109 protein-coding genes, 3 pseudogenes and 1 riboswitch are annotated in these 111,235 nt (G+C 54.8%); of the genes and pseudogenes, 91 read left to right on the top strand and 21 right to left on the bottom strand.

Annotation, left to right across the window (positions count from 1 at the left end):
- From JMF85_RS18620 to glnA, 7 genes and pseudogenes are all read left to right on the top strand, one after another.
- Positions 1-182, top strand: a pseudogene (locus JMF85_RS18620) (twin-arginine translocase subunit TatC); the annotation flags it as partial.
- Positions 183-346: 164 nt separating this feature from the next.
- The gene (locus JMF85_RS18615; protein ID WP_141336259.1) at positions 347-1,042 is read left to right on the top strand and encodes an HAD family hydrolase; all 696 of its coding nucleotides are present in this window, start codon (positions 347-349) and stop codon (positions 1,040-1,042) included.
- A 71-nt stretch (positions 1,043-1,113) separates the two neighbouring features.
- A complete protein-coding gene (locus JMF85_RS18610; protein ID WP_201318710.1) occupies positions 1,114-2,109 on the top strand; it encodes an AAA family ATPase in 996 nt (331 codons plus the stop codon).
- Positions 2,106-3,440 carry a GTPase HflX gene (gene hflX / locus JMF85_RS18605; protein WP_141336260.1) on the top strand — a complete coding sequence of 445 codons (1,335 nt, stop codon included), beginning with the start codon at positions 2,106-2,108 and terminating at the stop codon, positions 3,438-3,440. Before JMF85_RS18610 ends, hflX begins: the two co-directional genes overlap by 4 nt.
- Complete coding sequence (locus tag JMF85_RS18600) at positions 3,433-4,680, top strand: methionine gamma-lyase family protein (protein WP_201318709.1); 1,248 nt, start codon at positions 3,433-3,435, stop codon at positions 4,678-4,680. The genes hflX and JMF85_RS18600 overlap by 8 nt, the downstream gene beginning before the upstream one ends.
- A gap of 97 nt (positions 4,681-4,777) precedes the next feature.
- Positions 4,778-5,191, top strand: coding sequence for a MerR family transcriptional regulator (locus tag JMF85_RS18595; RefSeq protein ID WP_127610178.1), 414 nt, complete (start codon positions 4,778-4,780; stop codon positions 5,189-5,191).
- A 98-nt stretch (positions 5,192-5,289) separates the two neighbouring features.
- Entirely contained in the window at positions 5,290-6,627 is a 1,338-nt protein-coding gene (glnA, locus tag JMF85_RS18590) for a type I glutamate--ammonia ligase (RefSeq protein WP_127610176.1), read from the top strand.
- Between the two features lie 159 nt (positions 6,628-6,786).
- Here glnA and lexA read toward each other — a convergent pair whose 3' ends face one another.
- Complete coding sequence (gene lexA, locus JMF85_RS18585) at positions 6,787-7,407, bottom strand: transcriptional repressor LexA (protein WP_127610174.1); 621 nt, start codon at positions 7,405-7,407, stop codon at positions 6,787-6,789.
- A gap of 146 nt (positions 7,408-7,553) precedes the next feature.
- Between lexA and JMF85_RS18580 the strand changes: the two genes are divergently transcribed.
- The 5 genes from JMF85_RS18580 to JMF85_RS18560 all read left to right on the top strand — a co-directional run bounded on the left by JMF85_RS18580 (position 7,554) and on the right by JMF85_RS18560 (position 10,711).
- A complete protein-coding gene (locus JMF85_RS18580; RefSeq protein ID WP_155613952.1) occupies positions 7,554-7,913 on the top strand; it encodes a LysM peptidoglycan-binding domain-containing protein in 360 nt (119 codons plus the stop codon).
- A gap of 168 nt (positions 7,914-8,081) precedes the next feature.
- Positions 8,082-8,276 (top strand): DUF896 domain-containing protein, encoded by a 195-nt coding sequence (locus tag JMF85_RS18575; protein ID WP_054797378.1) that lies wholly within the window; start codon positions 8,082-8,084, stop codon positions 8,274-8,276.
- Positions 8,277-8,291: 15 nt separating this feature from the next.
- Positions 8,292-9,281 carry an aldo/keto reductase gene (locus tag JMF85_RS18570; protein WP_141336263.1) on the top strand — a complete coding sequence of 330 codons (990 nt, stop codon included), beginning with the start codon at positions 8,292-8,294 and terminating at the stop codon, positions 9,279-9,281.
- 24 nt (positions 9,282-9,305) lie between these two features.
- Positions 9,306-9,815 (top strand): hypothetical protein, encoded by a 510-nt coding sequence (locus JMF85_RS18565; protein WP_127610170.1) that lies wholly within the window; start codon positions 9,306-9,308, stop codon positions 9,813-9,815.
- 95 nt (positions 9,816-9,910) lie between these two features.
- Positions 9,911-10,711, top strand: a complete 801-nt coding sequence (locus tag JMF85_RS18560; RefSeq protein WP_201318708.1) for an HAD family hydrolase — start codon at positions 9,911-9,913, stop codon at positions 10,709-10,711.
- A 152-nt stretch (positions 10,712-10,863) separates the two neighbouring features.
- Here the strand turns inward: JMF85_RS18560 and JMF85_RS18555 are convergent, their stop codons facing one another.
- Complete coding sequence (locus JMF85_RS18555) at positions 10,864-11,406, bottom strand: 1,2-dihydroxy-3-keto-5-methylthiopentene dioxygenase (RefSeq protein ID WP_127610169.1); 543 nt, start codon at positions 11,404-11,406, stop codon at positions 10,864-10,866.
- 285 nt (positions 11,407-11,691) lie between these two features.
- On the opposite strand from JMF85_RS18555, the gene metH reads away from it, so the two are divergent.
- A complete protein-coding gene (gene metH / locus JMF85_RS18550; RefSeq protein WP_201318707.1) occupies positions 11,692-15,126 on the top strand; it encodes a methionine synthase in 3,435 nt (1,144 codons plus the stop codon).
- 88 nt (positions 15,127-15,214) lie between these two features.
- Positions 15,215-16,156, top strand: coding sequence for a ribonuclease Z (gene rnz / locus JMF85_RS18545; protein WP_127610164.1), 942 nt, complete (start codon positions 15,215-15,217; stop codon positions 16,154-16,156).
- Between the two features lie 45 nt (positions 16,157-16,201).
- Here rnz and tlp read toward each other — a convergent pair whose 3' ends face one another.
- Positions 16,202-16,432, bottom strand: a complete 231-nt coding sequence (gene tlp / locus JMF85_RS18540; RefSeq protein WP_054797382.1) for a small acid-soluble spore protein Tlp — start codon at positions 16,430-16,432, stop codon at positions 16,202-16,204.
- A 128-nt stretch (positions 16,433-16,560) separates the two neighbouring features.
- Between tlp and JMF85_RS18535 the strand changes: the two genes are divergently transcribed.
- From JMF85_RS18535 to JMF85_RS18470, 14 genes are all read left to right on the top strand, one after another.
- Entirely contained in the window at positions 16,561-16,929 is a 369-nt protein-coding gene (locus tag JMF85_RS18535; protein ID WP_127610162.1) for a CidA/LrgA family protein, read from the top strand.
- A complete protein-coding gene (locus JMF85_RS18530) occupies positions 16,916-17,608 on the top strand; it encodes an LrgB family protein (protein ID WP_127610160.1) in 693 nt (230 codons plus the stop codon). The genes JMF85_RS18535 and JMF85_RS18530 overlap by 14 nt, the downstream gene beginning before the upstream one ends.
- Positions 17,609-17,764: 156 nt before the next feature.
- Entirely contained in the window at positions 17,765-18,535 is a 771-nt protein-coding gene (locus JMF85_RS18525; RefSeq protein ID WP_201318706.1) for a GNAT family N-acetyltransferase, read from the top strand.
- A gap of 30 nt (positions 18,536-18,565) precedes the next feature.
- A complete protein-coding gene (locus JMF85_RS18520) occupies positions 18,566-19,510 on the top strand; it encodes a lysophospholipid acyltransferase family protein (protein WP_236595913.1) in 945 nt (314 codons plus the stop codon).
- Between the two features lie 19 nt (positions 19,511-19,529).
- On the top strand, positions 19,530-20,492 hold the full coding sequence (locus tag JMF85_RS18515) for a metal-dependent hydrolase (protein WP_201318705.1): 963 nt from the start codon (positions 19,530-19,532) through the stop codon (positions 20,490-20,492).
- 129 nt (positions 20,493-20,621) lie between these two features.
- Positions 20,622-20,703: riboswitch (cyclic di-GMP riboswitch) on the top strand.
- Positions 20,704-20,782: 79 nt separating this feature from the next.
- The gene (locus JMF85_RS18510; RefSeq protein WP_236595912.1) at positions 20,783-22,453 is read left to right on the top strand and encodes a GspE/PulE family protein; all 1,671 of its coding nucleotides are present in this window, start codon (positions 20,783-20,785) and stop codon (positions 22,451-22,453) included.
- A 131-nt stretch (positions 22,454-22,584) separates the two neighbouring features.
- The gene (locus tag JMF85_RS18505; protein WP_201318704.1) at positions 22,585-23,628 is read left to right on the top strand and encodes a type IV pilus twitching motility protein PilT; all 1,044 of its coding nucleotides are present in this window, start codon (positions 22,585-22,587) and stop codon (positions 23,626-23,628) included.
- Between the two features lie 41 nt (positions 23,629-23,669).
- On the top strand, positions 23,670-24,887 hold the full coding sequence (locus JMF85_RS18500; protein ID WP_127609498.1) for a type II secretion system F family protein: 1,218 nt from the start codon (positions 23,670-23,672) through the stop codon (positions 24,885-24,887).
- Between the two features lie 59 nt (positions 24,888-24,946).
- Entirely contained in the window at positions 24,947-25,324 is a 378-nt protein-coding gene (locus JMF85_RS18495) for a competence type IV pilus major pilin ComGC (RefSeq protein ID WP_054797388.1), read from the top strand.
- 78 nt (positions 25,325-25,402) lie between these two features.
- Positions 25,403-26,230: a prepilin peptidase gene (locus tag JMF85_RS18490; protein WP_054797389.1), complete on the top strand. Its 828-nt coding sequence runs from the start codon at positions 25,403-25,405 to the stop codon at positions 26,228-26,230.
- A gap of 135 nt (positions 26,231-26,365) precedes the next feature.
- Positions 26,366-27,583 (top strand): type IV pilus biogenesis protein PilM, encoded by a 1,218-nt coding sequence (gene pilM / locus JMF85_RS18485; RefSeq protein WP_201318703.1) that lies wholly within the window; start codon positions 26,366-26,368, stop codon positions 27,581-27,583.
- Positions 27,580-28,593, top strand: coding sequence for a hypothetical protein (locus JMF85_RS18480; RefSeq protein ID WP_141336270.1), 1,014 nt, complete (start codon positions 27,580-27,582; stop codon positions 28,591-28,593). The genes pilM and JMF85_RS18480 overlap by 4 nt, the downstream gene beginning before the upstream one ends.
- Positions 28,594-28,604: 11 nt before the next feature.
- Entirely contained in the window at positions 28,605-29,438 is an 834-nt protein-coding gene (locus tag JMF85_RS18475; protein ID WP_155613956.1) for a hypothetical protein, read from the top strand.
- Between the two features lie 9 nt (positions 29,439-29,447).
- Entirely contained in the window at positions 29,448-30,077 is a 630-nt protein-coding gene (locus JMF85_RS18470; protein ID WP_054797395.1) for a stalk domain-containing protein, read from the top strand.
- A 32-nt stretch (positions 30,078-30,109) separates the two neighbouring features.
- Here the strand turns inward: JMF85_RS18470 and JMF85_RS18465 are convergent, their stop codons facing one another.
- Positions 30,110-30,643: a prepilin-type N-terminal cleavage/methylation domain-containing protein gene (locus JMF85_RS18465; RefSeq protein ID WP_155613957.1), complete on the bottom strand. Its 534-nt coding sequence runs from the start codon at positions 30,641-30,643 to the stop codon at positions 30,110-30,112.
- The gene (locus JMF85_RS18460; RefSeq protein ID WP_155613958.1) at positions 30,636-31,142 is read right to left on the bottom strand and encodes a type IV pilus modification PilV family protein; all 507 of its coding nucleotides are present in this window, start codon (positions 31,140-31,142) and stop codon (positions 30,636-30,638) included. Before JMF85_RS18460 ends, JMF85_RS18465 begins: the two co-directional genes overlap by 8 nt.
- A gap of 89 nt (positions 31,143-31,231) precedes the next feature.
- Between JMF85_RS18460 and JMF85_RS18455 the strand changes: the two genes are divergently transcribed.
- Together JMF85_RS18455 and JMF85_RS18450 are read left to right on the top strand one after the other, a co-directional pair.
- Positions 31,232-33,433, top strand: coding sequence for a hypothetical protein (locus tag JMF85_RS18455; protein WP_155613959.1), 2,202 nt, complete (start codon positions 31,232-31,234; stop codon positions 33,431-33,433).
- A 100-nt stretch (positions 33,434-33,533) separates the two neighbouring features.
- Entirely contained in the window at positions 33,534-33,740 is a 207-nt protein-coding gene (locus JMF85_RS18450) for a hypothetical protein (RefSeq protein ID WP_201318702.1), read from the top strand.
- Positions 33,741-33,842: 102 nt separating this feature from the next.
- Here JMF85_RS18450 and JMF85_RS18445 read toward each other — a convergent pair whose 3' ends face one another.
- Positions 33,843-34,709 (bottom strand): carotenoid biosynthesis protein, encoded by an 867-nt coding sequence (locus JMF85_RS18445; RefSeq protein WP_127609486.1) that lies wholly within the window; start codon positions 34,707-34,709, stop codon positions 33,843-33,845.
- A complete protein-coding gene (locus tag JMF85_RS28155) occupies positions 34,703-34,882 on the bottom strand; it encodes a hypothetical protein (RefSeq protein WP_127609484.1) in 180 nt (59 codons plus the stop codon). The genes JMF85_RS18445 and JMF85_RS28155 overlap by 7 nt, the downstream gene beginning before the upstream one ends.
- A 69-nt stretch (positions 34,883-34,951) precedes the next feature.
- On the opposite strand from JMF85_RS28155, the gene JMF85_RS28150 reads away from it, so the two are divergent.
- The 21 genes from JMF85_RS28150 to JMF85_RS18340 all read left to right on the top strand — a co-directional run bounded on the left by JMF85_RS28150 (position 34,952) and on the right by JMF85_RS18340 (position 55,716).
- Positions 34,952-35,119 carry a hypothetical protein gene (locus tag JMF85_RS28150; RefSeq protein ID WP_155613960.1) on the top strand — a complete coding sequence of 56 codons (168 nt, stop codon included), beginning with the start codon at positions 34,952-34,954 and terminating at the stop codon, positions 35,117-35,119.
- A gap of 79 nt (positions 35,120-35,198) precedes the next feature.
- Positions 35,199-37,484, top strand: a complete 2,286-nt coding sequence (locus tag JMF85_RS18435; RefSeq protein ID WP_201318701.1) for a DEAD/DEAH box helicase — start codon at positions 35,199-35,201, stop codon at positions 37,482-37,484.
- Positions 37,481-39,145 (top strand): ribonuclease H-like domain-containing protein, encoded by a 1,665-nt coding sequence (locus tag JMF85_RS18430; RefSeq protein ID WP_201318700.1) that lies wholly within the window; start codon positions 37,481-37,483, stop codon positions 39,143-39,145. Before JMF85_RS18435 ends, JMF85_RS18430 begins: the two co-directional genes overlap by 4 nt.
- Before the next feature lie 83 nt (positions 39,146-39,228).
- A complete protein-coding gene (locus tag JMF85_RS18425) occupies positions 39,229-40,038 on the top strand; it encodes an Fpg/Nei family DNA glycosylase (protein WP_201318699.1) in 810 nt (269 codons plus the stop codon).
- Between the two features lie 18 nt (positions 40,039-40,056).
- Positions 40,057-40,908 (top strand): deoxyribonuclease IV, encoded by an 852-nt coding sequence (locus tag JMF85_RS18420; RefSeq protein ID WP_054796425.1) that lies wholly within the window; start codon positions 40,057-40,059, stop codon positions 40,906-40,908.
- Positions 40,905-41,246 (top strand): cyclic-phosphate processing receiver domain-containing protein, encoded by a 342-nt coding sequence (locus JMF85_RS18415; protein WP_054796426.1) that lies wholly within the window; start codon positions 40,905-40,907, stop codon positions 41,244-41,246. The genes JMF85_RS18420 and JMF85_RS18415 overlap by 4 nt, the downstream gene beginning before the upstream one ends.
- Before the next feature lie 13 nt (positions 41,247-41,259).
- Positions 41,260-42,036, top strand: a complete 777-nt coding sequence (locus JMF85_RS18410) for an ABC transporter ATP-binding protein (protein ID WP_201318698.1) — start codon at positions 41,260-41,262, stop codon at positions 42,034-42,036.
- Complete coding sequence (locus JMF85_RS18405; RefSeq protein WP_201318713.1) at positions 42,033-43,070, top strand: SAM-dependent methyltransferase; 1,038 nt, start codon at positions 42,033-42,035, stop codon at positions 43,068-43,070. The genes JMF85_RS18410 and JMF85_RS18405 overlap by 4 nt, the downstream gene beginning before the upstream one ends.
- Before the next feature lie 15 nt (positions 43,071-43,085).
- Positions 43,086-43,709: a class I SAM-dependent methyltransferase gene (locus tag JMF85_RS18400; RefSeq protein ID WP_127609476.1), complete on the top strand. Its 624-nt coding sequence runs from the start codon at positions 43,086-43,088 to the stop codon at positions 43,707-43,709.
- A gap of 44 nt (positions 43,710-43,753) precedes the next feature.
- Complete coding sequence (locus JMF85_RS18395) at positions 43,754-44,224, top strand: DinB family protein (RefSeq protein ID WP_054796428.1); 471 nt, start codon at positions 43,754-43,756, stop codon at positions 44,222-44,224.
- A gap of 180 nt (positions 44,225-44,404) precedes the next feature.
- Positions 44,405-44,848 (top strand): hypothetical protein, encoded by a 444-nt coding sequence (locus JMF85_RS18390; RefSeq protein ID WP_201318697.1) that lies wholly within the window; start codon positions 44,405-44,407, stop codon positions 44,846-44,848.
- Positions 44,849-45,098: 250 nt separating this feature from the next.
- Entirely contained in the window at positions 45,099-46,211 is a 1,113-nt protein-coding gene (locus JMF85_RS18385) for a P-loop NTPase family protein (RefSeq protein ID WP_201318696.1), read from the top strand.
- A complete protein-coding gene (locus JMF85_RS18380) occupies positions 46,208-47,440 on the top strand; it encodes a TadA family conjugal transfer-associated ATPase (RefSeq protein ID WP_236595911.1) in 1,233 nt (410 codons plus the stop codon). Before JMF85_RS18385 ends, JMF85_RS18380 begins: the two co-directional genes overlap by 4 nt.
- Positions 47,441-47,464: 24 nt before the next feature.
- Complete coding sequence (locus JMF85_RS18375) at positions 47,465-48,292, top strand: type II secretion system F family protein (RefSeq protein WP_155613969.1); 828 nt, start codon at positions 47,465-47,467, stop codon at positions 48,290-48,292.
- Positions 48,293-48,299: 7 nt separating this feature from the next.
- On the top strand, positions 48,300-49,175 hold the full coding sequence (locus JMF85_RS18370; RefSeq protein WP_230875930.1) for a type II secretion system F family protein: 876 nt from the start codon (positions 48,300-48,302) through the stop codon (positions 49,173-49,175).
- A gap of 29 nt (positions 49,176-49,204) precedes the next feature.
- On the top strand, positions 49,205-49,438 hold the full coding sequence (locus JMF85_RS18365) for a Flp1 family type IVb pilin (RefSeq protein WP_054796431.1): 234 nt from the start codon (positions 49,205-49,207) through the stop codon (positions 49,436-49,438).
- A 6-nt stretch (positions 49,439-49,444) separates the two neighbouring features.
- Positions 49,445-50,479 (top strand): hypothetical protein, encoded by a 1,035-nt coding sequence (locus tag JMF85_RS18360; RefSeq protein WP_236595910.1) that lies wholly within the window; start codon positions 49,445-49,447, stop codon positions 50,477-50,479.
- Between the two features lie 23 nt (positions 50,480-50,502).
- Positions 50,503-52,791: a hypothetical protein gene (locus tag JMF85_RS18355; RefSeq protein ID WP_236595909.1), complete on the top strand. Its 2,289-nt coding sequence runs from the start codon at positions 50,503-50,505 to the stop codon at positions 52,789-52,791.
- 37 nt (positions 52,792-52,828) lie between these two features.
- The gene (locus JMF85_RS18350; protein WP_201318693.1) at positions 52,829-53,485 is read left to right on the top strand and encodes a TadE/TadG family type IV pilus assembly protein; all 657 of its coding nucleotides are present in this window, start codon (positions 52,829-52,831) and stop codon (positions 53,483-53,485) included.
- Positions 53,486-53,487: 2 nt separating this feature from the next.
- Positions 53,488-54,012 (top strand): A24 family peptidase, encoded by a 525-nt coding sequence (locus tag JMF85_RS18345; protein ID WP_236595908.1) that lies wholly within the window; start codon positions 53,488-53,490, stop codon positions 54,010-54,012.
- Positions 54,013-54,063: 51 nt separating this feature from the next.
- A complete protein-coding gene (locus JMF85_RS18340) occupies positions 54,064-55,716 on the top strand; it encodes a DUF6382 domain-containing protein (protein ID WP_397375995.1) in 1,653 nt (550 codons plus the stop codon).
- A 13-nt stretch (positions 55,717-55,729) separates the two neighbouring features.
- On the opposite strand, the gene JMF85_RS18335 is transcribed toward JMF85_RS18340, so the two are convergent.
- The gene (locus JMF85_RS18335; protein ID WP_141335831.1) at positions 55,730-56,119 is read right to left on the bottom strand and encodes a RidA family protein; all 390 of its coding nucleotides are present in this window, start codon (positions 56,117-56,119) and stop codon (positions 55,730-55,732) included.
- Between the two features lie 292 nt (positions 56,120-56,411).
- On the opposite strand from JMF85_RS18335, the gene JMF85_RS18330 reads away from it, so the two are divergent.
- Positions 56,412-57,296, top strand: coding sequence for a PP2C family protein-serine/threonine phosphatase (locus tag JMF85_RS18330; RefSeq protein WP_141335830.1), 885 nt, complete (start codon positions 56,412-56,414; stop codon positions 57,294-57,296).
- A gap of 160 nt (positions 57,297-57,456) precedes the next feature.
- On the top strand, positions 57,457-57,747 hold the full coding sequence (locus JMF85_RS18325; protein ID WP_054796439.1) for a Dabb family protein: 291 nt from the start codon (positions 57,457-57,459) through the stop codon (positions 57,745-57,747).
- An 8-nt stretch (positions 57,748-57,755) separates the two neighbouring features.
- Here the strand turns inward: JMF85_RS18325 and JMF85_RS18320 are convergent, their stop codons facing one another.
- Together JMF85_RS18320 and JMF85_RS18315 are read right to left on the bottom strand one after the other, a co-directional pair.
- Positions 57,756-58,187: a DUF2269 family protein gene (locus JMF85_RS18320; RefSeq protein ID WP_141335829.1), complete on the bottom strand. Its 432-nt coding sequence runs from the start codon at positions 58,185-58,187 to the stop codon at positions 57,756-57,758.
- Positions 58,188-58,331: 144 nt separating this feature from the next.
- Entirely contained in the window at positions 58,332-58,664 is a 333-nt protein-coding gene (locus tag JMF85_RS18315; protein ID WP_127605747.1) for an ASCH domain-containing protein, read from the bottom strand.
- A gap of 105 nt (positions 58,665-58,769) precedes the next feature.
- Here JMF85_RS18315 and JMF85_RS18310 point away from each other — a divergent pair, with 105 nt between their 5' ends.
- From JMF85_RS18310 to abc-f, 3 genes are all read left to right on the top strand, one after another.
- A complete protein-coding gene (locus JMF85_RS18310; RefSeq protein ID WP_397375997.1) occupies positions 58,770-59,816 on the top strand; it encodes a M42 family metallopeptidase in 1,047 nt (348 codons plus the stop codon).
- A gap of 45 nt (positions 59,817-59,861) precedes the next feature.
- Positions 59,862-61,805 carry an ABC-F family ATP-binding cassette domain-containing protein gene (locus JMF85_RS18305; protein ID WP_127605750.1) on the top strand — a complete coding sequence of 648 codons (1,944 nt, stop codon included), beginning with the start codon at positions 59,862-59,864 and terminating at the stop codon, positions 61,803-61,805.
- A 115-nt stretch (positions 61,806-61,920) separates the two neighbouring features.
- Complete coding sequence (gene abc-f / locus JMF85_RS18300) at positions 61,921-63,534, top strand: ribosomal protection-like ABC-F family protein (protein WP_054799417.1); 1,614 nt, start codon at positions 61,921-61,923, stop codon at positions 63,532-63,534.
- A gap of 107 nt (positions 63,535-63,641) precedes the next feature.
- Here the strand turns inward: abc-f and JMF85_RS18295 are convergent, their stop codons facing one another.
- Positions 63,642-63,830 (bottom strand): hypothetical protein, encoded by a 189-nt coding sequence (locus JMF85_RS18295; protein WP_054796473.1) that lies wholly within the window; start codon positions 63,828-63,830, stop codon positions 63,642-63,644.
- Positions 63,831-63,937: 107 nt separating this feature from the next.
- Between JMF85_RS18295 and JMF85_RS18290 the strand changes: the two genes are divergently transcribed.
- The 8 genes from JMF85_RS18290 (at position 63,938) to JMF85_RS18255 (ending at position 69,924) form a co-directional block, all read left to right on the top strand.
- Positions 63,938-64,276 carry a thioredoxin family protein gene (locus JMF85_RS18290; protein WP_201318690.1) on the top strand — a complete coding sequence of 113 codons (339 nt, stop codon included), beginning with the start codon at positions 63,938-63,940 and terminating at the stop codon, positions 64,274-64,276.
- Between the two features lie 45 nt (positions 64,277-64,321).
- The gene (kapB, locus tag JMF85_RS18285; protein WP_201318689.1) at positions 64,322-64,705 is read left to right on the top strand and encodes a kinase-associated lipoprotein KapB; all 384 of its coding nucleotides are present in this window, start codon (positions 64,322-64,324) and stop codon (positions 64,703-64,705) included.
- 19 nt (positions 64,706-64,724) lie between these two features.
- The gene (locus JMF85_RS18280) at positions 64,725-66,119 is read left to right on the top strand and encodes a sensor histidine kinase (protein WP_141335825.1); all 1,395 of its coding nucleotides are present in this window, start codon (positions 64,725-64,727) and stop codon (positions 66,117-66,119) included.
- Between the two features lie 6 nt (positions 66,120-66,125).
- Positions 66,126-66,785, top strand: coding sequence for a response regulator transcription factor (locus JMF85_RS18275; RefSeq protein ID WP_201318688.1), 660 nt, complete (start codon positions 66,126-66,128; stop codon positions 66,783-66,785).
- Between the two features lie 37 nt (positions 66,786-66,822).
- Positions 66,823-67,902, top strand: coding sequence for a Gfo/Idh/MocA family protein (locus JMF85_RS18270; protein ID WP_201318687.1), 1,080 nt, complete (start codon positions 66,823-66,825; stop codon positions 67,900-67,902).
- Between the two features lie 4 nt (positions 67,903-67,906).
- Positions 67,907-68,554 carry a trimeric intracellular cation channel family protein gene (locus JMF85_RS18265; protein WP_127605752.1) on the top strand — a complete coding sequence of 216 codons (648 nt, stop codon included), beginning with the start codon at positions 67,907-67,909 and terminating at the stop codon, positions 68,552-68,554.
- Between the two features lie 23 nt (positions 68,555-68,577).
- Positions 68,578-69,099, top strand: a complete 522-nt coding sequence (locus JMF85_RS18260; RefSeq protein WP_236595907.1) for a hypothetical protein — start codon at positions 68,578-68,580, stop codon at positions 69,097-69,099.
- An 84-nt stretch (positions 69,100-69,183) separates the two neighbouring features.
- Positions 69,184-69,924 carry a YhcN/YlaJ family sporulation lipoprotein gene (locus tag JMF85_RS18255; protein WP_201318686.1) on the top strand — a complete coding sequence of 247 codons (741 nt, stop codon included), beginning with the start codon at positions 69,184-69,186 and terminating at the stop codon, positions 69,922-69,924.
- 52 nt (positions 69,925-69,976) lie between these two features.
- Here the strand turns inward: JMF85_RS18255 and JMF85_RS18250 are convergent, their stop codons facing one another.
- Positions 69,977-70,687, bottom strand: a complete 711-nt coding sequence (locus tag JMF85_RS18250; RefSeq protein WP_201318685.1) for a response regulator transcription factor — start codon at positions 70,685-70,687, stop codon at positions 69,977-69,979.
- Positions 70,688-70,919: 232 nt separating this feature from the next.
- Here JMF85_RS18250 and JMF85_RS18245 point away from each other — a divergent pair, with 232 nt between their 5' ends.
- Both JMF85_RS18245 and JMF85_RS18240 read left to right on the top strand, forming a co-directional pair.
- A complete protein-coding gene (locus tag JMF85_RS18245; protein ID WP_054799415.1) occupies positions 70,920-71,123 on the top strand; it encodes an aspartyl-phosphate phosphatase Spo0E family protein in 204 nt (67 codons plus the stop codon).
- Positions 71,124-71,153: 30 nt separating this feature from the next.
- Positions 71,154-71,408 carry a hypothetical protein gene (locus JMF85_RS18240; RefSeq protein WP_236595906.1) on the top strand — a complete coding sequence of 85 codons (255 nt, stop codon included), beginning with the start codon at positions 71,154-71,156 and terminating at the stop codon, positions 71,406-71,408.
- Positions 71,409-71,443: 35 nt separating this feature from the next.
- Here JMF85_RS18240 and JMF85_RS18235 read toward each other — a convergent pair whose 3' ends face one another.
- On the bottom strand, positions 71,444-71,767 hold the full coding sequence (locus JMF85_RS18235; RefSeq protein ID WP_054796475.1) for a winged helix-turn-helix transcriptional regulator: 324 nt from the start codon (positions 71,765-71,767) through the stop codon (positions 71,444-71,446).
- 248 nt (positions 71,768-72,015) lie between these two features.
- On the opposite strand from JMF85_RS18235, the gene purT reads away from it, so the two are divergent.
- From purT to JMF85_RS18205, 6 genes are all read left to right on the top strand, one after another.
- Positions 72,016-73,197 carry a formate-dependent phosphoribosylglycinamide formyltransferase gene (gene purT / locus JMF85_RS18230; RefSeq protein WP_201318684.1) on the top strand — a complete coding sequence of 394 codons (1,182 nt, stop codon included), beginning with the start codon at positions 72,016-72,018 and terminating at the stop codon, positions 73,195-73,197.
- A gap of 97 nt (positions 73,198-73,294) precedes the next feature.
- Positions 73,295-74,083, top strand: coding sequence for a TIGR00266 family protein (locus JMF85_RS18225; protein ID WP_201318683.1), 789 nt, complete (start codon positions 73,295-73,297; stop codon positions 74,081-74,083).
- 64 nt (positions 74,084-74,147) lie between these two features.
- The gene (locus JMF85_RS18220; protein WP_127605758.1) at positions 74,148-74,420 is read left to right on the top strand and encodes a hypothetical protein; all 273 of its coding nucleotides are present in this window, start codon (positions 74,148-74,150) and stop codon (positions 74,418-74,420) included.
- Between the two features lie 166 nt (positions 74,421-74,586).
- Complete coding sequence (locus tag JMF85_RS18215) at positions 74,587-75,093, top strand: metallophosphoesterase family protein (RefSeq protein WP_127605760.1); 507 nt, start codon at positions 74,587-74,589, stop codon at positions 75,091-75,093.
- A 50-nt stretch (positions 75,094-75,143) separates the two neighbouring features.
- Positions 75,144-75,485 carry a bacillithiol system redox-active protein YtxJ gene (gene ytxJ, locus JMF85_RS18210; protein WP_127605762.1) on the top strand — a complete coding sequence of 114 codons (342 nt, stop codon included), beginning with the start codon at positions 75,144-75,146 and terminating at the stop codon, positions 75,483-75,485.
- Between the two features lie 34 nt (positions 75,486-75,519).
- Positions 75,520-76,332, top strand: a complete 813-nt coding sequence (locus JMF85_RS18205; protein WP_127605764.1) for an alpha/beta hydrolase — start codon at positions 75,520-75,522, stop codon at positions 76,330-76,332.
- An 80-nt stretch (positions 76,333-76,412) separates the two neighbouring features.
- On the opposite strand, the gene JMF85_RS18200 is transcribed toward JMF85_RS18205, so the two are convergent.
- Complete coding sequence (locus JMF85_RS18200) at positions 76,413-81,563, bottom strand: AAA family ATPase (RefSeq protein WP_236595905.1); 5,151 nt, start codon at positions 81,561-81,563, stop codon at positions 76,413-76,415.
- Between the two features lie 179 nt (positions 81,564-81,742).
- On the opposite strand from JMF85_RS18200, the gene JMF85_RS18195 reads away from it, so the two are divergent.
- A complete protein-coding gene (locus JMF85_RS18195) occupies positions 81,743-82,639 on the top strand; it encodes a TIGR01777 family oxidoreductase (RefSeq protein ID WP_127605768.1) in 897 nt (298 codons plus the stop codon).
- 13 nt (positions 82,640-82,652) lie between these two features.
- Positions 82,653-82,958: a hypothetical protein gene (locus tag JMF85_RS18190; protein WP_127605770.1), complete on the top strand. Its 306-nt coding sequence runs from the start codon at positions 82,653-82,655 to the stop codon at positions 82,956-82,958.
- A gap of 55 nt (positions 82,959-83,013) precedes the next feature.
- Here JMF85_RS18190 and JMF85_RS18185 read toward each other — a convergent pair whose 3' ends face one another.
- On the bottom strand, positions 83,014-85,167 hold the full coding sequence (locus tag JMF85_RS18185; RefSeq protein ID WP_127605772.1) for a DNA topoisomerase III: 2,154 nt from the start codon (positions 85,165-85,167) through the stop codon (positions 83,014-83,016).
- Positions 85,168-85,349: 182 nt separating this feature from the next.
- Between JMF85_RS18185 and JMF85_RS18180 the strand changes: the two genes are divergently transcribed.
- Positions 85,350-86,330, top strand: a complete 981-nt coding sequence (locus tag JMF85_RS18180; protein ID WP_127605774.1) for a helix-turn-helix transcriptional regulator — start codon at positions 85,350-85,352, stop codon at positions 86,328-86,330.
- Here the strand turns inward: JMF85_RS18180 and JMF85_RS18175 are convergent.
- Complete coding sequence (locus JMF85_RS18175; protein WP_127605776.1) at positions 86,327-86,806, bottom strand: GyrI-like domain-containing protein; 480 nt, start codon at positions 86,804-86,806, stop codon at positions 86,327-86,329. The two genes, JMF85_RS18180 and JMF85_RS18175, sit on opposite strands and share 4 nt — an antisense overlap.
- Positions 86,807-86,982: 176 nt before the next feature.
- Between JMF85_RS18175 and JMF85_RS18170 the strand changes: the two genes are divergently transcribed.
- From JMF85_RS18170 to JMF85_RS18145, 6 genes are all read left to right on the top strand, one after another.
- Entirely contained in the window at positions 86,983-87,669 is a 687-nt protein-coding gene (locus tag JMF85_RS18170; RefSeq protein ID WP_127605778.1) for a class I SAM-dependent methyltransferase, read from the top strand.
- Positions 87,659-88,522, top strand: coding sequence for a carbon-nitrogen hydrolase family protein (locus JMF85_RS18165; protein ID WP_127605780.1), 864 nt, complete (start codon positions 87,659-87,661; stop codon positions 88,520-88,522). Before JMF85_RS18170 ends, JMF85_RS18165 begins: the two co-directional genes overlap by 11 nt.
- A gap of 44 nt (positions 88,523-88,566) precedes the next feature.
- Positions 88,567-89,220 (top strand): GNAT family N-acetyltransferase, encoded by a 654-nt coding sequence (locus tag JMF85_RS18160; RefSeq protein WP_397375996.1) that lies wholly within the window; start codon positions 88,567-88,569, stop codon positions 89,218-89,220.
- 359 nt (positions 89,221-89,579) lie between these two features.
- Complete coding sequence (locus JMF85_RS18155; RefSeq protein WP_174817560.1) at positions 89,580-90,965, top strand: MFS transporter; 1,386 nt, start codon at positions 89,580-89,582, stop codon at positions 90,963-90,965.
- Positions 90,966-91,033: 68 nt separating this feature from the next.
- Positions 91,034-91,651: a superoxide dismutase family protein gene (locus JMF85_RS18150; protein ID WP_054796461.1), complete on the top strand. Its 618-nt coding sequence runs from the start codon at positions 91,034-91,036 to the stop codon at positions 91,649-91,651.
- A 188-nt stretch (positions 91,652-91,839) separates the two neighbouring features.
- Positions 91,840-92,937 carry a DUF3900 domain-containing protein gene (locus JMF85_RS18145; protein ID WP_201318681.1) on the top strand — a complete coding sequence of 366 codons (1,098 nt, stop codon included), beginning with the start codon at positions 91,840-91,842 and terminating at the stop codon, positions 92,935-92,937.
- Positions 92,938-92,983: 46 nt separating this feature from the next.
- Here JMF85_RS18145 and JMF85_RS18140 read toward each other — a convergent pair whose 3' ends face one another.
- Positions 92,984-94,717, bottom strand: a complete 1,734-nt coding sequence (locus JMF85_RS18140; RefSeq protein WP_127605786.1) for a vWA domain-containing protein — start codon at positions 94,715-94,717, stop codon at positions 92,984-92,986.
- 20 nt (positions 94,718-94,737) lie between these two features.
- Positions 94,738-96,039, bottom strand: a complete 1,302-nt coding sequence (locus JMF85_RS18135; protein ID WP_054796462.1) for an AAA family ATPase — start codon at positions 96,037-96,039, stop codon at positions 94,738-94,740.
- A gap of 312 nt (positions 96,040-96,351) precedes the next feature.
- Here JMF85_RS18135 and larE point away from each other — a divergent pair, with 312 nt between their 5' ends.
- The 8 genes and pseudogenes from larE to JMF85_RS18095 all read left to right on the top strand — a co-directional run bounded on the left by larE (position 96,352) and on the right by JMF85_RS18095 (position 105,689).
- Complete coding sequence (gene larE, locus JMF85_RS18130) at positions 96,352-97,230, top strand: ATP-dependent sacrificial sulfur transferase LarE (protein WP_230875935.1); 879 nt, start codon at positions 96,352-96,354, stop codon at positions 97,228-97,230.
- A gap of 14 nt (positions 97,231-97,244) precedes the next feature.
- Positions 97,245-98,246, top strand: coding sequence for a 2-hydroxyacid dehydrogenase (locus JMF85_RS18125; RefSeq protein ID WP_127605787.1), 1,002 nt, complete (start codon positions 97,245-97,247; stop codon positions 98,244-98,246).
- 196 nt (positions 98,247-98,442) lie between these two features.
- Positions 98,443-99,893 (top strand): annotated as a pseudogene (locus JMF85_RS18120) (PTS mannitol transporter subunit IIBC).
- Between the two features lie 73 nt (positions 99,894-99,966).
- On the top strand, positions 99,967-102,036 hold the full coding sequence (locus JMF85_RS18115; RefSeq protein ID WP_201318680.1) for a BglG family transcription antiterminator: 2,070 nt from the start codon (positions 99,967-99,969) through the stop codon (positions 102,034-102,036).
- A complete protein-coding gene (locus tag JMF85_RS18110; protein ID WP_127605793.1) occupies positions 102,033-102,470 on the top strand; it encodes a PTS mannitol transporter subunit IIA in 438 nt (145 codons plus the stop codon). Before JMF85_RS18115 ends, JMF85_RS18110 begins: the two co-directional genes overlap by 4 nt.
- Positions 102,467-103,624, top strand: a complete 1,158-nt coding sequence (locus tag JMF85_RS18105; protein ID WP_201318679.1) for a mannitol-1-phosphate 5-dehydrogenase — start codon at positions 102,467-102,469, stop codon at positions 103,622-103,624. The genes JMF85_RS18110 and JMF85_RS18105 overlap by 4 nt, the downstream gene beginning before the upstream one ends.
- A 33-nt stretch (positions 103,625-103,657) precedes the next feature.
- Complete coding sequence (gene ptsP / locus JMF85_RS18100) at positions 103,658-105,403, top strand: phosphoenolpyruvate--protein phosphotransferase (RefSeq protein ID WP_201318678.1); 1,746 nt, start codon at positions 103,658-103,660, stop codon at positions 105,401-105,403.
- Positions 105,404-105,428: 25 nt separating this feature from the next.
- Positions 105,429-105,689, top strand: coding sequence for an HPr family phosphocarrier protein (locus tag JMF85_RS18095; protein ID WP_127605799.1), 261 nt, complete (start codon positions 105,429-105,431; stop codon positions 105,687-105,689).
- Positions 105,690-105,733: 44 nt separating this feature from the next.
- Here the strand turns inward: JMF85_RS18095 and JMF85_RS18090 are convergent, their stop codons facing one another.
- Entirely contained in the window at positions 105,734-106,132 is a 399-nt protein-coding gene (locus tag JMF85_RS18090; protein ID WP_201318677.1) for a hypothetical protein, read from the bottom strand.
- Between the two features lie 237 nt (positions 106,133-106,369).
- Between JMF85_RS18090 and JMF85_RS18085 the strand changes: the two are divergent.
- Positions 106,370-106,872 (top strand): annotated as a pseudogene (locus JMF85_RS18085) (cation efflux transmembrane domain-containing protein).
- Positions 106,873-107,135: 263 nt separating this feature from the next.
- Here JMF85_RS18085 and JMF85_RS18080 read toward each other — a convergent pair.
- Both JMF85_RS18080 and JMF85_RS18075 read right to left on the bottom strand, forming a co-directional pair.
- Positions 107,136-109,277 (bottom strand): HelD family protein, encoded by a 2,142-nt coding sequence (locus tag JMF85_RS18080; RefSeq protein WP_201318676.1) that lies wholly within the window; start codon positions 109,275-109,277, stop codon positions 107,136-107,138.
- Between the two features lie 226 nt (positions 109,278-109,503).
- Positions 109,504-109,650 carry a DUF4023 domain-containing protein gene (locus JMF85_RS18075; RefSeq protein ID WP_127605805.1) on the bottom strand — a complete coding sequence of 49 codons (147 nt, stop codon included), beginning with the start codon at positions 109,648-109,650 and terminating at the stop codon, positions 109,504-109,506.
- A 137-nt stretch (positions 109,651-109,787) separates the two neighbouring features.
- Here JMF85_RS18075 and fumC point away from each other — a divergent pair, with 137 nt between their 5' ends.
- Complete coding sequence (gene fumC, locus JMF85_RS18070) at positions 109,788-111,176, top strand: class II fumarate hydratase (RefSeq protein ID WP_141335815.1); 1,389 nt, start codon at positions 109,788-109,790, stop codon at positions 111,174-111,176.
- The last annotated feature ends 59 nt before the right edge of the window (positions 111,177-111,235 follow it).

The following is a 111,235-nucleotide window of genomic DNA, read 5'->3' as shown; positions in this document are numbered from 1 at the left end:
TTGCCAAGGCGAGGAAAGTGGCTTATTTTACGCTTATCGTCATCTCGGTTATGATTACGCCTCCGGATTTTATTTCGGACATTTTGGTAACGGTTCCGCTGCTGATCTTATACGAATTCAGCATTACGCTTTCGAAATGGGTGTATAAGAAAAAATTATCGACAGCTGCAGTGGAAGCTTGAATCATAGCCGGCGGGTAAGCGGAATGAAGGAGGGGAGTCGCGGACAAGCGGCTCCTTTTTTGCGTCCTCCGGCACGGCGAGAATGGGTAGAAACGGAATGTTCACTAGGCAAAATACGCCAATCGTAGTACGATACATTACATAATGCGGGAGGAGGTGCGGTCATGATTCGGGCAGTCGTATTCGATTTTGACGGCTTGATCGTGGATACGGAAACGGCGGACTTTGAGTCGGTTCAAGCGATGTACCGCCATCACGGCGGCGAGCTGACCATCGACGTATGGGGGCACTGCATCGGTACGGGACCGGACGCCTTTAATCCTTATGACGACTTGGAGCGGCAGATCGGCCGGACGTATGATCGCGAGGCGGCCCGCGCGATGCGCAAGCAGGCCTATGACGCCAGGATGGCCGAAGCTGATGTGAGGCCCGGGGTGCGGTCTTATCTGAAGGAGGCGAGACGGCTGGGGTTGCGGATCGGTCTAGCCTCCAGTTCGACGCGGGAATGGGTGACGGGATATTTAAAGGCGTACGGTTTGCTGGATGACTTCGAATGCATCCGGACGCGCGACGACGTTACCCGGGTAAAACCCGACCCGGAGCTTTACTTGAAGGCGCTCGCGGCGCTTGGCGTACAGCCGCACGAGGCGGTGGCGTTCGAGGATTCCCCGAACGGCGCGCTGGCGGCTTATCGCGCGGGCATGCGATGCGTAGTTGTGCCGAACGCCGTAACGGGCTTGTTAACGTTCGGAACGCACGATTTTCGCTTGGCGTCCATGGAAGAGATCGGGCTTGCAGCGGTGATCAAGCGGCTGCAGCAGACCGACATTTTGAAAAATCGAGGAAGAGATATACAATAGACAAAGAAAACAGACACAATCCGCCCGACTCGCGCGTATACATTAACACCAAAGAAGAGGTGATGTTACGCATGAGCGGACGTGTACAGCCTTCGGATCAGATTCAGATCACGAAAAACGCCCGGCAAATCAACGTCGTCCTGCGCAGTCCGGAACCTGTCGCACATGCCCCCGCCGAATCGGAAGCTTTGTTTCACGGCAAGCCTCTATCCCAGCAAGGCCAGTTCGGGGAAATTATGAAAGAACTGGATCGTATGGTCGGTTTGGAGCATGTGAAGGAGCTCGTGTTCGAAATTTACGCGCTGCTGCGCATAGCCGGGATGCGGGCGGAAGTCGGCCTTATGGCGGGAACCCAGGTGTACCATATGATTTTCAAGGGGAACCCGGGAACGGGCAAAACGACGGTCGCCCGTATCGTGGCGAAGCTGTTCCAGACGATGGGCGTGCTGAACAAAGGCCATCTTATCGAGGTGGAGCGGGCCGATTTGGTCGGCGAATATATCGGGCATACCGCGCTGAAGACGCGGGAGCTTGTCAAGAAAGCGCTGGGCGGCATTCTGTTTATCGACGAAGCGTATAGTTTGGCGCGCGGCGGGGAAAAAGATTTCGGTAAAGAGGCCATCGATACGCTTGTAAAGGCGATGGAGGACCATAAGAACAATTTTATTTTGATTTTAGCCGGGTACTCCGAAGAGATGGAGCAGTTTCTGACGACGAATCCGGGGCTGCCTTCGCGGTTTCCGATTCAGCTCGATTTCCCCGATTACACGGTTGACGAGCTGATGCAGATCGCCGAATTGATCGTGAAGGAACGGGAGTATGCTTTAACCCAATCGACGGAGATGAAAATCCGGCAGCAAATCACGAACGAGAAAAATCAAATGGAGGTCGCCTTCAGCAATGCGCGGTTCGTGCGCAACTTGATCGAGAAAGCGATGCGCAATCACGCCGTCCGCCTGTTAAGCAGCCCGCATGTACATCCGACCAAACAGGAGTTGATGATCATTCGCCCGGAGGACGTCAAGCTGGAACGTAAATCCCCAAAGGAGACATATAAATTTATATGAAAAAAACGAGCCATGAAATTACGCCGGACCACCAAGAACGCGCCGTACTGGTGAGTCTGGTTACGCAGGAATTAAAGCGCGAGGAAACGTACGACCCCGACTATTCGCTGGCCGAGCTTATCCGGCTCGCCGAGACGGCCAATGTCGAAGTGCTCGGAACAATGACGCAGAATAAAGAATACGCCGATTCCAAGTGGTTCATAGGCAAAGGAAAAGCGCAAGAATTGAAAGAGCTGCTGGAGGAGAAAGACGCGAACACGGCCATCTTCGACCAGGAGCTGTCGGGCGCGCAGGTGCGCAATCTGGAGCAGTTTCTGGATGTGAAAATCATCGACCGGACCCAGCTGATTCTGGATATTTTCGCCGGCCGCGCCAAGACGCGCGAGGGGATCATCCAGGTCGAGCTGGCGCAGCTTAGCTATTTGCTGCCGCGGCTGTCCGGTCACGGGAAAAATTTATCCCGGCTCGGCGGCGGCATCGGGACCCGGGGACCCGGGGAGTCGAAGCTGGAGACGGACCGCCGTCATATCCGCGATCGGATCAGCGAGCTGAAGCGCCAGCTGCAGGAAGTGGTGAAGCACCGTACGCTTCACCGGGAGCGGCGTAAGAAGACCGGCGTCTTTCAAGTCGCTCTCGTCGGGTATACGAACGCCGGCAAGTCGACGCTGCTTCGCCAGCTGACGCAAGCCGACGTGTATGTCGAGAACCAGTTGTTTGCCACGCTCGATCCGACCTCGCGCTCGCTGAAGCTGCCGAGCGGATTGGAGATCGTCTTGACCGATACGGTCGGGTTCATTCAGAACTTGCCGCACGATTTGGTCGCGGCTTTCCGCGCGACGCTCGAGGAGGCCAACGAAGCGGATCTTATTCTGCACGTTGTGGACAGTTCCACCGAGATGATGACGATCCAGATGAAGGTCGTCGATGAGGTGCTCGAAGAGCTCGGCGCACACGGCAAGGATCGGATAACCGTGTTTAACAAAATCGATCTGTGCACGCCGGAGCAATTGGAGATGCTGATGACCGAAGGCGATTACTTGCGCATCTCGGCTTATCGCGAAGAAGATCTCGGGCGATTGATCGACGCGTTAGAGAAACATTTGATGGGCGACAGCCGGACGTACCGTATTCCTGCCGATAAGGGGGATGTCATTTCGCTTGTGTACCGCGTAGGCGAGGTGCTGGAGAATGAAGTGGACGGCAGCGACATGCTGTTCAAGGTACGGGTAAACAATAAAGAGTTCGATAAGATAGGATACATGCTGGCTGCATACGATTCGGCGCGTGCGCCGCAGGGAGAGAACAGAGGAGAGACGTCGGAACATGTTTAACGAGCAGGTGCTCGCCTTGATGGAGAAGGCGGAGAAGGTAGTCGGGGAACGAATGAATGAACTCGATCGGTTGATCGATCGCAATCAGTGGAAAGTCATACGTGCGTTTCAGAAGTTTAAAGTAAGCGATTATCATTTTGCCGGCTCGACCGGATATGGCTATAATGATCGCGGACGCGAAGTGCTCGATCTCGTGTATGCCGACGTGTTCGGCGCCGAGGCGGCGCTGGTGCGTCCGCATTTCGTGTCGGGCACGCATACGATCGGGACGGCGCTCTTCGGCGTCCTGCGGCCCGGCGACGAGCTGCTGTCGATTACAGGTCGTCCGTACGACACGCTGCACAAGGTGATAGGCAAACCGGGCGACGGACTCGGCTCGCTGCAAGACTGGGGCATCGGCTACGGCGAGGTGGAGCTGCTTGAAGACGGTTCGCCGAACTATGAAGAGATCGCCCGGCGCATCACTCCGCGAACGAGAGTGATCGGCATTCAACGGTCGCGCGGGTATTCATGGCGTGCCTCGTTCACCGTCGAGCAGATTGGCGAGATGGTTCGTTTCGTGAAAGAAATAAAGCCGGACGTTATCGTATTCGTGGACAACTGTTACGGCGAATTCACGGAGCTTAACGAACCAACCGAAGTCGGGGCCGACTTGATCGCCGGTTCGCTGATTAAGAACCCGGGCGGCGGATTGGCTCCTACAGGCGGCTATATCGCGGGCAAGCGCGAGTATGTTGAGCTGGCGTCCTACCGGTTGACCGCGCCGGGCATCGGCGGGGAGGTCGGCGCTATGCTCGGGACGACGCGGGCTTTGTTCCAAGGCTTGTATTTAGCGCCGCATACGGTTGGACAAGCTGTTAAAGGATCGGTGTTCGCGGCGGCACTGTTCGCCGAGCTGGGATTTACGACGCATCCGCGTTGGAACGATCCCCGCACCGATTTAATTCAGGCCATCCGGTTTACCGGGCCGGAGCATCTGATCGCCTTCGTTCAAGGCATTCAGCAGGCGGCGGCCGTAGATGCGCATGTCGTGCCGGAACCTTGGGATATGCCGGGTTACGAGCACCCGGTCATTATGGCGGCCGGAACCTTCATTCAGGGCGGCAGCCTGGAATTATCGGCCGACGCGCCGATTCGGGAGCCTTATATTGCCTACATGCAGGGAGGCTTGACGTATTCCCACTGTAAGCTCGGCGTTCTGACGGCCATCCAAAACATGATCGACCGCAAATTATTGTAATCATTACTTACATGTGGCATTAACCTGACATAACTTGACACGTTTCTAGAACATGGTTACAATAAAAGTAAGGTTTTATGTGTTAGGGGTGATAGTCATGAGTGATGATATCCGCCGTAATATGGCCCTTTTTCCGATCGGTATTGTTATGAAGCTGACGGATTTAACCGCCAGACAAATACGATACTACGAGCAGCATGAATTGATCATTCCAGCAAGAACCGGCGGCAACCAGCGTCTATACTCGTTCAACGATGTCGAGCGTCTTTTGGAGATCAAGGATTTGATCGAGAAGGGCGTTAACATCGCAGGAATTAAACAAGTGCTGCTGCCGGTCGACAAAGATTCGGAGGATGCAACCGTCTTGAACGAGCAATCCGAAGTGAAACGCCGGGAACTGACTGATTCCCAGCTGCACAAGATGCTGAAGCAGCAGCTGATAGGCGGAGGCAAGCGACCGAATCATGTATCGTTGATTCAAGGCGAACTGTCTCGTTTTTTCAGAAAATAGGGTTTGGCCGAGGAGCGACCGCCGCTCTGTTCACCTGAGGCGGGGCGAGCGGTACCCCCTCGTTATTACGTACCGATTTTTAAGGAGGAGATTTCACAGTGACGGATAAGAACTACACGAAGGAAGACATTTTACGTATTGCCAAGGAACAAAACGTTCGATTCATTCGACTTCAATTTACGGATTTGCTCGGCACCATCAAGAACGTCGAAATACCTTTAAGCCAGCTTGAGAAGGCGCTTGATAATAAAATGATGTTTGATGGTTCTTCCATCGAGGGTTACGTTCGTATCGAAGAATCAGACATGTACTTATACCCGGATTTGAATACTTGGGTCGTGTTCCCATGGGTGACGGAAGATCGCGTGGCGCGTTTGATTTGCGATATTTATTTGCCGGACGGCCGTCCGTTCCCGGGCGACCCGCGCGGCATTCTGAAAGCTGCGTTGAAAGAAGCGTACGAAATGGGCTATACCGCGATGAACGTCGGGCCGGAACCGGAATTTTTCTTGTTCAAAACCGATGAGAAAGGCAATCCGACCATGGAGCTGAACGACCAGGGCGGTTACTTCGACTTGGCGCCTACGGATCTCGGCGAGAACTGCCGCCGCGAAATCGTGTTAACGCTCGAAGAAATGGGCTTTGAGATCGAAGCGTCACACCACGAAGTGGCGCCGGGTCAGCACGAGATCGACTTTAAATATGCCGATGCGATCAAAGCGGCCGACCAAATTCAAACGTTCAAGCTCGTTGTGAAGACGGTAGCCCGTCAGCACGGCCTGCATGCCACATTCATGCCGAAGCCGTTGTTTGGCGTTAACGGCTCGGGCATGCATTGTCACCAATCGTTGTTCCGCGGTAAAGAGAATGCCTTCTACGACGAGAGCGACAAACTCGGCCTAAGCGCAGAAGCACGTCATTACATGGCTGGTATTTTGCGCCACGCCCGCGCGTTCGCGGCGATTACGAACCCGACCGTCAACTCGTACAAGCGTCTTGTACCGGGTTATGAAGCGCCTTGTTACGTCGCCTGGTCGGCCAGCAACCGCAGCCCGATGATCCGTATCCCGGCTTCCCGCGGTCTCAGCACGCGCGTTGAAGTGCGTAACCCGGATCCGGCGGCTAACCCGTACCTCGCGCTGGCCGTTATGTTGAAGGCCGGCCTTGACGGCATCAAGAAAAAAATGCAGCTGCCGCCTCCGACGGACCGCAATATTTACGTGATGACCGAAGAGGAGCGGGAAGAGCAAGGCATTCCGAGCTTGCCGATCAACTTGAAGCAAGCGCTCGACGAAATGCTTCGGGACGATGTCATTTGCGAAGCACTCGGCGATCATGCGCTGGCTCATTTCTTCGAGCTTAAGGAAATCGAGTATGACATTTACCGTACTCAAGTTCACGCTTGGGAGCGTGAGCAGTATTTAACGCTTTATTAATAATTAAAGAAACGGACGTTCGGCTGAGCCGAGCGTCCGTTTCTTTAATTTAGCAAGACCTATATTCCATAAGGACCTAGCGGTGATCTTCCGTGAGGTTTTTTTATCGAAAAAACCTCACGATCCGGCAGCAGCCGAGCTTCGAGAGGTTATGAGTTGTTAGTGGATGTCGCGGAATACGCCGATGACTTTGCCAAGAATAGAAACGTTTTTCAACCGAATAGGCTCCATGGTCGGGTTTTGCGGCTGTAACCGAATATGGTCTCTTTCTTTATAGAACGTTTTCACCGTCGCCTCGTCTTCCTCGGTCATAGCCACGACGATGTCGCCGTTGTTGGCGGTCTGCTGCTGGCGGACGATCACATAATCCCCGTGATGAATGCCTGCGTCAATCATACTTTCGCCGACGACGCTTAACATGAACACGCTCTGATCGCCGACAAAGTGGCTGGGGAGCGGAAAGTAATCTTCAATGTTCTCCGTTGCTGTAATCGGAACCCCTGCCGTAACCCGTCCGATTAACGGAACGCGGGCTACCGAAACGGAGAACGCGCCTTCTCCTGGTTCCCCGTCCAGAATCTCAATGGCTCTTGGCTTGGTCGGATCTCGGCGGATAAGGCCCTTCTTCTCGAGCCTTTCCAAGTGTCCATGTACGGTGGAACTCGACGCCAAACCTACCGCTTCGCCGATTTCACGTACGGAAGGCGGGTAACCTTTATCCTTAACTTCATTTTTAATAAAATTTAAAATGGCCTGTTGACGGGAGGAAATCTTGCTCATCGTATCACTCCAATATATAGAAACTATTAATTGGAAGTATAGCACAGAATAGCCGTTCGTACAAACATAAGTTCGAGAAAATGCATTGACACAAACACGTGTTCGTGTTATTTTAATATAAGAACAAATGTTTGGGGGTCGTCATTATGATGCATATCATTAGCAGTCAAACTTCGGTAAACGTGCCGTCCATGAATAGAACAGATGCGGTCGGCAATCGCAAACGGCTAGGGCGTCTGGCTCTGACGGGTCTTGTGTTGGCCATGATCATCGGGATCAGCACGGTGATCACGGCATTACTTGGGAATTCGGACGCTTATGCAGCCGCCTCCTTGCCGGCCGAACAACATACCGTTATCGTCGAACGAGGAGATACCTTGTGGAGTATCGCCAATGAACATATAGCTAAGGGTGGCAACCCGAGAGAATACATCTATGAGCTCAAAAAAAAGAACGGATTGAAGGACGCTTCGATTCGTGCCGGTCAACAATTGTTGCTTCCGTAATACCGCTCGCCCTGACATTTCAGGCTCTTCCCGCCTGTCAATTCTCTTGACAATCGTTATCCATAATGTCAAAGTATAATTTGATAACGAACGCCATTTGTCTGGACATGCTTGTCAGGTTCCGACAGCTGGCGACAACCGGAACACGAGAAGACTGGGAGGATAGGCATGTTGGAATCGGAACATGATGTTACCGTGAAGCGAATCAATGAACTCGCTCGAAAAGCGAAATCCGAAGGATTGAGCGAAGCGGAGTTGAACGAACGTAACGAATTGCGTAAAAAGTACATCGATTCTTTCAAATCTTCCTTACGTACTCAACTCGATAACATCAAATTTGTTGATGAAGATGAGAAGAAGTAGGAGGAGGGTTTTGATATGCAATATCGGGCTTTGGGTAAGAGCGGTATTCTGGTATCGGAACTTTGCTTAGGAACAATGACCTTCGGTCATACGACCGATGAACGGGAGTCCGTAGAGATGATAAACCGTTTCCTGGATAAAGGAGGGAATTTCATCGATACGGCAAACGTCTATGCAGGCGGCAGATCTGAAGAGATTGTCGGTAAAGCGATTCGCGAACGAAGATCGGACGTAGTTCTGGCTACTAAAGTTCGAATGAAGACCGGACCCGGACCGAACCAAGTCGGTCTATCCCGCAAGCATATCATGGATGCCGTCGAAGACAGTTTGCGACGCTTAGGAACCGATTATATCGATTTGTACCAAGTTCACGTTTGGGATCAGGTCACACCGATTGAAGAGACGCTTCGTGCGCTGGACGATTTAGTTGCATCAGGGAAGGTTCGGTACATCGGATGCTCGAATTTCTTGGCGTACCAGTTAATGAAATCGTTAAATCTAAGTGACTTCAACCGCTACGCGCGGTTTATTTCCATTCAACCGCAGTACAGTCTCGTGTGCCGCTCCATGGACCGCGAAGTGCTCCCTCTTTGCTTGGAGGAGAACGTAGGAGTCATCCCTTGGGCACCGCTTGGCGGCGGATTTTTGACAGGGCGCTACGAGCGCGGAAACGAACCGACGGAAGGGCGCCTTTCTAACAAAAACGGCGAGAGTCGATGGGAGCTGCGAAATACCGATAAGAATTTCCGAATCCTGGATGAGGTTCTTGGCGCAGCGGCAGAGACCAATAAAACGCCGGCACAAGTGGCGCTCAATTGGCTCATCCATAAGCAAGGGATTACATCGCCGATATTCGGCGCTCGTACGCTTGAACAGTTTGAAGATAATATGGGAGCGGTCGGCTGGAAGCTTTCCGACTCCATGTGGAAGCGGCTGGATGATGTCAGCGCGCTGGAATCGGAATATCCTTACCGGTTTATTGAGAAGTTTCATAGGCAGATCTAATCGAGAGCATAAGGGGTCACGATAATGTCGCGTAAATGGGAACGCATGGTACGTAAAAATACGAAGATCATGAATAAAAAACACGGCCAAAGCAGTTCGTCTTCGATTTCCGTTCGGTCTTCGGACGGGGCGGTTACTTTTAAAGGCCGCAGCTGGTTATTGCCATTGGTGCTCGTCGCCATGAGCGTGTTCTGTTTTATTGCCCTTCGTCCGCAAGCAGGACAAGACGAGTCTATGTATTGGGTAACGGGCTTCAGTTATCTTTTCTTGGCATTGCTTATGTATTGGGCGCGCAGACCGTTTCTGAGGATTGGTAAAACTTCGCTGGCCTCCCGTCGATTCGGCGGCGATCGGATCGTAGAAGCTTCCCAAATTAGCGAAATAACCGTGAGCAAAGATACGATCATGGTAACCTTGAAGCCGAAAGGTAAACGCTGGGTATTCACGAAATTTTTCCACCAAATGCCAATGGAAGCTATGATCGAGAAAATTTCCGACTTCGCCTCGAAAAACAATGTAAAGCTCATCAAATGAAGCCTGAACGAACGTCATGGGGTTGCTTGATCGGATTAAATATAAATGACTGGCAGTTAGGAACGATAATCGCGGTAGAAAGAGGAATTTAAACAATGACGATCAAAGCGGTGCTTTTCGATTTAGACGATACGTTGTTATGGGATGACCGAAGCGTGAAAGAGGCTTTTGAAGCAACTTGCACGGAGGCTTCCAAACATTATGACCTGGACCCGGCGCAGCTGGAAGAAGCGGTACGCCGTGAAGCGCGGGCATTATACGAATCTTATGAAACGTTTCCTTTCACGAAGATGATCGGAATCAATCCGTTCGAAGGGCTCTGGGCGAATTTTACGGCAGGAGAGCAGGAGGAATTCCGCAAGCTGCAGGCGTTGGCGCCGTCATACCGCAAGGCGTCCTGGACCCGCGGCTTGAAGGCTCTCGGTATCGATGACGAGGCGCTCGGCAGCAAGCTGGCCGAACAGTTTCCCGCCGAACGACGCATTCGTCCCATTGTGTACGAAGAAACGTTCGAAGTGTTGGATCAGTTGAAACAAAAGTACAAGCTGCTCCTGCTGACCAACGGTTCGCCGGATTTGCAGAAGGAGAAGCTGGCCGGGGTGCCGCAGCTTGCTCCCTACTTCGACCATATTGTGATCTCCGGTGAATTCGGCGAAGGGAAGCCGGCCGCTTCCATCTTCCACCACGCCATGCAGCTGCTGAACATAACGGCAGATGAAGGTGTCATGATCGGCGATAAATTGACGACGGATATTCTGGGCTCGAATACGGTGGGGATGCGCAACATGTGGATCAACCGCCATGGTGTAGAACGCAGCTCGGACATCGAACCCGTTTACGAAATTAAGAGCTTGCGGGATATGCAAGCGATTCTGGACTCCATATCATTCATCTAATGAACATAAGAAACCGACGGTCTGTCGATCCTGGCAGGCGTCGGTTTTTTGTTGCGGCGTTCCCGTCAAGCGAAAAAACGCCGTAGTCCGAAATGGATGCAGGATCCGTTCCGGACTACGGCGTTAAGACACCTAAAGTTGGGGTTTTATCATTAGGCCTGTTGGAAAGTCGGGTCGGCGAAAGGATGCGCAATCCAGCCTTCGGTTTCGATGAAGAGGCGGACGGCTACAATTTGCCGGTTTTCCATCAGGGTAAAGAAGTGCGGCTTATGCTCCGGTACGGAGATGACGTCGCCGGCTTCGAGCTCAACGTCGAAATATCCGACATCGTCGGTGCCTTTGATAATGAAAATACCTTTGCCTGCCGTGATGGCGCGAACCTCATCCTCGGTATGTGTGTGCACTTGTTCGAACTTCTTCAATAGCTCGTCGAGATTCGGCGTCGCATCGGACAAGGCGATGAGGTCCCAAGTCCGGTAGCCGCGACGGGCGGCCAGGTCGCGAATTTCTGCGTCGAAGGTGGATAAAATTTGACTCTTCTCTTCATCGGACAAAATAAATTTCTCCTGCAGCTCGGCCGGTAATTTGCCTGGATTCCAATGTTCATAAAGCACTTCTTGTTTCTCTAGAAAATTTCTGACGTTATCTTCGCCTTGGATGCGTTCGTTCGTATTGCGGATACGGATTTCAGCCATGGTTTATCCCTCTTTCACATGAAATGTGTACTCCTAATTTGTATTATAGTAGAAGGTGTACGTTCTGTCGATGTATAATGTATATAAATCCGATAGGATTCATTTAATAAAGACTCCATTTTTGTCGAAGTTTCTTTTCATCATATCATGTTTCTGTTACACTTAAGGATACATTGTTTAAGAGATTTAACGCTTCATACCGGATAGAATAAGGGGTCTACATGTTCGGACTGCCTACTTCATCGCATATACCGGCAGATCGGCAGGGTGAAAGGGGATTTTTCATTGATTAAACCTAGCTTACAAGAGCAGCTGCAAAAGAAAATTATGATTTTGGACGGCGCCATGGGCACGATGATCCAGCAAGAGGATTTGTCGGCGGACGATTTCGGAGGCGAAGAATTAGAAGGCTGCAACGAAATGCTAGTGCTGACTCGTCCAGACGTTATCCAGCGTATCCACGAGATGTACTTTGCCGCGGGCGCGGATATGGTCGAAACGAATACGTTCGGCGCCACGAGCGTTGTGCTTGCCGAATACGATATACAGGATCGCGCCCGGGAGATCAATCTTGCCGCCGCTAAACTGGCGATTGAGGCGGCTAACAAATACAGCACTCCCGAATGGCCGCGCTATGTGGTGGGGGCGATGGGGCCGACCACCAAGACGTTATCGGTTACGGGCGGTGTTACCTTCGATGAGCTGATCGAGAGCTATTACGAGCAAGCGCTGGCTTTAATCGAAGCCGGCGTGGATGCGCTGCTCCTCGAAACGTCGCAAGATACGCTGAACGTGAAAGCGGGTAGTATCGGGATCCGCAAAGCGTTCGAAGAGAGCGGACGCAAGCTGCCCTTGATGATATCCGGCACGATCGAACCGATGGGCACGACGCTTGCCGGTCAAAACATTGAATCGTTCTATGTGTCGCTCGAACATTTGGAGCCGATCTCCATCGGTCTGAACTGTGCAACAGGTCCTGAATTCATGCGGGATCATATTCGTACGCTCTCGGATATTGCCGGGACAGCCGTGAGCTGTTATCCGAACGCCGGCTTACCGGATGAGAACGGACAGTACCATGAGTCGCCGGAATCGCTGGCGAAGAAACTCGCCGGTTTTGCCGAGCAGGGCTGGCTTAATATCGCCGGCGGCTGCTGCGGAACGACGCCGGAGCACATTCGCGTCATGGCGGAGACGCTGCGCGCCTACAAGCCCCGGGAACAGAACGGTTCCCACCCGGCCGCAGTGTCCGGGATCGAAACGGTGTACTTGGAAGAGTCCAACCGGCCGATCATGGTGGGCGAACGGACCAACATCTCGGGTTCGCGTAAATTTAAACGGCTGATTAAAGAAGGGAAGTTCGAGGAAGGCTCGGAAATCGCGAGGAGTCAAGTAAAGAACGGCGCCCAGGTCATCGACATCAACCTGCAGGATACGGATATCGATGAAGCTTATGCGATGGAAAACTTCTTGAGCTATGTCGTCAAAAAAGTAAAGGCTCCGTTGATGATCGATTCCACCTATGATCATATAATTGAGCTGGGCCTTAAATATTCCCAGGGGAAGGCCATTATTAACTCCATTAACCTGGAAGACGGCGAATCCAAATTCAAGAGCATCGTTCCGCTCATTCACAAATACGGAGCGGCCGTCGTCATGATCCTGATCGATGAACGCGGACAAGCCGTTTCCCGTCAGGCAAAGATGGAAGTGGCCGACCGTGCGTACGATTTATTGACGAACAAATACGGGCTTAAGCCTCACGATATTATTTTTGACCCGAATATGTTCCCTATCGGCTCCGGTGACCCGCAATACATCGGCTCAGCCGTGGAGACGATTGAAGGCATTCGGATGATTAAAGAAAAGTACCCGGAATGTAAAACCATTCTCGGATTAAGCAATATTTCGTTCGGCTTGCCGGATGCCGGCCGCGAAGTATTGAACGCCGTCTATCTGTACCACTGTACGAAGGCCGGACTCGATTATGCGATCGTGAATACGGAGAAGCTGGAGCGGTACGCTTCTATTCCGGAAGAGGAGCGCCGTCTGGCTGAAAATCTGATCTACAACACGAATGACGAGACGCTCGCCGAATTCGTCGCCCATTTCCGGACTAAGAAGGTAGAGAAAAAGGAGAAAATCTCCAACCTCTCGCTGGAGGAGCGGCTCGCGTCTTACGTGGTGGAAGGGACGAAGGACGGTCTCATCCCGGATCTCGAGGAAGCGCTGAAGAAATACGCTCCTTTGGAGATCATTAACGGTCCGTTAATGAGAGGGATGGAAGAAGTCGGCCGCCTCTTCAACAACAACGAGCTGATCGTTGCCGAGGTGCTGCAGAGCGCGGAAGTCATGAAAGCTTCTGTCGCATTCCTCGAGCAGTTTATGGAGAAAGAGGAAAGCGCCGTGAAAGGGAAAATCATCCTGGCCACGGTGAAGGGCGATGTCCATGATATCGGGAAAAATCTCGTCGAGATTATTCTTTCCAATAACGGCTACAAAATCGTCAACCTCGGCATTAAGGTGCCGCCGGAACAGCTGATCGAAGCCTACCGCAAAGAGAAGCCGGATGCGATCGGCCTGTCCGGATTGCTTGTCAAATCCGCACAGCAGATGGTCATCACCGCACAGGACTTGAAGACGGCGGGCATCGACGTGCCGATTCTCGTCGGGGGCGCCGCGCTTACGCGCAAGTTCACGAAAACGCGGATTGCGCCGGAATACGACGGGATGGTGCTGTATGCAAAGGATGCGATGGACGGACTCGATATCGCCAACAAGCTGAGCGATCCGCAGCAGCGTCAGCAGCTCATCCGCGAGCTTCGCGAAAGCAAGGAGTCGGATGTGAAGGAATCCGGGCGGAAAGAAGACGCGATGCCTGCGCTGACCAGGGTCAAGACGTCCAACGTCGACCGTACCGTTCCTGTTCAAGTGCCGCCGGATCTGGAACGTCACGTGTTGCGGGATTTTCCGATCAGCCATCTGATCCCTTACGTGAATATGCAAATGCTGCTTGGGCACCACCTTGGCCTTAAGGGCAAGGTCGAACAACTGCTTGCCGAGAAAGATCCGAAAGCGGTCCAGCTGAAAGAGACGGTGGACGATATCCTCAGCGAAGCGCAAAGCCAAGGCATTATTCGCGCTCACGGGATGTACCGGTTCTTCCCGGCCCAATCCAGCGGCAATGACGTGCTTGTATACGATCCGGAAGATCCGACCAAAGTGCTGCAGACGTTCTCGTTCCCGCGCCAACAATCGGAGCCGTTCCTCTGCTTGGCCGATTATTTAAAACCGGTGGAGAGCGGCGAGATGGATTATGTCGGCTTCCTCGTCGTCACAGCCGGGCACGGCGTCAGCGATCTGGCTACCTTGTGGCGGGATAAAGGCGATTACTTGCGCTCCCACGCCTTGCAGGCGGCTGCGCTTGAGATCGCCGAAGGCTTCGCCGAGCGCGTACATCAGCTGATGCGCGACAAGTGGGGCTTCCCGGATCCGGCGGAGATGACGATGCAGGAGCGTTTCGGCGCCAAATACCGCGGCCAGCGGTTCTCGTTCGGTTATCCGGCTTGTCCGAATCTCGACGATCAGCAGCAGCTGTTCGCGTTGTTGAATCCGGGCGATATCGGGGTGGAGTTGACCGAGGGCAGCATGATGGAACCGGAGGCGTCCGTATCCGCCATCGTATTTGCACACCCGCAAGCGCGTTATTTTAATGCTTAACCGAAAATGGGCATGCTAGAGAGGGTGGGGCGGACGCTCCACTCTTTCGTTTAAGAAAACCGTAAGGACATGAACGGAGACGATCAGGTTGGAGATTTATTTTCTCGGTACCGGCGCAGGTATGCCTTCGAAGGAACGAAACGTCACTTCGATCATGCTTAATTTGTTGGCGGAACGGAACGCGTATTGGATGTTCGATTGCGGAGAAGGGACGCAGCACCAAATCTTGCGGGCGCCGGTGAAAATCAGCAAATTGGAGAAGCTGTTCATCACTCATCTGCACGGCGACCATCTTTACGGCTTGCCGGGTCTGATGTCCAGCCGTTCGTATCAGGGCGGGGATACGCCCTTTACGATTTACGGGCCCAAAGGCGTGAAGGAATTTGTGGAAACGGCGCTGCGGATCAGCGACTCGCATGTCGGATACGAAACCCGGTTCGTGGAATTTACCGAGGGGGAGCAATCGGTCCTGTTCGAGGATGACGGATTTCAGGTCGAAACGGCTCCGCTCAAGCACCGCATCGCCAGCTTCGGCTTCCGGATTACGGAAAAACCGCAGGTAGGCAAGCTGCAGGTGGACAAGCTGAAAGAATACGGTATTGCATCCGGTCCGTTGTACGGGAAAATCAAACGGGGAGAGCCGGTGACGTTGCCGGATGGCCGTACTTTGGATGCGGAAGCGTTCGTCGGCCCTTCGATTCCCGGGCGTATCGTAACGATTCTAGGCGACACGCAGCCGTGCCCGAATGCGGTGAAGCTGGCGGAGCATGCGGACCTCCTTGTTCACGAAGCGACGTTCGCCGAGGCGAGGAAGGAAATGGCGATCCGTTACGATCACTCTACGGCGATGGACGCCGCGCGAACGGCACAGGAAGCTGGCGCGCGTACACTGGTTATCACGCATATCAGCTCGCGGTATCAAGCCGAGGCGTCCGAAGAGCTGCTTCGTGAAGCTCAATCTATACATGCGGACACTTATTTGGCGCACGATCATTTTCATCTGGAAATTTTGAATCGGCTCCGCGGATGAAAGAAACCTCCGACCCGGAAACGGGAAGGAGGTTTTATCGGTAGGTTAAGACTGCTCATTTTGAAAAGCGGATTCATCCTTGATCTCGGAGCGGAACGATTCCAGGCTGTTGCGCCGGCGTTCGTTCTTACTTGCGACCTGCTGCTTCTCGTCGGGACTGATTTCATCGGCATGCTCTGCCAAGTATTCTTCCGACTCCTCCAGGTTCTCAATCGTGTTATTGATGTTGTTTTGTAAATGTTCCACGTTGTCTGCGCGATTGTCGGGTTTAGCCATAAGGGTAGACAGCTCCTTTGATCTTGTGGATTAGCGCTTTACGGCGCCCCCTTTATTGATGCCCTGTGGCAAGTTTTATATACCTCTTAATCGCTGCCCAATAGGCCGGAAAGGAAAGGTTCAAGCCCATGCTCGGTTTTGCCATTTTGCTATTCTTTTACTTGCTCGGCTCGCTTCTTCAAACCGTTTGCGATCTGCCGCTGCCTGCCAATGTGATCGGACTGATCCTGTTTACAGTCGCGCTGTTCGCGAAATGGGTCAAGTTGGAATGGGTGGAGGACGCCAGTCAATTTCTCGTCCGCCATATGCTGCTGTTATTCGCGCCGATCGTTGTCGGGACGATGGCGTTCTTTCACGTCATAGGCGATCAAGCGTTCGTTATCCTTGCCAATCTGTTCCTCAGCACGTTCGGGGTTCTGCTGGTGACAGGCTGGACGGTCAAAGGCTTGAGCCGCTCCGATCGAAAGGAGGCGAACAAAACGCATGACGCTCGCTGACTTTACGGAACAACCCGTATTCGGCCTGACGCTTACGGTCGTAGCCTACGCGCTGGCTCTGCAAATTCACAAACGGTGGGGGGCGCTGCATCCGCTGCTTGTATGCTCCGTCCTCATCGTTGCCGTTCTGCTGCTGCTTCATGTCCCTTATGAATCCTACCGTCAAGGGGCGGATTTCATCGTATTTCTGCTGGGACCGGCTACCGTGGCGTTAGGGGTTCCTTTATATAAAAACGCGCGCAAAATCAAAAGCATGCTGCTCCCGATCGCCACAGGCATTACCGTCGGCTCGATCAGCGCTCTGCTGCTGTCCGCTGCCCTTGCTTGGGGACTCGGCGGCAGCCGCGAGTTGATCGTGACGATGATGCCGAAGTCGGTGACGTCGCCCGTCGCTCTGGAAATATCCAAGCAAGCGGGCGGGCTGCCTGAGCTGACGGCGGTGCTGACGGTGCTCACCGGATTAATCGGCAGCGTGCTCGGACCGTCCTTACTCAGGTGGGCCGGCGTTCGCGACGACATCTCGATCGGCACGGCGATGGGAACGGCCGCGCATGGGATCGGCACGGCGAGAATTATTCGCGATTCGGAGCTGGCCGGCAGTATCAGCGGATTTGCGATGGGGGCGGCTGCTATCTTGACAAGCGTATTGTTTATCCCCATTTATATATGGTTGAGTTAAAGTAACGGCGGAGTCGCATTAGATGCGGCTCCGTTATTTGTTATGGACAGCCTGACGAATCCTTACAAAAGCTTTACAACCGCCAAACGTCTTCTTAATAAACGTCTGCTAACCTAAGAGTGTAAGGCAACTTACCTGTAGAGAGGCGTGTTCTCGATGATCCCAACGGCTACTCAAACGTCATTAGATCCCTCCAGGCTGACGGTTAGACTGGCGGCAGGCGACGGCGAAGTGGAACAAGCATTGCGTCTTAGGTACCGGGTTTTCGTAGAAGAGGAAAAAAACATGCGGCTGCGCACGGATAGCGGTCTGGAACAAGATGCGTACGATGCCTATTGCGATCATTTGATCGTGAAGAACGTCGATACGGATGAGGTCGTCGGCACGTACAGGCTGCTGCCGGGCCAAAGGGCGGTCCGTCATATTGGCTTTTATTCGGAGACAGAGTTCGATCTGTCCGAGTTCCACACTTCCAAAAGCCAAACGCTCGAGCTCGGCCGCAGCTGCATCGATCCCGCTTATCGCGGCGGGCGGGCGATTCAGCTGTTGTGGGAAGGGATCGCCGATTATATGACGCTTAACGACTATCGCTATATGATCGGCTGTGCCAGCATGCATCTGACAACGATCGCCGACGTGAACGAAATGTATACGCTGCTGCGGCGAAAGCAAGTCATCACCGACCGATTCGGCGTCCGGCCGCTGGACTCCCATCGGATCGCCGGACTGCAGCTCATTGAGAGCGAGCTGAGCGATAAAGATATTTTCCGCAAGCTGCCGCCGCTGATGAAAGGTTATCAATGGCTGGGCGCCGAAATCGGCGGCGAGCCGGCTTACGATGCGTTGTTCGATACGGTAGACTTCTTCATCGTTCTGGAGAAGGACCGTGTGACGAAACGGTATCAAAAGCGGTTTATGTCTAGATAAACGTTTATATGCGGAGGAGGCGTCAACGGTTTGTATGAATGGATCGCGAAAGTCACCGGGAACGAACGAATGTTACAACGTATCGCTCGATTCACAGGCCGGGTACCGTCCGGTATAATGGTTGCCGTTTGCCGCGCTGCGGCGCTGCTCTTGTATATGCTCGGCGGCGTCCGGCTGCGGCAGCGGATCCTGAGCAATATGCTTGAGCTGCTGCCCGATCGCAAGGTGCGTGATCTGAAGAGCGTTCGTTATCGTTATTATGAGAATGTCGTCTTTGCCCTCTACGAAATAGCGATTGAATCCTACCGTCTGCCGGCCGGCGGACCCGGACGTTTCCGGGTAGAAGGCGAAGCCTGCTTGGAAGAAGCGCTCTGCCTGGGCCGAGGTGCGATCGTGTATACGCCGCATTGCGGCAACTTTTTTTACTACTATTGGTATCTATGTCAGAAGTACGATTGCTTGACGGTTGCGACTGCAGGCAGCGAGGAGCTAAGACCGTTCTATTTAAAATTTCAAGCGCTTGGTTGTCCCGGGCTTGATTATGATCGAACGCCGTCATTGGAGCTGCTTCGTAAACTGAAGAAGCATCTTCATAACGGAGGCATCGTATTTTTGTTAGGCGATTTCTGGCGTCCGACATTCCCGCCCTCACGGTTTTTCGGCAAGCAGACCCGGACGCCGCAAGGCGCTTCGACGCTGGCGATTGAACAACAGGCGCCGCTTGTTCCGTTCTACGGGCGGCGGGATCGCGGGTTTGTTCACCGGTTAACGTTTGAACCGGCGCTTCACTTATCCTCGTCTTTCAGCCGTTCCACCCGTTCCGAGGCGACCCGTTTGTTGAATCGGTTCATGGAACGCGTGATACGCGAACATCCGGCGCAATGGTTTTATTGGTTTAACGCTCAGGAACGGTGGGAGCAGGAATGCCGTACTGAAGCGGAACAAGACGCAGGGAAAGAAACGCATTCCGCCTAAACGGCAGGGGGTGTCCGAGATGGATACGGGTAGCCATCTGTTATTCGGGACGACGCTGACGGGCTTGGCCATGCTACATCCGGAGGTGTCCGCTGATCCGGTTTTGTTTCAAGCGATGCTGACGGCGACGATGGTCGGTTCGCAAGCGCCGGATTTCGATACATTGGCGAGAGTTCGCGGTTACTCGACCTATATTCGGGTGCATCGCGGCGTAACGCATTCGCTGCCGGCGCTGTTCGTTTGGCCGCTAGTGTTGGCGCTGCCGATCGCCTGGACGTTCGGGGTGTGGGCGCATGTCGGCCTGCTGCTGGCCTGGATATTTGCCGCGGTAGGTTTCCACGTATTGCTGGACTGGTTTAACGCTTACGGCGTTCAGTGCTTTCGTCCGTTTACCCGAAAGTGGCAGCATCTGGACGTATTATCGATTTTCGATCCGTTCCTGTTTGCCCTGCATGCCGGGGGCGTTCTATGGTGGATAGCGTCGGGGACGAATCCGGGCCTGTTGTTTGTGGCCGTTTATGCGGTGACGGCGGGATATATCGCAGTCCGCGCGGCACATCACCTCCGCGTCGTAGCTCGCGTCCGGCACCAGCTGCCTTACGAAGGCATTTATCAGGTTGCGCCCGGGTTTCACTGGTTTCGATGGCAGTTCGTGGTGGAAACGGAGGATTGCTTTTATACAGGTCATGTGCGGGGGAAGCATGTCGAGGTGAAAGACATCTACGTCAAGGAAGCATTCGATTCGATTGTCGAGGCTTCCAAGTCAACGGACGGCGTAAGAGCCTTCCTGCAGTTTGCGCAGCGGATTCATGTCTCTTGTTCGGCAGGACAGGACGGTTATGTCGTGAAGTGGAGGGATGTCCGCTTCTGGTATAATCATCAGCTGCCGTTCGGTGTCGATGTGATGCTGGATCGCGATATGAAAGTGACGGGTTATTCCTTCGACTGGAAAAAGAAAGCGTGGGCCCCGCCATTCGTCTAGTCTAGGGCAAATTCGAATAATATTTGTCGAATTATGACGAAATTATAGGGTTTAAGGTCTATTTTTCATTGACGACTTCGTATGAATTGTGCTTAAATAATAGTAGATAGGGCATGATTTTCATATTATTTCTTCAGATGATGCGATGAACGGCTGTCTTCATGTGGGCGCTTGGACAGCTGTGAGCAACTAGCGCAACCGACCTGACTTTTTGAAGTCGGGTTGTTTTTGTTTTCAAGGACTTTATCGTTTGGGGCTTGGGTACATATTCGGATCGGGGGGAACGCGTAGTGGCTCTACGGAAACGGATCGGCGACCTGCTCGTGGAGGCGGGGCTGTTGACTCCAGAGCAGCTGTCGACGGCTCTGCAGGAACAGCGGGAAACGAAGATGCGGCTCGGCGAATTTCTTATTAACCGCAACTACATCACCGAACAGCAATTGATCGAAGTGCTCGAGTTCCAGCTGGGCATCCCTCACATCCAGTTATATCGCCAAAAGATCGATCCGAAGGTCATTAATCTTATTCCTCAGCGGCTTGCCGAACAGCATCAAGTGCTCCCGGTGCGTACGGAAGGCAACAAGCTGATTCTGGCGATGGCCGACCCGCTCGATTATTTCGCCATCGACGAGCTGCGCATGAGCACGGGACTTCGCATCGAACCGACTATTGCGGCTCGGGACGAGCTGCAGCGGGCGATCAAGCGTTATTACGGCTTGCAGGAATCGGTCGAGCAGATCAGTCAAATCCTGCAGAACCGGGAGATCGAGGAAGCGAGGCCGCAGACCCGGGAAGACGACGATTCGCCGGTTGTCAAGACCGTGAATCAGATTATAATTCAAGCGGTTCAGATCGGCGCCAGCGACATTCACATTGATCCGCAGGAAGACAGTCTTCGCATCAGGTACAGGGTGGACGGCGTTATGCGTACGGAGCGTTCACTGCCGCCTCACATGCAGAGCGTCATTATTGCCAGGGTCAAGATCATGGCGAACTTGAACGTCGCCGAACGACGTCTGCCGCAGGATGGCCGGGTGGAGATGGATATTGAATTCCGGAAGGTCGATATTCGGATCTCCACGCTCCCGACTATTCACGGCGAGAAGGTCGTGATGCGGGTGCTCGACCTCGGCAGCGCCCTTACGGATATCGAGAAGCTCGGGCTTTCGGAGCATAACTTGGGATTGTTTATGAAAGGGATTCAAGGCGCGCACGGTGTCGTACTGATTACGGGGCCGACGGGAAGCGGGAAGACGACCACGCTGTATTCCGCTTTGTCGAGGCTTAATCATGAGGACGTCAACATCATTACGATTGAGGATCCGGTGGAGTATCAGCTGCAAGGCATTAACCAGGTTCAGGTCAATCCGGTAACCGGTTTAAGTTTCGCCCGGGGACTGCGGGCGATTCTTCGTCAAGATCCGAACATCGTCATGATCGGAGAAATCCGCGATGTGGAAACGGCGGAGATCGCTGTCCGCGCCGCGATGACCGGTCATATGGTGTTGAGTACGCTGCATACGAACAGTGCTGTGAACGCCATCACCCGGCTGATCGATATGGGCGTCGAACCGTTCCTCGTCTCTTCGTCGGTCAACAGCATCGTCGCTCAGCGCTTGGTGAGGCGAGTTTGTCCTTCGTGTTCCGTAGCGTATTCGCCGTCCGAGGATGAACGGAAGCTGTTCGAGGCTCACGGTTTTGAGGCGCAAACGTTGAAGAAGGGCCAAGGCTGCGCAGAATGCGGCCGCAGCGGGTATCGGGGACGGCTGGCGATTCATGAAATCTTGACGCTCGACGATACGCTCCGGTCCATGATCCTGCAGAAGAGGCCGGACAGCGATTACCGCGCCTATGCGCTGACCCAGTCTTATGTCCCGCTTGTCAAGGATGGGCTTGCGAAAGCGGCTGCGGGTTATACGACGCTGTCTGAAATATTCAGAGTGATCGGGAATGAATCATAAGCATTTCTAATACATAGTTCTATAGATGTATGTTCGCTATAAGGAAATAGTTCGAATTAACTAATATTTAATGGCAGATCACCCGGATTATGCGTATAATGATAATAAATGGGAAATTGGGGGGGGCTGATTTGAGCGTAATTGACTTGTTGAAGCTGGCTTATGAGAAGAAAGCTTCAGATATTCATATTACCGTACATTCGCCGGCCGTGTTTCGGATTCACGGCGATCTCAAGCCGGTTAACGGCGAGGTGCTGACGCCTGCCCGCACGGTCGAGCTGGCCCGGGAGCTGATGACGAACGAACAGTATCAATCGTTTATGAGCAAGGGCGACCTGGACTTTTCCTATGGAATACCGGATGTGTCCCGGTATCGTGTCAACGCTTTTCAACAGAAGGGAAACGTCAGCTTGACGATCCGCCTGATTCCGAGCAAAATCCCGCAGATGGAAGCGCTCGGGCTGCCAGCGATGGCCGAAGAGTTCGCGAAGAAGCCGCAGGGCCTGCTCTTGGTCACGGGGCCGACGGGAAGCGGGAAATCGACGACGCTGGCGGCGATTCTGGACTACATCAACCGGACCCGCAACGATCACATTATTACGCTCGAAGACCCGATCGAGTTTGTTCACAACCATAAATCCTGCATTGTCAACCAGCGTGAAATCGGCGTTGACACCGCTTCGTTCGCGAGCGGCTTGCGTGCCGCTCTGCGTCAGGATCCCGACGTCATCCTGGTCGGCGAGATGCGCGACTTAGAGACGATCAGCACCGCCATCACGGCGGCCGAAACCGGTCACCTGGTGTTCGGAACGTTACATACCGCGGATGCGCCGCAAACGATAGATCGCGTGATCGACGTATTCCCTCCGGAGTCGCAGCAGCAAATTCGCGTCCAGCTTGCTTCGGTGCTGCTCGGCGTTATGGCGCAGCGTCTCCTGCCGACGGCTGACGGACAAGGCCGTGTCGCTGCTATCGAAGTGCTGGTGAACACGCCGGCGATCGCGAACCTGATTCGTTCCGAGAAGGTGCACCAGATTCGCTCCGCCATGCAAACCGGCAAAGCGCAAGGGATGCAAACGATGGAGATGTCGCTGCGCGAACTGCTGCAGCAGCGCGTTATCACGATGGAGAGCGCCCGGGAAGCGATGTTCGGCTTCGCAGATCTGAACGGTTAACGGCCATACATCTGAGTTTATGCGAAACGGAGTTGAGACCGGTGCCCAAGTTCGATTACAAAGCCGTGGACGATTATGGCCGCTATTACAAAGGCACCCTAGAAGCCAAAACGTTCCATCAAGCGATGGAGGAGCTGAAGGGCAAAGGGCTTTGGATCCTGGAACTGATCGATCAAAGCAAGAGCCTGCTTCGCAAGGAGCTGAAATTCGGCGGCGGGCCGAAGGTCAAGACGGAGCATTTCACCGTGTTTTGCCGTCAGCTGGCGACCTTGTACAAATCCGGGATCAATCTGGTGGAAGCCGTGCGGGTCCTGAGTGAGCAGACGGAAAGCAAGGAATTTCGCAAAATCTTGACCTCGGTCAGCGAAGAGATGGCCCGGGGAACGCAGTTCTCCGCAGCAGCAGCCCATTACCCGACGGTATTCACAGGGATCTTCATCAATATGATCCGTGCGGGGGAGGCCAGCGGCAACCTGGACGAAATGCTGACGCGGCTCGCGATCTTCTACGAGAAAGAATATTACACGAAACAAAAGGTGAAATCGGCGATGGTGTATCCCGCCATCATGGGGGTCGTTACCGTCATCGTCGTGATCATATTGATGACCTTTGTCGTTCCCAGGCTCGTGGGGAACTTTGCGACGATGGGGTTGGAGCTTCCGCTTCCGACTCGGATCGTCATTGCCGTCAGCGACTGGATGAAGCAGTTTTGGTACGTGGTTATGATGTTCTTGTTGGTACCGTCTTTCTTGCTAAGAATGCTGAAGAAGCATCCCAAAGGCGTGTACGGCTTGGACTATATCAAACTGAAACTGCCTGTTTTCGGAAAGCTATGGCACAAGCAAAGTTTGTCGCGGTTCAGCCGGACCTTCTGCTCCTTGTTCGCAGCTGCGATCCCGATGCTGCAAATGATGTCCATCGTCTCTACCGTAGTCGGCAACGAAGTCATCGCGAAGCTTATTCGCGACTCGCGTGAAGGCTTGCGGGCGGGGAATTCCATCGCGGAGCCGTTCAAAAATTCGTGGCTGTTTCCGCCGATGGTCGTGCAAATGCTGCAGGTGGGCGAACGGACAGGGGCGCTCGACACCATGCTGGAGAAGGTGGCCGAATTCTATGAAGCCGACGTCGATGCGATGGCGGATCGTCTGAAGGCGCTTCTGGAGCCGATCATGATTTTAATTTTAGCGGTTATCGTCGGCGGTATTGTGCTGGCGGTCATGCTTCCTTCATTCAAGCTGATGGAGAACATGGGCGGCTAATGCCAGGGAATGAGTCAAGGTTTGATCACATCGTTTAATTATGGAGAGGAGAATGAACAATGGAGACTGTAATGAAAAAGCGGTTCAAGCTGACGAAAAATCAAAAAGGGATGACGTTGATCGAGTTAATGGCCGTTGTCGTGATTTTGGGGATTTTGGCCGCAGTGGCCGGAGCGGCAGTGACTAGAGGGTTTACCCAATCCCGTGTGAGCGCAAACGAATCGACAGAGAGAATTGTTCAAGATGCGTTGCAAAGACACTTTATGGAAACGGGCGGAAATCCTACCGCCGCATTGACTGACGGTGCAGCTGTCTTGCAGGAGTTGTTTACTGAAGGCTACCTGTCGAATGTGCCGACAGGTGTGACTGTAACGATTACGGACGGAGATAATGCAAACGACGGTGTGTATACAGTTACTGTTGCAACCACGCCGTAGGTAAAAATAGGCCTGAATATTTAAGAAAGGTAACCCCAAGTAGGGTTACCTTTCTTAACTCTTACTAAGGAGCCTGTGATGAGCCTTCTGAACGACACGTTAGCTTTATATAAAGCGTTATTCCAAGCGCATCCGCTTCTTCTCCCGTTAGTATCGGGTATCCTCGGCCTGTTCATCGGAAGCTTCTTGAACGTCATCGCCCTGCGCATTCCGAAGAAGGAATCCTTTGTTTACCCGCCGTCGCATTGCGTGCACTGCCATCATCGGTTGGGCGCGCTCGACCTGATTCCGGTTTTCAGTTATGTGCTGCTAGGAGGGAAATGCCGGTACTGCAAGGCTCCGATCTCGCGGATTTATCCGTTCGGAGAGTTCGTTACCGCCATATTCTTTGCAATCACTTCTGGTGTAATCGGTCTGAAGCCCGAACTCCTCGTCGGACTGTTTCTTGTCGCGATTTTATCCGCCATTACTTTAACGGATGTCAAATATATGCTGATTCCGGATAAAATCATGATCTTTGCCGTGGCGGTTGGGCTTATTCTGCGATTGTTCATTCACGGGCTCCCTTTATGGAACTATGGGGTCGCAGCATTAGTCGGAGGCGGCCTGTTGTATGGGATAGCCTGGGCATCGGAGTTCTTTATGAAGAAGGAAGGGATGGGCGGAGGAGATATCAAGCTGTTTGCTTTTCTCGGGCTCATGCTGGGTATCAAGCTTACCTTACTCACGATCTTTGCCGCTTCGTTATTCGGACTGATCGGCGGGCTCATTCTACTCAAGAGCAGCGGTCAAACAAGGGATGCGCATATTCCTTTCGGCCCCTTTATTGCGCTCGGCGCGATATGCTGTTATCTATGGGGAGACGCGTGTATCCGTGCGTATATAGACCTGCTCATCGCCATTTGATTTGCAATGGGGCCAATTGGAAATCGTTATGATGTCTTTTCATCGAATGACTATGATAAAATATAGACGTATATATTCGACAATTACCAACATTGAATGCTCTCAGGATTTATAGAGAAAGGAGGGATGGTCACTATGCCGAATCGGTTTTCTTCAATTGTACAATTATTCTCTCCCGTGACATCCTCTCTAGGACTCGAAATCACTGATTCATCCATAAAAATGACCGAATTGCGGCTGCATAAATCCAAGCCTCCGGAAATTAAAGCTTATCATGTTGAGAAGCTTCCGAAGAAAGCGGTCGAAGACGGACGTATTCTCGATCCCGTTACCGTAACGCGTGCCCTGCAAACTTTGACGGCCAGGGTAAGCCAAAAAACAAAGTTCGTACATATGGTGCTGCCAAGCCAGGCGATTATGGTTCGTTTTTTGAAATTTCCGGATATTGCGCATAAAGATTTAGTCCGTTTGGTCGACTTCGAAATGAAGCATCATATCCATTTGCCCTTCGATCAGCCCGTATACGATTTCGTAAAAATGAACGGTACAGAGGCCGGACGTCTAACGGGTCATTCAAGCAGGCGGCAGAAGAAGATCGTTCATAACAAACTCCCGGAAGCAAGCAAAAGCGATGATTTATTCGGACAAGCTGCGGCTTCCAAAGAATCCGGCGGCTTGGATCTGAAAGGGGTAGACGGTCTCTTCGGCGATTCGAGACAAGCAGAGGAAGGACCGCAAGTAGAGAAAACGCAGTGCGAAGTGATGCTGGTAGCCGCTCCCCGCGAGCTGGTAGACGAGTATATGCATGCCGTGAAAGCGGCAAATTTGAAAGTATCCAGCTTGGAGATCAAGGCGTTGTCCCTATATCGGGTTATTGAATATATGGATTTTGCGGATAAGCAGGGCACATTGTTGGTGCTTGATATTAACGAGCGTTTGGCGGACATGAGTATTTTCCACGACGGGATGCTGAAAATCACACGGACCGTACCGGTTTCCTTCAGCGAGAAGGAAGAAGGGGGCGCGGCCTCGGACATCGATCAGCTTTTCGCTGCGTTCTCCGATCCGGATGCCGATTTCCGCAGTTCATGCGGCGATTTGGCACATGAGCTGGAGCGGCTGATGAATTTTTATCGCTACACGTTGAACAATCGCTCCCAGGAGTTTAGCCGGTTGGTGCTGGCCGGGGATGTAGGCCGGTTGAACGAGATCGCCGGGCTGCTTCGGGAGCGATTGCAGCTCGAGATCACCATGTTTTATACCGAGCGGGTGCAGGTGCAGAACATGTTCCAAGACCTGTTCCCGGTGTACGCCGTTCCGATCGGCTTGGCCTTGCGGGGGAATTCGACATGATGAACATCAACTTAGTTCCTAAAATTCCGAAAATACAGAAATACTTCGTTCCCTTATTAGTTACCTCGGGCGCTGCATCGGCGCTTGCTGCTGTGCTGCTTGTCACTTTTCATTTTTATCTGGAAAAGGGATTGTCCGATAAAGCGGTAGCGGTCGAGAGGCTTCAAGCGGAAGTGCGTGCGGTAACTCAGCAGCGGGTTCAAGATCCGATAACGGCTGATTTCCAACAGTTTGCGAATGAGATCCAGAAGCTCAAAAATGAGCGATACGATTGGATCCCTGTGTTCGAACTTCTGACCTCCCAGCTTCCGGAAGCGTCCAGACTACTGAACATGCAAAGTTATGAAACAGCAGCGTCAGCTGCGCCGAATAACGCCGCTGCAGCTTCTATGGCTTCCGAGCCGCAACGTTCCGTCAAATTACTCGGAGAGTTCGCCAGCTTACAACAATCGATGGAATACATGGTTCGCCTTCAGCAATCGGCTTTAATTGAAGCCGTCCATGTTGAAAGCATTACGCGGGCTCCATTGAAGGTGACAGCGGACGCGGGTAACCAACCGGTTGAATCCGGCTCGGGCGCGAATGCGGAGACAGGGAAGATTGATCGTACCGAAGCCTATATCCAATCGTTGGAAAATTCGCTCAAGCCTGAGGAAACGACAGGCGATCAATTGTTGAACGAGTTGAACTGGATGATTACCAAGCAGATGGTAGACCAGCAATTTGATTTACAAATCCCGGATACACCGGACAGATCCGGGAGAAGCCGTTCTGATGTATCGGCGCCTTCAGCCGCCGGCAAGTCAGCTATCACTGCGGAAGATATCAGGCAGGCTCAGCAGCAATTGGAACAATTTAAGAAGCAGTCGCCCTCAGCCTATTCGAATCAGACACCGTCAAACCGTGAAACCGGTGCAAGTTCCAACGCAGCCGTGTCTGAACCAACTACAGTTTTTAAGTATTCAGTAACCATTGAAGTAAAGTTAAAGGCTAAGGCTATATCAAAATAGGGGTTCGATACATGCGGAAGATGGCCGATTATTTGAACTATTTGAAGTCTCCTTACACGATCATCGGGAGCGTAGTGACCGCAGGTTTAGTTGTGAATATATACCTAGCCTTTGTTTTTGTGCTGCCGCCATATTTGAATGAACGTCAATTTAACAATCAGATTGATGCGCTGCAGCAGCAAAAAGCGGCTATTGAAAATAAGCCCATTCCCGCCAAGGTAACGGATGAAGACATCCAAAAGCTTGTCGAGCAAGTGCCGACCCAAGAAGAACTGGTCCGATTCCTCTTCTCCATAAGGGAGCTCGAGGCGAGTTCAGGCGCGATAATCGAAACGGTTTCAATGGGAAACGTGTCTTCCAACGATCCATTAACTGCGTTAGGCCTGACTTCGGGCAATGAGGAGGCACCCAGTACCCAGCAGCAAAATCGTTCGAAAAGTTCCACTGCCAACGGGAGTTCTTCCTCTCAAAAGCAGGCGAAAAATGATCAAACAACGGTAGCTCACGATTTGACCATCGCTATTAACGGCTCCTATCCAAGCACGGTCGATTTTATAAACGGCCTTTATCAGATGAACCGTTTTGTCAATGTACGAAAATGGACCGTTACGGCGGGGAATACGAACCCGGCATCTTCTGGAATGATTGCATCCAAAGCTGCTGACGAAACTCGTGAAAATACGCGAATGGTTATAGAGATCACGATATTTTCGGCAAATGCTTACGAAGGGAAATTCAAGGAATTACCGCCGTTATCGCCCCATATCGTCGATAAGCGTCTTGACCCGACATGGACGGAAGAACATTTCCAGGCATTGCTAAGAACAACGCAGCCGCAGCAGTAGGAGGGAACGATGAACAAAAAGGTGGTTACCGCATTAGCGCTGGCGACGACGCTGGCGACTTCAGCTACCGTATTTGCGGAAGGCGGCTTGAAATCGATTCAGGTTTTATTTGAAAGAATCCATGTTGCCGTCAATGGCCAGCAAGCAGAGCTGGGCAAGGATTCAATTCTATACAACGGCTCCATCTATGTTCCTCTTCGCAGTCTAGCCGAGATGCTGGGCGCTGAAGTAAGCTGGAATGATGCCAACAGGTCTGTTAATCTGGATTTTATCAAGTCGCAATCGGCTGCCCTGCAAGCTTCTTCCGAACAAGGCATCTATCAATATGTTGCCATGACGAATAATTCTATTCTTTCGGAGCTGTTGAAGGCTTTGAAGACGACCGATACGGGCAGCATGCAATCCATCCGGGAACGGTATTTGAGCTTGGAGGATACCGTCAGAGATTTACAGGACGAGGAATTGGCCAATTCGTTTGCCAAAATGGCGGCAGCAGTGGAGCTTCTGCGGGGTGGTTGGGAAAGTAAAAATTTGGATGATTACAGCATCGCCTGGACCATATTTAATACGAATGCGGAGAAAGTCAATGCCATGTTGAAGGCCAAGCTACAGGGAAGCACCGCGTCTGCGCAAAAATAGGAAAGCCGGGTTAACATGACCCGGCTTTTCCGCTACCGATATTGATTCCAGGACGGGATGCTGATTGTGGTACTAAAATGCTGCATGTGCTTATCCGTTGTTCTGAAGTTCAAAGAAATCCGGATTTCCTGGGCTTGTAACGGGGAGGAACCGGTGATGATTTGCCCATGGGCATCGATCAGTTCGGCGTGCGCCTCCGTGACATTCGTTGCGATCAAGGTTGTGGCGACCCGATTGTTTGCTCTGGTGATGACGCTAAGATTCGTGCCTTCCCGCCGGTAATGCACGAAATCGTCGGGGGTATCGGGATTCCCGTCCGGAGCGGTTAATTCCAGGAAGTTCTCGTCGCTCTGCGAAATGACATAAGGTTGTTCCCTGACGCGATTCACGATATGCTCGGTAACGAGTCTGGCATTTTCCTGAGTCGATTCGCGTGCCGTTACGGTTGCAAATCCTGTGTAGGTTTGAAAAATAGCCGACGAAACAACTCCTATTACAATGGCAGCTATGGTAATGGCGGCGAGAAGTTCTACCAAGGAAAGGCCGCGTTCATTCAGTCTATTCACCTAATCCCCGCCTCTCGACGTAGCTCTGCAAGGAGTAGCTTGTTCGCAACGCCTCGTTCTCCACTTCGACTTCAATATGCGAAAAAAAGTCGTGATAAGGAAAGGTATACGACTGGGAGGCGTCGTCCGGATTTGGTATCGTGATCCTTTTATCAGCGGGTATCGGAATGTTTCTAATGACAACCGTAAACTGTCGATCCGTGCCGGAAGGGTAATATACGGTTACGGCCTGGATGTCTGCGGATGGTTCTCGCAGCAGCGCCAAATCAATTTCTTGATGGTCTTCAAAAATAGTCATACGCTCAGCGCCAGAAGGCAGTTGTCCTTTAAGCTCCTCGATAACGGTTCTTGCAATATTGACGGACACGTCGCGTCTTTCTTCCCGATGCGAGAATTGGAAATTTTGGCCGAATAGGAGTGAAAAGGAGATCATGGCTACGCTTAGTATGGCTACGGCAGCCAGCACTTCGAGTAACGTAATCCCTCTTTCGGTATTCACAACAACACGCCCTTTTTGCACTAGGTCATTTGTATTATACTTTTACTATAGAGGATAACATGAAAACTTGTAAAGAAGGAATGGGGCATATGAAAATAGTCTCAGCCGAACGGGGTTCTGCGTTAGTATTGGTTTTGTTTTTTGTCGTATTAATAGGTTTATTGTCGACGCCCTTGTTGTTTAGCACACGTCAAGGCCAACTGAACACGATTCGGGGAGAACAGTCGGAAAGAGCCTACTATTTAGCTGAAACAGGAGCTTTGATCGCTCAGCGGGCGCTATATGAAGCGGTCAGACACGAGCAATACAGATTAACCCCGGATCATCTGAATTCAATTATCCAACGTATAAGCGCCGTGCCGGACGTGCTTTATGATTCCGCCAGTCCCCAGGTGACATTGGAAGGGGGGGCAAATGACAATCTTCAGTTGGTATCGACGGGCCAATCCAAAGCGATTTCGCGGACGATCCGGCTGAATTTCAGCGTCAATCCGGGGACGCCAGGCGACGGGGCCGATAAATATAGTGTACCGGGCGGAATCTTCGGTCAAGAAGCGGTAACGCCTACCATTACGGCCGGGAAGCTGCAAATTTTCAAACGTCCTGACGGAGACATCATCGCTCAGGACGACACTGTGCCGAAAGCCAAATACGATGCTGATTTCACCGAATATTTTAATGCCCAATTTAACCAGAAGCCTGCTCCTTTAGACCCCGTTGCGATCCCGGCCGCTTCCCCATTGAGAGTGCCGGAAACACCTCTGAATGTATATACCTACACGAACCCGGACACGAACAAGCTGATGCTGAAAGCGGGGAGTCTGGCATCCTACGCCTTATCACCGGGGAGTTCCAATCCTGTATGTACGCCTTCGGCGGGAAGTGTCATTATCGATTTATCGAATTCGGATCCGATTAACTGCGATATCGTTTCCGGCGGCGACATCACCATTAACTCCAACTGGAACAATTTAACGGTTAACGGCAATATCATCGCAGCCGGAAAAATTACGTTTAATACAAATTGGGCGAATGCTGTCACCGTACAAAAAAACATCATTAGCGGCAAAACGTTAAGCGTCGGCAATATGAGCGGGAAATTTCACGTCGTAAACGGTTCGATGAGCAGCAAGGAAAATATCCTGTTTGAACAAATGTCCGCTTTGGAAATTGGTGAGTCGTTGATTTCCGGCTTTCTCTCAACCGCAAACGCGGATTCCACGGGGATTAAATTTAATCAGATCGGCGACCGCTTGTCGATTGGCAAAGATTTGAGCTCTCAAGGGTATATTTATTTTTCGAAACAGCTGGGCGGTTGGGGGACGGAAAACAAAATCGGACAGGCGCTTTTGGCGGGGAAAGGGGTTTATTTTGAAGGATTTCGGAGGCTCGCCATCGGCAGTCCGAATAATAGCCTCAGCATGTTTCGAAGTCAGGGCACGGTAACCTTTAATGCCAATTGGGATAAACTTGAAATTTGGGGACCGCTCGCAGCGGACAAGGACATCTTTTTCAACAGTTCCGTTAATGACATGACCGTTCACGGGGCGATTCGCTCGGACGGCAGGATTACGTTTAACAACACCATAAGCGGATTGACGGTGCAAGGGCCGATCGCAGCAACGGGCCATGTTATGTTCAATAATACATTAAGCTCGGCCCGTGTATCCGGATCTATCAGCTCCAAGGGCAGTATTACGTTCAAATCAACCGTCGGAGGATTGAACTTGCTTGGAGCGGGCAGCTCTATCCTTGCTGGAAGCGACATTTTATTTCAAAATACGATTACCGGTCTTACGGTTCCAGGCAGTCTTGGCAGCGACGGGAGCATAACCTTCGCCAATACGATCGCCGGCACGGAAATTGGAGGTTCCATCTACTCCGGCGGGACGCTCACCTTGAGCAATGCCGTTGACGGCTTGCAAATCAAAGGATCGATTTATACAAACAGCACGGTGATTGGCAGCAGCAATACCTTTCCTAATATGACCGTGGACGGGACTTTTTTATCCAAGGGCAGCATTGAGTTTAACAATAGCATTACCGGGTTAAAAGTAGGCAGCTATATGGCCACAATGGGAGATATAAACTTCAAGAAGGACATCGGCGGTTCTCCGCCGTCCTTCGGAGGATTGTCGGCGGGCAGACAAATCGGCGTGTTTCCTTCTTATTACGGAAACCCTGAATTCAGGAACAGAACGGTTGTGCGCGTCGAGAGGAATCCGCCTACAGGAGGCGGAAGCCCAAGCAGTCCGCCTACGATCGAGTTTGGAGGATGGCAGGCGCGTTGACCCTCCGGTCGTCCCCTCCAGATAGCCGTCTAGTATGAATTGACATGGATTGGGTTAGAATAGTTGCAGTAAAAAATCAAGCTGTAGGGGGAGTTGCGGCATGGACTTTACGAGCCAAGATATCGCCGTTATCGAACAGGCCTTGCAAATTGCGATTAGGTCCCAGGGCGAAACAGGCAGCATTCGATCGTACCAAGAAGTGCTGAGCAAACTGAAAACCAATGCCGCGGCGGCGATGCAGCCATCGAGTCTCTTGTCCGAGGACGGTTTTCGATTTGATTACGACGATTCTTCCGATCTTCTGTAAACATAAGAATAAGACCTAACCCGGCCTTGGAGCAGCCCCGTTAGGTCTTATTTTCTTGTCGTGCGGCCGCTTCTGCGACACGAAGGCCGCTGAGCGCAACCATCATGAGAACGCCTCTTTCCGCCTCCATAAGAAAAGCAAGGCGAGAAGCCCGACATTGGAAGCCGCTGCCCACCAGAGGCCGCTCTTCACGGCTAAAGTCAGAAACAACGATTCCAGCGTAAGCAGCAGCAGGAGAGGGATGAATTCGCCGAACGCTTCCCTGTTGCCCCGGCGGACCATATATTCATCATGCAAATAATTGATGATATTCATTATTAATAATGCCGTTAACCACCAGCAGACGTAATTGCTAAGCGGCACTGCATCGAACATGAGGTTCCAGGTCGCCGCCTCCTTTTGCACCCATGTCCAATACCGCTGTTTGACGGCTACCGGATCGAGCAGCAGGTCGATAGCCGTCACCATGCTGGCGGCCCAGATGGCGGGAAGCCAAAAGCTGCGCCGCTTCTTGCGAGCTCGCGCTTGCTTGATAGCCCTGGCGTTCGGCGCCAGCTTCTCCGCCAGGCTGAGTCCCCGCCAAGCGTCCGCAGCAGGTGAAGCGGGAGCGAACGCTTTCGCGATAATAAGCAGCATACACCAAGCGAACGGGATGGCCAGAGGCACCCCGAACACGAGCGGCGCGAATGCCGAACCGTAATCGTAGGCTCCGAACCACCGGCGGGTATGTACGCCGATCCATTCCGCTGCGTAGGAGATGCTCGAACAGACGACGAACAGAATTGCGGCCTGACGACTGCCGTATTTACGGGTATACCAGGTCAAGGCGGTGACGCCCCCGAGAATTAAATAAAAGCCGTTCACCCACGTGAGCCATCCGGGCAGGAAACCTCCGCTTACCAGCACATACCCGCACAAAAACCATAAGACGTATAAGGCTGTTAAACGAATCAGCCAGCGATTTACCATAGGAGTCGACTTTCTCCCGCAGCGGCCTCCCGTGACTTCCATGCGGTCGCCACGGCCTGAACAGCGGTTCGCTTTTTCTCGGGTAAGCTCGAGAAGGCGAGGTACAGACGGGGCGAATGCATGTTGACGACTTGTTCGCCTATTGGACAGGCTTCGATAAGCTTCGGAATCATGGAACTCACCTCATTATCAAGAATGGAAGGGAAGACGCTCCATTCTATGTATATAAAGATGGTGGACAAATGATACGGGAAATCGGACGAATGATACCGGGCAGCGAGGCAGGCTGCGAGCGATTCAGGCGGCAGGATAAAGTGAAGTTCGAAGTCCCGAACTTTATGCAGGGCGCCAAGCCGCTCGCGGATGATATTGAAAATAAAGTTGATGGATCGAACAGACATTCGGTATAATGGAGGAAACTAGGCTGACAACCTGCGGACGCTTTGCGGCCGCACCGGTTGCAGCGTCCGTCAGAAGGAGTCCGATTGCATGAACCGTTTGACCGGTAAAGTGTCTTCCATGAACGAATTGATCGACCTGGTTCGGGACACCCCGGAGATCATGAACCAAGTCACTTATTGGCACACGATCCCCGCTCGCGAGGGGCGTTACGAAGCTTTTCCCGAAGGGTTGAATACGCAGCTGCGCGATGCGCTGCAAGCTCGCGGCGTCGGCAGGCTGTATACGCATCAAGCCGAAGCTTTCCGCGAGGTTGCGGCCGGTCGTCACGTCGTGGCGGTTACACCGACCGCTTCAGGCAAGACGTTATGTTATAATTTGCCGGTGCTGCAAAGCATTCTGAACGACGAGAGCGCGCGAGCGCTCTATTTGTTTCCGACCAAAGCGCTGGCGCAGGATCAGGTTGCGGAGCTGCAGGAGCTGGCGACGGTGATGGGGGCGGATCTGAAGACGCATACGTACGACGGCGACACCCCGCCGAACGTGCGGCAGGCGATCCGCAACGCCGGGCATATCGTCGTGACGAATCCGGATATGCTGCATTCGGCGATTTTGCCGCACCATACGAAGTGGGTCAAGCTGTTTGAGAATATCCAATATATTGTCATCGATGAGGTTCACTCCTATCGCGGCGTTTTTGGCAGTCATGTGGCGAACGTCATCCGGCGCCTAAAGCGGATTTGCCGGTTTTACGGCTCAAATCCGCAGTTTATTTGCGCTTCCGCGACGATCGAGAATCCGAAGGAGCATGCCGAACGCCTCATCGGGGAGCAGGTATCGCTCGTGAACAATAACGGGGCTCCGTCGGGAGAGAAGCATTTTGTCTTCTATAACCCGCCGGTCGTCAACCAGCAGCTTGGCATCCGCAAGAGCAGCGTGCTGGAGACGCGGAGAATCGCCGGGCTGCTGCTGAAGCAGGGCATTCAGACGATTGTCTTCGCAAGGAGCCGCGTGCGGGTCGAAATTTTGCTGACTTACCTGCAGGAGCTGGTCGCTCACGAGCTCGGACCGAAGACGATCCGCGGTTACCGCGGCGGGTACTTGCCGAAGCTGCGCCGTGAGATTGAACGAGGCTTGCGCAACGGCGATATTCGCGGCGTTGTGAGCACGAACGCGCTGGAGCTCGGCATCGATATCGGGCAGCTGCAGGCGTGCGTGTTGAACGGTTACCCCGGAACGATCGCCAGCACCTGGCAGCAGTCGGGCCGGGCGGGGCGGCGGCAGGAGAGCTCGATTACGTTCCTGGTGGCGAGCAGCAATCCGCTGGATCAATATGTGATCCAAAACCCGCAATTCTTCATCGAAAAACCGCCGGAGCGCGCGCTGATCGAACCGGACAACCTGATCATTCTGGTCGATCACGTCAAATGCGCCGCCTACGAGCTGCCGTTCGAAGCGGACGAGACGTTCGGCGGCGAGTCGCTCCACGATATTCTGGAGTTTCTGACCGACGAACGCATCCTGCATCGGGCGAAGGATCGCTGGCATTGGATGGACCAGTCGTTCCCGGCACATGACATCAGCCTGCGTTCGGCGGCCCAGGAAAATTTCATCATCATCGATATGACGAATGGGGCCAGGGTGCTCGGCGAGGTCGACCGCTTCAGCGCGCCGACGCTTATTCATGAAGAGGCGATTTATTTGCACGAGGGCGTGCAGTTTCAGGTAGAGAAGCTCGATTACGAGGAAAAGAAGGCGTACGTCCGCGAGGTCAACGTCGATTATTTCACGGACGCCAACCTGGCCGTACAGCTCAAGGTGTTGCATGTGCAGCGGGAGTCGGAGGAGCTCGGGCTGACGCGGCAATACGGCGAGGTTACGGTCAATGCGAAGGCGACAATTTTTAAGAAGCTCAAATTGAACACGCACGAGAACATAGGTTCTGGTCCCATTCATTTGCCGGAAGAAGAGCTGCACACGAGCTCCTATTGGTTTACGTTCGACGACGAAATGGCGGCGGACATGTCCGTGAACGACATGCAGTTTGCGCTGCTCGGGCTGTCGAACGTGCTCGTGCATATCGCACCGCTTTATCTCATGTGCGATCCGCACGATATTCGCGTCGTACCGCAAGTGAAGGCCGTACATAACAAGAAGCCGACGATCTTCTTCTATGACCGATACCCCGGAGGCGTCGGGTTAAGCGAGCGGTTGTACGAGATGCACGGAGAGCTGCTTCGGGAAGCGGGCCGGATTATCGATTCGTGCGGCTGCTTGAGCGGCTGCCCGGCCTGCGTCGGTCCGATCGAGGAGGTCGGATTGACCGGCAAGCGGCTGGCGCTCGACCTGCTGATGCGGGCGGGTGGACGGCGATGAGCTCGCTGCGCGAGAGGCTGCTGCGCCACAAGAAGCCTTCGGCGGGAAGCGGGGAGCTGAGCCCGGGGACGACCGCGGAGGGCGGGCAGGTTCTCGCCGCCCGCGACGGGGAGCGTGGGAGTCTGTGGAACGAGGCGGCAGGGGGAGCGGAGAGCGGGCGTGACGAAGCGGAGCGGGAGGCGAATCGTCCGCAGGCGGAGCCGGAGTCCGCGGAGACGCTGGCCTGGCGTGAGCTGGGAGCGGAGCTGCAGCCGGGCGAGTGGGGCGATTTTGTGATGCGGCGCGTCCACTTCGGGCTCGACCACGAGCATGGCCTACATGCGCTTGGCGAGCTGAGAGAGCGGGCCGAACGGCTGCAGCATCTGCTGGCGACGGGGAAGCGCCCCGGTACAAAAGGAAGACGCGGCGCTCAGCCGGCCGTACAGCCGCCGGACGATACCCCCGGCTCCGAATCGGCGGGTGTTGTCCCGAATGAGCCGGAGCAGCCGCCGTCTACGGCGGTCGAGCGGCTGCTGTTCATCGATACCGAGACCACGGGCCTCGGGCAGGGAGCAGGGAATGTGCCGTTTATGATCGGAATCGGGTATATGGAGGCGGATCGGTTTACCGTTGAGCAGATGCTCATACGCCATCCCGGCGAAGAAGCGTCCATGCTCGCTTATTTACAAACTAAAATTGCCGAGCGGCCGGTTCTGATTTCCTACAACGGCAAATCGTTCGACTGGCCGATCGTCCGCAACCGGTTCATCCTCAATCGAATTCCACTGCCGGCCGAACCGGAGGGACATCTCGATTTCCTGTATCCGTCCCGCAGCCTATGGAAGCGGACGCTGCCTTCGGTGCGTCTGGGGCAAGTGGAGACGTCCCGGCTCGGCGTATTCCGAAGCGACGATGTGCCCGGCTCGATGGCGCCCGTCCTGTATTTTAAATATTTGGCCGAGCGCAACCCCGAGGTGCTGTCCGGCGTGTTCCGGCATAACGAATGGGATGTGCTGACGCTGGCCGGGCTGGCTATTCATTTGGCCCGGCTGCTTGGGTACGAGTCGGATGGGGACGACGTGCAGGCGTTCGGACGGGAAGAATGGTTCCGCTATGGCAAGTGGCTGGAGAAGTGCGGAATATACGATGCGGCTATGGTGACGATGGAGGCGCTGGCACACGACTTGACGGAGCACGATACGGAGGCGGAGCCGGAGCGGGCCGAATTGGACAGCTGCGTGCTGCCGCTTGCTCAATATTTCAAGAAATACGGACGGTACGAAGAGGCGCTCGCGCTGTGGAACTTGTACATTCGTCGCATGGGAAGGGAGCGAACGGCTGCGCTCGAGCCTTTCATCGAGCTGTCGATGTACTACGAACACAAGGATAAACAGTTGGAGCTGGCGCTGCAGTACGCGCGTGAGGCGGAGGATGTGTTATGGCGACGCGACGCGTTGAAACGTAGCGTCGCGAAGCGTCGGCGTTCGGCCGAGACGACGGACGAACCCTCTCCGGAAGCAGCCGATCTGATGAAACGGATCGAACGATTGGAACGGAAAGCGGCGAGCGCTTTATCCGGTGCCGCAAAGTCAGCAGCGTGCCGTCCCGAAGGCCAATCAGGCAAATCGCCTAAGAAACGAACGGGCACTGCACAGCTGGATTTGCTCTCGGACTTTTCTTAAGCGGATGTGAGCCCCGGGATGCGGTACATAAAACCGGTTCGACATGGAAATATAGAGGAAGACTATGTCGAGGGGGTGTCATTATGCCAGAGCTGCCCGAAATGGAAAATTACCGCCGCCTGCTGAGCGGATTGATCGTGAACCGTCTGATCACGGAAACGGAAGTGACGCGGGAGAAATCAATCAATATAGAGTCGCAACGGTTCGACCGGCTGCTTCGCGGACAATCGATCCGCCAGGTCGAGCGACGGGCGAAATATTTGCTGTTTACTTTGACGTCAGGAGAGACGTTAGTGCTGCATTTGATGCTCGGAGGCATTTTGTTCTACGGGACAGAAGCCGAGAAGCCGGAGCGTACCGTTCAAGTCCGCATCGGCTTCGGGGAGCGGTATTTGAATTTTATCGGGCTGCGGCTCGGCTACTTGCATGTCGTGGAAGCGGGACAGCTTCAGCCGCTGTTCGCCAAGCTCGGTCCGGAGCCGTTCGAGCCGTCGTTCACGGAGCCGGCGTTTACGGAACGGCTTGCCCGTCGTAAGGGAACGCTGAAAAGCAATCTTGTCGACCAGAGCGTGCTGGCGGGAATCGGCAATTGTTACAGCGACGAGATTTGTTTTGACGCCGGCTTGCGTCCTGCCCGTAAACCGGCGTCTTTGCAGCCGGTAGAATTCGAACGTTTATATCTGTCCATGCGGCGAATGCTGGCGGAAGCGACGGAATTCGGCGGTTATATGGACATGCCGTTGTACCCCGGCGATCGTTTAACAGGCGGTTTCGATAGCAGGTGCCGCGTTTACGACCGTGAAGGGGAGCCTTGCTTGCGCTGCGGCGGTACGATCGTACGCGAGGATGTTTCCTCGAAGAAATCGTACTGCTGTCCGGCGTGCCAATCGTAGAAGGGCGGTGGTGAGGACATGAAATTCGGCTGTCATATCAGCATCCGACGCGGCTTCCTGGAAGCGGCCAAAACCGCCACCCTGTTAGGAGCCGACGCGTTTCAATATTTCCCGAAAAATCCGCGCAGCCTGACCGTCAAAGTGTTCCAGCGGCAGGATGCGGCCGCTTGTGCGTCCTACTGCCGGGAGCGCGGGATCCGGTCGATCGCCCATACGCCTTATCCTACCCATATTGCGGCGGATCCGGGCGAGCTCCGGCAAGCGACGATCGATTCGCTGCGCAACGATCTGGACATTGCGGACGCATGCGGCTCCGTTGGCATTGTCGTTCATTTTGGCAAATTCCGGGGAAAAGACCCGTTACAAGGCTACAAAAATATTATACAATGTGTGAATGAAGTGCTTTCGGGTTATGCCGGGCAAACGTTATTGCTGCTCGAGAACCAGGCCGGTGAAGGAACGATGATGGGGACGACGCTGGAGGAGCTTGTACAGGTACGCCGGCTTTGCGAGCGGCCGGAGCTGGTCGGCTTTTGCTTCGATACATGCCATGCGTTCGCTTCCGGACTGTGGCCATCTTCGCCGTCGGAGGGCTGGCGGCAGCTGGAGGAGCGGATGGAGCAAACCGGCTATTGGGCCGATCTGCAAGCGATTCATCTGAACGACTCACTCTATCCGCGCGGCGGCTGTAAAGATCGGCATGCGCGGATCGGTCATGGAGAAATGGGCGAGGAGCGTTTTGCCGCGATGCTCGGCTCAAGCAAGCTGCGTGAGCGCCTGAATTTGCCGGTCGTGCTGGAAACCCCTGTTCCTCGCGGCGTTACGCATGAATCGGAAATTTGTTATATTAGGGAGATGGGTACACGGTGATCCACGTATATTTGGATGATTTCCGCGCGTGTCCGCCTGGTTTCGTATTGGCTCGCAATCTCGAAGAGTGTTTGCTGCTGCTGCAAGAATATGAGGTTGACGTGTTGTCGCTGGATTACGACCTCGGCTGGGGTTTCCCTAACGGGCTTGAAGTCGTCCGCGCCATGATATCCTTGCGCGCTTACCCGAAACGAATCTTCCTCCATACGTCCAGCGATGCCGGCAGGAAGCATATGTATGAAATGTTGTACCAACAGAAGCCCGACCATGTGGCGCTTGTGAACGGCCCGGTGCCGCCCGAGCTGCTCATGGAGCTGGCTCATCCCGCTAAAGAATAGGTTGTGTGTACTGATGTCAGACGTATTATCGATGGATCATATCCATTTTATCCGCGACGACCGCCATATATTGGCCGGCGTTCATTTCAACATCCGAGCCGGAGAGCATTGGGTCGTGCTCGGCCGCAACGGTTCCGGCAAGACGACGCTGCTCGAGCTGATGAACGGATACCAGTTTCCGTCTCGGGGTACCGTACGCGTTCTAGGCCATACGTACGGACAGTGCGACGTGCGGGAGGTGCGCAAAAGCATCGGTTATATCAGCCAGTCGCTTTATGAGAAATTGAATCCCGCCGATCCGGTATGGGAAGTCGTCGCTACCGGGGAATTCGGATTTTTGCGATTTTACGAAACGATCCCGCAAGGCATTCGCGAGAAATCGCTGGATAAGCTGCACGAGGTGAATCTGCTGAAGCTGGCGGATCAGCCGCTCGGCAGCTTGTCCCAAGGGGAACGGAAGAAGGTCATGCTGGCGCGAGCGCTCATGACGAGTCCGTCGATTCTGATTATGGACGAGCCGTGTGCCGGACTGGATCTGTATGAACGCGAGCGGCTGCTGGAAAATATCAATGTACTTGGCGGTGAGCAGATGACCGTCATCTACGTGACTCACCACATGGAAGAAATTGTTCCGATGTTTACGCATGTGCTGCTGATTGAGGAAGGCCAAGTGATCGCTTCCGGCGCGAAGCGGGATGTGCTGACCGAAGATAACTTAATGAAGGCGTTCCAGGTGCCGATCCGGATCGAATGGTTCGGAGACCGTCCTTGGATCAAGGTGACGGGATGAGTGAAGCGATGTTGATCGGCACGTCCAATCGCGGTTATGCCCAGCAGGCGCAGGAAGAATTGCGGCGGCTGTTCTCGCCAGCCGCGGTTCGTTTCGCTTGGCTGGCGCCCGGAGAAACGTTCACGTTTACCGTGGAGCTGGAGCGGGAAGAGGCGGTACGTCGCGTGCTTGCGGCGGAGCCGGTATTTCTGCGGCATATGTGCCCGGTGGATGCGCAGACGTCCTGGAACGGAACGCTGGAAGAAGCCGCTGCGGCGCTAATGTCGGCGATGGAAGCGTATCGCCCGTTCGTGCCGACGGGCTCGGCGATTGCGGTGCAAGCGCGCAAGCCGGAGACGGAGACGGGGCTTCAGTCGCCGTCAGCAATCAAGTCCATCATCGATCCGCTGCTCGAATCGCAGCTTTCGGCCGTGCCCGTCGTCCGGCAGGCGGATTGGATTTTGTCCGTATACATGACGGGGGAATCGTTGTTCTCGGGCCTGTCGCGGCCTGCGCATAACTTGTCCGATTGGGCGGGCGGCGCTGTACGGTTCCGCAAGGAAGACGGTCAAGTGTCGAGGGCCAAATTCAAGCTGCTGGAAGCGGAGCTGGCGTTCGGGCTGGACTTCGGCCAATACAAGCATGCGCTTGACATTGGCGCCGCGCCAGGCGGCTGGACAAGCCTGCTGCTTGAACGGGGACTCGCCGTCACCGCCGTCGATCCGGCGAAGCTGGACGCATCGCTGGTGAAGCACCCGAAGCTGACCTATTTGGCCAAGAAAGCGGATGAAGTCGTTTTCGTCTCGGGTCAATTCGATTTGCTCGTTTGCGACATGAGCTGGAGCCATCGCCAAATGACGAAGCTTGTCCGGGAGCTGATGTATGCGCTGAAGCCCGGCGGCACGGCGATCATAACCGTGAAGCTGATGCATAAGAAGGCGTTTCAGACGATCCGTGAAGTCGTCGATGATTTCGCGGGCACGATGACGCTGCAGCAGGCTAAACAGCTTTTTCATAACCGGGATGAGTTGACCTTGTTCCTCATTCGTCAGTAGAAGGAGTAAAGGCGTATGACGTCGGAAGCGTATTGGGATGCGATCTTCGCTGGACATCAGGCGGAAAACCTCCGTTACGATTTATGGTTGGAGCCGTATGCGGAGATGCTGCAGCAGAGGAGTGGCCGTCCCATCCTCGATTTGGGCTGCGGCGCGGGCAACAATACGCTGTATGCGGCTGAGCGCGGTTGGCCGGTGATCGCCTGCGATCGATCCGGGGAAGCCTTGAAACGGGTAAACGAACGTCTGCCCGGTGTGCCGACGGTTCGCTTGGATTTGCGGGAACGGCTGCCGTTTGACGACGGAATCGCCTCGGCCGTGATCGCCGATCTTTGCTTGCATTATTTTTCATGGGCGGAAACGGTATGCATGGTCGACGACATTCGTCGCGTGCTTTCAGCGGACGGACTGCTGTTATGCCGGGTTAATTCCACGCGTGATCAGGAATACGGCGCCGGGCAGGGTACGGAAGTGGAGCCCCATTATTATGCGTGGGAAGGCCAATTGAAGCGGTTCTTCGACCGGGCACAGGTCGATCGTTTGTTCCGCGGCTGGACGCTTCTGAATGCCGAGGAGCAGGTCATGACCCGGTATGCAAAAGAGAAGCAGGTGTGGATGATCGCGGCGGCCAAGCGTTGACAGAAGGCGGCATGCCGTTACTAACATGCGGGAGGTTTGGGGACATGGAAACGCTGGTGCAAAGCTATGCGGAAGGTTACAATAAACTGGTGCAAGCTATCGAGGGAGTAACGGATGAAGAGCTGTTATTCAAGCCGGCCCCTGAGAAGTGGAGCATCAAAGAAGTTGTCATTCACGTATGCGATGCGGAGATGGTGGGGGTTGACCGCATGAAGCGGACGCTCTCGGAGCCGAATCCGCTGTTGTTCAAATTCGACCCGGATGCATGGGCTTCGCGAATGGATTACCAGTCTCTCGATATGCAGTTGTATTTGACGCTGTTTCAAGCGCTTCGCGCTTCTATGGTTTCCGTGCTCACAGCATTGAAGCCGGAAGATTGGGAGCGAACGGCCGTCCATAACGTGACCGGGAAGCACACGCTGGAGGACATCGTGCGCATGTTCGATCGCCACGTGGATACGCACATTCGCCAAATCGAGCGGAACAAGCAAGCTTATGCGGCCGTCGTTCGTTAGGCGATAATTGGCTTGCCATTTGCTGTTTTATGAGTATCGGATTGAGTTTGGAAGTTTTACAGAGTCCCGAGAAGCAAAAGCCTGTGGTCGATGGCCATAGGTTATTTGTTTTGCAGCTTTGGTAACTAAGATCTATTGAGATATATAGGGGAATAATGGTATGTTCAATGTAACGTTACCATGGAATACGCAACAGGTTATCGAATTGAAGAATTCCAATGCTCAATTGCTGAATATAAGAGTTTCTTAAAAGAACAGGCACTGGAGTTTCAAGAACTTAATATCTCACGAACGTTTTTACTTATTAACAGGATGAATGCGGATATAGTTGCTTACATGGCACTTGTTTCTGATTCTATCAGACTAAGTATTGATGAGAGAACAACCCATTTCCCAGAGAAAATTATGTTTCCCAATTTTCCGGCAATTAAAATTGGAAAACTTGCTGTAAGCAGTATCTACCAGCAGGAGTATAAGGGAATTGGGTCACTGATGATTGAACTTGCGAGAGGTATTGCTCAAGAGGTCAATGACTCTGTTGCTTGCAAATTTATTACTGTGGACGAAGATATAGAGAATGATGAGCACGTGACTGATTTTTATTATAAAACAACGTTGTCTTGAATGAAGAATTCAATAAGGGCAAACGAAGAACAATAAGTATGCGATTAAATATTTTCGACGACCCTCAGGCAGCAATTCAAGAAGATACTGCGTAGTTACCTTGTGGCTTTTTGTCATAGCACTTGCCATTTCCAGTATTTATGATATAATACGAATTAATTCAATAAAAGAAGCAGCGGAAGCACCGTTGTCAGGGATATTACCCCGACAACGGTGTTTTTTGTGCTGCAAGAAAGGAGGGGACGGCCTAATGGCCAAAATGCAGCTCGTGCTGCTGGATGCCGACACCTATTTCGGCGGGATGCTTTCCGCTTATATCCGTTCTTCGGAGTTTGCCGAGCGGTTCAGCTTTCATTGGTTTACGTCTCGGGCAGAAGGGTTTCGATTCGTCGAGGAAACGCGACAACCGCAAATTGTGCTGGTGCACGAAGCATGGCTGCCGCTGCATGAAGCGCTGTTCGCGTTGAAGACGGGTTGCACTGTTATCGTCAGTGAGACGAAGCGTACCGGCGGGGTGCTGGAGTATCCGGTTCTGTTCAAGTACCAGCCGTTGAACCGCCTCCTGTCGTCGGTTGCTTCTCATTATAACGAGTACAGCTATCTGGAACCGCTTCGGGGCAGCAAACGTTCCGGCGTTATTACCGTTTATTCGGCGGTCGGAGGAAGCGGCAAGACGGTAACCGCGGTCCATCTGGCCGCGCAGCTCGCCGAACATGGGGAGCGCACGTTATGTCTTTCCTTGGAGCGTCTGCCGTCGCGGGGCTGGTACGAAACCGAGCCGATGGAGAGCGAAACGAGCGAGACTTTCTCCCGGCTGCTGTACTATGCCAAAACGCGGCCTGAGCAAATCCCGGCCAAGCTTGAGCAGTTAAAGCGAACGCACCCGACATGGAAATACGATTTCATTCCGCCCCTTACGCACCCGGCGGAATGGGACGACATCGAGGCTTGCGACATCAGGAGGCTGTTCGAAGGCATCGTGAAAGCCGGGATCTACGATCGGATCATCGTGGATGCCGATTCCTCGGACGGGCCGTTGACGACGGAGCTGCTCAAAGTGTCCGGTCTCGTGCTCTGGCCGTTGACGGATGACGTCATTCAACTGCAAAAGTCGAAGGATTGGTTCGAAAGCCGCCGCCTGCGTCATCAGCAGGAAGCAGAGGAGTTGCAGGCTAAAGTCCGGTTCGTCCTTAACCGGTTTACCGGCACCCAGGCCAATGATATGGCATCGTACTCGTTTAAGGTCAGCGCCCGGTTACCGTATGTGCCGGAATGGAAACATGTCGCGCAAGCGGATCGCATGCTGTTGAGAGGATTTGCCGACGAGGCTGCGGCGCTTGTTCGAGGGGGCGGTTCGCCTTGACGGCGGAACAGAGCTGGATCGACCTGAAGCAGCAGCTGAAGCTGACCATTCAAGATCGGATCGACTACGGGTCCTCGCTTTCAGACGAGCAGCTGCTCGAGTTAATAGAAGCGGAAGTTTTCACCCGGTCGATGGAAAACTTTATTTCGGCCGGACGCAAGCATAAGCTGGTGCGGGACATCTTCGATTCGTTCCGCGGGCTCGACGTGATCCAGTCCCTGGTCGAAGACAAGGAAATTACGGAAATTATGATCAACTCTCATGAACGGATTTTTATCGAGAAGCACGGGCAAATGATACAGACAGATCTGGCTTTCGAAAGCCGGGAGAAGCTGGAGGATACGATTCAGGCGATCGTCGGCAAAGTGAACCGCATCGTCAACGAATCCAGTCCGGTTGTGGATGCGCGATTGACAGACGGCTCGCGTGTACATGTCGTGCTTCCGCCAATCGCACTGGACGGACCGACGATGACGATTCGAAAATTTCCCGCTCATCCGTTAAGCATGCGCGATTTGATCGCCATGCAAGCGATATCCGAGGAGGCGGCGCAATGGCTGATCCGTTTGGTCAAAGCCAAATACAATGTGTTCATCAGCGGCGGCACGGGTTCGGGCAAGACGACGTTCCTGAACGCCCTGGCCCAGCATATTCCGCCGGACGAGAGGGTCGTTACGATCGAGGATTCGGCAGAACTGCAGATCCGCGGCATACCGAATGTCGTACGGTTGGAGACACGCAACGCCAACACCGAGGGCAAGGGAGAAATCTCCATCCGCGAGCTGATTCGCGCTTCGCTGCGGATGCGTCCGAACCGGATCATCGTCGGAGAGGTTCGCGGCGCCGAGGCGCTCGATATGCTGCAGGCAATGAACACCGGGCATGACGGAAGTTTGAGCACAGGTCATGCCAATTCGACGACGGATATGCTAAGCCGTTTGGAAACGATGGTTTTGAGCGGGGCGCAATTGCCGCTCGATGTCGTTCGCAAACAGATGGCATCCGCGATTGATGTGATGGTCCATTTACAGCGGCTCCGGGATCGTTCAAGAAGAGTAACCGAGATTAGCGAGGTAGCCGGAATCGTGCAGGGGGAGGTGGTATTGAATCCGTTGTACCGGTTTGAAGAGCAGGGCGATCAAAGGGAAGGTCCGATTATCGGCGGCCTGGTGCCGACCGGCAATGAGCAGCGGCAACTGGCCAAGCTGCACATGAGCGGCTTGCTGTAGCAAAGCTGCGGAAGGAGGCGTGATATGGATTCGATGAAGAAGGCGATTTCGTTCCGCCGTAAGCTGGAATTTATCAAACGGGGGCAGTTCGGCGAAGAAAGCAATCATGCAGTTGCGGATTATAACGAGATCCGTTTGTCGAGCCGCGAGTGGATGGGGACGGTACTGCTGGGAGCCGGATTGTCGGGCGGTGTGGCATGGATTTTTTATAGACATCCGTTTGCGGTGCTGGCGTTCGCTTGTGCCGGGTTCGCCTTCCCGGCCATTCGCCGGAAGCAGCTGTTGTTGAAACGCAAAGCGCAGTTAAAAATTCAATTCAAGCAGCTGTTGTCCGCCATCTCCTCATCGCTAAGCGCCGGGAGATCGGTGGAGAGCGCCATCCGCGAGTCATTGAACGATTTGAGACTGTTGTATCCCGATGCCTCGGCCCTGATTATCAGGGAGCTGGAAATGATGGTCCGGCGCATGGACAACGGAGAGAGCATCGAATCGGCATTTATCGGTTTCGCCCGGCGTGCGCACGTGGAGGAAATTTCCCAATTCGCCGATATATTTGTCATTTGCAAGCGGACAGGAGGCAACCTGGTGCAGGTCGTGCGCAGAACGACACTGCTCATTCAAGAGAAGCTCGATATTGATCAGGATTTGCAGGTGCTGCTGGCGCAAAAAAAGTTCGAGTCAAAAGTGCTGGCCGTCGCCCCTGTCGTTTTTGTCGCCGTGATGGCGTGGAGCGCTCCCGATTATATGCTGCCGCTTTACGAAGGAACGGGGCATTTGATTATGACAGGCTCCTTACTGCTGCTGTGGATTTGCCGACTGTGGATTCAAACCATTATGGACATAAAGGTGTGAGCGGCGTATGTCGTGGATGCTGGTTTTGCTGCTGCTGCAAGTCACGGCGGCCACTATGCTGGCGGTGTCGTCTCACCGGTCGTACGCTTCCTGGTTACTGGAGTTCCGCCGGCTGCTGCCGAAAGACCCGCTGTATTGGGCAGCGGCTGCCGCCCTGTGCGTGATCGACAGGCTGCAGCTTGCGGAAAGGCTGAGCGAACCGCTCCATCATGTTCATCAAGTGATGATCGGCTTGCATGGCGCCAAGTCTGCCTTAACGCATACGCGGTGGTTTGTCGCGGGATCGGTGCTGATCGGATGGGGCTGGGTGCTTCTCTTTACGCTGCTCGGGTCGCTGCTCGATGATAACGCCGAAATGCTCGTTTACGGGCTGTTGTTAGGTGTGGGAACACCGCTGGCGCTGTACAAGAGAGAGCAGGGAGCCCTGATCCGCAAGCGGCGTTCGATGCTGATCGAGCTGCCGGAGGTGTTGAATCAGCTGATGCTGCTCGTCGGAGCGGGAGAGACGGTGCAGCAGGCATTGATCCGGATCGCCGACAAAACCGGGGCATCGGCCGATCCGCTGCGCATGGAGCTTTCCGAGGCGGCGCGAGCGTTGAAAATGAATGGTTCTTTTACAAAATGCATGGAGGATTTCAGCAAACGGTGTTCTCTCCAGGAAACGACTTTGTTTACAACAACGCTGCTTTTGAACTACAGACGCGGCGGCGAGGAGATGCTCGTTTCGCTGCGCGAACTGTCCATGACGCTGTGGGATAAGCGGAAGGCGCTTGCCAAGACGCTTGGCGAAGAAGCGTCGTCCAAGCTTGTATTTCCGATGGTGCTTATCTTTTTTATCGTCATGGTTATCGTGGCCGTTCCAGCCTTGTTAATGACGGCCTAATCATCTTTACGAAGCGGGAGGAATGGGGAATGTTCGCATTTAGAGAGGCATGGAATCGGTTTTGGAAGGAGGAGGACGGGCTCGGGACGCTGGAGATTTTGCTCATCGTCGCGGTACTGCTGATTATAGCGATAGCTTTTCGCAAGTGGATCATGAAGTGGATGCAGCAATTGTTCAACAGCGCGGATTCCGAAATTAATACGGAAACGAGCAATTTGCGCGGGACAGGGAATCAATTGGGCCAGCCGCAAACGACCCCGTAACCGCTCATGGAGCGTCTGCTATTCCGTAAGGGCCTGGCGGCTCGGCTGAGGCGTCTGGCCTCCGCGAAGGAAGGACAATTTACGCTGGAGGCTGCATGGACGCTGCCGATTATCGTGCTGTTGACGTTCTCGCTCTTGTGGCTTGCGGTGATGATGTACCGCGAGTCCGGCTTATATTTCAACGCGGGCCGGTTGGCGGAACGAACGGCCTATGTCTGGGACAACAGCCGGAAGGACATGGTTACAGGAGCGGTCCGGCCTGAAGCCGGGGACGGGCTTTATTGGCGGTTGGCTGACGACGGCCTGTCGCAATGGTTTAATGTGGCGAACCCGATGAGCCCGGTTCGCGTAGCTTTACCGCAGTCTGCAGGAGAACGCGATACAGCGGAAGGGCCGGCCGGAAAATTGGCCCGAACGGCTGGCTTGCTGGATGTTTCCGTACGAGGCTCGTTGTCGTTTCAGCACTACGGTTTGTTCAGGGTCGTACGGGCGGCTTTGGAGAGGAACATCGAGGTGCCGGCAACGGCGAGCCGCTGGTTCAAGTCCACCGAGATCGAAGCGTTCGCTGCGTCATATGTCGTCGAGCCGGTCGAAACGATCCGCTTGACGGACCTTACGCGGACATTCATCTCGGAAATTCAAGGGCGCATCAAGCCGAAACAAGCATTGGCGGCCATGGTGCAGCCCGCCTCCGACGTCAAGCAGCCGGTGCCGGTTACGAGCCATGCGCAAGCGGCGGAGTATGTGCGGCTGTTGGTGAACGGGACGGAGACGATCGTTCAAGCGACTCCCGAATCCAAACGGACGATCGACGCGCTTGACGCATCCGGCGTCGCGCATCAAGCCTACTACACGTTCAATGAAAAAAATTTACGCGAGGTCCAAATGCCCAAAGATCTCGAGCTGTTAAAGAAAGGTGTGCAAGTAAAGGGCGTCGTCTGGCATTTTTTCAAAACCTCGAATCAGGATAAGATCAAGCTGTCGCAAGGCTTGAGGAAAGAGCTGGAGCGCAGCGGCATCGTCGTTGTGTTCCATGAATGAGGAGAACGGCGGGAGGTGAACGATTGTTCCGCTTCAAGCGATGGTGGCGAAGCGAAAAGGGCGGCGTTTCTATGTATCTCATGATGATTTTACTGCCGCTGCTTTTGTTCTTAGGTTTGTTGATTGACGTTTTACGCTGGAAAACGGCGGACCAGGAGGCGGAGCTGGCCGTGAAAGCCGGTGTCCGCTCCGTCATGTCCGCGTATTCCAAAAATTTGCAGGCTTACGGCTTGTACGCCATAGAAACGGGAACCGTCGATGCGAACGGCGAATTCGCCAAGACGGTGTCCGACAATTTGTCGGATTCTGCGGGAGCCGACCGATTCGTATGGATGCGTCAGGAGCTAGTGCCGGGAACGGCCAAAGTGACTCCAATATATCCGTTATCCAATCATCAAACGATGAGGCAGCAAATCTTAGAGGAAATGAAGTATCGCGCACCGCTTAACTTTGCGCTGGAAATTGCGGACAAATTTCAGAAAAACGGTGTTGCGGCCGCGATGGGAGACGCCTCCCGGTTCGGTGAACGCGCCTCTAAAGTGGAGGCTCTGATCGGGGAGCGCGACAAGAAGATGAACGAGGCATGGCAGGAGTTCGCCGCGATCAAGCAAAAATCGGCGGACATCACGCCGTTCTATCAAACGCAGCTGCGCGATTTGAACGAATTGAGCGCGCGTATCGGTGTTCATACGCTTGAAGATACGCGCTTGGCGCTTCAGCAGGCCAAGGCTCAGGCGACTGCCTTACAGAACCAGATCCGCAGCATTGACGGTTCAATCAATTCCTTGGCGCAGGCGGGCGCGGGCGCCGTTCAAGCGATCGCGCAGCTCGCCCAATCCCGCGCCGAGCTCGCCAGCCAGTATCAGATTGCGATGCAAACGGTAACCCAATACGAGGAGTTGATAGCCAATTTCGTGCGTTACGGCGAACTGCTGCTGGTCCTTCAAGGGAAAACCGCGCTGGATCAAGACGAGCTCCATACGAAACTCATCCGGTTCCAGCAAGCGTTCAAACAAACGGTACTAGCGAACGATGCGTTGAACGCCGAAATGGAGCAAATCAAGAACGGGGGAGGGGGCTCTTCCACAACGGCAAAAGCGGACGACGTGTTCGCCCGGGTGCAAGTGATCGGCAAACAGGAGCTGGATCAATGGGAGGCCGATGCGGGCGGAGCCGTCGCTCAATTTTCCGGCTTTCATGCGCAAATGAACGACGGTATTTGGTTTACGCAGCAAAAATATGCGAACACGATCGCTGCGGTCGAAGGCTCGAAGCAAACGCTCGATACCGCGTGGACACGCATGTCCCCGGAGATGAATCGCAGAAGTCAAAGCCAGAAGAACATTCAAGACGCGAAGCGGGAGCAGCGGGCGAAAACGCAAGCCGTATTGGATCAAGTGAGACGCGGCATCGGCGCTTGCAGTCTCGTCTCCGGCGTCGACCCTTACGAATCGTTGTATCACTCGCTTCAGGGAAATCCGGCAACGCCGGGGGTAAAAGGCTATTTCCAGACGTTCATGGAGATGAATCGTCAGCAGGATAACCTTGCCTCCGTCCCGACGGCTCCTTTAGATAATCCGGATCAGGCGGGTTTGAGCGCGCTTAAACTGGCATCCGGACTCGAGAACGTCCTCTCGACGGTTCGGGACGAGTATTATATCGATGATTACGCCGTCAGCAAGTTCAGCTACCGGACGCTCGGAATGGAGAAAGATTCGTACGGCCGCATCCGTACATCCAAAGAGCTTTCGATGCCGGAGCAGCATCCGCTTGCCAACCAGGAGGTGGAGTATATGATCTATGGCGCCGCTTCTTGCGCAGGCAATTATTCGCTTGCTTATGCGGAGATGTTTGCGTTTCGTCTTGCGATTGGCGTTGCGGAGGCGCTGCTTGCCCCGGACGCCAACTCGCTGGCAGCCGGTTCGCCGCTGCTGGTGCTGCTTGCGGCTGTTGCCGAAGGGGCCGTACAAGCGCAGCAGGATATGGCGCTTTTGATTCAAGGGGATTCGGTACCGGTTTCTAAAAAGCTTAGTTCGGCGATCGCTTTAAGCTATAAAGATTATTTGCGCATCTTTTTGCTGCTGCACAGTAAGGAAGCGGCGCTCTTGTCCCGTATTCAGGCTCTGGTGTATGTAAATACGGGTGTCGATTTAACCCAAACCGCGACCTACTTGTCCGGCAGCGCTTCGACTGCGTTTTCGTTCTGGTTTATGCGCGGTGTGACGCGTCTATTGGGAAATAACGGCTTTGCCGCATGCGGGGCGGATAAAGCGAGATGCAGCTTGTCCAAGACGGCCGATTTGCGCTACTAGGGCAAGTTATTTCGGGGTCCGATTGGAGGTAAACAGCATGCGGTGGGTGAAAGATCGTGAGGGCGGAATTGTCTTGGAAGCGGCGTTGGTGCTGCCGCTGTTCTTCTCGCTGCTTCTGCTGCTCGTATCGTTTATCCGTCTGTCTCTATGCGAAATGGCGCTTCAATCCACGGTTTCCGAAACGGCAAAAGTAATCGCCTCGAATATGTATCCGGTCGAGCTGTTGTACAACGAGGCGAAGCAGCAATGGGCCTCGAGTGCGCCCGGCGTTTGGCTCGATCAGGTGGTGACGCAGGCTAACGCCGCAAGGCAGCAGGTAGTGGACGCGGAATCGTTCACCGATAATTACAGCCGCTTCATCCCGGAGCCGATTGTGCGCCTGATGGCTTGGGAGAAATCGTATCGGGAACAGCTGGAGGCGAAGGGCGGCGAGTCGACGCAGGAGCTGAAAACGAGCATTCGCCGTCATGCGGCGGAAGCGGCGACGCCGATAATCGCCTCGTTTGCGGAAACCGGCATCTTACAACCGGAAAAGCTGAAAGTGACGGATTTACAGCTGCCGGATTTCAACGCGGGGACATCGGCATACGTCACGGTTGAAGCGCAGTACAGCTATACATTTTTGCTGCCGTTTTTCAAAAAAACGGTTGTGCTGCGCAAAAAAGCGACGGAACGCGCCTGGATCGGAGGATGAACATGTGGGCTTGGTGGATGGTTGGAATGATGCTTGCGCTTGCTTTTGCAACGGATATTCGTAAACAAATCATACCGAATTGGTTAACGGCAGCGGGGATTGGCGCCGGTTTGCTCGGGCATGGAATGGCTCAAGGCGGGTACGGGCTTGCTTTCTCGGCGGCGGGGCTGGCATGCGGATTTATACCGATGCTGCTGCTATATGCGCTGGGCGGCGTAGGGGCCGGAGATGTCAAGCTGTTTGGTGCGTTAGGGGCCATGACGGGCGCTGTTTTTACACTGTATGCGATGGTCGCCTCATTATTTTTCGCCGGTTTGATTGCCTTGATCGTCTTTATTTGCCGGCATGATCGCATGGTTCGGTTAAAAGAGACGTTTGCGATCGTATTTCAGCTCTGGATTTTACGCGACTTATCGGGATTCACGAGCAGTCACCGTGAGGACGGCAAGCTTCGCTTTCCTTTCATGTGGGCGGTGCTGCCCGGGACGGTTTACTCGTTTATTTATGGGGGGGACGGATTGTTTTGAGCCAGGCACAGGAAAAGATGAAGATCGGATCGGAATAAAGGGGGGATGAACTTGACACAATCGATCTACGGGCTTCAGGTCGATTACAAGAAACAACAGGGTCACTTTATGACATTAACGGCCCCTGAGGGTCTGAAGCAGGAAGAACTGTCCGAGTTTCAATTGCGGATGGTGTCAGCGAATCGGATACCGAAGCTGCTTGAGCTGCAAGTGGAAGCAAAGGACGCCAGGCTGACTTTGTTTTACAATATTACAGGCAAACGTATGTTAACGCAGGGGCTTAGAATCGAGCCGCTTTCTTTGAAGCAATACTACGGGCTGCTGCTGCAAATCGTTGAAGTGCTCGACGACAGCAGCGTGTATATGCTGCAGCCTGGACGTTACTTGCTTAAAGAGGATTTTATTTTTTACGGGTTCGGGCTTGATGATCTGTATTTGACTTATGTGCCTAAAGAACATTTGGACGGGAAGGCGTCGGTTTCCACAGATTTGCAGCATTTGGCCTCCCGCTGGATCCATCGGGTCGTAGAACTGCAGGGTAACGGCTTTCAGGAGGTGATGCGTTACTTGCAGGAAGAAACGTTCAACCTTCCGGAGCTGAAGCGGTTACTGCTGCGGCAGCTGGAGCGTTCGCCGGGTTCGGCAGCGGCAGCAGGTCCATCCGCCGTCATTCAGGAAATGATGGAGGCGGGAGCCTCGTCTGCTGTTCGCCCTGACTTGGTTCCGCCTGCACCTCCCCTGTTCAAGGAGACGCCCTGGGGGGACGAGGCTGTGATACCGGTACCCGATAAATCGGAAAAGCAACCCTTTGAACCGCTTAAGAAGCGGCTGTTTCTCCTGCTGGGAGCTGTGCTCGTGCTTTGCTTCGTTTGGAAGCTGTATGCGGAAAATCCGAACGAGCAGAAGCTTTACTTGAGCGCGGGAAGTACGGTTTTCTTGGGAGCTGCTTTACTATGGGGTTATCGGAGAATGGGACGGGAACGCGGGTATGAACGACCCGGCTCCATCGAACTAGGCAGCGCTGGCGTATTGGCGCCGAAAGCAGAGGAGGAGGCAGCCAGGCACGCATTTTTGAGCCGTGCCGGACTGGTGGAAGAATTGTATACGCCGGTGGACGATCGATCGACGCTTGCCGAACCGGACGGTTATGCGGTCCGGGCGCAAGCATGGGATAAAGCTGGCGATAACCCGATCCGGTCGTCCGCATGGAATAAGAATGAAGCCGGAGATTATGCGCTCCAGTCGTCGTCCGCAAGGAACGAGGCTGGTCACGTTGCGGCAGGTCCATCCCTGTGGCAGCATTCTTCCGTCCATTCGGAATTAAGCGGTCGAACGACGCTGCTGCTTCCATCGGATGCCACCGTCCTGCTTGGCCCGCCGCAAGCAGGCATTCATGTGAAAATGCCGTATTTGGAAGTATCGCGAAGCGGGAGCGGGGGGAGCCTGGAGCGAATCGATCTGAGCAAGCCCAGCTTCGTGATCGGACGCCAAGGGGCGGAGGCCGACTGGGTGATCGAGGAGGCAGGCGTATCCCGGCTGCACGCCGAGTTTGTGAAAGAGCCGGACGGATACGCGGTTAAAGATCTTGGATCGCGCAACGGAACATGGCTGAACGGCGAGTTGTTGGTTCCTTATCAGACGCATCCTCTTCGTGAAGGCGATATCGTAAAAATTATATCGACCGAAATCATCTATAAAATTTGAAGATCATCGCAGCTCAATCGCCCAAATAAACCATGGCTTCAATCTCAATCAGTGCGTCGGGGTGAGAGAGTCTGCTCACTTCAACCAGAGTGCTGGCAGGCTTGTCATTGCCGAAATAACGCTCGCGGACAGAGGCGATTTCAGAACGGCGTTGGATGTCTGTCAAAAAGATAGTCAGTTTGACGACATCGGAGAAAAGGACTTCCGCTTCGTCTAAAACCGACTTGATGTTTTGAAACACTTGCTCGGCCTGGATTTCGGCATTCCCCAAGCCGACAAGGCGACCAAGATGATCGGTAGGCAGCATCCCGGATACGATCATCATGTTACCGAAGATCACGGCGTCGCTATAAAGCACGCCCGTTTTCCGGGAGTTTTTCTGAATGCGTCGGATTTTACTCATGCACAATTTATCTCCTTTTCAATTAACAATCACCGGGAGTATTCATCCGGCGTGATGTAACGATACTTCAAGTAAAAAGCTAAACTTCACTTTTTTCAATTGCGATGTTCCTTTATATGAAACAGTTAAGTGTCAGATGAAGTCGTCAAATGGACTCAAAAATTGTGGAATTTGCCATGTTGCAAGGGTGACCGGCGAACTTTTACCCCATTTTCAGGTGCATCCGCTCGGCTAAGATGATATAGTAAACATCATAACGACCGAAATCACCTATAAATTGGAGACTTGAGCCGTGAAAAAAACGATTGCCGTACACTGGCACTATGGCGCCGCCACCCATAGCGGTTGGCACCGTGCGACGAACGACGACCGCTCTTTGATACGCATTGGACTGACCGCTGGCGGAACGCCTTATGCCGTGGCGGCGCTTGCCGACGGTATGGGCGGGCTTGGGGCCGGCGGGGCGGCCGGGGACGCCGCGATGGAGGGACTTCGCACATGGCTGGAGGAGCGGCTGTCGAAGCTGCTCGATCGCAAGGACCGGTGGAGCGCGTTCGAGCGTGAAGCCGTCCGGCAATTCCAAACGATTCACGGCCAAATCGTGGAACAAAGTCATAAGCAGGGGGAGCGTCAAGGAACGACGCTTACGCTGCTTCTTTTGATCGGCGCCGTTTATTTGATCGTTCATATCGGCGACTGCCGCGTGTACAAATTTAGTCCGGGCCAAGACTTGAAGCGGCTCACCCGCGATCATACTTGGGTAAACGGACAAGTGCGGCGGGGGCTGATGTCGAATGAGACGGCACGTAAACACCCGAAGCGGAACGTTCTGCTCTCGTTTCTCGGAATGAACGGCAATCCGCGCGTCGAGGTGCAAAGCGGGCTTTACACGCCGGGGACGCTGTTCTTGCTGTCCAGCGACGGATTTCACGGATCGTTCCCGGAAACGGAAATTCGCGTCATGCTGACGGCAGCCCGGGACCGCGGGGAGGGCGCGCAGGCGATCTGCGACGAGCTGCTTTCCCGGACGCTGGAGCACCGGGCTGCGGACAATATCAGTATTCTCGTGTTGAAGGCGATGGACCGGCATGCGGGCGACAACCCGATCTTGATCGGGTTAAAGCTTTTCTTGCACCGGCTGCGTCGTTTGCGGCTGTCATCCTATTTTCTTCCGTAAACGACAGCTTGGAAGCGAATCGATCTAGCTTCCTCCTTACAGGTAATGATATAATGAGTTGTCCATCAAGGTTTGGAACTTCGATGAATGGTCGGCTGTGCAAGCCGGTAAATAAGCAGAATGATACATATAATGCGTAGCAACAAAAGGAGAACGTGAGATGCTGACACACGTAGTTATGTTCAAATTGAAGGACCGCAGCCCGGAAGCCGTCCAAGCGACGGCTGGGGTGCTGAAAAATATGGAAGGCAAAATCGAGGTGCTGCGTTCGATCGAAGTAGGGATTGACGTCCTTCGTTCGGACCGCTCTTACGACATCGTGCTGATCACGAAGTTCGATTCCAAGGACGATTTGAGTGTGTACGATAACCACCCGCTGCATGTCGAAGTGAAAGCGTACCTCAAGCAGGCGGTTGACGGAACGAGCGTGTGCGTCGATTTCGAGAGTTAAGAAAAGCCCTACCACAAGGCGGGCTTCATGACCATCAAACCGAGCATAACGAACAAGACGAACATATACAAATAAAGGGCCCGGCTTAATTTGCGGACGAGAACCTCACGCTCGTGATCCGGCTGACGCAGCTTGCGGAGTGTCGGTGAGAAGGCGCGAGCCATAAAGAAGAGTGAAGCGAATAGCACGACGAACGTGCCGAATATCCACGGGGTCGTCCATGGCAGCCCGCTGAGCCACATGAGCAGCAAGCCGGAGAAGACCAGCACATGACCGGTATGTTTGGAAAGTCGCACGACGAATTGAAATGAATCCAGATAAGTATGCAGGACGGCGCCTTCGGCGCTTTGCAGCTTGCGAAGCATCGGCAAGAGGACGAAGAACGGACCGATGGATACCATCGCGCTGATCACGTGAATATAAACGAGCCAAGCGTACATGAGCGGCAAACTACCTCCAAGCAGGGGGATGGGTGAACAAACAAGAACAAGTGTAGCGAGATCGGCCGGTCGCCGGCTTGAGGAAGTCCTCAAGCGGGCAAACGGCGCCGCGCTGCACTGTTTTCATTTCAACAGGAGCTTTTCTTACAAGGCGCGAAACTCGTGAACCCACATTTTCATTTGCGGCATCCACGGCATCCCGGCATGCAAAGACATGATGTACGTCTTATAGGCCTCTACACTCGGGTAACCTTCCGTTTGCACGTTCTCGTCGGTCAATTCGCCGATCGATTGCTGGTAGACGCGTGTGACCTCATATCGATGCCCGCGCAGCTCCATAATTTCACCCGGGTCGGCGTACCGTCCGTTGCGGCGGGTAGTTGTTTTTTGGCCGCTCAATACTTTCTCAATGTCGGCTTCCACCGTAATCATCCGGTCGATCGAACAGGTTTTCGGCGGCAATGCTTCGGTTGTCATTTTGTTTCCTCCTTGAGGGTTCGTCTGCAGTTATGCAATTCCATCCAAAAGCTTACACGAAAACGAAATTCGAATCAAATAAAGGAGCGTGACGTGAACTTGAACATGAACGAGTCATATATGCTGCAGCTGCTCCGAACGCTGCTCGAAACCCCCAGTCCGAGCGGCTTTTGCGCGGATATCATGCGCCTGTTGAAGCAGGAAGCCGCGGGGCTCGGTTATACGATGCAGCTGACGCCCAAGGGCAACGGCATCCTGACGGTAGAAGGGCGCGAGCCCGGCCGGACGATCGGCTTATCCGCACACGTCGATACGCTGGGCGCTATGGTGCGTTCGATCAAATCGAACGGAGCCTTGAGATTCACGCTGATCGGCGGCTACATGCTCGGCTCCGTGGAGAACGAGTATTGCCTCGTCCACACGCGTGACGGACGAACCTACACGGGGACGATTATGACCAACAAGCCGTCGGTCCACGTGTTCGCCGACGCCCGCGAGCTGAAACGCGAAGAGGCGGTCATGGAAGTGAGGCTCGACGAGCCGGTCGCATCGGAGCAGGATGTGAAGGCGCTTGGGATCGGGACAGGCGACTTTATTTCGTTCGATCCGCGCGCGCAATTTTTGCAGAACGGGTATATCAAGTCCCGCCACCTTGATGATAAAGCGGGCGTCGCGGCCTTGTTCGGACTGCTGGAATGGCTGAAAAGGGAGAACGTTCAGCCGGCCTGCACGCTTCAGCTGCTGATTAGCACGTATGAAGAAGTCGGGCACGGCGCCGCATGGATTCCCTCCGACATTACCGAATTGCTCGCCGTCGATATGGGGGCAATGGGTGACGATCTGCGCAGCACCGAGCTGGACGTCTCGATTTGCGCCAAAGACTCGTCGGGGCCTTACGATTACGCGATGACGTCGCAATTGATCCAGCTGGCTAAACGCGAAGGCTTGTCCTATGCGGTCGACATTTACCCGCAGTACGGATCCGACGCCTCGGCCGCCCTGCGCGGAGGCAGCAACATTCGCGCCGCGCTGATCGGTCCTGGCGTACACGCTTCGCATGCGATGGAACGGACGCACCGGCAAGGCATCGCTCATACCGCGGCGCTGCTCGCCGCTTACGTGACGGACCCGGCGCCCTTGTACGAGGCGTAACAGCCTTGCCCGTAAGCAGCCGCTTGAAGAGAGGAAGATGCGATCATGAATATCGTGACGGTTGAAGATTTATATAAAAGCTACGGTGAAAAAGTGCTGTTCGACGGCATTTCGTTTCAAATCAATGAGAAGGAGCGGATCGGCCTCGTCGGCGTGAACGGGACGGGCAAATCGACGCTGCTTCGGGTGATGGCCGGTCTTGAAACGACGGAACGCGGCAAGCTGACGCACGCCAATCATTTTCACGTCGAATATTTGCCGCAGCAGCCCGAGTTCGACATGGAGTCGACGGTGCTCGAACAGGTGTTCCACGGCGATACGCCGATTATGAAGGCACTCCGCGAGTACGAATGGGCGCTCGCCGAACTCCAGCTCGCGCCGGAGGATGAGAAGCGGCAGGCGAAGCTGTTCGCCGCGCAAAGCCGGATGGACGCCAGCGGCGCCTGGGATGCGCAGACGACGGCAAAGACGGTGCTCTCCAAGCTCGGCATCCGCGACTTCGCGCAGAAGGTCGGCACCCTGTCCGGCGGCCAGCGCAAACGCGTCGCGATGGCGCGCGTGCTCATCCAGCCTGCCGACCTGCTGATTCTGGACGAGCCGACCAACCACATCGACCACGAGACGGTCGAATGGCTGGAGGGTTTCCTCGCCGGGTGGAAAGGCGCGCTGCTGCTTGTTACGCACGACCGGTACTTCTTGGACCGGGTGACGAATCGCATGTTCGAGCTGGATCGCGGCAAGCTGTACAGCTACGAAGGGAACTATGCTTCGTTTCTGGAGAAAAAAGCGGAACGCCTCGAACGGGAAGCCTCCATGGAAGACAAGCGGCAGAACCTGCTGCGGCGCGAGCTGGCCTGGCTGCGAAGAGGCGCAAAAGCGCGGACGACGAAGCAGAAGGCGCGCGTGGACCGCGTCGTCGAGCTGCGCGACCGCAAGGTCGACGGTCCGTCCGGGAGCCTCGATATGTCGCTGGGCGCAAGCCGTCTAGGGAAAAAGATTATGGAGCTTGAGAATGTCTCAAAAGCTTACGACACGCGCCGCATCGTCGACTCATTCAGCTACATCGTGCTGCCCGAAGACCGCATCGGCATCATCGGTCCGAACGGCACCGGCAAATCGACGTTCCTCAACATGCTGGCGGGACGGATTCAGCCGGACAGCGGCGAAATCGCCGTCGGACCGACGGTTAAGCTTGCCTACTATACGCAGGAGAGCGTCGAGATGGACGAGAAGATGCGGGCGATCGAGTACATCAAGGAAGCGGCCGAAGTGATCCGCACGACCAGCGGCGAAGCCATTACCGCTTCACAGATGCTGGAGCGGTTCCTGTTCACCTCGGCTCAACAGTGGACGCCGATCGGCAAGCTGTCGGGCGGCGAGCGCAGAAGGCTGTATTTGCTGCGGACGCTGATGGGCGAACCGAACGTGCTGCTGCTCGACGAACCGACGAACGATCTCGACATTCAGACGTTGACGATTCTCGAAGAGTATTTGGAAGACTTCCCGGGTGTCGTCATCACCGTCTCCCATGACCGTTATTTCCTGGACCGGACGGCGGACCATTTGTTCGTTTTCGAAGGGGACGGGAAGGTGCGCAAGTTTTACGGCAACTACAGCGAATATTTGGAGCAGACGAAGCAGGAGCGGCAGCAGGAGAGCGATACGGCTCGTACCGGGAAGGCGGATGCACCGAAGAGTGCGCAAGGCCAGGCATCGACGGCAGGCGACCGCCGGGAGGCGAACCAGAACCGTCCGAGAAAGCTTTCTTTTAAAGAACAGAAAGAGTGGGACGAAATCGAAGGCAAAATCGCCGATATGGAAGAAAAGCTCGCGGAAGTGAAGCGGGGCATCGAGAGAGCCGGGAGCGACTACGGCAAAGTGCAGGAGCTTTACCGCGAGGAGCAGGAGCTTACCGAGAAGCTGGAGCAGGCGATGGAGCGCTGGTCGGAGCTGTCGGAGCTGGTCGAGAGCATCTCCCAACAGAAATAAAGGCGCGCTGTATAATCTTTTTGGGAAACAAGCTCTAGTTATGCTATAATATACGTTTGGAAGCTATTTGTTTTATCGTTTAGTTTTAGTCCATGGGAAAGTAGGTCATCGATTCATGATTACGGTAACTAACGTCACGTTAAGATACGGCAAACGCGCGTTATTCGAAGACGTCAACATCAAATTTACTCCGGGCAACTGTTACGGGTTGATCGGCGCGAACGGAGCGGGCAAATCGACGTTCCTGAAAATTTTATCCGGCGAGCTGGAACCGAACAAGGGCGAAGTGAGTATTACGCCGGGCGAGCGCATGGCCGTATTGAAGCAGAACCATTTTGAATACGACGAAATCGACGTGTTGAAAACGGTCATTAAAGGCCACGCCCGACTGTTTCAAATTATGGAGGAAAAGGATGCGCTTTACGCAAAGCCCGATTTCTCCGAAGATGACGGCATGAAAGCGGCGGAGCTTGAGGGCGAATTCCAAGAGCTGGACGGCTGGCAGGCGGAGTCCGATGCGGCGGAGCTGCTGATCGGTCTTGGCATCCCGAAAGATTTGCACGATATCAAAATGAAAGAACTTGACGGCAGCCAGAAGGTGCGCGTCCTGCTGGCGCAAGCGTTGTTCGGCAATCCGAACATTCTGCTGCTCGACGAGCCGACGAACCATTTGGACATCGAATCGGTCCGCTGGCTGGAGAACTTCTTGTCCCGCTACGAAGGCACCGTCATCGTAGTCTCCCATGACCGTCACTTCCTGAACCAGGTATGTACGCATATCGCAGACATCGACTTCAGCAAAATCCAGCTGTACGTCGGCAACTACGACTTCTGGTACGAGTCCAGCCAACTGGCGCTCAAGCTCGTGCGGGAGCAAAACAAGAAAACCGAAGAGAAGCGCAAGGAGCTCGAGGAGTTTATTCGCCGATTCAGCGCCAATGCGTCCAAGTCCAAGCAGGCGACGTCCCGGAAGAAAACGCTCGAGAAGCTTCAGCTTGAGGACATCAAGCCGTCGACGCGCAAATATCCGTTCATTAAATTTACGCCGGAACGCGAAGCGGGCAAACAACTGCTGCAGGTTGACCGGATCAACAAAACGATCGACGGCCAGCTTGTGCTGAACAATGTCTCTTTCACCGTGAACAAAGGGGATAAAATCGCCCTTGTCGGCCCGAACGGGATCGCCAAAACGACGCTGTTCCAAATCCTGATGGGCGAAATCGAAGCCGATTCCGGTGAGTACAGCTGGGGCGTAACGACAACGCAAGCCTATTTCCCTAAAGACAACTCGGCTTATTTCCAGTCCGATATGAATTTGGTCGATTGGCTGCGTCAATATTCGAAGGATCAAGACGAGTCGTACCTCCGCGGGTTCCTGGGTCGGATGCTGTTCTCCGGCGAAGAAGCGCTGAAGAAGGCGAGCGTACTGTCCGGAGGCGAGAAAGTGCGCTGCATGCTGTCCAAAATGATGATGAGCGGCGCGAACGTACTGCTGCTCGACGAGCCGACGAACCACTTGGATCTTGAATCCATCACGGCGCTGAACAACGGCTTGATCGATTTCGACGGCACGATGCTGTTCGTTTCGCATGACCATCAGTTCGTGCAAACGATCGCCAACCGCATCATCGAGATTACGCCGGCCGGAATTATCGACAAGGTCATTACGTACGACGAGTTTCTGGAGAACGACGATATTAAGCGTCAACGCGAGCTTGCCTACGCTTAATACTGGTCTGACGCCAGCGCGTTTGCTTCCGTCGCGCGCGACAAAAGAAAAGGATGAGCGGCAGCCCTTCCGGGCAGCCCTCATCCTTCTTTAACACCTATGGCCGATTAGCTTCCGCCGGTACGACGGCGTTGATTGTTCGGTTTCTTATTGTTCTGGCTGCGCATGACCGCGTCGCTGCCAGCCCGCTGCTGCGGATTGTTCTTCGCGTCAAGCTGAGCTTGTTTCTTCTGTGCAAGCTTGTTCTTGATCGCATCCGCCAAGCTCACCTTGCGCGGTTCTTCCGAGTTATTCATTTCCGACATTTGTATACACCTGCCTGTAGATCAATATAGTACCATCATACCGGATTTGTCCACCCGGAAGCAACATTCAAAAATAAAGCCGAGAAGGGGGCGTTGAGATGGGATTGCCCGACTGGTCGGAGAAGGAGCTGAAGGCCCTGAGTCTCCCGCCCGTTACGCCTGCGGACCGAGCGGACGAACCGACGCGTTATGTGCTGTTCCATACGCCGCTATGCGGCACATGTCAAGCGGGCCGGCGAATGCTGGAGGTCGTGGCTTCCATGGATCCGGGTCTGACTATTGGACAGACGAACATCAACTTGTGCCGGGAGCTGCCTTATGACTGGCAGATCGAAAGCGTACCTTGCCTGGTCAAACTGGAGCGCGGTGTTCCGACCGGCAAGCGGTACAGAATGGAAGGGGTCGCCGAGCTCTACGCCTGGATGATAACAACGTAACAACGTAATCCAGCCGAAACCTGAATGAAGGAAGGGAGAATTCATATGCAATCGGATACATGTCAAACGGGTCAAATTGTTACGGCGTCATACAAAACGGGAGAGTACATCGGCGAAGTCGTCGAGCTGATGTCAACCGGTAAAGCGGCTGTGCGCATTCTTGCCGTAGTGAAACATCCGGCCCAAGGAGATTTGCACAATCCGATGAACCCGGACGTGCCGTTCTTTCATGAACGCCGCGCGCTGGCCTACCAGGAGATCGCCTTAATGCCGCCGCAAACGATCGCCGCTTATCACGGTTCGATTCCGGATTACAAACAATCGCTGCTGCAGGCCCTCGATCGGGAGATCGCCAGCTTCGACCGGCTCCGCCGCTTTGCGGAGCGCTCGCTCAGCGAGCTGGAGAAGCTGAAGCAGGACTATCTCTAAGAGACGGAAGTGATTGACCATGCTGTTCGTACTCATCGGTCTATGGACTGTCGGGCTGCTCTTGCTCGTAACCGATCCGAAGCGGCTGACGACCCGATGGATCAGCAGCATTGCCTTTACCGGCGGGTCCGGGGGCTTGTCCGCGGTCATTGCCGATCAGGTGGTTCCGTACTTGCTCGAGCGACAATGGCTTACCGAGCCGGTCGCTCAACTGCTTGCGAACGCTGAGCTCATTGCGTCCCGAATTTGTTACTATGGACTGCCGTACACGTTCCTGATGTTCGCCATCGTTTATCACCCGAATTATCCGCTGTGGACTTGGCGTAAATGGTTGCCGTGGGCACTGCTTCTGCCGCTTGCCGGAACGTTCCTGTTCGAACCGAAGCCGAACGATCCGATTCCTTACGGTTATGTTACGTTCTGGGCGACGCCTTATATCCTTACCGGCATCGGCCTGCTGCTGACGGCGGCCTGCCGCGAGCGCAACTCGTTCTTGCGCCGCAGCCGGTTTCTGGTTGCGGCGGCGGCGGCGCCGACGTTATTTTTTGCTCTATTCACATTATATTTATTTCCGACGTTTCTCGGCATTTATGAGCTGTGGCGGTATAACGCCTGGGTTATCGCCTTTACGATTGCAGTTATTATCGGCTCCAGCTTTCGGTACGGTTTTATGGGGCTGCAAATTTCGATCCAAAACCAGAAGCTCGATTATACGCTGCGGGCGATTACATCGGGAACGTCGATCCTGAACCATGCGATCAAGAACGACGTAGGGAAAATCCGGCTGTTTGGCGAAAAAATCAAATCCGATGCCGCAACAGGCAGTCCCGATCCGGTCGAGCTCGTGCGGGACTTGGAAGTAATTATGAACGCTTCCCAGCACATTTACGATATGATGTACCGGATTCAAGGCCAAACGCAGGAGGTCGTTCTGCAGAAGGAACGCATCGTTCCCGCCGATGTCATGCACGAATGCCTGCGCATGCTGGCTCCGGAGTTAAGCGGCTTCGAGGTCCGCGAGGAGTATGCGTACAGGGGAGCCATGGAAGCTGACCGCGCGCAGCTCGTCGAAGTATGGACGAACGTGCTGACGAATGCGATGGAAGCGATGCCGCAAGGCGGCGTGTTAATCGTGCGTATGACGGAGACGAAACGGAAAATCGTGGTGGAAATCAAGGACAACGGAATCGGGATGGAAAAGCATCAGCTGAAACGGGTGTTCGATCCTTTTTACTCGACGAAGAGCGGGAAAAAGATGAATTTCGGACTAGGGCTGTCTTACTGCTATGCCATCGTGCATAAGCATAAGGGCACCATGAACGTGCACAGCAAGCCGGGGCTGGGCACGAGCGTATTCATGCAGTTCCCGAAGCCGAAGCAGCAGCATGATAATTCTGTTGAAGGAAAGGGTTGATCTGAGATGGAGACGAACGTCATCCGGGTTGCCATCGTGGAGGATGACCCCGATTGGCTGGTCGGCTTGAAAAGCTACTTGAACAAGGAAGCGGACATCGAGGTCGTCGGAACGGCTTCCAGCGGCGCCGACGCTGTGGAACTGCTCGAACGGACGGAAGCGGACGTCGTGCTACTGGACATTATGATGTCCGACAGCCCGGAAGGGCTATGGGCGGCGGCCGAGATTGTGAAGTGCAGCGGCGCGCGGGTGATCATGTTGTCCTCGATGGAGGAAAAGGATATGATCTTCGAGGCTTTTAGAGCGGGAGCGGTCGATTATATGGTGAAATCGGATTTCGCTGAAATTCCGAAAGCGGTGCGCAGCGCCTATGCGAACCGCAGCGCCATCCATCCGAGCGTAGCGGCGCAAATGCGTGAGGAATTCCGGCGCTTGAAGCAGCTCGAACAGGATGTGCGGGTCAAGGAGCTGCGCGAGCTGCTGACGCCAACGGAAATTCAAGTGCTCGATTTAATCGAGAAAGGGCACACGCAGACGCAAATCGCCGACAAGTTCGTCGTCTCGATCCGGACGGTGAAAGTGCATGTAGGCAACATTTTGAAGAAGCTTGGCGGAAAAAGCAGCAAAGAAGCGGCGCAAAAAGCAAAGGATATGGGCATTCTGTAAGAAGCACCATTACATCTTGAATGGGAGGAAATTTGCGATGTCTGCCAATGATCGGATTCAAATCGGCATCATCGGCGCCGGTGGTATCGGCAATGAGCATATGAAAGGCTTCCAGGCGACGCCGGGCGCCGTCGTCACGGCTGTGACGGACGTATACCAGCCGCTCGCCCTCGAACGGGCGAAGCAATACGGCATCCCGAACGTTCATGCGACCTATCAGGAACTGCTGCAGGATCCGAGGGTCGATGCCGTCGTCATAGCCGTCCCGAACGATGTGCATGCGCCGATTGCCATCGAAGCGCTGCAGGCGGGTAAACACGTGCTGCTGGAGAAACCGATGGCCATGAATGCCGCTTCTGCGAAGGAAATCGTCAAGGCCCACCATAAATCCGGCAAAGTGCTGATGCTTTCGCATCAGCAGCGCTGGGAATCCGTGTATTTGCAAGTGAAGGAGCAGATCGACAAAGGCGCGCTCGGACGCATCTACAATACGAAAGCCGGTTGGATGCGGCGTAAAGGAATACCGGGCTGGGGCTCCTGGTTTACACAAATGCATAAAGCGGGCGGCGGTCCGTTAATCGACTTAGGCGTACATATGCTTGATTTGTCGCTGCATTTTATGGGCAGCCCGAAGCCGGTGTCCGTCTTCGGTACGACCTATGCCGAATTCGGGCCGAAGCGCAAAGGGATCGGCGACTGGGGCAAGCCGGATTGGAACGGCTTCTACGACGTGGAAGATTTGGCAACCGCGCTGATCAAGCTCGAGAATGGCGGTACGATTACGCTGGACGTAAGCTGGGCGGCGAATACGACGTTCCAGGACAACGGTCCGTATATTTATTTAATGGGCACGGACGGCGGCGCTTCGCTTAGAATGGGCCAGGGCACGCTGCACACCGAGCTCTTCGACCGGACAGCCGACGTGGAAGTGAACGTGCCCGAAGGAGACGAAGGTCCCCGCATTCGGATGAACGCACACTTCCTGGAATGTGTCCGCGAAGGGCGCGAGCCGATGACGTCCGCCATGTCGGGCCTGGCGAACAGTTTGGTACTCGAAGCGATTTACGAATCGTCCCGTACCGGGAACGTCGTAAACTTAGATTGGAGTTTGGATTAATCGGATGGATGAGCTTCTTCAAATTAACCTGCAGTTATTCAGCATGATCGGCACGATCGCGTTCGCCATTTCGGGCGCGGTCGTTGCCATGGAAGAAGAGTACGACATATTAGGCGTGTTTGTACTGGCCCTCGTCACCGCCTTCGGCGGCGGGGTTGTTCGCAATGTATTGATCGGCATTCCGGTGACGACCTTGTGGGAGCAGCGGACGTACTTCTTGACGGCGCTTATCGCCGCATTTCTCGTCTTTATCGTTCCTGTCAGCTGGATTCGCAAGTGGAAAACGTGGGAAGCGCTGTTCGACGCGATCGGCCTGTCGGCTTTCGCCATTCAGGGGGCGCTGTACGCGACGCAAATGAACGCCCCGCTGTCCGCGGTTATCGTAGCCGCCATGCTGACCGGGATCGGCGGCGGCATCATCCGCGATGTGCTGGCGGGCCGTAAACCGCTTGTGCTGCGAGACGAAATTTATGCGGTGTGGGCGATGCTGACCGGCTTCTTGATCGGCTTAGGCTGGGTGCAAGGCTCTTGGCAGCTGCTCGTCTTGTTTGCCGTCATTGTTGTTCTCCGGATGATGTCCGTATTCCGTCGTTGGCGACTGCCGCGTCGGGCTTTAAACTTGACCGAAGAACCGTCCATGGAAAAAAGCTGAATCGGGAATAAGGGGGGCTAATCGTGAGTAATAACCAAGAACCGGGTATTTCATGGAAGGAGTGGAGGCTCGTCCCTTCATCCTCCATTCAAGAGCGGTTGGAAACGGTCAGAACGCTGCAGGAGAGCGAGCTGGAACTGTATGAAATCAGCAAGGACAAGGTGAGTGCGGAGCATTACTTGCACTATGCTTACCTGCATCGCAACGTCGCGGCCATCGGCACGCCAGGGGCACAAGATGAAGTGTTCCATCAACTGCTTCCGCTTGACTCCGACGACGTGCTCGGGATCTTGTTCGAAGAGCAGCCTTACACGTATCCGGAGCATTGGCAAAAGCCCTTTTTGCGCAACGGTCCGGAAGGCGACTATGTATGGTTTGACCCGTCGTATGCCGCGCAGGAGGCCGAATTCGAGTCGATCGGCCGCAGCATCGCGGAGCAGCTGGCCCGCTTTAAGGAACAGGGAGATTTATCCGAGGAGGCGGTGCGCCGCTTCTTATCGGGAGTCGATGCCGGCTTCGATCCTGAATCTGACAAAAAGAAATAAGGCTGGCGCATAATTTCCACCCTGTGATTCATCCTAAGCTTAAGTCTTAGCTGTGTTAGGAGAGGACAGGAGGGAATGTCAAGCATGTATCGAGCATTAGGCAAAGGAACGAAGCGCATAGGGCTCGTCTCAGGCGTCTGCTTGCTGGTGCTTGCCGGCTGCGCAGGCAACAAGCCGGGTACGAGCAGTGCCGGGGGAGGGCTGAACGACCACCGGCAGCAAGCCTTATTCGACCGCGATTCCCGCAACAACGAAGACGCATCGCTTGGTGTGAAGCCGCGTTGGATTCAAGAACAGGAGAACCGCCAGCAACCGGAAAACGGCGGACGCACGCAGCTCGATATGACGAATCGACATCTGGCCAAGACGATGGGCTTCGAACCGGGGATAGCGTCTAGAATCGCCGATCTTGAAGGCGTTCAAGCCGCGCAAGTGCTGCTGACGGAAGTTAACGCGTACGTCGCCGTAGTGCTGGACGGACATAAGCCGGACGAGGAAGCGAATCCGGATACGTGGGGTCATCACATAACAGCTAAAGGCGGCGCAGGTTTATTCGGCGCGGTGGAGGGGACTCCCGACCGGATTTCCTGGACGGAGAACGGAGGGCTCGGCTACGGCAAAGCCGACGAAATCCGCAAGCTGGTGCTGACCATGGCGCCGTCCCATATTCAAGACGTATACGTATCGGCCAACCCGAATTTCGTGCAGCGTGTCCGCTTTTACGCCAAGGAAGAGCAGGAGCGCGGCACGTTCGCCGATTATACGAACGAGTTTAATACCATGATTCAGTATGTGTTTCCGGATAACGGGAATACCAGGAAATAATCGGACACATCAAAAACTCCTTTAACCGCTTGATGCGGCATAAAGGAGTTTTTTACTGCTGGAACTTGTATCCGACACCCCACACCGTCTTGATGTGCTTCGGATCCTTGGGATCGGTTTCTACTTTTTTACGTAAATTTGTAATATGTACGTCTACGGAGCGCTCGGTGACGAAAGAATCGATGCCGCGAATGTTGTTCAACAGCTCCTCCCTGGAAAACACTTTGCCCGGATGAAGCCAGAAGTGCTTCATGATTTCAAATTCGGAGTAGGTGGTTTCAACAGGCTGGCGATGCACGTAAATGCACCGTTTCTCCATATCGACTACAATATCGCTTGTCTCCTGCTGCACTGCGGGCTTGGTGGAAGCGGCAGAAGCGGCCGCTTTGACCTTTCGCGTGAGCGCGGATCTTCGCAGCAGGGCGCTCGTACGGGCAGCCAGCTCGCGCATGCTGAACGGCTTGCACATGTAATCGTCGGCGCCGTTCATCAGGGCGTTCACCCGCTCGGCCACTTCGCTCTTGGCGGACACAATCATGATGGGCACCGTCGATTTGGAGCGGAACTGCTTGCACAAGTCGATACCGTTCGTATCCGGGAGCATCAAATCGAGTATAAGAACATCCGGTTCAGCTTCGTTAAACAAATCGATAGCTTCTTGGCCGGTATAGGCGATGCTGACCGAATAATTTTCTTCGCTCAAGTAGATGGATATCATATCTGCGATACTATGATCATCTTCAACCAACAATATTCTAGACATGACTTGCCACCTCAAATATCGATGAATAGTAGGAAATCATTAACAATGCTCATAGAGAACTAATGTCCGTCTGCAACTTTTCCAATAAGATGATGCAATAATGAAAGTAAACTGTAAAATAGGCGATTTCGATCCTGTTGTAAAGGGTAAATAAACAGTAACCGAGATCGAAGAGCCTCTCAAGTTATGCAGTTGTTCGCAAAAACGAACGTACGAATAGGGGGAATCGATCATGAACATATCAGGCAGCGAGCTGGGATGTCAAATTCAAAAATGCATCGATGATCTAAACATTCTCGTGATCGATAAAGGCTTGACGCTAACGGATCCGCTTGTAGTGAAAATAAGTATGGAACTCGACGAACTGATCTTGGAAGCGATGCGCCGAAAGTGTGACGGCTCATCGTTCGTCTTTGATCGGTCATGCATAAAATGAAAGGATCGCGTACATACCAAGAAAGGAAGCTTGACTACTTCCCGGAAGGACGTGTCCGACTTGAACAGCTGTTATAAAGTGCGCGCTTGCTGCAGTACACGGGATTGCGACTACGTGCAACATAACGATATCATTCGGACGATCAACCATGAATCGTCTTTTTCTTTTGCCATGTGGATGAACGGGTTGGACGACCTCCAAGCGACGACAACCTGTCCCCGGTGCGGAAGCCGCCTATTTTACTACCCCGTTACCTATATGGCTGAAACGGGGTACGGCGAATAGCCGTACCCCCTAACATGAAGAAGGAAGAAACATGGTTACTGTTTACAGCACCAGGCTTCTCCCCATTGCTGCACGGCTTCCATGACCGGCCGCAGCGCCTTTCCTTTATCCGTCAATTGGTACTCGATTCGCACCGGCGTTTCGGGATAGACGTGTCGGCTAATAACGCCTACGGCCTCGAGCTCTTTAAACCGTTCGGCCAACATTCTATCGCTCATACCGGGTATCATTTCTGAAATATCTTTAAATCTGCGCGGGCCCACCAGCAGCGCGCGGACAATCAAGCCGGTCCAGCGTTTACCTAAAATTTCAAAAGCCGCTTCAAACTTCGGACACATCGTTTGCGGTTGATCACTCATCGTTCTCACCTCTTCTTTATTTATTTTATCATAAGTTCCTTTACTTTCGTAAGATTTTTATGAAGGGTTTTTGCACAAATAGTAACATATTCTGGGGTCATAACCGGTTGCAAAGCGTCATTGGAACGGTTTCGGTCGTTTTGAGCGGAACCGGAAGCCGGGAAATGCATTTTTTGGTTGAAAAAATGAGGCAAGTACAGTATAACTGCGATAGGCCTAAAAAAGTTAACCATCAGGAGGATTTATTGATGTACGGAGCCCCTTTATCAGGACAAGCCTATAAAATGCTGCTGCTCGGCTCGGGCGAGCTGGGCAAGGAGGTCGTGCTCGAAGCGCAGCGTCTCGGTGTTGAAACGATCGCCGTCGACCGTTATGCGCATGCGCCGGCCATGCAGGTCGCGCACCGCTCGCACGTCGTGAATATGCTGGACGGGGAAGCGCTGCGGCGGATTATCGAGCAGGAGCGGCCGGATCTGATCGTGCCGGAGATCGAAGCGATCGCGACGCCGACGCTCGTCGAGCTCGAGTCGGAAGGGTACCGGGTCGTGCCGACCGCGAATGCGGCGCGGTTGACGATGGATCGTGAAGGCATCCGCCGCCTGGCTGCGGAAACGCTCGGGCTGCCGACGGCGAAGTACGCGTTCGCCGATAGTCTGGAGGAGCTTCGCGCTGCCGTTGCCGAGATCGGCACTCCTTGCGTGATTAAGCCGATCATGAGCTCGTCCGGCAAAGGACAGAGCGTATGCCGGACCCCGGAGGATATCGAGACGTCGTGGAACTATGCAATGGAAGGCGGCCGCGCCAAGCGGACCCGCGTCATTGTCGAAGAATTTATCAAGTTCGATTCGGAGATTACGCTGCTGACGGTCCGTTCGGTCAGCGGCACGGCTTATTGCGCGCCGATCGGCCATATTCAGAAGGACGGCGACTATATCGAATCGTGGCAGCCTCACGAGATGTCCGCCGCGCAAATCGAAGCGTCGCAAGCGATTGCGAAAGCGATCACCGATGCGCTTGGCGGATACGGGCTATACGGCGTTGAACTGTTCTTGGCGACGGACCGCGTGTACTTCAGCGAAGTGAGCCCGCGGCCGCACGACACCGGTATGGTCACGATGGCGACGCAGGACTTGTCCGAATTTGCGCTGCACGTAAGGGCGATACTCGGCTATCCGATTCCGACGGTTCGTCTGTTGACGCCGGGTGCGTCGTATACGTTGAAGGCGGATCGCGACAGCACGGATTTCCGCATAGGCGGCATCGGGGAAGCGCTGTCGGTTCCGAACACGCAGGTCCGCGTCTTCGGCAAACCGGAGACGAAGCCCGGCCGAAGGATGGCTGTCGCGCTGAGCTCGGCGGACACGACGTCCCAAGCGAGAGAACAGGCTAAACAAGCCGCAGAAAAATTACATATCGACTATACGTCCTAACTCGTATCCGTCCGAGCTTCCCGGTTATAAGTGAAACGCGCAGCTGATCGTCTCGTACATATGCATATAAGCAGGATGAAGAAGGGGAGAGGAACCGATGAACGCACATGAAATCGATTATCAAATTGTGGGCTCCGAAATGCAATACGTTGAAATTGAGCTCGATCCCGGCGAAAGCGTAATTGCCGAGGCGGGCAGCTTAATGATGATGGATCAGAGTATCCATATGGAGACGATTTTCGGCGACGGCAGCGATCAGGGGAAAGGGCTGATGGGGAAGCTGTTCGGCGCGGGCAAGCGGTTGTTAACCGGCGAGAGCCTGTTCATGACGCTCTTTACGAACCGCGGTTCCGGGAAAGAGCGGGTCAGCTTCGCCTCTCCGTACCCGGGCCGTATTATGCCTATGGATTTATCCGAGCTCAGCAATAAAATCATTTGTCAGAAGGACGCCTTCCTGTGTGCCGCGAAGGGCGTCTCGGTCGGCATCGATTTTCAGCGTAAGCTGGGGACGGGCTTCTTCGGAGGCGAAGGCTTTATCATGCAGAAGATCGAAGGCGACGGACTGGCGTTCGTGCATGCGGGCGGGGCGATTTGCGAACGCGTGCTGCGGCCGGGCGAGCTGATTCGCGTCGATACCGGATGTTTGGTAGCTATGACGCAGGAAGTCGATTACGACATCGAGTTCGTGAAAGGTGTCAAAACCGCTTTATTCGGCGGCGAGGGTTTGTTCTTCGCAACGCTGCGCGGACCGGGACGGGTGTGGATTCAATCGCTGCCGTTCAGCCGTCTGGCCGACCGCGTCATGAGCGCGGCGGGGCCGGGCGGGCGTAAAGAAGAGGGGAGCATTCTCGGCGGACTAGGCAACCTGCTTGACGGCGACCGTTAAGAGCGATATGATTCTAAATACAAATAAGTAACCTCTCATTATTTTTTGGAAAAGGGGTGCGAAGATGGCATATAACCCACAAGTCGTCGATGCCAAAATCGTCAGTCACAATCCGAAGAACGGATTGTTCGAAATCGTTGCTCAAATGAAAGACAGGACCGTATGCCGTTTGATTTATGAAAAGGATGCGTCCGGTCAACCAAGGCCGACTCATATCAACCGCTTGTTGAAGGAGCCTTGCCCGATTTGCCGCAAAGATTTTCTTTGCAACTGCATGTCCAAGTTCAAGGAAACCATTTCCAGCCAGGCGCTCGAGAAGGCCGGAACTCCTCAATAAGCAGTCTCGCACTCGTTGCGCGGCGCGACAAGCCCGTAGGTTTTCTGCCTGCGGGCTTGTCGTTTGTTAAAAACCTGCCGCCGCATGGCAGGGTTAAAGCATTGATCTTTTGTCCTGCAGAGGGGAACTATGGTAAAATGTTGTTAAAGGCGAAAGGGGTTGTGCCATGCGAATCGGCGTCGTATCCGACACCCATTTAAACAGCCGCTCGACGGCACTTCCGGCAGCGCTCGTGCGCGGCCTGCAAGGCGTGGACTGCATCCTGCATGCCGGCGACTGGATCGACGAATCGATCGTCGCCTTATTCGAATCGATCGCCCCTGTGGACGGTGTAGCCGGAAACAACGACGGGGTGGAGATCATCCGACGGTTCGGCAAGCGAAAGGTACTTGCGCTCGGCGGGTTTCGCATCGGACTCGTTCACGGGGACGGGGGACGCTCGACTCCCGAGACCGCCTTTCAGTCGTTCTGCGATACGCATGGACACTCGACCGTCGATGTGGTCATTTTCGGTCATTCGCACATCCCGTTCCTGGAAAGACGGGGCGGCACTTTGCTGTTCAATCCCGGTTCGGCCGCTGACAAGCGGCGGCAGCCGCAGTACTCATACGGCATCATCGAGCTGACGGACCGCATCGAAGCCACGCACTTCTATTATGCGGATCGCAGCTAACGTTCCATTCACGATTCAATAAACCCATTAGGAGACGGAGGAACCTGAACATGGCTTCTTGGAAAGAAATTACGACGAACGAAGAGTGGGAACAAGCGCTCACGGCCAGCGTCAGCAAGCCAATTGTTATTCTGAAACATAGCACGGCCTGTCCGGTGAGCTTCAATGCCCTGCAAGAGTATGAAGCATACCTTGGGAAGACGCCGAACCCGGAGGTTGATTACTTGCTGGTGAAGGTGATCGAATCGCGTCCGGTGTCCAACCAAATCGCTGAAGATACCGGCGTGAAACACGCTTCGCCGCAAATTTTATACGTGAAAAACAAAGATACCGTATGGAATACGTCCCATTGGGCGATCACGGAAGAACACATTCATGCCGTCTTGAACTAAGGCAAGTTTAGTCACCGGGTAGAGGAGAGAGCGTATGGCCGTTCAACCGTTTTCGTTTTTTTCTGCAGCGTTATTCGCCCGGAAAGTGTGCCAGGTTTATGTTCCCGATAGTTATCATCTCGATGAGGATCGTCGTTACCCCGTTGTTTATTTATTGCACGGGCTGCACGGCGACGAAACGAGCTGGACGGTGAAAGGAAACGCGGAAGCGACCCTGGATGCGTTAATCGCTTCCCGGGAACTCAGCGAGAGCATAGTCGTTATGCCGAACGACGGCGGATACGGGCACGGGACGTTTTACGTCAATTGGTATGATGGGACGGGGCGATTCGAGGATTACATCCTCCAGGATTTGATCCCGACCATCGACCATGAATTCCGCACGATTGCCGACCGGTCGAAACGCGCCGTGTGCGGGCTGTCGATGGGCGGTTACGGCGCCTTTGCGCTGGCGCTGCGCAACCCCGACGTGTTCAGTGCAGCCGCAAGCATCTCGGGAGCGCTCGTGTCGGTTTCCTTGATGACGCCGCAGGATCTGCGCTCGGACACGACGCCGCGGATCATGGGGCCAATGTACGGGCCTTACGCCAAGGAGCTGGATTTGCACGTGTTGGCGGGGCGGCGGGTGAAAGATGAGGCAAGACCGGCGCTGCATTTCAACTGCGGCCGTTCGGACTTTCTGTTCCCGGCCAACCAGGCGTTCAAAGCGCTGCTTGATCAGCTCGGTTATCCGCATGAGTATATGGAGTTCGAAGGCGACCATCAATGGTCGTATTTCAGCGAACATCTGACGGATGCGCTGCGGTTTATCGAGAAAGCGCTGCAAGTCACCGAGCCGGCGCGGTAAGGAGACAGGTGGAAAGTAAAGCCCGTTCCGGGAGCTATGCTATCGCATAGAAATCCCGAACGGGCTTTATGTCGTGAAATTCAGGACGAACTGGCGTCGAGGGGCAGCCGGTCCGCACGGCCGACGGCTTCGGTTGCCCGTTTGGGCAAGTACACGATGAAAGACGTGCCGTGATCAAGTGTGGATTCGCATTCCATGAAACCGCCGTAATGCTGCAAATAATTGTGCGCAAGGTGCAGGCCGAGTCCGGAGTTCGCCTGTTCCGATTTGGTCGAGAACCCTTTGTCGAAGATGCGGTTGCGTTCTTCCGCCGAAATGTAGGAGCCGGTATTATACACCGTCAACCGGTAGTGATCTTCATGTTCCTGGATCGTCAGCCGGACAGTCCGCAGCAGATCGTCCTGCGGGATCGCCTCGACGGCATTCTTCAACAGGTTGTGCATCACGCTGGAGAAATAATTGATCGGCAGCGTCAGCTGATCGAACGCGCAGTCCAGGTTACCGCTTACCTGCAGGTCGATTTTCTTGGAAACGCATGTTAGCGAAAGTTGGTTGAGCACGACCGCGAGGATCGGAAATTTCACCGAGCCTATGACGGATTGCTGCACGATTTCCTTACACCAAACCGAGATGTAATCTTTGGCCAAGTCGTACTTGTTTATCATCAGCAGGGCATGAACGGTTTGGACGTTGTTGATCAACTCATGCTGCGATTTTCGGATATTGAGCATCGTCGCCTCGGATGACTGCGCCCAGCGCTCCTTCTCATCGAGCTGAAGGCGAATGTTTTTCTCCTGCTCCTCCAACAGCTGAAGCTTGTAATCCTTGGATTCGAGATAATCGTACAGCTTGGCGTTCTCGATCAAGACGGCGATTTCCGAGGCAAGCAGCTTAAGCGTTTCAACCCTTTCCTCTTGAAACACGTGCGTCGCCAGGTTGTTTTCCAGGTACAAAGCGCCGACGAGCTTGTTGAATCGGCAGATCGGGACGCAGAGAATCGATTTCGGCCGTTTGGTTTGAATGTAGGCGTCTTTCGAGAACAGCTCGGATAATACCGCATCCTGCAGCAGCACCGTCTCGCCGGTGCGGGCGGCATATTGAATGACCGTGACCGCAGCGTCTCGGCAGTCCTCAAGCGGCATGATTTGCATCGCCGCGAACGGGGCGTTGGCGGTTTTCTCCGCATCGATCCACAACCGCCGGTCACGCTCCAGCACGAGCATGCCTTTTTCGGCTCCCGCATTTTCCAGTACGATCGTCATGATGCTGTCCAGCATTTGTTGAAGAACGGTTTCGTTCGATACCGCCTGCGACGCTTTCACGACGCACGAGAGGTCGATGCTCGCTTCCGCTGCTTGGCCTCGGGTTACCAGGTACGGGTACTTCTCGTCGAGATCGGTCACTTTGCGCTCGGCGCCCCATTTGGCGTAAAGGCTGCGCGCTTCGAGCAAATAGGAGCGGGCGATTTTCAATTTGCCTGCTTGCAAATAATGCTTGGCTGCACATTCGCTGGCCATGGCCTCGTACTGGACGAAGCGGCCTTTACCCGCATAATGGATCGCTTGATCGTATTTTTCTTCCGCGAGCGCTCGCTTGTCGGTGATCCGGTACCATTCGGCTTCGAGCAGCAGTTTCAGATGTAAGAAATTATCGGGTGAATGCCGGGCCCATTTGTCCATAAACCGGATGCTGAATTGAATTCGATCCCGGAGGCGCTTTCTCTCGGCTGGGGCAGCTTGATCGTAAAGTCCCGCAAGCACCATGCCATAATGAAAGTGGTGCAGATGCACGTGCATCATCCCGAAGACGGTCGACAGTACCGTTTCCGCTTCTTCCAACAGCTTCCGGGCTTCGTCCAGGCGGTTGAACATATAAAACGTTTGCCCCTGCATGACATAATATGTATGTATGATTGCATTGTTGGTGAACCGGGAAAGCTGCTCGATTTCTTCGGCGCTCATGAACCGCTCGGATCTTGTTTCATCGGATGTATGAGAGAATGCTTGATTTCTCATGTTCTGCATGTAACGCTGGAGAACGGTTAGGATCATGATCGTATCGCGGTCCTGCGCTTTATATATAAAATTTTGGTAGTGCTCCGTCTCTTTGAACACGTCCGATAGATGATCCCCCCGAAACAAGCGAAGGAAAAAGCTAAACGTGATCGAATATCCGGCGTATACGAAATCCCCCGATTCTTCCCCGAATTGATAAGCCTTGCGCAGCAGTTCGACGTTCGTCTCGATATGCTCCTTCACATGGCTGGTGAAGGCCCCTGCGCCGAAGTAAACTTTACATTTGATCGGCAAATGATTGAATGAATCGCTCAATTTCACGCCGAGCCGTCCATAGGCCAGACCCGAATTCAGTCTGCCGAGCAGCGAACTCATAATCACGCCGTAAGTCGTATAAGCGAACGCACTGCCTTCCGCATGTCCGTGCACCAGCGAATAATTGAACATGCGAAGCATCAAATAAATGTACAATTCCGAGTTTATGTAGTACGCAGGCGGAATCAGATTAACCAGGAACTGCATAACCGCCTTGTGATTCGGATCGGTCATCACGGGGATGTCGATCAAATCGTCGATGCTGCGGGTGCCTTTACGCGCCTGTGATTTCAGCATCTCCCAAACAATGCTCGCTTTCCCCGTGTTCGGGCGGATATGAATCCCGAGCAGCTTCAGACCTTTCAATCCGATCCGCAGCGCTTCCTCGTGCTCGCCCAGGTTCGTGAATAGCACCATCATCAGGTTGTAGGCTTCGGCTTTCTCCAGTTTGGTGCGCGCATGCAATAAGGCGGCCGCGAACGAATGCTTGGCTTCCTCGAATTGCCCGCTTAAGTATTCAAGCTCCGCTTTCTCCAGCTGAAGCGCGTAAGCCAGCTCGTACTGCCGCTCCCAGTGATCCGATTCAAGCAGCCGATAACCGCACAGCGCGTACTTCAGTCCGGTATCGTACGCAGAGCTTTCTTTTGCCTTGCGGCAAGCCTTTAAGTTTAAGGCAGCCAGCCGTTCCTTCTCTTCCCGCGATCCGATCAGCGGCGCGCCAAGGTTCAGCTGGTTCACGATTTCGAACGTATTCTCTTCTTGTGCGCTTGCGTCCGCATAATGACGCTCCAATAGACGACCGATTTGCAAATGAATTTCCTGTTTGCGATAGTCTGAAAGCAAGGAGTACAAAGCTTGGTAAACGCGATCATGCAAAAATTTATACGTTGTAACCGGGGTTACGCTGTTTCTGCCCGTATGGACCGCGTGGATAAGGCCGTCTTTGACCGCATCCTTCAAGCTTTCTTCCACTTCTTCGGCAGTCCGTCCGGTGACGAGCGCAAGCGTCTCCGAAGTGAACTGATGACCGATGCAAGCTGCGTGCTGGAGCAAAGACTGCAGCTGTTCCGGGAGCCGTACGATTTTGTTGATCATAAAATCGACGACGTTCTCGGTCATGTGCAGCTCTTGGATCTTCGCTTCGTCCCATGTCCATGCGCGTGCCGAGTAGTCGAACCACAGCAGCTGCTGATCGTAAATAGAGCGGAAAAACTGCTTCGTGAAGAACGGATTGCCCTTCGTTTTTTTCATCATCAATTGCGCCAAGGCGCGTACGGGTTGCCGCGCAGGCTGCAGGGTGTCGGTCAGCATTTGCTCCAAATGACGTTCATCCAGCGGCTCTAATTGAATTTGCGTCGTATGGCTGCTCTTCTGCCGCTGCAGCTTATCGATCATGACACGGAGCGGATGCGAGCCCCCGACGTCGCGATCCCGGAATGAACCGATAAACAAGCGGTAGTTCCTGTTCGTACCGAGCCCTATATCCTGTATCAATTGAATGGACGCGGCGTCGGCCCACTGCAAATCGTCGAGAAATAGGATGAGCGGCTGTTCTCTGGAAGTAAACACGGATAGCACCTTCTGCACCGTCATCATGAGCCGGTTGTACATTTCCGCCGGAGGCATCTTTGTAATCGGAGGCTGCTTGCCGAACACCTGCTCGAGCTCCGGAACCATCTCCATGAGCACTTGACCGTTAGGGCCGACTGCCTCCAGAATACGTCGTTTCATGTTGTGAAACGCTTCTTCGTTCAAGGTCAATAAGTATTGAAGCAGCTGCTTGCCCGCTTCGTGCAAGGCGTGGTAAGGGGTAGCGCGTTTAAATTGATCGAATTTGCCGTAGATGAATAAACCGTTCTGTTGTTGAATCAGCTTCTGAAATTCATGTATCAAATAGGACTTGCCAATGCCGGATATGCCGGACACGAACGCGAATTCCATTCCGCCCTTGCGAACCCGGGCGTAAGCCTCGCTCAGCGCTTGAAGAGCGGCTTCGCGTCCGTATATCTTCTCGGAGATCACGAATTGATCGGAAACGCCGTCATTGCCGATTTCATACGGTTCCAGATAGCCATCGGTCAGCAGCTTGTTCAACGCGATTTCCAGATCGTGGCGCAAGGCGAACGCGCTCGGGTAGCGGTGCTCGGGATGTTTGGCCAAACATTTCAGCACAATGTCCGAGACGGGCTTCGGTACTTGATATTCCGTGAGCGGCTTTGGTTCTTTGGTAAACTGCATATGGAGCAGTTCCAACACGTCGTCGCTCTGGAACGGCAGCTCGCCGGACAGCATCCGATAGAACATGATGCCGAGCGCATACAAATCTGTTCGATGATCGGGCCGCCGGTTCATCCGGCCGGTAAGCTCAGGCGCTGCATAGAACAGCGCATTCGTTTCATAAACGGGCTGCGGCAGCACATGCGCCTCCGGTACCGTTGAGATCGGGGTGACCCGGAACAGATCGGTCAGCTTGCATTTTTTTCGATTCGATTCTACAAAAAAAGCGTACGGACTTAAGTTCAGATGCAGGTGTTTCGTCTGGTGCAGCTTGCTGACCGCCTCGGCGGCGCCGATCGCCAGGTTCAGAAACAGGGTCAGCTCGGCAGGGCCCGATTGCAGGTAAGCTGAGAGCGGCTGCCCTTCGATAGGCTGGAACAGCAGGGCGGGGACGCCGTTCCATTCGTACGCCTGCTCCGGCACCCAGACGTCAGCGGCAGCGAGCCGTTTCGCTTGCTCGAATTCCTGCAGCAATCTTTGCTGGAGCGGATCATAGCCCAGTCCGGGCCGCAGCGCTTTGAAATAACGGATGAAGCCTGTGTCTTGTTCCTTAGCCCGAAACAGCAAAGTATGGCCGTTCTCATGGACAGGTTCGACGGTTTTTTCGTTTAAGTTCCAAGCCAACTCGACAGACCTCCGATAACTAACCTTCTTACTATCCATTGTACTTTCCTATATTAGGTTATTCAACCTCAATGCCGCCTGTAATCGGGCCTGAAGACTTCACTAATTTTCCATAATCGTAACAATTGTTATATAATGAAAATCAACCTAAGGTAGTGGACACATGCGGAGGAATGAACATGAAAGTTGCAATTGCAGGAGGAACCGGTTTTATCGGTCGTCACTTGACCCAATACTATATTCAGCAGAAGGCGTCGGTGGTCGTAGTCGCGCGAAAGAAGCGCAAACCGGACCATCCGCTCGTCCGATATGCGACTTGGGAGGAGCTCGAGACGAGCTTGCTGCCCCTTGAAGGCGTGGACGCGATCGTCAATTTAGCCGGGGAGACGATCAATCAGCGCTGGACGGCAGAGGCGAAGGCCCGTATTCTGCAATCGCGGCTCGATTCGGTGGCCAGCGTGCAATCGTGGATCGAGCGGATGGAGCGAAAGCCGGTATTGATCAACGCATCCGGCGTAGCCATATACGGGACGTCCGATTCGGAAACGTTCATCGAAGAGAGTGAATGGAAGAAGGACGATTTCTTGGCGAGCGTTGTCGACCAATGGGAGATGGCGGCGGAGCATATTCCGGATACCCGGGTCGTGCTGCTGCGGCTAGGCGTTGTGCTCGGCAAAGACGGAGGCGCTTTCCCGAAGATGATCGCACCGTTCAAATTCGGCCTGGGCGGGCGGATCGGTACGGGAAGACAGCCGTTATCGTGGATCCATATCGACGATTTGTGCCGATTAATCGATTTCTGCATCGAGCATGAAGAGATTGAAGGGCCGGTCAACGCGACGACGCCGATGGCCGTAACGAACGATGCCTTCGGCCGGGCGGTGGCGTCCAAGCTGAAGAAGCCCTACTTGTTCCCGGTCCCCGCGTTCATGATGAAGATGCTGTTCGGCGAGATGTCGATGCTGCTGCTGCAGGGGCAGAAGGTTTTTCCGTCGGTTGCCGTGAAACATAACTTCCATTACCTGTATCCGGTTATCGAGATGGCGCTGGAAGATTTGCTCGCGGACAAAAAGTGAAGGGGAACGGTACATGTTGACATACGGCAGCACGGATATACAAGAATTACAATTCGTACACCTGTCCCATACGCTCGAACGCCGAAACGAGCAATGGTTCGATATTTACGTCAGCTTCGACCTTATCGATCCGTCGCTCCTCCCGGAAGGAATCGAAGAGCTGGGCGCTCTGCTCGTTTGCACAGCGGACGGTTTGCTTGTCGAGATCGCGCCGCAGGATGAGGGCAGGGATTGCGAATACCAGTTTACGGAGTCGGAGAAGGAGCAGCTCCGCCGGTATTTTCAAGCGCAAGTGCTCCCGGAGTTGAATAAGGGTTAAACCAAGAGCCCCGAAACGGATTATTCCGATCGGGGCTTTTGGCTGCGATTCCGCTTTACTTTTTCTTCTCCATCGCAGCGCGAAGGGCTTCCTCCAGGCTGGAGCCTAGCGAGACCTTATCGCTGTACTGTTCGGCCAGCTTCGATTGCTGCCGCTTCCCTGCTCGGCCGCCGGGGGCATCCCCCAGCATTTCGACGACATTGCAAGGCCGGCACTGCGCGTACTTCCCCGCTTTGCCGGTATGAATTTCCATCTTTTTGCGGCATTGCGGACACCGTTTATTCGATAACGGCGCTTCCGCGGCACGCTTGTAGCCGCATTCGCGGTCGATGCAGACGAGCCTTTTGCCGTGTTTGCCTTTGATTTCCTGCAACGACTTTCCGCATTCCGGGCAGCGCGAGTTGGTGAGGTTATGCGGCTTGTACTCGGCCTCGCTCGCTTTGACATCCCGTACGATCGATTCGGTTTGCTTCCGGATGCGGTTCATGAACGACTGCGCATCCCCTTGACCGGTCGAAATGCGCTGCAGCTCCTGCTCCCAGGCGGCCGTCAATTCCGGCGAACGCAGCTCCGGCACCACGAGCTCCATGAGCTGAGCGCCTTTGCCCGTCGGCTGCAGCGTATTCATCCGCCGTTCGATCGTATCGGTCGACAACAGCTTCTCGATAATATCGGCTCGCGTGGCCGGCGTCCCGAGCCCATGCTTTTCCATGATGGAAAGCAGTCCTGCTTCCGTATACCGGGAAGGCGGTTTGGTCATTTGCTTATGCAAGGACAGGCGGACGTTGTTCAGCGCTATCCCTTTTTGCAGCGCAGGCAGCGTCTGGACCGCGTTCGAGCCGTCGGCGGCATCCCGGTCGTCGCTTTCCTCGTCATCCGCCAAGTGGGACCAGGCCGCCTCCTCGTACATGCTGCGCCATCCTTTGTCGCGGACGACGCGCCCCTTCGCATGAAAAGCTTCGCCGCCAAGCTCGATGACGACAGCCGTTTCATCGTAGCGGTAAGCCGGGTAGAACAGCGAGATGAACCGCTTGACGATCAGGTCGTACAATTTTCGCTCATCGGCGCTTAAGTTGTTCAGCTGCGGGCGTTCATCGGTTGGGATGATCGCATGGTGATCGGTCACCTTCGAATCGTCGGCGATCCGCTTGGTGACCGGTAAAGGCTTCGCCAGCAACGGCTTGACCAGGCCGAGGTAAGGTTGTACCTGAAGCGATTTCAGACGGCCCGGCAGCGTCGGTACGATGTCGGTGGAAAGGAAGCGGGAATCCGTTCGCGGGTAGGTGACAAGCTTGTGCTGCTCGTACAAACGTTGGAGCACGTTCGACGTCTGCTTCGCCGTGAAGCCATACCGTTTATTTGCGTCCCGCTGCAGCTCCGTCAAGTCGTAGGCAAGCGGATGAGGCTCCTGCTTCTCCGTCATTTTCAGCTGGCTCACCTGCGCCGCTTGGGTGCGGTTCAGCTTGGCGAGCAGCGCCTCGGCCGCGGCTTTGTCGAACAATCGGCCGTCAGGGTGGGCCGAGCTGCGCCATGTCGCTTGGAAGGAGCCGAAGTCGGCCCGCAGGAGCCAATAATCTTTGGCTTGGAACGATTTGATTTGCTTCTCGCGTTCCATCATCATGGCGAGCGTCGGCGTCTGTACCCGGCCGGCGGCGAGCTGGGCGTTATGCTTGCAGGTAAGCGCACGCGTCAGATTTAAGCCGATCAGCCAATCCGCTTCCGCCCGACAGACGGCGGACCGGTACAGCGGATCGTAGGCCGTACCCGGCTTCAACGACGCGAAGCCGTCGCGAATCGCCTTGTCCGTCTGCGACGATATCCAAAGCCGTTGGAACGGCTTGTTCCAGCGCACCAGCTCCATGATCCAGCGGGCGACGAGCTCGCCTTCACGGCCGGCATCGGTAGCTATAATAAGCTGGCCAAGATCGCTGCGTTTCGCAAGGCTGGCTATCGCCTTGAATTGAGGCGTCGTCTCACGGATCACTTTCAGTTTCATTTGCCTCGGGATGAGCGGCAAATCCTCAAGCCGCCATTCCTTATAGCTCGGATCGTAATCCTCCGGCTCTGCTAGCGTCACTAAGTGACCGAGCGCCCAAGTGACAACGTAACCGGCGCCTTCGTAGTAATGCTTATGCTTTTGCCCGCAGCCCAGCACTCGCGCAATCTCCTTGGCGACGCTCGGCTTCTCGGCTAATACCAATGATTTCATAAGGACTCCTTTCAACCGTAAAGAGGCAAGCGGCTGTTCTTGTTCCTCTCAGTTGTAACATATTTTCAGGAAGTCCGCTAACTTTCTTGAGATAAGACTGACAGAACTTGTCATAGTTATCATGTATAATGAAGAGAATCGTCGATGGGGACGAATCGCTCGATGTGAATGGAGGCGCCCGGGTGTCCAAATCCAAGAGACTGCTCGAGTTAATGATTGCCGTCAATAAAAAGCGGAAGTTTACGGTTCGCGAGTTGGCCGAAGAGTTTCAAGTTTCTTCGCGGACGATAATGCGGGATTTGCAGGTGTTGGACGATCTCGGCTTACCGTTGTATGCCGAATACGGTCCGCACGGCGGCTACCGGGTGTTGAACGAACGGCTGCTGCCGCCGATCATGTTCTCGGAGCAGGAGGCGGTGGCGATGTTCTTCGCCTACCAGTCGCTGCAGCATTACGGCGCGCTCCCGTTCAGCGAGGAAGCGGTGACGGCGCTTACTAAATTTTATTATTACTTGCCCGACGACACGAAACAGAAGATTGATAAAATGAAGCGGCGGGTCATCTTCTGGACGCCGAAGCGTCAGGCCCCCGTACCTTATTTGCAGTTGTTGCTGGATGCCGCGCTGCAGCAGCGTCCGCTGCGCATCCATTACGATTCGCGCGATGGCGCGAAGGAACGGTCGATTCAACCGATCGGCGTTTATTCGCACAACGGATATTGGTATTGTCCGGCTTACTGCTTTCTCAAAAGCAAGTACCTGCTGTTTCGCGCGGACCGCGTATTGTCGGCGGTGTGGGCGGGCGAGGATCATCCTACGGTCGATCTGCAAGATTTCCCGATCAATCAATGGTTCATGCCGCCGGATGAGAGGAGAGAGGGGACGGCGTCCGGGAGCATGAGCAAGCTTAAGATAGAAGCGAAGCTTACGGTGAACGGGGTGCGGCGGTGCCGCTGGGAGTCGTGGTTTCAACAAGAGCTGCAGGTGGACGAGAACGGAGAAGGCAGGCTGCAGCTGCTCATCGAACCGAACGAAGCGGATTATTTTGCCCGGTATTTCCTCACTCTGGGAGCGGACGTCGTCGTTGAGCGGCCTGCCGAGTTCGTTCATTTGATTCGGCAGGCGCTGTCCGAACTGATGCGTGTGTATAACGTAAAAGACTAACCGACGTTCAACACGGGAACGTAAATGTCGAAGGCGCTGTCCTCGGCATCGACCCCGGTGTAACGCTCGTCGTACCATTCGAATTCAGGTGCGGCTGCACGGGTATATTCGCCGTTCTCCCCGAGCCATGCATAAATGGCCGGGTAAGTTGCCGCAAGCCCTGCTACCGGTCCGCGATGGGTGAAGACGGCATACGTGTGCGGCTCCAGCTCCAACGTCTCGAGGCCGTCCGGAACGGCGTCTGGAAGCCGTGAGACAAGCGCCCCGGCCACATAATCTATCGTTCCCCTAGAGGGATCGGCACAGAGCGACAGCCCTAGCGTGACGGGGCCGTGGCCTTCAATTTCATGCCGTCTCGACGCGAAGACGCCCCATTGTTCGGCAATGGTCGGAATCGGAGCGCCTTCCGTCAGGCGGTGCGTCTGTTTAATACCGACAACGTACAGGGACGGTTTGCTTTGAATTTGAGGTATCATAGAAATCTCTCCTTAACGGTAGGGGTGGTTGGATTATGTACAAACCAAGCATAACGTATAACTATGACATTTTCGGTCATGGTTAGTTCGTTTTTTTTCATTTTTGGAGTTACGGTGCGCTGGATGATATAATACTCGAACAAGGGGTTGTTTGGGAAGCGAGTGAAGCTGGGGGCATGAATCCGAGGGAACAGTTTGGTCCGATCGATATTTATTTGTTCGATCAATTGTTGAAAGGCCGTATAGCTCCCGGGATGCGCATATTGGATGCCGGATGCGGGGACGGGCGCAATCTCGTCTATTTCCTGCGCGAAGGATATGACGTGTACGGGGTGGATTGTGCGGAGAAGGCGGTCCGAAGCTTGCGGCGAACGGCGTCGGAGCTGGCCCCGACGCTGAGTGAGGATCGGTTTCGGATCGAACCGATTGAGAAAATGAGCTTTGCCAACGATACGTTCGATGTGGTCATTGCTTGTGCCGTCTTGCATTTTGCCGAGAATGACGCTCACTATGGACAAATGGTATCGGAACTGTGGCGGGTGCTGAAGCCGGGCGGACTGCTGTTCGCGCGGCTGGCGTCGAAGATCGGGATCGAGGGCCGGGTCGAGCCGCTCGGAAACAGGCGGTACAAGCTGCCTGATGGAAGCGAACGTTACTTGGTCGATTCGGAGACGCTGCACAGGTGGACGGAGAAAATGCATGGCGTATTCGTCGAACCGATCAAAACGGTGCAGGTCGAAGACCTGCGCTCCATGACGACCTGGTGCGTGAAGAAGCCGCATATCTTATTTTTCGATCCGATTGGGGAAACCGCATCGGAAGAACCTACTAATGAAGAGAGGGAGCATTCGCATGAAGCTTAGAGTATCTGCCGTACAGTATCATCTACATACGATTGGAAGTTTTGAGGAGTTTGCCGCCCAGGTGGAGCATTATGTGAAAACGGCCGCCGAGTTCGATGCCGATTTCGTGTTGTTTCCTGAGCTGTTCACCACGCAGCTGCTGTCGATCGGACAACCGGACCGGAAGGAACAGGCGCTGCCGATTACAGCCCTGCCGGGTTTCACTGAGCGTTACGAGGCGCTATTCGCCGGGCTGGCCCGGAACACGGGTATGCATTTGATCGGCGGTACGCATATTATCGAGGAGAACGGCAAGCTGTACAACGCGGCTTATTTGTTCTACCCGGACGGCCGCATCGAGACGCAGCGGAAGCTGCACATCACGCCGACGGAAGTGAAGGAATGGACCATGGGCGCCGGAGACGGTCTGCAGGTATTTGACACGGATAAAGGGCGGATCGCGCTGCTCATTTGTTACGATATCGAGTTCCCGGAAATCGTGCGAATGGCGAAAGCCCGCGGGGCGGATGTCATCTTCTGCCCTTCGTGCACGGACGACCGGCACGGCTTTCACCGGGTTCGATATACGTGTCACGCCCGCGCGATCGAGAACCAGGTGTACGTCGTGACGACCGGCACCGTCGGCTCGCTGCCAACGGTTGATTTCATGCGCGGCAATTACGGGCAAGCTGCGATCATCACGCCGAACGATGTGCCGTTCCCGCCGGCTGGCATCATGACGGTCGGGGAGATCAACGACGATATGGTGATCACCGGAGATTTGGATCTGGACTTGCTGTATGAAGTGCGGGAAAAAGGTTCGGTCACAACGTGGCGCGATAGGAGAACGGACTTGTACACCGATTGGAAATAGGAAGGTGTGTGACTAGCGTGAGCTTAACCTTGTATCGTAAGGAAATGTACGTCTTCGACCAAGACCGTCCGGTGAAGGCCGTCATTCGCTCTTACACGGAAGCCGATTTCGACGGGCTGATTCGTATCCAGCAGGAAAGCTTCCCGCCGCCATTCCCGTCGGAGCTGTGGTGGAACCGCGAGCAGCTTGCCAATCATGTGCGGCTGTTTCCGCAAGGGGCGCTATGCGTCGAGATCGACGGTGAGCTGGCAGCCTCGATTACCGGACTTCTCGTCAACTATGAGCCGGGCGACCCGGATCATAGCTGGGAGGAAATCACCGACGGCGGGTATATTCGGAACCATCAGCCGGACGGCAACACGCTGTACATCGTCGATATTTGCGCGCGGCCGGCGTACCGCAAGCTGGGTTTAGGCAAATGGCTGATGATGTCCATGTACGAAACGGTCGTTAATTTGAAGCTGGAACGGCTGCTCGGGGGCGGGCGTATTCCCGGTTACGGACGTGTCGCCGATCAGATGACGGCCGAAGCTTATGTGGAGCAGGTGATGGAAGGCAAGCTGAAGGACCCGGTCATGACGTTCCTGCTGCGCTGCGGCCGCACGCCGTTGAAGCTTGTTTCGAACTATTTGGAGGATGACGAGTCGCGCAACTATGCGATGCTGATGGAATGGCGAAATCCGTTTCGCCGGAAGTAACGCCGCAGAGATGCTTAGATGCTTAAGGGAACGAGTAAGCTGCAAGAACAAGTGCTAGTGTACGTTCCGGCAAGGAAACAGGTTGCTGTGAGAAGAGCAGGTCGTCTTGACCTGCTCTTTTCAGTCTGCGCGTTCCGAGTGTACCTGTATTAGCGGAGCTCCGGTGCGCTATTGAGCCAAAGGAAGCAGGTTGGTCAAGCGTCCAAGCAGCGGAAAGTGAAAGATTTTCACACAAATTTCATATACATTTATTTTGACGAAGTATAAAAAAAGAACGATAATGAGATTTATAACTCGAAAAAAGTTCATATCTTTACTTTATGAAGCGAGGAATCAAACAAACGAAATGAGGCGCTGTTATGGATCATGCGTTGACCAAACAACAGGCCGGGGAAAAGCTGCTCCGTGTCTTGGTGTTCACCTTAATTATTTCTGTGATGAATGCATCGATGTTTAATGTCGTGCTGCCGGAAATCAGCCGTCAGTTTCAGCTGTCGGCTTCGCAAGTCAGCTGGATTGTTACCAGTTATATGATCGTGTATGCGATCGGCTCCGTCACCTTCGGCAAGCTGGCCGATAAATACCGGTTGAAAGATTTGCTGACGTTCGGCCTTATCTTTTTTACGTTAGGCTCCATTGTGGGATTGGCGGCGACACATTTTTGGATGATTATCGCAGGAAGGATCCTCCAAGCGACGGGAGCCTCCGTCATCCCTGCAACGGCGATGATCATTCCGGTACGTTACTTTGCGCCGGAGAAACGCGGACGCGCGCTGGGCACGACGGCGATCGGACTGTCGCTGGGAGCCGCACTCGGGCCGATCGTATCCGGCTTCGTGACAAGTTTGGCGAGCTGGCGGCTGCTGTTCGCCCTGTCGATTTTGTCGCTGCTGACGCTGCCGTTTTACCGCAAGTATCTGGATGACGAGCGCGGCCAAGTCGGCTCCATCGATTTCGTCGGCGGACTTCTGCTCGCGGGTACGGTTGCTGCGCTGCTGCTGGCGGTAACGCTGTCCGATTGGAGCCTGGCCGCGATCGGCGCCGTCTTGTTCGTCTTGTTCGTGGTCCGCATCCGCAGCGCTGCCGAGCCTTTCGTCGATCCAGCGCTGTTCGCGAACAAATCGTATACGTTCAGCCTGCTGATCGCTTTTCTGGCGACGGGCTTTATGTTCGGCATTGCTTATACGACGCCGCAGCTGTTGTCGAACGTGAACCACCTGAATCCCGCCGTCATCGGTTTCGCGATGTTTCCGGCGGCGATCGCCTCAGCCTTGATGGGCCGGCGGGGCGGGAAGCTGGCCGACGAGAAGGGCAATTCATTCCTGGTCTACACGGCGGCTCTGCTGCTTCTGATTTGTTTTCTCGCCTTATCTACGGTTGCGGGATTGTCGCCATACTGGATTACGTTGTTTCTCGTGTTCGGCAGCATAGGCCAAACGTTCATGCAAATCGCCATGTCCAACACGGTATCTCGAACGTTATCGAAGGAGCAGGCAGGCGTCGGCATGGGGATGTTCTCCATGTTGAACTTTATATCGGGAGCGGCGACAACCGCTTTGATCGGCAAAACGCTGGATCTTGGCGCCCCGTCGATTCAGTTCAATCCGCTGTTCGGGACGCGGGACGGCTTGATTTACAGCAACATTTTCGTATGTCTCGCGGTGGTGCTCGGTTTAGTACTTGTCCTGTACGCAACGCTACTCGGCCAGCGGCGCAAAGATTTCAAGCCGGCCCGCCAGGGATAACGGTTTAAACTTCCTCCGAAACGGTAACAATGAACGATGGAACATTGGAACCTAAGGAGAAATGAAGAATGAACAAATCGATGTTAGGGTTGTGCATTGCGGTCGTAACGATGCTGATCGCCAGCGGCTGCGAACGTTTATCCGTGCCTTGGATCGGTGCTGACGCCAAAGCCAGGCACGGGCATGAGACACAGCAGCCGGACGACAGTACGGCCGTCATGGCGAAAGAAGCCAAGCCGGTCAGCATCAATATGATCGGCACGAAAGGAACAACGGTCGGCACGGCGACGCTGACCCAAACCGCCGAAGGCTTGCGGATTCGGCTGGAGGCCAGCGGATTAACCCCGGGCGAGCACGGGTTTCATGTCCATGAAACCGGCGCATGCGCCGCACCGGACTTCACGACGGCAGGCGGTCATTTCAATCCGGACGGTCACGCGCATGGGCTGGAAAGCTCATCAGGACCACATGCCGGCGATTTGCCGAACCTTGTGGCAGATCAGCAGGGCGTCGTGAAAGCGGAGGTGGTGGCCAAGTCGCTGACGCTGGAGAAGGATAAGCCGAACTCGGTATCCAAAGCGGGCGGTACGGCGCTGATCATTCATGAGAAAGCGGACGATAACAAAACGGGGCCTTCGGGCAATGCCGGCGCTCGCGTCGCCTGCGGGGTCATCTCGGCCGGATAAGCCGCGCGTTCGGCACGCGTGACGATGAACGCATTCGCTTCCAACGGAAGCGGATGCGTTTTTTGGCATGCGCGGGCGCAGCCTCGCATCTCATTTCCACTAGAGACAACAGGCCGCTCTGTTGTATACTAAAATTCGGTCTTTTCTTATAGGTGGATTGGAATGGTAGAGGAAGGCGGGAACGACGCATGAAATTTGACGTTGATTATATTTCATTTTTTGTCATTCAGGTGGATGGGGAAGACGGGCAGGGGGGCAAGCGGAGCAAGCATTTCATCACGATGGATGCCGAGGATTATGCCGTAAGCGAGCTGAGCGACTTTCTGGACGGCGAATTCGGGAAGACGGCCAAGCGGAAAGCGGAACGGCATCCGAAAGCCGAGCAGGTTCCGACCAAAATCGGGCGCTTTATCGTGGAACCGGGCTACGAGCTGGACAGCAACCCGAACTACAATTTATTCGCGAGATTGCGTATGGCCGAATCGATCGATGCGTTCATGGGCCATGCGGACGAGCTCGTGACCACTTATATGGATGCGAGCGCAATACGGGGCGGCGCGATGTTCGTCGTGCGGGCGCGGTACAGCCAGCTGTTCGATGAGCCGTTTCTGTTCGTGTTCAAATGCGACTTTGAGCAGAAAATCGCCCGCATTACGGACGAGCGCAGTTTGCTGAACCGGGTGGAAATGGCCATCAACGCCAAAAACATGAAGTCGATCATGTATCCGCATATGCCGGAGCCGGGCATGATGGACCACTGGGAGCTGAAAATTCACCAGTCTTCGCACGCGCGGTATTTCGAAGATTTTTTAAAGTTTGTCGAGTACGAGAAGTCCGTTCCCGAACTGATGAACGAGCAGGTGCTTGGCTTTGTGCAGCAGTATGTCGAGCAGGTGTACGAGGATAACGTTGAGGCAAAGGAACGGGAAATGGAAGAAATGGAGCTGTGGGCCCACAGCGAGAAACGCGAGCTGCAGGAAAAATGGGAAGCGGCGCAAGTGATGGAGGCGACATCGATTATGGTGGAGCAAAAGCCGGATCTTGATATGAAAATCAAGCTTGGGCACATGTCCGTGCGCGCGCTGCTTGCCGACTACGGAGACCGGCTGCATATTGCGAAGCTGGGCGACCGGTATGTCGTGCTGCTGCTGGAAGCCGAAGCGCTGCAGTTCGACCAGGGGATCTCTCCGGTCGAGCTGTTGCTGCCGGAATCATTGGAATCGCTGGTCCAGCGCCTGCGGCAAAAGGTAGAGGAGGAAGGCCGCGAAGCCGTCCTGCCATATTAAACCAACAAGGCTGTCTCCCTGCACCGTCAGGGGAGACAGCCTTGTTCTATTGGGGCGCAGCCCGGCCCGTACGCCGCGCCTTGAATACATCCAGCAGCAGGTCATGCTGCTGCTGCGTTTCCCAAGTCGCGGCGAAGCGCACTTGGTGCGACACGCCGGCGATGTCGTAGCGCTGCGCCAAATGCTGGCGCGCGCTGCCGACGATCAGCGTGTGCAGCCGCACCTGCTTCGCTTGTCCGAGCGACGCCAGCGCATCGCGCACCGGCGGAGAGACGGCGCCGACGCCGTCGGTCACCATGACGAAGTCGGCGTCATGGTAGCGCGGCTGCGAAGCGACGATTTCGATGCCGCGGCGGATCGGCGCATCGAAGTGGGTGCCGCCGCCGAAGGCGAGCTGCGTCAACGCATAGAACGCCGCCCAGTTCGGCTTGTTCCAGTAGAGCGGATGCTCGAGCAGCTCGCCGCGGGCGCCGAAGATCATCAGCAGGAAGTCGCGCTTCTCGAGCATGGCGAACGCCGCGAACGTGGCGACGAACAGCTGCGCAACCCGAAGCTTGGCGCCGCGCATCGAGTGCGACGTGTCAAGCATGCAGATGACGGGACCTTTCTCGGGCTCCTCGGACTTACCGGCAATGTTGTAGCTGAGCAGCTTGCGCTCCAGCCATTTCACCATGAAATACGCCTCGTAATCCGGATCGGCCAGAAGGCTCGCTTCGGAAGGCAGCATGCGGGCGATGTCGCCGGATTGGCGCAAATCGTCGTAGCTTTCGGGGATACGGGGGGCATGCACCTTTTTCCGGACAGCTTTGAACTGCTGCACCTGACGGCCCACCTCCTGCATGAACGCAACCAGGTCGGGATACCGCTTCAGCTTCTCGATCCATTCCAGAAAACGGGCATACGGCTGCCGCTGCAGCCGTCCCAGATCGCTCCCCCAGCGGCGGTTCGCCACACGCTGGCTGGCCTGGAGCAAGTCCGCAAGCGCCAGCGTCTCGGTCTGCTCGCTGCCGAGCGAGGCCCGAAGCGCTTCATTCAACCACGAGCCGAGCTGCTCTTCAAGCTGCTTGAACGTTTCCTGCTCTTTCCTGCGCAGCCGCTCCAGCTGTTTCTCCGCGTGCTTCAGCTCCTGTTCGGCCTTGGCCAGCTTCGTACGCAGCTTGTCCCGGCGCAGGAAATCGGTGCGCATCTCCTCCTGCAGCGAGCGGACGCGGCTGGCAAGCGCCTCGATCTCCGAGGCGACGAGAGGCCTGGCGTCGAGGGCGGCCTGCTTGTCCTCGACGTTCCGCTTGCCCTGCTGGAGCGTATACCCGACCAGGCGCAGCTTCTCGATCTGCTTCTCCGACAGCTGCTCCTGCACCTGCTGCGAGGGCTCCTGGCCCTGCTGCTTGTTTTTCTCGCTCAGGCCGATCGTCCGCAGCTGCTGCTCCTCCTGTAGGCGGCGCTTCACCTCGTCTTCGAAAGAGGAGGTGAGCCACATGAGCGCTTTGAGCGACGTTTTGAACGCCGCGTTCACTTCCCCGGTGGTGAGCGGATGAAGGGAGCGGTAGAAGTGCTGCTTGCGCAGCTCCCGGACGAGCCAGCGGTGGAAAGGCGTCGCCTCCGCATGCGCATCCTCGGCAGGGCGGGCCAGATAGAAGCACATGTAAAAGTCGGCGAACAATTCGATCGAGAACCAGGCGGTGCGCTTCTCCGCCTCCCGGATCCATTCTTGCGCGGTGCGGGAGGAGGTGACGTAACCGTCAAACACATAGCGGTCTATCCGGGTGGAACGAATGATCATAACGTCTCCTCACAGGTCTCCTAGAGCGTGTAGTCGTAATCGATGCCGGGCAGCTCCCGATCGAACAAGGTGCGGTAGAGCCCCTGCATCGTTTGCAGCGTCCGTTCGCCCTGGATGCGCAGATGCGTGTACTTGACCGCATATTGCGCGGTTTGCAGGACGAGGAAGTTCCGGTTGCGAATGTAACCCGGCAAATCCTTCTCGCGCTGCAGCCACTGGATCAGCTTGCCCTGCAGCTCGCGAGCCGTTTCCTCCAGCTCGTGCTTGCATTCCTCGAGATTCGCTTTCGCTTTGGCTTGATCCTCCTGGCTGAGCCGGGCGCCGATTTCCTTCTTGAATTGAAACGCATGCAGCTCTTCTTCCTTCGAGAGCCAATGCTTGGCGATCCGGTCGTAGCGCCGGAGCGGCAGCTCGCGTTCGGTTTCCGCTTTCAGGGCCTCTTGGAACGATTGCTGGAACAGGTCGTGCAGCGTGCCGTAATCCTCCGGGTGATCCCACAGCATGTGCGGCGTATATACGGTATCCCATACCTGCACTGCGTCGCGCCCGTTCAAGGCGGCGGACGTTTTCCAGACGTGTCCGATTTTGCGCCAGCGGCGGTCCGAGAGTCTGAACGCCTTGTCCTCCATCGCCGTCTTGAGCTGATACAGCATATAGATGATGGGTTCCGGAATCGATACGCGGTCCGCGGCGCTGCGGATCTTTTCAACCTGGCTCAGGGTGAGCAGCGACGGCAAAGGCTCGTTCGGCAGCTGGAACATCCGTTCGTAGCTGGACATTTGTTTTAAATATTCAACCTCATACCGCAATAGAAAACGGTCGTACAAAGCCGCAAGCTGCTCGTTCTCTTCCGGCAGCTCGTTGGAGGCGGCGATCAGGAAGAGCAGCGGTACCTGCTGTTTATCTTGTCCGTTGAAAAAGATACGCTCATTTAAAATCGACAGCAGCGCATTCAGGATGGCGCTGTTCGCTTTGAAAATTTCGTCCAAAAAGGCAAAGTCGACCGCAGGCAAATACCCGTCCGTCTGACGTACATATTGGTCCTGCTTCAGCTGCTGCAGCGATACCGGTCCGAACATTTCGTCCGGCGTTGTGAAGCGGGTGAGCAAGTAGTCAAACCAGCGCCCGCCGCCGAACACTTGCGCCACGGCGCGGGCCAGCTGCGATTTGGCCGTACCGGGAGGCCCGACCAGCAAGGCGTTCTCTCCGGCCATCAAACCAAGCAGCAGCAGGCGAATCAGTTCCTCCCGTTCAAGAAAACGGGCTTCAAGCGCTTCGATCGCTTGTTCGAGCTTTTGCTGAATTACCGTTATTTCATTCATGGCACTAACTCCCTCGGCTAGGATCAGATCGAGATGTAACCAGCTTGTTATCTTGTAACATTGTAACAGACCCGAATCGAATTCTCTAATTGGCAGGCGGCCAAAGAGCCGGCCGCATAGACCGGGAGAGACCATTCGATGGAACAAAAAAGGGGGAAACGACGTGCGTAGAGGCATGCGCGAAAGCGCGGTTTCCGCCGTTTGATACAAAAACCGTTTCTTCTTCTTGCAAAAGCGATTATAATAAGTAAAGCGGACCACTCGGGTGACCGTAAGACGGAAGACGTGTGCAATGCTTGGAGAAGCACACTTATGGAGGCTGAACAGATGAGCGTCACCGATAACCAGATGAATCAGAAATACGAGAAGCTTAAAGATATACTGCGCGGCATGGGGAAAGTAGTCGTTGCCTTCTCCGGCGGCGTTGATAGCGCATTCCTGCTGAAAGCGGCCCTTGAGGAGCTTGGCAGCGACAATGTTCTTGCGATCACGGCCGATTCGGAGACGTATCCCGCCCGCGAGAAGGAAGAGGCTATTGTGCTCGCCAGATCGTTAGGCGCACCGCACGAAGTCATCCCGACCAGTGAGCTGAACATCCCCGGCTATGCCGAAAATCCGACCAACCGCTGCTATTTTTGCAAAAATTCGCTGTTCGATCACTTGATTCCGATCGCCGAAGCCAAAGGGTATCCGTACGTCGTCTTCGGCGCTATCGCCGACGATCTCGGCGAGCACCGTCCGGGTCTGCAAGCCGCGCATGAACGGGGCGTACGCGCGCCGCTGCTGGAGGCGGGCATCCTGAAGTCCGAAATCCGCCACATGTCGCGTCTCTTCGGATTGAAGACGTGGGATAAGCCTTCGTTTGCTTGCTTGTCTTCGCGAATTCCATACGGCGAGCTGATCACGGCGGAGAAGCTGTCGATGATCGACCGTGCCGAGGATTTCATCATGCAGCTCGGGTTTCGGCAAGTGCGGGTGCGTCAACACGACAATTTGGCCCGCATCGAAGTGCCGGCTGCCGACCTGGCTGCCCTGCTGCCGATTGCCGAGACGGTGCACGCAAAGCTGCGGGAGATCGGATATGCGTACGTCACGCTCGATTTGAAGGGCTATCGTTCAGGCAGCTTGAATGAAGTGCTGCCGGCGGAGCAGCAAGCCGTCCAGGCTGCGGTTTCCGCCTCCGGGCAGTAAGGGAGGGTGCATATATGAAGTCGAACAAACCGAAGGTTTACATATCGAAGCCCGTTCCGCCGGAAGTTCTGGCCTATTTGCAAGAGCACTGCGAATGCCGGATGTGGGACGGACAAGGCACCGCCTCCCGTCAGCAGCTGCTTGCCGAATTAAGCGAAGTAGAAGGTTTGCTGATGACCGGCGTACCGATCAACGAGGAACTGCTTGATCGCGCGCCGAAGCTGCGCGCTGTCAGCACCATCTCGGTCGGCTATAACCATTTCGATATTGAGGCGATGAGAGCGCGCGGCGTGATCGGCACGCACACGCCTTATGTGCTGGACGATACGGTGGCTGACTTGGTGCTTGCGCTCATGCTGTCCGCGGCACGGCGCATTCCCGAGCTGGATGCGTTCGTGAAGCAGGGACGTTGGCAGCGCGGTCAGGGGCTGACCGACGAAGACTTCTTCGGGTTCGACGTGCATCATCGCACGCTCGGTCTCATCGGGATGGGCCGCATCGGGGACGCGATCGCGCAGCGGGCGGTGCACGGCTTCGGCATGCAGCTGCTCTATCATAACCGTTCGCGCAAGCCGGAAGCGGAAGAGCGGTTTCAAGCTGTTTATTGCGAGCTTGACGAGCTGCTGCGGCGCTCGGACTTCGTCGTCATGATGACGCCGCTGACCCCTGAGACGACCCGGATGATCCGCCGCGAGCATTTCGATTTGATGAAGCCGACGGCATTCTTCATCAACGCTTCACGCGGCCAGACCGTCGACGAAGCCGCGCTGTTCGATGCGCTTCAATCCGGCAGCATCCGCGGCGCCGGACTCGATGTGTTCGATCCGGAGCCTCCTCGGCCGGATCATCCGTTCTTCACGCTGCCGAACGTCGTCACGCTGCCGCATATCGGTTCGGCGACGGCCGCCACCCGTCTCGATATGGCCATGCTCGCCGCACGCAATCTCGTGGCAGCGCTTCATGGCGAGCAACCGCCGAACATTGTACCGGAACTGCTCGAACGGATCGAGCGATAACCCCAAAGTCCGCTTTTCGCTTTAGAGCGAGGGCGGGCTTTTTTGACGCGCCGGGCTCCTTAAAAGTTGTCATCAGCGATGATGACGAAACCTCCTTTTCCTTCGATTGAAATTGAAAGCGTTACACTTTACGATTAGTTCATAACCCTTTGCGGAATAATGATCAGGCAAAGGAAAGAAGTGAGGAGGATACCTAATGAGCGAGCACACCAAACAACAAGCTTCTCCCGGGGGGGTCCGGGTAGCGGTGCAGCGTTTCGGTCGTTTCTTGAGCGGAATGGTGATGCCGAATATGGGAGCTTTTATCGCATGGGGGTTAATTACCGCCTTGTTTATTCCAACCGGATGGTTTCCGAATGAATATTTAGCCAAACTTGTCGGGCCCATGATTACGTACTTGCTGCCGCTGTTAATCGGTTATACCGGCGGAACGATGATTCACGGTACGCGCGGCGGCGTCATTGGCGCGGTGGCCACGATGGGCGTCGTCGTCGGAGCGGATATTCCGATGTTTATGGGCGCCATGATCGTCGGACCTGCGGCGGCTTGGGTTCTGAAGAAGTTCGATAAATCGATCGAAGGCAAAATCCGTTCAGGGTTTGAGATGCTGGTCAACAACTTCTCGGCGGGAATCATCGGCGCCGCGCTTGCGTTGGTCGCCTACACCGGCATCGGACCTGTTGTGCAGGCTATCAGTAAAACACTTGCCGCCGGGGTTGAATTCCTGATCAACAACGGGCTGCTTCCGCTGGCGAACGTCTTGATCGAGCCGGGTAAGATTCTGTTTCTCAACAATGCGATCAATCACGGCGTATTAGGTCCGATCGCCTTGGATCAAGCGGCTAAGACCGGTCAGTCGATCATTTTCATGCTGGAATCGAACCCTGGTCCGGGACTTGGCATTCTGCTGGCCTACTGGCTCGTCGGCCGCGGCTCGGCGAAACAATCGGCGCCGGGCGCCGCGATCATTCACTTCCTTGGCGGTATTCATGAAATTTACTTCCCGTACATTCTAATGAATCCGCGACTGATCCTCGCCGCTATTGCCGGCGGTGTCGTAGGCAGCTATACGTTCTCGATCTTCGGTGCGGGACTTGTGGCGACGCCTTCTCCGGGCAGTATATTCGCTTACCTTGCGATGGCTCCTAAGGGAGGATTGCTCCCGGTGCTCAGCGGGGTGGTGACGGCAACGGTCGCTTCGTTCCTCATCGCTTCGGCGCTCTTGAAGACGAGCGGTAAGGAGCAGGATGGTGATCTTGAACAAGCAACCGAGCAAATGAAACAAATGAAAAATGCAGGCAAGGACGCAAATCCGGCTTCTGCGGCTCCCGCGGCGGCGGCAGGCACAACAACCGTTGTGAAAGCGAAGTCCGAAGTTCAGAAAATCGTCTTCGCCTGCGATGCCGGAATGGGCTCCAGCGCTATGGGTGCGTCGATCCTGCGGAAAAAAATAATAAAGCCGGTATCCCGGTCACGGTAACCAATACGGCGATCAGCGAAATTCCGCAGGATGCGGATATCGTCATCACCCACAAATCGTTGACGGAACGGGCCAAATTGGTCGCGCCCAAGGCGGAGCATATTTCGATCGACGACTTTCTGAAAAGCCCGGAATACGATTCATTGATTAACAGATTAGGTGAATAAAGTTTAATTTGACGCTGGCGAAAAATTTCGTCGGCGTCAAGCCCATTTCTTGTAAGCAGGGATGATTCAGCCTATGCGGAAGGTGTCCAATCGACAGCGACAAATATTAGAGCTGCTGCTCAGCAGACAAGGTGAAATTACCGCCGGTGAAATCGCCGATGCCATTAAAGTGAGCACCCGGACCGTTCATCGCGAGCTTCCGGAAATCGAATCGATTTTGCTGGCCGAAGGACTGACGCTATCCAAGAAGTCCGGGGTCGGCATCCAGCTTCAGGCGGAGCCCGGTCAGCTAGAGGCCCTTTCACGGCGGCTTCTCCGATTGGATACCGATGCCCACACCGCAGACGAACGAAAGGTTCTTATCCTGTGCCGGCTTCTCGATTCCGTCGAACCGATCAAGCTGTTCACGCTGTCGCATGAGCTGCATGTTACCGAGCCTACAATCAGCGCGGATTTGGACGAACACGAAGACGGGTTGAGCAAAGAAGGCTTGACGTTGGTGCGAAGAAGAGGATACGGCATCCAGCTGGTCGGGCCGGAACCGGCCAAGCGATCCGTGATTGCCAGGCTCGCCAGAGACCGTCTGGACGACTCCGACCTATTTGGCAAGCCCGGCAATCCTTCCCCGCATCCGGTTACGCGCAAGCTGCTGGAGATGATCGGAAAGAGCAGCTTTTTCAGGGTCGAGCAGGCGGTTTGGCAGTTGGAGGAGCAGTGGCCTACGCAGTTGTCGGAGGCGGCTTACACGGAGCTGCTTATTCGGCTGTCCGTTGCCATAACGCGCGTGCGTCAGGGCCGGTGCATCAAGCCCGGAGAATATAGTGCCAAATCGCAAGCAGACCGGGAAACGCATAGCAGACTGGCGCTATTCGCCGAATTGCTGGAGCTGGACTTGTCCCCTGAAGAGTCCGGGTATTTCGCGGATTTGCTTTCCTTCTGGAAGGGGACTCCGTCTCAAGAGCTGCTGCTTCAAGACGATATGGATATGGTGGAAACCGTCGTGAATCTGATTCGTTTCGTCGAGGAGCGCATCAAGGTCCCGCTGCTTTCCGATCGTTCGCTGGTGGAAGGCCTGCTGCATCATTTGAAGCCGGCGCTGGAGCGAATCGAGCAGGGCGAAGCCATTCGCAATCCGCTGCTCTCCCAAATCAAGCGAGACTTCGAATCGCTATTCCTCACGGTCCGCCAAGCGGTTGACCGGACGATTCGGGGACTTCAAATTCCCGACGAGGAAATCGGTTATCTGGTTATGCATTTCGGAGCGGCTCTGGAACGTGCCAAGCAATTCTCCCGTCATGTCCGGGCGCTGATCGTATGTACCAGCGGTATTGGTTCGTCCAAGCTGCTGGCGGCACGAATTACGAAAGAGCTCCCGCAGATCGACATTGTCGGACACGCTTCCTGGTTCGAGGCGGCTCATCGACCGAAAGAGGATTACGATCTGATTATCTCGACCGTTGATCTCCCCGTGGAAGCCGACCAGTACATCAAACTGAGTCCGCTGCTTACGGCGGACGAGACGGAACGACTGAGAAAATTTATTCAAACGATTCTCATCGAAAGACCGTCCTCGGAGCAGGACGGCATTCTCCAAGCGGGTGGTACCGTTGACCGGTTGCGTATGCTGAAACGTTACGTCGAGGAAATGATCCGACTGCTCGACCGGTTTGAGGTTTATCGGCTGGACGGTCAACGTGTCAACTACGAGCTGCGAGACGTCATTACGGACATTTGCAGGGTGGTTCAGCAGGCTTACGGCATAGAGCCTATCGAAACCGTGGTTTCGCAATTGTTGGCCCGGGAAAGCTATGGAAGCCAGGTCATTCCGGGAACGGAGCTGGCCCTGCTGCATACCCGAAGCGATTCGGTGCAGGAGCCGCTTGTCGCGTTGTTTGTCCTGAACCCGCCGGTCCATATGGGTCCTGAAGGCCGGCACGTCGTGACGCAAGCATTGCTGATGCTTGCTCCGATGGAATTGCCGCGGGAGAGCCTGGAGGTGCTGAGCGAAATTAGCGCCATGCTGCTGCTGCCGGAATTCATCGTTCAGCTCGGGACCGCCGATGCCGAGACGATTCGCCGCGCGATATCGGAAGAGCTGGAACAATTTATACAAACAAAAATGGAATGGAGAGAGACGAAATGAGCATTGTATCCCAAGATAAAGTGAGACTGAACGTAAAAGTGAACGATAAATATGAGGCGATCCGGATAGCTGGACAGCTTCTGGTCGATGCCGGCCATGTGCCTTCCGAATATGTGGATAAAATGATCGAACGCGAGCGCTCGCTCTCTACCTATATGGGCGGCGGTCTGGCGATTCCTCATGGCACGAATGAGGCTAAGGCGCTGATCAAGTCGACCGGACTGTCGGTTGTCATCGTGCCGGACGGTGTCGACTTCGGCGAAGGTGAGCGCGCGAACCTGATCATCGGTATTGCCGCTGCGGGCGACGAGCACCTCGAAATTTTAACGAACGTTGCGATGCTTGTGTCCGAAGAGGAGGATATGAAGCGAATTTTGAATGCTTCTTCGGAGGCGGAACTAGTCGATATTTTCGAAAGTGGGCTGGACGCATGAGGGCGGTTCATTTTGGAGCAGGGAACATCGGCAGAGGTTTCATCGGATTGCTGTTGTCGCGGGCAGGCTATGAGGTTTGCTTCGTGGACGTGAACGCGTCGCTCGTGGATTTGCTGCGCGAACGCGGGCAGTATACAGTCACGCTGGCGAACGCGCAGGCGGATGCCGAGCTTGTACGGAACGTGACCGCGGTTAACGGTACGAACCTGGAGCAAGTCGCGGAGGCGATCGCAGGTGCGGATTTAGTGACGACGGCGGTCGGCGTGTCGGTCCTTAAGCACATTGCCCCGTCTATCGCCCAAGGAATCCGGCTCCGGCTGCGCGCTTCCGCCGCGCCGTTGCCCGTCATTGCGTGCGAGAATGCGATCGGCGGCAGCACCCAGCTTAAGGAACAGGTGTATGCGCATCTGACGCCCGAAGACCGTGTGCTGGCGGATGGCCTCGTTGCCTTCCCGGATGCGGCCGTCGATCGGATCGTGCCGCTGCAGCACCACGAGGACCCGCTGCAGGTAACGGTCGAGCCTTTCTACGAATGGGTCGTCGACCGGTCCGCGATGCCGTCCGGCTTTCAGGAAATTGCCGGCGTTCATTATGTCGAGAAGCTGGAGCCCTATATCGAGCGCAAGCTGTTCACCGTCAATACGGGACATTGCTGCGCGGCCTATCACGGCTATCTTGCAGGCTGCTCCACGATTCAGGAAGCGATGAGCAGCGAGGCGATCCGGGCGGAGGTAGCGTCCGTTCTGCAAGAAACAGGCGCCATGCTGGTGCGCAAATTCGGATTTGACGCAAAGGAACATGAGACCTATGCGGCTAAAATTATGGATCGCTTCACGAATCCGTATATCGATGACGAGGTCGTACGGGTCGGGCGTTCGCCGATCCGCAAGTTGTCCCCGAATGATAGGCTCGTTCGTCCGGCGCTCTTGGCGCATGAGCTGGGCATGGAGGTGCCGCATCTGGCTGCCGGGATGGCCGCCGCGCTGTTGTTCGACTATCCCGAAGATCCGGAAGCTGCGGCCATTCAGGCTTTAATTGCCGAACACGGCATTCATCATGCTATTGAAACGTACACGGGTCTGCCTGGGGAGCATCCCATTCATCAAAACGTATATAACCGTTATGAAGCGTTGAAGCTGACGGTTAAGCGTTAATCATCAGAGAAAAGCATAAGGAGGGATTGAGTGATGTCCCATGTACTTACTGGAATTGCCGCTTCCCCGGGTTTCGCCATTGCGAAGGCCGTGCCGCTGCAAGCCGAGAAGTATGTTCCTCAGCGCCGCAGCATCGATGATGTTCCGGCGGAGACGGAACGGTTCCGGAAGGCGGTAGCGGAGGCCAAACGGGAGCTGGAAGCCATCAGGCAATCAACGGAAGAAAGGCTGGGCCCCGATAAAGCGGAAATTTTCGAAGGGCATCTGCTGCTGCTGGAAGATCCGGAGCTGATCGATGCAGCCGCCGAGCAGATCGCCGAACAAGCGGTCGATGCGGAGTACGCGCTCTATGAAGTGTCACAATCGTTCATCGAGGCGCTGCTGTCGCTCGATAACGAATTGCTGCGCGGCCGCGCAGTCGATCTGCAGGATGTGGCCGGACGCGTGATCAATCATCTGCGGGGCGTGTCGCACACGACCGTTTCCAGCTTGCTGGAAGCGTGCATTATCGTGGCTGAGGACTTGACGCCTTCGGATACGGCGCAATTAAATTTGGAAATCGTTCGCGGCTTTGTCACCGAAATCGGCAGCCGCACGTCGCACTCGGCCATTATGGCCCGGTCGCTCGATGTACCGGCCATTGTCGGGGCAGGCGCGGGCGTCCATGCCATTCAGGCGGGGGATACGGTAGTTCTGGATGCATTGGAGGGCCGTATTGTGGTCAATCCAAGCGATGCCGAGCTGGCAGACTATCGGGAGAAGCAGGCGCAGTATGAGCGGCGCAAGGCCGAGCTGGCGCGATTGAAGGATCGACCAACCGAATCCGCTGACGGACACCGGGTCGAATTGGCGGCAAATATCGGCAGTGTGGAAGATGTGGCGAAGGCGCTCGAGAACGGGGCGGAAGCCATCGGCCTTTTCCGTACGGAATTTCTATATATGGGCAGAACGTCGTTGCCGACCGAGGAAGAGCAGTATAACAGCTACAAGCACGTGCTTGAGAAAATGGAAGGAAAGCCCGTCGTCATCCGGACGCTCGACATTGGCGGCGACAAGGAACTTCCTTACATGAGCCTGCCGAAGGAAAGCAATCCGTTCCTCGGACTGCGGGCGCTCCGCTTGTGCCTGAGCCGCGAGGATTTATTCCGTACGCAGCTGCGCGCGCTGCTGCGCGCCAGCCGTCACGGGCAGTTGAAAATCATGTTTCCGATGATTTCCGTACTTGATGAGCTGCTTGAAGCCAAACGGCTGCTGCAGGAAGAGAAAGAGAAGCTGCTGCGGGAAGGGGCGGTCGTAGCGGAGCGCATCGAGGTCGGGATGATGATCGAGGTGCCGGCTGCCGCGATCGGTGCCGATATTTTCGCCAGCGAGGTTGATTTTTTCAGCATCGGCACGAACGATTTGATCCAATACATGATGGCGGCCGACCGGATGAACGAAACGGTCTCGTACTTGTACCAGCCATGCCACCCGACGGTGCTGCGGCTCGTGCAGACGGTTATCCGCGCCGCCCGGCGCGAAGGCAAATGGGTCGGCATGTGCGGCGAAATGGCCGGCGACGAAACGGCGATTCCGCTGCTGCTCGGTCTCGGCCTGCACGAGTTCAGCATGAGTGCGAGCTCGATCTTGCCGAGCCGGGCATTGATCGGCACGTTATCTCAACGCGAGTGGGAGGGGCTGGCCGAGCAGGCGCTGACGCTTCGCAGCCATCAGGAAGTCAAACAATTGGTGCGTGAGCGCTTGTCCCGGCCAAAGGCGCACAGCGCAGCGACCCTCTAAATTTAAAGGAACGAGGTAATCAAACATGATCAGTCAAACATTTACCGTTATCAACCCGACAGGGTTCCATGTGCGTCCTTCCAAGGAATTCGTACAAACCGCAAGCGCCTTTCCTTGTAAAATCAACGTGATCAACAAAGATAAAAAAGCGAATGGGAAAAGCTCGATCAGTATGCTGACCCTCGGCATCGCGGCCGGCGATCAGGTGGTGCTTGAAATCGACGGCGAACAAGAGGCCGAAGCCATGGAAAAGCTCGGCGCCTTACTTGTGAAAATATATGAGTAGTTTGCCTAAAACCGATAACCTTGCTCCGTTTGTACGGGGTAAGGTTATTTTTTTATTGAACCCCCGGCTTGGTCGCCCGTTTGCAAATTTCTTACGCGTCTTCGCACCTCGGCGGCCACTTCTGTAGGATTTTCGTGTTGAAAAATGACATAGGCGTACTTGTTGTGTCCTTCCAATTCAATAATGACAAGGGACTGACGGCTCTCGTAAGAGAGAAAGTACCACTTGTCCGCATGCTTGAAGCTCCCCTCGTAAATATGAAGCGGCGATATGGAAGTGCCAGGCATTCTAAGCATCCATCTGGGGGCATCGAAATCATCCACAAATACGCTTTTGATCGTCGAATAGGGAATGGTTACTTTTTGTTTGAGAGCGAAGAAACAGTGCAGTCCCGTGAGATTTAAAGTAAATTCGGTCTCTCCAAACCGGACAGTTCTTCCCATGCTCTTGACGCCTCCTTTGTTCATGAATGATATCCTAATCATATCATAAGTGGATTTCCGCTATCCTCAGATGCAGACAAGATATCCGTTGAATACGGGTTGAATAGAGCCCGGTTCAGACTGGCTATTTCATGTTTAAAACGGAATAGAGCCTTTTTTGGCCTATTTTCGGGAATAATAAGGATTGAAACGGTTAGTTGGATGAGTCCGATGTACTTCGGCATCTGGAGGTGTGTTATGAGCAGCTTTTGGAAGTGGGTCAAAAAAGGAAATACGTCCTCGGCTGTGGCCGCATTAGGCAACGCGGCGATTGCGATTCTAAAAGGCGTCGCCGCAGCGCTCAGTGGAAGCGGTGCAATGTTTGCATCGGCCATGCACTCGGTTGCGGACGCCGTAAACCAAGGCTTCGTCTTCGTGGGCAGCGTACTGGCGTCGCGGCGCCGGTTGAAGTGGAATCGAAGATCGCCCGGATGATTCTGGACAGACCGGATGTGACGGATATCAACAAGCTGCGCATTATTCAAGAAGGGCGCGCGTATCACGTCGAAGGGTACATCGAGCTGCGGAAGGGGCTTACGCTTGCGGATGCGGATGCGGATGCGGATGACATTAAGTTCCGCGTGCGCGACAAGCTGCTGGCCGAGTCCGACATTACCGACGTGACGCTCGGGATCATTGAGGACAACGGGGTTCAGGATTGGAAGGGCCGTGAAGAAAGGCCGGTGAACGGCGTCGTGTAAGGGAAAGAGGGTGTGCTGCTGGATCCCTTTACGTCTTTATCGTAACCATAGCGGAACAGCGATGCGCAATTTGATCGAAATGGGTACCGCTATACTCTCAAAAGACCAATAAAGCACCCCTGTCCGTTATGGTTTGCCGCAGTCCCCGCATGCTCCGAATAAGGAATCATCGTTCCTCTATGTTTTTTTGCCGCCGATCCGGAGGCTTCCGGCCATGCCTGAGGGATGTCGATCAATCCTGTAACGCAGTCATGGCGTTCATGCTACCCGAATGCAAGCGGCGACGGTTCCGTTTCGTAGAACAGTTTCAGCTCATGCAGAGCGCGCGTGCAGCCGACATAGAGCAGCTTGGCATCCCACGTCGTTCGCTCATAGTGGACGGGATCGACGTCGACGATCAGCACCGTATCGAACTCCAAGCCCTTGGCCATATAAACCGGAAGGACGGACACGCCGCCTTCGTAATGCTGCTGACCGGCGCTGATACGATGCACCTGTCCGCAGCCCGCTTGCAGCAGCGCTTCGTGAAGCACCGTGCTGCCGCACTCGGTACGCGTCAAGATGGCCAGCGTGCCTGCCTCTTGCTTTGCCCGAAACCGGGCAATCTCCTCGACCAGCCGTGGCACCAGCGCCGCTCCCGGAACCTGCCCCAGCTCGACCTCGTCGCCGCTGCGAAACACAGGTACAGCGAGGGCCGGAGGCTCTTCGGGCGCTCGCTGAAGCACGCTGTTCGCGAACTGAATGATTTCCGTCGTCGACCGGTAGCTGCGGTTGAGGGTGAAAAATCCGCGCTGCTCCGGCGCAAACAAGTCCAGCAGCTCCTCCCAGCGATGAATGCCTTGGTAGGCATGGATGCCTTGCGACAAATCGCCCAAGATCGTAAACGACCCGTTCTTCGTATGATGGGACAGCAGCGCGACTTGAAACGGCGAGAAGTCCTGCGCTTCGTCGATTACCGTATGATCGAACCGGTGGTCGCCGGGAATGCCATGGAATCGCTCGCGGATGTAGAGAAGAGGCGCCAAATCTTCGGGCTGCACCCGCTTTTTTTTCGCCAGCAGGCGGGTTTGCTCGCGTATCGGTTCGGGAATCGCCAAGCCGTCCGATCCCGCCCGGACAAAAGCGGCGGCTTCCGCTTCGGGCTGAACCAACTCCTTATAGAACGCAAACGGGGAGTAAGCCGTCCAACGTTTGCCATATTCACGCAGCCGCGTCGTTAATTTCTTCTTATATTCCTTCCGAAGGTGAACTTCCCATACTTTGTCCAGCTCCATCTCGGCCCAGCGCTTCATACGGGCAAGTACGCGTTCGCGTCGCTTCATCAACGGCTCGTGCTTGTTCTCTACATCGTACCATTGCTTTACGATCGCGGCAGGCAGCTTCTTGCCTTCCCACGGTGAGAACGGTTCCGTCGGAACCGCCTGCGCTTCATACGCCTTCAGCATGCTGTCAATCCAGTGCATGTAACGAATCGAGCCCTTGAAACGTCCCGGGGCGGTATCATCGGCGGCGGGTCGGTCCGCACCGACCTGAAACCATCGATTCAACCGTTCGCCCGAATCGGCGAGCGAAACTTCATCCTCCAGCAGTTCCAGCGCCCAGTCGGTAAACGTCGTTTGTTGGATATGGCCGACGCCGAGCTCGGGCAGCACGCCGGAAATATAATCGAGGAACATCCGGTTCGGCGCAAAAATAATCATTTTCTCCGCTTTCACTTGATCGCGGTATTGGTAGAGGAGGAACGCTAAACGGTGCAGCGCGACGGTCGTCTTGCCGCTCCCTGCGACGCCTTGGATGACGAGTGCGTCGTTCTTGCCCGCCCGGATGATCGCGTCCTGTTCCGCTTGTATGGTCGATACGATATCGCGCAGCTTATTGTCCTTGTTTTCCCCGAGCCGGTACAGCAGAAATTCGTCCGTCACGGCCATCGCATCCGATTCGCGGTCGAAGGTATCGACCACCCGTTGCAAAATCTGCTTGCGGATGACGAGATTTCGTTTCAAATAGACGAGCCCCGCCACGGTGCCGTCCGGCGACTCGTAGCTGGCGGCGTCGCGCCCGCCGGTGAACGAGTAGAACAAGCTTGCGGCCGGCGCCCGCCAATCGATCACGAGCAGCTCGGGCGAATCGGCTTTCTCTACGCCGAATTTACCGATATACATGGGCGTAGGTTCGGGCTTGCCTTCTTCCTGAAAGTCGAGCCGGCCGAAATAAGGTTCGGGGGTCGCTTGCGCGAGGTTGCGGCGTTTCGTCTCGCGGATCGATTCCAGGACCTGCTCCGACACATCTTGACCGGTGTAACGGGGAACGGCTTCGAGCCTTGCAAGATGATCTTCCATCTCGCGGATCGTTTGCTCCAAATGAGCAAGTTCCTCTTGATAAGCCTGGTGCAAAGCGGTTTCCATCTTCATACCTCCCGTTTAATGAGATCCCAATAACTGACAACAGGAGGTCGATTATAACATAAAGCAGGAAGGTCGGCAACCGGCGTTGAATCCGGTTATTGCGGCTGAAGCGGCAACCTATTATTATAGAATCAGAGAATGGCAAATTCCGGTATAAAAGAAAAGATAAACAGCCCGCCGCCGGCCTCGAGGGCCGAACGTCAGGCTGCCGTTGCCATTCCGGGAGTCAGCCTCCGTTGAGGTGTTTCTTGGATGCCAGCATTTTCTCCGGATCGCCCTTCCCTTGGTGCTCGCGGTTTTTCTCGTCTTTGGCTTGTGTATCGTGGAGCTTCGCTACAAACTCCCCGGTTGTTCCTTTCAAGTCATCGCGCATACTGATCCCTCCTTTCACGCAACACGTAGTATGCCCGTAGTCGAATGAAATCACCCGAATCGCCGCAAGGATAAAACAGTCGTTCTTACGATAAACTAAACGGATGGACGATGGTAAAAAAAGGAGGACTAGCCGTAATGGAATACCGGATCGAGAAGGATACGATGGGTGAAATTCAAGTGCCCGCGGATAAGCTGTGGGGTGCGCAAACGCAGCGCAGCCGCGAAAATTTCAAAATCGGCACAGAGAGAATGCCGCTCGAGGTCGTTCATGCGTTCGGACTGCTGAAAAAAACGGCGGCGCAAGCGAACCTGAAGCTAAACAAGCTGGAAGCGGTTAAAGCCGAGGCGATCGTGCAGGCGGCCGGCGAGGTGGAGGAAGGGCGATGGGACGATCATTTCCCGCTCGTTGTATGGCAAACCGGCAGCGGTACGCAGTCGAACATGAACGCCAACGAAGTGATCGCGCGGCTGGCCAACGAGCAATTGGAGCGTCGGGGCGCGGACGTGCGCATCCATCCGAACGACGACGTCAACCGCTCGCAAAGCTCGAACGATACGTTCCCGACGGCGATGCATATCGCCGGTGTGCTGGCGCTGCATCGCCGGCTGTTTCCGGCACTGGACGCGCTGAAGGCGACGCTGAAACAAAAGTCCGAAGCGTTCGCGGACATTGTGAAAATCGGCCGGACGCACTTGCAGGATGCGACCCCGCTAACGCTCGGCCAGGAAATCAGCGGCTGGTGGGCGATGCTGGACAAAACCGAACGTATGATTCGGCAAAGTCTCGAGTCGATGTACGAGCTGGCGATCGGAGGCACGGCGGTCGGCACCGGACTGAATGCGCATCCGGCGTTCGGGGAGACGACCGCTGCGGAGATCGCCCGCGAAACCGGATTGCCGTTCGTCAGCGCCGACAACAAGTTTCACGGGCTGACGAGCCACGATCAGATCGTGTATACGCACGGGGCGTTGAAGGCATTGGCGGCCGATTTAATGAAAATCGCCAACGACGTCCGCTGGCTGGCCAGCGGTCCGCGCAGCGGCATCGGCGAACTGACGATCCCGGAGAACGAGCCGGGCAGCTCAATCATGCCCGGCAAGGTGAACCCGACACAGAGTGAAGCGATGACGATGGTTGCCTGCCAGGTGATGGGCAACGACGCCGTAATCGGCTTTGCGGCAAGTCAAGGAAATTTTGAATTAAACGTGTTCAAGCCGGTCATCATTCACAATTTCCTGCAGTCGGTCCGCCTGCTCGCCGACGCGATGAATTCGTTCAACGAGCATTGCGCCGTCGGCATCGAACCGAACCGCGCGGTCATTACGCGCCATCTGGAGCAGTCGCTTATGCTGGTGACGGCGCTTAATCCGCATATCGGCTACGAGAAGGCGGCGTCGATCGCCAAGACTGCCCATCGGGAAGGGCTGACCCTGAAGGAAGCGGCGGTGCGCAGCGGCTACTTGACGGCTGAGCGGTTCGACGAGGTCGTACGGCCGGAGAACATGATTCGGCCGGAAGCGTAACTGGCGGCGGAGACAATAACAAGGCCTTGAGCGTCACGCTCAAGGCCGTTTTTGTTACT

Source organism: Paenibacillus sp. EPM92 (assembly GCF_016586185.1).
Classification (GTDB): domain Bacteria; phylum Bacillota; class Bacilli; order Paenibacillales; family NBRC-103111; genus Paenibacillus_G; species Paenibacillus_G validus.
This window is presented reverse-complemented; position numbering and strand designations above follow the sequence as displayed.

What these genes read in the sequence shown, in the direction of transcription:
- JMF85_RS18235 (WP_054796475.1), bottom strand. Translation starts at nt 71,767, where the DNA reads ATGAGTGATCAACCGCAAACGATGTGTCCGAAGTTTGAAGCGGCTTTT.
- JMF85_RS18165 (WP_127605780.1), top strand. Translation starts at nt 87,659, where the DNA reads ATGAAGCTTAGAGTATCTGCCGTACAGTATCATCTACATACGATTGGA.
- JMF85_RS18275 (WP_201318688.1), top strand. Translation starts at nt 66,126, where the DNA reads ATGGAGACGAACGTCATCCGGGTTGCCATCGTGGAGGATGACCCCGAT.
- JMF85_RS18305 (WP_127605750.1), top strand. Translation starts at nt 59,862, where the DNA reads ATGAATATCGTGACGGTTGAAGATTTATATAAAAGCTACGGTGAAAAA.
- JMF85_RS18360 (WP_236595910.1), top strand. Translation starts at nt 49,445, where the DNA reads ATGGAGCGTCTGCTATTCCGTAAGGGCCTGGCGGCTCGGCTGAGGCGT.
- JMF85_RS18140 (WP_127605786.1), bottom strand. Translation starts at nt 94,717, where the DNA reads ATGATCATTCGTTCCACCCGGATAGACCGCTATGTGTTTGACGGTTAC.
- JMF85_RS18475 (WP_155613956.1), top strand. Translation starts at nt 28,605, where the DNA reads ATGCGGAAGATGGCCGATTATTTGAACTATTTGAAGTCTCCTTACACG.
- JMF85_RS18615 (WP_141336259.1), top strand. Translation starts at nt 347, where the DNA reads ATGATTCGGGCAGTCGTATTCGATTTTGACGGCTTGATCGTGGATACG.
- JMF85_RS18325 (WP_054796439.1), top strand. Translation starts at nt 57,457, where the DNA reads ATGCTGACACACGTAGTTATGTTCAAATTGAAGGACCGCAGCCCGGAA.
- ptsP (WP_201318678.1), top strand. Translation starts at nt 103,658, where the DNA reads ATGTCCCATGTACTTACTGGAATTGCCGCTTCCCCGGGTTTCGCCATT.
- JMF85_RS18425 (WP_201318699.1), top strand. Translation starts at nt 39,229, where the DNA reads ATGCCAGAGCTGCCCGAAATGGAAAATTACCGCCGCCTGCTGAGCGGA.
- JMF85_RS18335 (WP_141335831.1), bottom strand. Translation starts at nt 56,119, where the DNA reads ATGAGTAAAATCCGACGCATTCAGAAAAACTCCCGGAAAACGGGCGTG.
- JMF85_RS18555 (WP_127610169.1), bottom strand. Translation starts at nt 11,406, where the DNA reads ATGGCTGAAATCCGTATCCGCAATACGAACGAACGCATCCAAGGCGAA.
- pilM (WP_201318703.1), top strand. Translation starts at nt 26,366, where the DNA reads ATGCCGAATCGGTTTTCTTCAATTGTACAATTATTCTCTCCCGTGACA.
- hflX (WP_141336260.1), top strand. Translation starts at nt 2,106, where the DNA reads ATGAAAAAAACGAGCCATGAAATTACGCCGGACCACCAAGAACGCGCC.
- JMF85_RS18320 (WP_141335829.1), bottom strand. Translation starts at nt 58,187, where the DNA reads ATGTACGCTTGGCTCGTTTATATTCACGTGATCAGCGCGATGGTATCC.
- JMF85_RS18370 (WP_230875930.1), top strand. Translation starts at nt 48,300, where the DNA reads ATGTCGTGGATGCTGGTTTTGCTGCTGCTGCAAGTCACGGCGGCCACT.
- JMF85_RS18110 (WP_127605793.1), top strand. Translation starts at nt 102,033, where the DNA reads ATGAGCATTGTATCCCAAGATAAAGTGAGACTGAACGTAAAAGTGAAC.
- JMF85_RS18090 (WP_201318677.1), bottom strand. Translation starts at nt 106,132, where the DNA reads ATGGGAAGAACTGTCCGGTTTGGAGAGACCGAATTTACTTTAAATCTC.
- JMF85_RS18115 (WP_201318680.1), top strand. Translation starts at nt 99,967, where the DNA reads ATGCGGAAGGTGTCCAATCGACAGCGACAAATATTAGAGCTGCTGCTC.
- JMF85_RS18215 (WP_127605760.1), top strand. Translation starts at nt 74,587, where the DNA reads ATGCGAATCGGCGTCGTATCCGACACCCATTTAAACAGCCGCTCGACG.
- JMF85_RS18495 (WP_054797388.1), top strand. Translation starts at nt 24,947, where the DNA reads ATGGAGACTGTAATGAAAAAGCGGTTCAAGCTGACGAAAAATCAAAAA.
- JMF85_RS18190 (WP_127605770.1), top strand. Translation starts at nt 82,653, where the DNA reads ATGTTGACATACGGCAGCACGGATATACAAGAATTACAATTCGTACAC.
- JMF85_RS18480 (WP_141336270.1), top strand. Translation starts at nt 27,580, where the DNA reads ATGATGAACATCAACTTAGTTCCTAAAATTCCGAAAATACAGAAATAC.
- JMF85_RS18560 (WP_201318708.1), top strand. Translation starts at nt 9,911, where the DNA reads ATGACGATCAAAGCGGTGCTTTTCGATTTAGACGATACGTTGTTATGG.
- JMF85_RS18530 (WP_127610160.1), top strand. Translation starts at nt 16,916, where the DNA reads ATGACGCTCGCTGACTTTACGGAACAACCCGTATTCGGCCTGACGCTT.
- JMF85_RS18570 (WP_141336263.1), top strand. Translation starts at nt 8,292, where the DNA reads ATGCAATATCGGGCTTTGGGTAAGAGCGGTATTCTGGTATCGGAACTT.
- JMF85_RS18435 (WP_201318701.1), top strand. Translation starts at nt 35,199, where the DNA reads ATGAACCGTTTGACCGGTAAAGTGTCTTCCATGAACGAATTGATCGAC.
- JMF85_RS18610 (WP_201318710.1), top strand. Translation starts at nt 1,114, where the DNA reads ATGAGCGGACGTGTACAGCCTTCGGATCAGATTCAGATCACGAAAAAC.
- ytxJ (WP_127605762.1), top strand. Translation starts at nt 75,144, where the DNA reads ATGGCTTCTTGGAAAGAAATTACGACGAACGAAGAGTGGGAACAAGCG.
- JMF85_RS18580 (WP_155613952.1), top strand. Translation starts at nt 7,554, where the DNA reads ATGATGCATATCATTAGCAGTCAAACTTCGGTAAACGTGCCGTCCATG.
- JMF85_RS18105 (WP_201318679.1), top strand. Translation starts at nt 102,467, where the DNA reads ATGAGGGCGGTTCATTTTGGAGCAGGGAACATCGGCAGAGGTTTCATC.
- JMF85_RS18160 (WP_397375996.1), top strand. Translation starts at nt 88,567, where the DNA reads ATGTACGTCTTCGACCAAGACCGTCCGGTGAAGGCCGTCATTCGCTCT.
- purT (WP_201318684.1), top strand. Translation starts at nt 72,016, where the DNA reads ATGTACGGAGCCCCTTTATCAGGACAAGCCTATAAAATGCTGCTGCTC.
- JMF85_RS18175 (WP_127605776.1), bottom strand. Translation starts at nt 86,806, where the DNA reads ATGATACCTCAAATTCAAAGCAAACCGTCCCTGTACGTTGTCGGTATT.
- JMF85_RS18280 (WP_141335825.1), top strand. Translation starts at nt 64,725, where the DNA reads ATGCTGTTCGTACTCATCGGTCTATGGACTGTCGGGCTGCTCTTGCTC.
- JMF85_RS18075 (WP_127605805.1), bottom strand. Translation starts at nt 109,650, where the DNA reads ATGCGCGATGACTTGAAAGGAACAACCGGGGAGTTTGTAGCGAAGCTC.
- JMF85_RS18600 (WP_201318709.1), top strand. Translation starts at nt 3,433, where the DNA reads ATGTTTAACGAGCAGGTGCTCGCCTTGATGGAGAAGGCGGAGAAGGTA.
- JMF85_RS18430 (WP_201318700.1), top strand. Translation starts at nt 37,481, where the DNA reads ATGAGCTCGCTGCGCGAGAGGCTGCTGCGCCACAAGAAGCCTTCGGCG.
- tlp (WP_054797382.1), bottom strand. Translation starts at nt 16,432, where the DNA reads ATGGCTAAACCCGACAATCGCGCAGACAACGTGGAACATTTACAAAAC.
- JMF85_RS18250 (WP_201318685.1), bottom strand. Translation starts at nt 70,687, where the DNA reads ATGTCTAGAATATTGTTGGTTGAAGATGATCATAGTATCGCAGATATG.
- JMF85_RS18450 (WP_201318702.1), top strand. Translation starts at nt 33,534, where the DNA reads ATGGACTTTACGAGCCAAGATATCGCCGTTATCGAACAGGCCTTGCAA.
- JMF85_RS18295 (WP_054796473.1), bottom strand. Translation starts at nt 63,830, where the DNA reads ATGAATAACTCGGAAGAACCGCGCAAGGTGAGCTTGGCGGATGCGATC.
- JMF85_RS18245 (WP_054799415.1), top strand. Translation starts at nt 70,920, where the DNA reads ATGAACATATCAGGCAGCGAGCTGGGATGTCAAATTCAAAAATGCATC.
- JMF85_RS18220 (WP_127605758.1), top strand. Translation starts at nt 74,148, where the DNA reads ATGGCATATAACCCACAAGTCGTCGATGCCAAAATCGTCAGTCACAAT.
- abc-f (WP_054799417.1), top strand. Translation starts at nt 61,921, where the DNA reads ATGATTACGGTAACTAACGTCACGTTAAGATACGGCAAACGCGCGTTA.
- JMF85_RS18455 (WP_155613959.1), top strand. Translation starts at nt 31,232, where the DNA reads ATGAAAATAGTCTCAGCCGAACGGGGTTCTGCGTTAGTATTGGTTTTG.
- lexA (WP_127610174.1), bottom strand. Translation starts at nt 7,407, where the DNA reads ATGAGCAAGATTTCCTCCCGTCAACAGGCCATTTTAAATTTTATTAAA.
- JMF85_RS18145 (WP_201318681.1), top strand. Translation starts at nt 91,840, where the DNA reads ATGAAATTTGACGTTGATTATATTTCATTTTTTGTCATTCAGGTGGAT.
- JMF85_RS18135 (WP_054796462.1), bottom strand. Translation starts at nt 96,039, where the DNA reads ATGAATGAAATAACGGTAATTCAGCAAAAGCTCGAACAAGCGATCGAA.
- JMF85_RS18270 (WP_201318687.1), top strand. Translation starts at nt 66,823, where the DNA reads ATGTCTGCCAATGATCGGATTCAAATCGGCATCATCGGCGCCGGTGGT.
- JMF85_RS18350 (WP_201318693.1), top strand. Translation starts at nt 52,829, where the DNA reads ATGCGGTGGGTGAAAGATCGTGAGGGCGGAATTGTCTTGGAAGCGGCG.
- JMF85_RS18125 (WP_127605787.1), top strand. Translation starts at nt 97,245, where the DNA reads ATGAAGTCGAACAAACCGAAGGTTTACATATCGAAGCCCGTTCCGCCG.
- JMF85_RS18290 (WP_201318690.1), top strand. Translation starts at nt 63,938, where the DNA reads ATGGGATTGCCCGACTGGTCGGAGAAGGAGCTGAAGGCCCTGAGTCTC.
- JMF85_RS28150 (WP_155613960.1), top strand. Translation starts at nt 34,952, where the DNA reads ATGATACGGGAAATCGGACGAATGATACCGGGCAGCGAGGCAGGCTGC.
- JMF85_RS18390 (WP_201318697.1), top strand. Translation starts at nt 44,405, where the DNA reads ATGGAATACGCAACAGGTTATCGAATTGAAGAATTCCAATGCTCAATT.
- JMF85_RS18385 (WP_201318696.1), top strand. Translation starts at nt 45,099, where the DNA reads ATGGCCAAAATGCAGCTCGTGCTGCTGGATGCCGACACCTATTTCGGC.
- JMF85_RS18375 (WP_155613969.1), top strand. Translation starts at nt 47,465, where the DNA reads ATGGATTCGATGAAGAAGGCGATTTCGTTCCGCCGTAAGCTGGAATTT.
- JMF85_RS18490 (WP_054797389.1), top strand. Translation starts at nt 25,403, where the DNA reads ATGAGCCTTCTGAACGACACGTTAGCTTTATATAAAGCGTTATTCCAA.
- JMF85_RS18205 (WP_127605764.1), top strand. Translation starts at nt 75,520, where the DNA reads ATGGCCGTTCAACCGTTTTCGTTTTTTTCTGCAGCGTTATTCGCCCGG.
- JMF85_RS18265 (WP_127605752.1), top strand. Translation starts at nt 67,907, where the DNA reads ATGGATGAGCTTCTTCAAATTAACCTGCAGTTATTCAGCATGATCGGC.
- JMF85_RS18315 (WP_127605747.1), bottom strand. Translation starts at nt 58,664, where the DNA reads ATGACAACCGAAGCATTGCCGCCGAAAACCTGTTCGATCGACCGGATG.
- JMF85_RS18150 (WP_054796461.1), top strand. Translation starts at nt 91,034, where the DNA reads ATGAACAAATCGATGTTAGGGTTGTGCATTGCGGTCGTAACGATGCTG.
- JMF85_RS18365 (WP_054796431.1), top strand. Translation starts at nt 49,205, where the DNA reads ATGTTCGCATTTAGAGAGGCATGGAATCGGTTTTGGAAGGAGGAGGAC.
- JMF85_RS18255 (WP_201318686.1), top strand. Translation starts at nt 69,184, where the DNA reads ATGTATCGAGCATTAGGCAAAGGAACGAAGCGCATAGGGCTCGTCTCA.
- kapB (WP_201318689.1), top strand. Translation starts at nt 64,322, where the DNA reads ATGCAATCGGATACATGTCAAACGGGTCAAATTGTTACGGCGTCATAC.
- JMF85_RS18525 (WP_201318706.1), top strand. Translation starts at nt 17,765, where the DNA reads ATGATCCCAACGGCTACTCAAACGTCATTAGATCCCTCCAGGCTGACG.
- JMF85_RS18345 (WP_236595908.1), top strand. Translation starts at nt 53,488, where the DNA reads ATGTGGGCTTGGTGGATGGTTGGAATGATGCTTGCGCTTGCTTTTGCA.
- larE (WP_230875935.1), top strand. Translation starts at nt 96,352, where the DNA reads ATGGAGGCTGAACAGATGAGCGTCACCGATAACCAGATGAATCAGAAA.
- JMF85_RS18565 (WP_127610170.1), top strand. Translation starts at nt 9,306, where the DNA reads ATGTCGCGTAAATGGGAACGCATGGTACGTAAAAATACGAAGATCATG.
- JMF85_RS18515 (WP_201318705.1), top strand. Translation starts at nt 19,530, where the DNA reads ATGGATACGGGTAGCCATCTGTTATTCGGGACGACGCTGACGGGCTTG.
- JMF85_RS18595 (WP_127610178.1), top strand. Translation starts at nt 4,778, where the DNA reads ATGAGTGATGATATCCGCCGTAATATGGCCCTTTTTCCGATCGGTATT.
- JMF85_RS18225 (WP_201318683.1), top strand. Translation starts at nt 73,295, where the DNA reads ATGAACGCACATGAAATCGATTATCAAATTGTGGGCTCCGAAATGCAA.
- JMF85_RS18170 (WP_127605778.1), top strand. Translation starts at nt 86,983, where the DNA reads ATGAATCCGAGGGAACAGTTTGGTCCGATCGATATTTATTTGTTCGAT.
- JMF85_RS18185 (WP_127605772.1), bottom strand. Translation starts at nt 85,167, where the DNA reads ATGAAATCATTGGTATTAGCCGAGAAGCCGAGCGTCGCCAAGGAGATT.
- JMF85_RS18395 (WP_054796428.1), top strand. Translation starts at nt 43,754, where the DNA reads ATGGAAACGCTGGTGCAAAGCTATGCGGAAGGTTACAATAAACTGGTG.
- fumC (WP_141335815.1), top strand. Translation starts at nt 109,788, where the DNA reads ATGGAATACCGGATCGAGAAGGATACGATGGGTGAAATTCAAGTGCCC.
- JMF85_RS18080 (WP_201318676.1), bottom strand. Translation starts at nt 109,277, where the DNA reads ATGGAAACCGCTTTGCACCAGGCTTATCAAGAGGAACTTGCTCATTTG.
- JMF85_RS28155 (WP_127609484.1), bottom strand. Translation starts at nt 34,882, where the DNA reads ATGATTCCGAAGCTTATCGAAGCCTGTCCAATAGGCGAACAAGTCGTC.
- JMF85_RS18445 (WP_127609486.1), bottom strand. Translation starts at nt 34,709, where the DNA reads ATGGTAAATCGCTGGCTGATTCGTTTAACAGCCTTATACGTCTTATGG.
- JMF85_RS18095 (WP_127605799.1), top strand. Translation starts at nt 105,429, where the DNA reads ATGATCAGTCAAACATTTACCGTTATCAACCCGACAGGGTTCCATGTG.
- JMF85_RS18470 (WP_054797395.1), top strand. Translation starts at nt 29,448, where the DNA reads ATGAACAAAAAGGTGGTTACCGCATTAGCGCTGGCGACGACGCTGGCG.
- JMF85_RS18400 (WP_127609476.1), top strand. Translation starts at nt 43,086, where the DNA reads ATGACGTCGGAAGCGTATTGGGATGCGATCTTCGCTGGACATCAGGCG.
- JMF85_RS18535 (WP_127610162.1), top strand. Translation starts at nt 16,561, where the DNA reads ATGCTCGGTTTTGCCATTTTGCTATTCTTTTACTTGCTCGGCTCGCTT.
- JMF85_RS18420 (WP_054796425.1), top strand. Translation starts at nt 40,057, where the DNA reads ATGAAATTCGGCTGTCATATCAGCATCCGACGCGGCTTCCTGGAAGCG.
- JMF85_RS18310 (WP_397375997.1), top strand. Translation starts at nt 58,770, where the DNA reads ATGAACGAGTCATATATGCTGCAGCTGCTCCGAACGCTGCTCGAAACC.
- JMF85_RS18155 (WP_174817560.1), top strand. Translation starts at nt 89,580, where the DNA reads ATGGATCATGCGTTGACCAAACAACAGGCCGGGGAAAAGCTGCTCCGT.
- JMF85_RS18195 (WP_127605768.1), top strand. Translation starts at nt 81,743, where the DNA reads ATGAAAGTTGCAATTGCAGGAGGAACCGGTTTTATCGGTCGTCACTTG.
- JMF85_RS18405 (WP_201318713.1), top strand. Translation starts at nt 42,033, where the DNA reads ATGAGTGAAGCGATGTTGATCGGCACGTCCAATCGCGGTTATGCCCAG.
- JMF85_RS18410 (WP_201318698.1), top strand. Translation starts at nt 41,260, where the DNA reads ATGTCAGACGTATTATCGATGGATCATATCCATTTTATCCGCGACGAC.
- JMF85_RS18575 (WP_054797378.1), top strand. Translation starts at nt 8,082, where the DNA reads ATGTTGGAATCGGAACATGATGTTACCGTGAAGCGAATCAATGAACTC.